Source organism: Pseudomonas sp. 1, assembly GCF_056626735.1.
On record NZ_JBWXMQ010000004.1, the window covers coordinates 57,672 to 173,014 of the forward strand.

Consider the following 115,343-nt stretch of genomic DNA (forward strand, 5'->3'; position numbering starts at 1 on the left):
CTGACCGAACTGCAAGAGATCTACATCGAGAAAGGCACGCCCGCGTTCATGCGCACGGTACTTGCGCTGTTCAGCGGCGGCTTCGCGACGTTCGCCCTGCTGTACTGCGTGCAGCCGATGATGCCGTTGCTGTCCCACGAATATTCGATCAACGCGGCGCAGAGCAGCCTGATCCTGTCGGTGGCCACCGGCATGCTGGCGTTCGGTCTGCTGATCACTGGCCCGATTTCCGATCGGGTCGGACGCAAACCGGTGATGGTTGCCGCACTGTTTGCCGCTGCGTTGTGCACCATCGCCAGTTCGATGATGCCGAGCTGGCACGGTGTGCTGATCATGCGTGCGCTGATCGGGTTGTCGCTGAGTGGTCTGGCGGCGGTGGCAATGACGTACCTGAGCGAGGAAATCCACCCGCAGCACATCGGTCTGGCGATGGGTTTGTACATCGGCGGCAACGCGATCGGCGGGATGAGCGGGCGTCTGATCACCGGCGTGCTGATCGACTTCGTCAGCTGGCACACGGCGATGATGGTGATCGGTGGTCTGGCGCTGATCGCCGCGGCGGTGTTCTGGAAAATCCTGCCGGAGTCGCGCAACTTCCGCTCCCGCTCGCTGCACCCACGCAGCCTGCTTGACGGCTTCACCATGCACTTTCGTGATGCCGGCCTGCCGCTGCTGTTCCTCGAAGCGTTCGTGCTGATGGGCGCGTTCGTCACCCTGTTCAACTACATCGGTTATCGCCTGCTGGCCGAGCCGTATCACCTGGATCAAGTGTTCGTGGGGCTGTTGTCGGTGGTGTACCTGTCGGGCATCTACAGCTCGGCGAAAATCGGTTCGCTGGCCGACAAACTGGGCCGCCGCAAAGTGCTGTGGGCCATCATTGCCCTGATGTTCGCCGGCCTCGCCCTGACGATGTTCACGCCGCTGCCACTGGTGATCGTCGGCATGCTGGTTTTCACCTTCGGCTTCTTCGGCGCCCACTCGGTGGCCAGCAGCTGGATCGGCCGCCGGGCGCTCAAGGCCAAGGGCCAGGCGTCGTCGCTGTACCTGTTCAGCTATTACGCCGGGTCGAGTATCGCCGGGACGGCAGGCGGGGTGTTCTGGCACCTTGGCGGCTGGAACGGCATTGGTTTGTTCATCGGCGCGCTATTGCTGGTGGCGCTATTGGTGGCGTTGAAGCTGGCGAAGTTGCCGCCTTTGGGTGGTGGCGAAAAGGTTTAGCCACAACTGCGCCCTAGCAGTAACGGCGGGCCAAGGTACACTGACGGCATTCGTCTGCTTTGGTAAAGGAAGCCAGAATGCGCCTGGACCGTCTCCACATTAAGAATTTTCGTTGCTACGAAGATGCCACGTTCGACTTTCAGCCGGGATTCAATCTGGTGGTGGGGGTTAATGGGAGCGGGAAGACGTCGCTGCTGAATGCTGTAGCACAAAGCTTTAACGATATCTTCGGTTCAGTCGGCCATCCTATGACGCTTTCCGACGATGAAGATGTGCGCACGGTCATCAACCATCACGAAAATGGAAACCGATTCGAAAGGGTTTTTCCGCTGGTTTTAGAGGGCCACGGCAAAGCGTTTCAATCTTCATCCTGGGCTCGGGCAAAACATCAACCTTCACACGGTTCGATTCCTCCTATACCTGTGGTGGACATCAACGCTCTCAACTCATCCTCTGCGCTCGCAGGCAAGATTGACCTTCCGCTGATCGCCTTTTATCGAGCAGACCGCCGCTGGACTATCGCCAACACGTCTACCGAACAGGCTGCATCACTGAAACTGTCGCGACTTGATGGTTATAAGAATTGGTCGAACACAGCCACCAATCTGCAAGACTTTGAAAGTTGGTTCGTTAAAAAGACATTGGAGCAACTGCAAAAAGCTTTCCGGTCTGCAAAGCCAGTAACTGAGTTTTACGATGAGCTTTCACTGGTAAATTCTGCCTTGCAAGTGATGTTACCGGGCTCAAGTGGACTTTATTACGACGTCGAACTTGCGAGCTTGATTGTTGAAATGGGCGGCAACGCCACTTCGAAGTTCAGCAATCTAAGTGATGGTCAACGCGGGATGATTGCATTGTTCGCCGATATCGCCCGCCGCATGTGCATCCTCAACCCCCACATGGGCAAAGATGTCCTGAAAAACACCTCAGGCGTGGTCATCATCGACGAACTGGATATCCACCTTCACCCGGCCTGGCAACGCAGCATCGTGCCTGCATTGAGACAGGCTTTTCCCAAAGTCCAATTCATCGCCGCAAGCCACTCCCCACAAATCATCGGCAGCCTGAAACCTGAAGAAGTAATCCTGTTGCACAACGGGGATCCGACTCATCCGCGGGTCACCTACGGTCTGGATTCCAGCAGCGTGCTTGAAGAGGTAATGGGCGTTACGCAGCGCGAACCAGAAATCGAAGATCTGCTGTCCGAGCTTTTTTCCACGTTGGAAGACAACGACCTCGAAAAGGCAAAATCACAACTTGAGGCGCTGAAAAAGAAAGCTCCCGACCTACCGGAATTCGCCGGCGCCGAAGCACTGATCAGGCGCAAGGAGATTCTCGGCAAATGAAGCGAGTGCTCAAAGGAACTGAACCCGCTTCATTTACAGATTGGAAAAACTCGGCGAACGACGAGTGGAGCCCAACTTACCCAACGCTACAAAACCCGCAAAAACGGGATTTGCATAATGCCCTGCTTAAGGAGCAAGGCTTCTTCTGCTGTTATTGCGGCCGGGAAATAGATGCCTCGACCAGCCATATCGAGCACTTCAGACCTCAAGAGCATTTCGAAGAGTTGGCGTTGGAGTTTCACAACCTTCATGCCTCCTGCCTGCGAGAAACCAAGCCCGGCAATCCGTTGCACTGCGGCCATAAGAAGGGCAACTGGTTCGACGAAAACCAACATATTTCTCCCACCGACGAGAACTGTGAACAGCGCTTCCGATATCTGCGAACCGGCGAAATCCAGCCAAAAGATTCTGACGACCTTCCCGCCACAAAGATGATCGAGGTATTGGCGCTAGACATCGCCTACCTCAAAAATCGACGGCAGGACACAATCCGCCGCCTCTTCGATGATGAGTTTGTCATGCAAGTCAGCGAGGAAGAACTTGAGCGGTTGGTGACGGCGATCCGAAATACCGCGATTCCCGATCAAAAAACCTTCGACCACATCATCGCCCGCTACGCCGAACAGCTCCTTGGACGCTAAACCCATCGCAAACAAAAACGCCCGGCATAAGCCGGGCGTTTTTGTTTTCTACCATTAGAGCTGAGCGCCGATCACTGGTGATACTGCGCCGACAACTCATGTACGGCACGCAAGAACGCACCCGCATGCTCAGGATCAACTTCCGGCGTGATGCCGTGGCCGAGGTTGAACACGTGGCCGCTGCCCTTGCCGTAGCTGGCGAGGATGCGCCCGACTTCAGTGCGGATCGCTTCAGGTTTGGCATAGAGCACGGTCGGGTCCATGTTGCCTTGCAGCGCAACCTTGTCACCAACAAGGGCGCGGGCGTTGCCGATGTCGCAGGTCCAGTCCAGACCCAGCGCATCGGCGCCAGCGTCGGCGATGCTTTCCAGCCACAGGCCGCCGTTCTTGGTGAAGAGGATCACCGGCACTTTGCGACCGTCGTGCTCGCGGATCAGGCCGCTGACGATTTTCTTCATGTAGGCCAGGGAGAATTCCTGATACGCCGCCGCCGACAGGTTGCCGCCCCAGGTGTCGAAAATCTGCACCGCTTGCGCACCGGCCTGGATCTGGCCGTTGAGGTACCCAGTCACCGACTGCGCCAGCTTGTCCAGCAGCAGGTGCATGGCTTGCGGGTTGTCGTAGAGCATCGCCTTGGTCTTGCGGAAGTCTTTCGACGAGCCGCCTTCGACCATGTAGGTGGCGAGGGTCCACGGGCTGCCGGAGAAACCGATCAGCGGCACGCGACCGTTCAGTTCGCGGCGGATGGTGCTGACCGCGTCCATCACGTAGCCGAGGTCTTTGTGTGGATCCGGGATCGGCAGGGCTTCGATGTCGGCCAGGGTGCTGACGACTTTCTTGAAGCGCGGACCTTCACCGGTCTCGAAGTACAGGCCCTGGCCCATGGCATCGGGAATGGTGAGGATGTCGGAGAACAGGATCGCCGCGTCCAGTTGCGGATAGCGGTCGAGGGGTTGCAGCGTGACTTCGCAGGCGAATTCCGGATTCATGCACAGGCTCATGAAATCACCGGCCTGGGCGCGGCTGGCGCGGTATTCCGGCAGGTAGCGGCCGGCCTGGCGCATCATCCACACAGGGGTGACGTCTACGGGTTGCTTGAGCAGGGCGCGGAGGAAACGGTCGTTCTTCAGGGCAGTCATGTCGGCATCCGGAAAAAAAGTGCGGGCATTTTCTCAGAGCGCGACGCAAAAGGCACGGATGCAGGTCAGCCTTTTGTCTATCGGGTCAATTTGTCGCAACAAATACGGGGCATCAGCAACAGCGAGAAACAACTGTGGGAGCGAGCTTGCTCGCGAATAGGCCTGTACATCCAACATTGAAGTTGACTGACAGGCCGCTTTCGCGAGCAAGCTCGCTCCCACAGAGTTATTGCTTTTGTTTCAGGATCCGGGTTTAGACGCCCAGGTAATCCAGGATCCCTTCCGCCGCATTGCGGCCTTCGAAGATAGCCGTCACAACCAGGTCGGACCCGCGCACCATGTCGCCACCGGCGAAGATTTTCGGGTTGCTGGTCTGGTGCTTGTACTGACCTTGCTCGGGCGCAACGACGCGACCCTGGCTGTCGGTCTGGATCTCGAACTGCTCGAACCATGGCGCCGGGCTCGGGCGGAAACCGAAAGCGATGACCACGGCGTCGGCCGGGATGATCTCTTCGGAGCCCGGAATCGGCTCGGGGCTGCGACGGCCACGGGCGTCCGGTTCGCCGAGACGGGTCTCGACCACTTTCACGCCTTCGACCTTGTCCTCGCCAACGATGGCGATCGGCTGGCGGTTGTAGAGGAATTTCACGCCTTCTTCCTTGGCGTTCTTCACCTCTTTTCGCGAGCCGGGCATGTTCGCTTCGTCACGACGATAGGCGCAGGTCACCGACTTGGCGCCCTGGCGGATCGACGTGCGGTTGCAGTCCATCGCCGTGTCGCCGCCGCCCAGCACCACGACCTTCTTGCCTTTCATGTCGACGAAATCTTCCGGCGACTTTTCAAAGCCCAGGTTGCGGTTGACGTTGGCGATCAGGAAGTCCAGCGCGTCATACACGCCTGGCAGATCTTCACCGGCAAAACCGCCCTTCATGTAGGTGTAGGTACCCATGCCCATGAACACGGCATCGTATTCGGCGAGCAGCTGCTCCATGGTCACGTCCTTGCCGACCTCGGTGTTGAGGCGGAATTCGATGCCCATGCCGGTGAAGACTTCGCGGCGATTGCTCAGCACGGTCTTCTCGAGCTTGAACTCGGGGATGCCGAAGGTCAGCAGACCGCCGATTTCCGGGTTCTTGTCGAACACCACCGGAGTCACGCCGCCGCGCACCAGCACGTCGGCACAACCCAGACCCGCCGGGCCTGCGCCGATGATCGCGACACGCTTGCCGGTCGGTTTGACCTTGGACATGTCCGGGCGCCAGCCCATGGCGAACGCGGTGTCGGTGATGTACTTCTCGACCGAACCGATGGTCACCGCACCGAAGCCGTCGTTGAGGGTGCACGCACCCTCGCACAGACGATCCTGCGGGCACACCCGGCCGCAGACTTCCGGCAGGGTGTTGGTCTGGTGCGACAGCTCGGCGGCCTGGAGGATGTTGCCCTCGGCCACCAGCTTCAGCCAGTTCGGAATGAAGTTGTGCACCGGGCACTTCCATTCGCAATACGGGTTGCCGCAACCCAGGCAGCGGTGGGCCTGGTCGGCCGACTGCTGGGGTTTGAACGGTTCGTAGATTTCCACGAACTCTTTCTTGCGTTGACGCAACAGTTTCTTCTTCGGATCCTTGCGCCCGACATCGATGAACTGGAAGTCGTTATTCAGACGTTCAGCCATTGTTAAAACCTCATCAAACTCTTCAGGCGCATATCACTGCGGGTTGGCACGGGTGCTGGAAAGCAACGACTTCAGGTTGGCAGCCTTCGGCTTGACCAGCCAGAAACGACGCAAGTAGTCATCGAGGTTCTCGGCGAGTTCACGACCCCACTCGCTGTCGGTTTCCGCGACATACTCGTTCAGCACGTTCTGCAGGTGGCTGCGATAGGCTTCCATCGCCTCGCCGCTGATCCGCTGGATTTCCACCAGTTCGTGGTTGACCCGGTCAACGAAGGTGTTGTCCTGGTCGAGCACGTAGGCGAAACCACCGGTCATGCCAGAGCCGAAGTTGTAACCGGTCTTGCCCAGAACGCAGACAAAACCACCGGTCATGTACTCGCAGCAGTGATCGCCGGTGCCTTCCACAACCGTGTGGGCACCGGAGTTGCGCACGGCGAAACGCTCGCCTGCGGTGCCGGCGGCGAACAGCTTGCCGCCGGTGGCGCCGTACAGGCAGGTGTTGCCGATGATGGCGCTTTCCTGAGTCTTATAGACGCTGCCTTTCGGCGGCACGATGGTCAGCTTGCCACCGGTCATGCCTTTGCCGACGTAGTCGTTGGCGTCGCCTTCCAGGTACATGTTCAGACCGCCGGCGTTCCACACGCCGAAGCTCTGACCTGCAGTGCCCTTGAAACGGAAGGTGATCGGCGCTTTCGCCATGCCCTGATTGCCGTGCTTGCGCGCGATTTCGCCGGAGATCCGTGCGCCGATCGAACGGTCGCAGTTGCAGATGTCCAGATCGAACTCGGCGCCGCTGAGGTCGTTGATCGCCGATGTCGCCATCTCGACCATTTTCTCGGCCAGCAGGCCTTGGTCGAATGGCGGGTTGCGCTCGACGCCGCAGAACTGAGGCTTGTCCGCCGGAATGTGATCGCTGCCCAGCAGCGGGGTCAGATCCAGGTGATGCTGCTTGGCGGTCTGGCCTTCGAGGACTTCCAGCAGATCGGTACGGCCGATCAGCTCCTCGAGGGAACGCACGCCCAGCTTGGCCAGCCACTCACGGGTTTCTTCGGCGACGTAGGTGAAGAAGTTCACCACCATGTCGACGGTGCCGATGTAGTGATCCTTGCGCAACTTCTCGTTCTGGGTGGCGACGCCGGTGGCGCAGTTGTTCAGGTGGCAGATACGCAGGTATTTGCAGCCCAGAGCGATCATCGGCGCGGTGCCGAAGCCAAAGCTCTCGGCGCCGAGAATCGCTGCCTTGATCACGTCGAGACCGGTTTTCAGGCCGCCGTCGGTCTGGACCCGGACCTTGCCGCGCAGGTCGTTGCCGCGCAGGGTCTGGTGGGTTTCGGCAAGGCCGAGTTCCCACGGCGCACCGGCGTATTTGATCGAAGTCAGCGGCGAGGCACCGGTGCCGCCGTCGTAGCCGGAGATGGTGATCAAGTCCGCATAGGCCTTGGCCACACCGGCGGCGATGGTGCCGACGCCCGCTTCAGCCACCAGTTTCACCGAGACCAGCGCATTCGGGTTGACCTGTTTCAGGTCAAAGATCAGCTGCGACAAGTCTTCGATCGAATAGATGTCGTGGTGCGGCGGTGGCGAAATCAGGGTCACGCCCGGCACTGCGTAACGCAGCTTGGCGATCAGCCCGTTCACTTTACCGCCCGGCAGTTGCCCGCCTTCACCCGGCTTGGCGCCCTGGGCAACCTTGATCTGCAGTACTTCGGCGTTGACCAGGTATTCCGGGGTCACCCCGAAACGGCCGGTCGCGACCTGTTTGATTTTCGAGCTCTTGATGGTGCCGTAGCGCGCCGGGTCTTCGCCGCCTTCGCCGGAGTTGGAACGCGCACCGAGGCGGTTCATGGCTTCGGCCAGGGCTTCGTGAGCTTCCGGCGACAGGGCGCCCAGCGAGATGCCGGCGGAGTCGAAGCGCTTGAGCACCGATTCCAGCGGCTCGACTTCGCTGATGTCCAGTGGTTTGTCGAGGGTCTTGACCTTGAACAGGTCGCGGATCATCGACACCGGACGGTTGTCCACCAGCGAGGTGTATTCCTTGAATTTGGCGTAGTCGCCCTGTTGCACGGCGGCTTGCAGGGTGTTGACCACGTCCGGGTTGTAGGCGTGGTATTCGCCACCGTGGACGAACTTCAGCAGACCGCCCTGCTGGATCGGCTTGCGCGGACTCCAGGCTTCGGTGGCCAGTGCTTTCTGCTCGGCTTCGATGTCGACGAAACGCGCACCCTTGATACGGCTCGGTACGCCACGGAAGCTCAGCTCGCAAACTTCCTCGGACAGGCCGATGGCTTCGAACAGCTGCGCACCGCGATAGGACGCGATGGTCGAGATGCCCATCTTCGACAGGATCTTCAACAGACCTTTGGTGATGCCTTTACGGTAGTTCTTGAACACCTCGTAGAGGTCGCCCAGCACTTCACCGGTCCGGATCAGGTCGCCCAGCACTTCGTAGGCCAGGAACGGATAGACCGCCGAGGCGCCGAAACCGATCAGCACCGCGAAGTGGTGCGGATCGCGTGCGGTGGCGGTTTCAACCAGGATGTTGGAGTCGCAGCGCAGGCCTTTTTCGGTCAGGCGGTGGTGTACCGCGCCGGTGGCCAGCGAGGCGTGGATCGGCAGTTTGCCCGGCGCGATATGGCGGTCGCTCAGGACGATCTGGGTACGACCGGCACGCACGGCTTCTTCAGCCTGATCGGCGACGTTGCGGATCGCCGCTTCGAGACCGACGCTTTCGTCGTAGTTGAGGTCGATGATCTGCCGCTCGAAACCCGGGCGGTCGAGGTTCATCAGCGAGCGCCACTTGGCCGGGGAAATGACCGGCGAGCTGAGGATCACGCGCGAGGCGTGTTCCGGCGATTCCTGGAAGATGTTGCGCTCGGCACCGAGGCAGATTTCCAGCGACATCACGATCGCTTCACGCAGCGGGTCGATCGGCGGGTTAGTCACCTGCGCGAACTGCTGGCGGAAATAGTCGTACGGCGTGCGCACGCGCTGGGACAGCACGGCCATCGGCGTGTCGTCGCCCATCGAACCAACGGCTTCATAGCCTTGTTCGCCAAGCGGACGCAGTACCTGATCGCGTTCTTCGAACGTGACCTGATACATCTTCATGTATTGCTTGAGTTGATCGACGTCGTAGAAAGCCGAACCGTGATCGTTGTCTTCCATGGTCGCCTGAATGCGCAGGGCATTCTTGCGCAGCCATTGCTTGTATGGATGACGGGATTTCAGACGGTTGTCGATCGCGTCGGTGTCGAGGATCTGCCCGGTTTCGGTGTCCACGGCGAAGATCTGGCCCGGGCCGACACGGCCTTTGGCAATCACGTCTTCAGGCTTGTAGTCCCACACGCCGATTTCCGACGCGAGAGTGATGAAACCGTTGGTGGTGGTGACCCAGCGCGCCGGGCGCAGACCGTTACGGTCGAGCAGGCACACCGCGTAGCGACCGTCGGTCATTACCACGCCGGCCGGGCCGTCCCACGGCTCCATGTGCATCGAGTTGTACTCGTAGAACGCACGCAGGTCCGGGTCCATGGTTTCGACGTTCTGCCACGCTGGCGGGATGATCATCCGCACGCCACGGAACAGGTCGATGCCGCCGGTGACCATCAGTTCGAGCATGTTGTCCATGCTCGAGGAGTCGGAACCGACACGGTTGACCAGCGGGCCGAGTTCTTCCAGATCCATCAGATCGTTGGTGAACTTGGTGCGGCGGGCCTGGGCCCAGTTGCGGTTGCCGGTGATGGTGTTGATCTCGCCGTTGTGGGCGAGGAAGCGGAATGGCTGGGCCAGCGGCCATTTCGGCAGGGTGTTGGTGGAGAAGCGCTGGTGAAACACGCAGATTGCGGTTTGCAGGCGCTGGTCACCCAGGTCCGGATAGAACGCGGCCAGGTCGGCCGGCATCATCAGGCCTTTATAAATGATGGTCTTGTGGGAAAAGCTGCAGATGTAGTGGTCGGTATCGGCAGCGTTGGCCACGGAAGAACGACGACGGGCGCTGAACAGCTTGACCGCCATGTCCTGATCGCTCAGGCCTTCGCCACCGATGTACACCTGCTCGATCTGCGGCAGGCGCTCAAGGGCCAGGCGGCCGAGGACGCTGGTGTCGATCGGCACTTTGCGCCAGCCGATCAGCTGCAGGCCTTCGGCCAGGATCTCGCGGTTCATGTTCTCGCGAGCGGCTTCGGCCTTGGCCGGATCCTGATTGAAGAAGACCATGCCCACGGCATATTGCTTGGGCAGCTCGACGCTGAAGGTTTCCTGGGCAATGGCACGCAGGAACACGTCGGGCTTTTGAATCAGCAGACCGCAACCGTCACCGGTCTTGCCGTCGGCATTAATCCCACCGCGGTGGGTCATGCAGGTCAGGGCCTCGATGGCCGTTTGCAAAAGGGTATGACTGGGTTCGCCCTGCATATGGGCTATCAGGCCGAAACCGCAGTTATCCTTGAATTCATCTGGTTGGTACAGACCTGCTTTCATAGACACTTTCTCACCAGGCTGCCTCTTGTCGAGGCAAATTTCTTTTCAATTCAACCACTTGCTTGCCGCGCCGAACGTACGCCGGCTTTGCGGGGGCAAAAGGGTGGTCATTGTACACAGCGACACAGAGGCTCACAAATTTGACGACGAAATGTCGCAAATTCATGTCGCATTTGTGAAAGGTTTAAAGCGATCTGCTGTGCTAGTCAAAACTTTTTTAATTTTGACCGCAACGACTCAAAGACTACTGTGACGCAGACACCACAAGGCACGCGACCTGAAAGGAAGCGCGCACTTGTAGAAATTTTGAGGTGCTTGGAGAGGCGGCCTGGGTAAGGCCGCCGAATCTTCAGCGAGTTGTTGCCAGTTCCTGTTGGACGCTGGCGACAGTGCGAGGCCAAGGTTTACCAGCCTGAACCTTCGCTGGCAAGGCCTTGATGGCAGAAACGGCTGCATCACGATTGGCGAAGTTGCCGTAGGTGATCACGTACAGAGGCTTGCCGTTGAGGACTTTCTTGAAGTAACGGTACTCGCCGCCCTGCTCCTTGACGAAGTTTTGCGCGGTCGCTTCGGAGCTGGTGCCGAGGATCTGCACCACGTAGTTGCTGGTCGGCTGACCGGCGTACCAGCTGCCACCGGCTGCCTTGGCGACGGTGACCGGCTTCTCGGCAGGTTTGGCGGCGGCAACAGGCTTGGCAGGCGCCGGAGCCGGTTTGGCCGCTGGAGTGGCAGGAGCAGGCGCAGGCTTGGCGGTAGCAACCTGGGTTGGCGCCGGAGTCGGTTTGGCTGCCGGAACCGGAACCGGGGTCGGCGCAGGACCGGCCGGAACGCCCGCCGGTGGCGCAGTGGTGGTCACGGTCGGTGGCGTGTTGCTGGAACCTTCGACCGGCACACCGTCGTCGCCTTCGGTAATGCCGCCAGCCGCTTCAGCCAACGGACCGCGCATCACCGGTTGCGAGTTGCCGACCAGCGGCAGCGGCATCGGCTGGGTATTGCCGTTGAATTCGACGGACGGCGCGCCACCCGCCTGCGGCGTGCCCTGGCCCAATGGCAGTTGCGCCTGCTCGTTGGCCGGCGCACCGGTGGTCGGCGCCTTGTTGCGACCCGGCATCAGCCAGGCGGCAGCGACCGCGACCACAACGACGGCGGAAATCGCCAATACGTGTTTCTTCGGCATGTTGAACCCCATACTTGGACGCTTGACCGCGGAGCGGCTGGCAATCATGACTTCGATCAGAGCATCGCGAGCGACCTGGTTGATGTTGCCCGGCCAACCCTCGGAGCTTTCGTGAATATCAGAGATCTGATCCGCGGTGAAAAGTTCGACACCCCGGCCCGCGCCTTCCAGCCGCTGGTCGAGATACTCGCGGGTTTCTTCTTCGGTGTACGGCTGCAATTCGATGACGTGGAAGCGCTCTTCCTCAAGGTGCAAAGCCTCGAGCTGGGCGATCAGCGACGACTCACCGAACAGGAACACATGCGGGCGGCCTTCCGGAGCGCCGGCGCCCAGCGCCATCAGGGCTTCAAGCGCGGACTCGTCGAGCTGCTCGGCATCGTCAACCAGCAGATAGACTTCCTGCCCTGTCAGCGCCAACTGTACGACCTGATCGAGAATCGCCCCGACCTCGGCCTGCGCCACGTCCAGCGCCTGGGCGATCTGACGCAGCACACCGGCTGCATCGCCTGCGCCACGGGCGGAAACGACAACGCTCTGCACCGATTGCTTGTTGGTGCTGGCGACCAGCGCCTGACGCAGCAGGGTCTTGCCGCTGCCCTGCGGGCCGGTAACCACCAGCAGCAACTGGCTGTAACGCGCCAGATGATGCAGCTGCCCCAGCACCGGCTTGCGCTGGGCCGGGAAGAATTTGAAGCCCGGAACCCGCGGCGCGAAAGGGTCGTGACTTAACTGGAAATGGCCGAGGAACGCCTCGTCGGCATGCAAACTAGTCATCGGAATCTTATTAACCTTTAAGCTGAGCCAGAGCGCGGTAATCCGCTCCCAGCGTGGCCTGTAGAACCTCTTTCGGATAATCGTCGGTCACCACCGCTTCGCCCATCCGGCGCAGCAGCACCAGGCGCAAGCGACCGTCGATCACTTTTTTGTCAATTGCCATGTGTTCAAGAAAATCGGCTTCGGTCATCTCTTCCGGCGGGATCACCGGCAGACCGGCACGCTGGAACAGGCGGATGCCGCGATCACGCTCCTGCTCGCTGATCCAGCCGAGGCGCGAGGACATTTCCAGTGCCATCACGGTGCCAGCGGCGACCGCTTCGCCATGCAACCAGACACCATAGCCCATGTGGGTTTCGATGGCGTGGCCGAAGGTGTGGCCGAGATTGAGGGTGGCCCGCACGCCGGTTTCCTTCTCGTCGGCACCGACCACCGCAGCCTTGGCGGCGCAGGAGCGTTCGATGGCATAGGTCAGGGCCGTTTGATCCAGCGCGCGCAGGGCGTCAACGTTGTCTTCGAGCCAGGTCAGGAATGGCTCGTCGCAGATCAGACCGTACTTGATGACTTCCGCCAGGCCGGCCGACAGCTCGCGCGCGGGCAGGGTTTTCAGGGACGCAGTATCGATCAGCACCACGTTCGGCTGATAGAACGCGCCGACCATGTTCTTGCCCAGCGGATGGTTGATCCCGGTCTTGCCGCCCACCGACGAATCGACCTGGGACAGCAGCGTGGTAGGAATCTGGATGAAATCGACGCCACGCTGGTAGCAGGCGGCCGCGAAACCGGCCATGTCGCCGATTACGCCGCCGCCGAGGGCGATTACCGTGGTGCGGCGGTCATGACGGGCGGTCAGCAGGCCGTCGAAGATCAGTTGCAGGGTTTCCCAGTTCTTGAAGGCTTCGCCGTCGGGCAGCACCACGGAAATCACTGAGAACTGCGCCAGGCTGCGGGTCAGACGCTCGAGATAGAGCGGCGCAACGGTCTCGTTGGAGATGATTGCCACTTGCCGCCCGTGGATATGCGGGGCCAGCAATTCAGGCTGGTCCAGTAATCCTTCGCCAATATGAATCGGGTAGCTGCGCTCGCCTAGGTCGACCTTGAGTGTCTGCATGTGTCCCCACAGTGAAGATGGAAGCAGGCGTCCTGCCCTGAATTATTGGTTGTCTGCGGCCTGTAGCGGGTATGACGCCGCTCGCACGCCATCCGCCACAACCTCGGCGGGCTGTGACAGGACGCCGAGGATAGCGCATTTCGAGCGATGCTTTAACGGGGCGGAAGCTGCGCCAGGCGGTCGAGAATATCGAGCACGACCATGCGCGGTGGCCGCTCGTCGGTTTCCACCACCAGATCGGCGATTTCCCGATAGAGCGGATCCCGGATCGCCAGCAGATCGCGCAAGGTTTTCTCCGGATTGGCGGTGCGCAGCAACGGCCGGTTGCGATCGCGAGAGGTGCGGCCGACCTGCTGTTCGACAGATGCGTGCAGGTAGACCACCCGCCCGCCCTCGTGCAGGGCCTTGCGGTTGGCATCGCGCATCACCGCGCCGCCGCCGGTCGCCAGCACCACGCCGTCGAACGCGCACAACTCGGCGATCATCGCCTGCTCACGATCACGAAAGCCGGGCTCGCCTTCCTTGTCGAAGATCCACGGGATATTGGCGCCCGTGCGCAGTTCAATTTCCTTGTCGGAATCCTTGAACGGCAGGCGCAGCTCTTTGGCCAGTAATCGGCCGATGGTGCTTTTTCCAGCCCCCATCGGTCCTACAAGAATCAAATTTCGCACAGAATCAACGACTCACAGCAATCGCCTGGTTATTCATGATACGCGGAGTGAGAAATACCAGCAGCTCGGATTTTTTCTCCGAAACCACATCACGCCGGAAAAGGCGGCCAAGATACGGCACATCGCCAAGAAATGGCACCTTATCTACGACCTTGCTTTGAGTATTTGAGAAAACGCCCCCGATCACGATGGTCTCGCCGTCGTTCACCAGCACCTTGGCATTGACCTCGTTCTTCTTGATCGGCGGAACATCCTGCACTTTGTTCAGGTAATCCGGTTCGTCCTTGGTGACCTTCACCTCCATGATGATGCGGTTGTCCGGGGTGATCTGCGGCGTCACTTCCAGCGACAGCGACGCTTCCTTGAAGGACACCGACGTAGCGCCGCTGGAGCTGGCTTCCTGATACGGAATCTCGGTGCCCTTGAGGATTTTCGCGGTTTCCTTGTCGGAGGTGACCACCTTGGGCTGCGAGACGATTTCGCCGTTGCCGGTTTTCTCCATCGCGGTCAGCTCAAGGTCCAGCAAGACGTTGTCGGTGATGAATGCGATGCCGATCCCGGACGTGTTGTTGACTGTACCCATGTCGACGAACGGCGAGTTGGTGCTGGTGCTGCCCGGCGTGCCAATGGTGGTCGAAGAGCCGTTGCTGACCCCGGAAGTGTTCCAGTTGCCCTTGTTCTGGATCGAGCCGCCCCAGCGCACGCCCAGGCTCTTGTCGTAGTCGACGTTGGCCTCGACGATCCGCGCCTCGATCATCACCTGACGCACCGGAATATCCAGTTGCGCCACGATCCGCCGCAGCTCGTCGAGGCGATCCTGAGTCTGGTAGGCAATGATGTTGTTGGTCCGCTCATCGACGGTGATCGAACCCCGTTCGTCGACCTTGGCCTCGGCGCTGGTGACCGACTGGAACAACTTGGCGATGTCCGCAGCCTTGGCGTAGTTCACTTGCAGCAGCTCGCGGCGCAACGGCGCCAGCTCAGCGATCTGTTTCTGCGACTCCAGTTCCTGCCGTTCCCGCGCTGCAATCTCATCTGCGGGCGCCACCAGCAACACGTTGCCGACCTTGCGCTTGTCCAGGCCTTTGGTCTTGAGCACCAGATCCAGCGCCTGATCCCACGGCACGTTCTGCAGGCGCAAGGTAATGCCGCCCTGCACCGTATCGCTGGCCACCAGATTGAGGTTGGTGAAATCGGCGATCAGTTGCAGCACCGAACGCACATCGATGTCCTGAAAGTTGAGCGAGAGCTTTTCGCCGCTGTAGCTGTTGCGGTCGGCGTTGCGCTTTTGCAGGTCATCGATGGTCAATGGGCGGATGCTGACGGTCAGCTTGTTGTCGGTCTGGTAAGTGGAATACTCGAACGTACCGCTGGGTTCGACGGTGATCGTCGCCCGATCACCGCTGACACCGGCATTGACGAACTGCACCGGGGTGGCGAAATCCTTGACGTCGAGGCGTACCCGCAGCGGTTCGGGCAATTGGGTACGGGCGAAATTGAGCATGATCTTGCCGTCGTGCTCCTGGATGTCCGGAGCGATGGCCGGGTCGGACAAATCGATGACCACATTGCCCTCGCCCGCCGTGCCACGCTGGAAATCCACGCCGCGAATGGCTCTGGCAGTCGGCGTAAACGTGCGGACTGGCGCGGCCGCAGGTGCTGTGCGCGGTGCACGCGCCGCCGTACGCGGTGCAGCGACTTTGCTGCCTTGCCCGACCACCACGAACACCGTATTGCCTTCGACCCGGGTGTCGTAAGGTGCCAGTTGCGTCAGGCTGATGATCAGCCGCGTCCGGTTATTGGCCTCGACTACCGTGGCCGTGCGGGCATTGCCGCTGCCCAGGTCGCGAGTCTTGCTCGTCAGCTGACTGGCCACCCCCGGCAGATCGAGGGCGATCCTTGCCGGCGAATCGGTGGTGTAGCCTTTAGGTTGCGGGGGCGGGCCGTCGAACGACAGCTTCAGCTCGACCCGGTCGCCCGGCAGTGCCGCGACGTCCAGCGCCTTCAGATTGGCTGCCTGTACCATCGGCGAAAGCAGCGCTATCCATAGCGAAAAACCGAGGGTGGAGAAAATCCTGTTCATTGTTCGACTTCCACTTATGAATGCTCTTTCAAAGGAATGGTGCGCGGCCGCTCAAGCCAGGCACCCTGGCCATCCGGAACGATTTCCACCACATCGACTTGTGAAGCACTGATGGCGACGATGCGCCCGTCGTTGCGGCCCAGATAATCGCCGACCTTGAGCCTGTGGACGCCACCCGCCCCACGCAGCAGGGCGAAGGAACCTGAGGCGTTGGCAATCGTGCCGACCATTTCGAATTGCTCGATGTTGAAGCCTTCGAGGTATTGCTTGACCCGGTGGGGATCGGGTTTTACGTCGCGCGAGCCATGTTTCTGCCCGGCCAGGTCGACCCGCAACTGGCGCGAAAACGGACTGCGCAGGTTGGCAGCGCTATAGGTGAACGTAGGGAAGGAGCGGAAGGTCGGGGTCGGCTCGATCTTGCCCGGCGGGCGCAGACGCACTTCATTCATATAAGCGTCGAGGTCGCTGAAGTCATCGCCGCCACAACCACCGAGCATCAATACCAATGCCGACAAGGCGATAAAACGGATCGGGCTCATTTCTGCAGCCCCTTGTCGTTATAGCGGTAGGTCTTGGCGAGGATGCTCATGCGCAACTTCGGTCCGCCTTCGGGATTGGCCGGCGCCAGCTCGAAATCGTGCAGGGTGACGATCCGTGGCAAACCGGCCACGCCGCTGACGAAAGTCGCGAGGTCGTGATAGGCACCGGTCACGGTGATCTGGATGGGTAGCTCGATGTAGAACTGCTGGGTGACCTCCGGCAGCAGCTTGATCTCCTCGAACTCAAGACCGCTGCCCAGCCCGGTGCGGGTGATGTCTTCCAGCAACCCCGGCACTTCGGTGTCACTGGGCAGTTGCCGCAACAGTACGCCGAACGAGTTTTCCATCTCTTTCATCTGTTGGGTGTACAGCTCCAGATTGGCCGCCATGCGCGCCTTGCTCGCGAACTGCTCCTTGAGAGTCGTCTCCTCCTCACGCTTGAGCTCGAGCTGGTTCTCCAGGTCACTGATGTAAAAGTTATAGCCAAGCGCCAGGACCAGCACCATCAACAGCCCGCCGGCCAGAGTTTTGACCACTGGCGGCCAGGAGCCGATGTTGCTGGTGTCCAGGTCGTTGAAATCGACATTGCGCAGGCTTTGCAGCCACTCGGACGGCTTCATTGCTCGCCCTCCTCGAGCCTGGGTCGAGTCTGGCGAACGGTCAGTTGAAAGACATTGGCCTGATCCACTTGGCCGGCGGTGGTGGCTTTCACTTCATTGAGGTTGGGCGCATCGAACCAGTCGGAGGCGTCGAGGTTGCGCATCAGGTCGGATACGCGATTGTTGGACTCCGCTGCACCGCTGATCGACAGGGTCTTGCCGACCATTTTCACATCGGTGAAATACACCCCGTCAGGCAAGGTGCGCGCCAGCTGATCGAAGATCCGCCCGCTGATCTGCCGGTTGCCCTGCAAGTCCTGGATGATGCGCATGCGCTCCACCAGTTGCTGGCGACGGGCCTTGAGCTCGCTGATCTGCTTGATCCGCTCGTCGATTACTTCGATCTGCTTGCCAATGTAGTCATTGCGCGCCACCTGCCGGGCGATGGCGGCGCTGATGATCTGATCGGCAATGAGCACTGCTCCCACCGAACCGACCACCACACCGATCAAGACCAGCAGGAAGCGTTTGCGCCGTTCTTCGCGGCGCTCTTCGCGCCAGGGTAAAAGGTTGATCCGCGCCATCAGTCGAAACTCCTGAGCGCGAGCCCGCAGGCAATCATCAGGGCCGGCGCATCGCTTGCCAGGGCCCCGGCGTTGACTTTGCTGCTCAAGGCCATGTCGGAAAACGGGTTGGCAACCTGAGTCGGGGTGTTCAGCCGCTCTTCGATCAGCCGGTCGAGCCCGGGCACCGACGCCGTGCCGCCGGCCAACAGAATGTGGTCGACGGCGTTGTACTGGCCGGAGGCGAAAAAGAACTGCAGGGAGCGCGACACCTGCTGCACCAGCGCCTCGCGAAACGGTTGAAGCACCTCGCTGACGTAGTCGTCCGGCAGCCCGCCCTGCTTCTTGGCGAGCCCCGCCTGCTCAAGGGTCAGACCATAACGGCGCTGGATTTCCTCAGTCAGTTGTCGACCACCGAACAATTGTTCGCGGGTGTAGATGATCCGGCCGTTGTGCAGGACGCTGAGGGTGGTCATGGTGGCGCCGATGTCGACCACGGCCACCGTCAGCCGGTCCTGGGACGCGGCCAGTTGCGTGGCCAGCAGGCCGAACGAACGCTCCAGCGCATAGGCTTCGACATCCACCACCCGCGCGGTCAGCCCGGCCAGTGCGAGCGCCGCTTCGCGGACTTCGACGTTTTCCTTGCGACAGGCGGCCAGCAGCACGTTGACCCGCTCGGGGTTGCGCGGCGAGACGCCCTGGACTTCGAAGTCGATGGCGACCTCGTCCAGTGGATAGGGAATATATTGATCGGCCTCGATCTTGAGCTGGTTTTCCAGTTCGTCGTCGGACAGCCCGGCGTCCATCTCGATGACCTTGGTGATCACCGCCGAACCGGCCACCGCCACTGCCACGGTTTTCAGCCCGGTGCGTGCCTTGACCAGGACCCGGGACAGGGCCTGGCCGACGCCCTCGAGCTCGGCGATGTTCTTTTCGACCACGGCACTCGCCGGCAACGGCTCCACCGCATACGCCTCGACCCGGTAGCGCTCCCCCTGACGACTCAGCTCCAGCAGCTTCACCGATGTGGAACTGATGTCGATCCCCAGTAACGTATTGGCCTTTTTATTGAAGAGTCCTAGCACTACCAATTCCCTATGACTATCCGTGAGTTACGGACTCTGTAATGCGCATTGCGTTCCCTCGCCCCGTCTTGACAGAAGCGCAAATGACGCCCTCAGCGGAAAAGTGCTTATAATGCCCAGCGTTTTTTTCCGCTTTTTACTGCCGGCGCGGGTCGTTCTGTGTTAACCGGAACCCTGTCGCCCAATTCATTCTTTGCCGTGGATGTCCAAAAGCCTTGATTCGTCTGCTGAAATTTTTCGGTTGGTCCATCGTCGCCGTTTTCTGCGGACTGCTTTTAGGTCTCAGCGGCGCGTTTCTTTACCTTAGTCCGGGTTTGCCATCTGTGGAGGCGCTGAGAAGCATTCAGTTGCAGATTCCGCTCCGGGTCTACAGCAGCGACAACAAGTTGATCGCAGAATTTGGCGAAATGCGCCGCACACCGATCCGTTTCGCCGACATTCCCCCCAATTTCATCAATGCGTTACTAAGTGCTGAAGACGACAACTTCGCCAATCACTACGGCGTCGATCCGAGCAGCCTGATGCGCGCCGCGACCCAACTGGTCAAAAGCGGGCACATCCAGTCCGGCGGCAGCACCATCACCATGCAGGTGGCGAAAAACTTTTTCCTGACCAGCGAACGCAGCTTCTCGCGCAAGACCACTGAAATCCTCCTGGCGCTGCAGATCGAACGACAGCTGACCAAGGACGAGATCCTCGAGCTGTACGTGAACAAGATCTATCTGGGCAACCGCGCCTACGGCATCGAGGCGGCGGCGCAGGTGTATTACGGCAAGTCGATCCGCGATGTCAGCCTGGCGCAGATGGCGATGATCGCCGGTCTGCCGAAAGCCCCGTCGCGCTTCAACCCGCTGGCCAACCCGGCGCGCAGCAAGGAGCGTCGCGACTGGATCCTTGGCCGCATGTACAAGCTCGGCAAGATCACCGAAGCCGACTACACCGCCGCGGTCAACGAGCCACTGAACGCCAGCTATCACGTGCCGACCCCGGAAGTGAACGCGCCGTATATCGCCGAAATGGCCCGTGCGGAAATGGTCGGCCGCTACGGCAGCGACGCGTACACCGAAGGTTTCCGCGTCACCACCACGGTGCCGAGCAACCTCCAGGAAATGGCCAACACCGCGCTGCACGAAGGCCTGATGACCTACGATCAGCGTCACGGCTACCGTGGCCCCGAATCGCGCCTGCCGGGCAAGACCCGCGAAGCCTGGGCCACCGAACTGACCAAGCAACGCACCATCAGCAGCCTCGAGCCGGCCATCGTCACCCAGGTCGACAAGAACGGCCTGCAGGTACTGACCCGCACCGGCGAAGAGCACGTGGCGTGGGACACCATGAAATGGGCCCGCCCGTTCCTCAATACCAACAGCATGGGCGCCAACCCGCGTCAGCCGTCGGATGTGGCGCAGGTCGGCGATCTGATTCGCGTGCAACGCCAGCCGAACAATTCGCTTAAGTTCAGCCAGATCCCCCAGGCACAAGGCGCGCTGGTGTCGCTGGATCCGCAGAACGGCGCGATCCGTTCGCTGGTCGGCGGTTTCGCCTTCGAGCAGAGCAACTACAACCGCGCGATGCAGGCCAAGCGTCAGCCGGGCTCGAGCTTCAAGCCGTTCGTCTACAGCGCCGCGCTGGATAACGGCTACACCGCCGCCAGCCTGGTCAACGATGCGCCGATCGTGTTCGTCGACGAATACCTGGACAAGGTCTGGCGTCCGAAGAACGACACCAACACGTTCCTCGGCCCGATCCGTTTGCGTGAAGCGCTCTATAAGTCGCGCAACCTGGTTTCGATCCGCCTGCTGCAGGCGATGGGCGTAGGCAAGACCATCGACTACATCACCCGCTTCGGCTTCAACAAGCAGGACCTGCCGCCAAACCTTTCGCTGGCACTGGGCACCGCGACCCTGACGCCGATGGAAATCGCCACCGGCTGGAGCACCTTCGCCAACGGCGGTTACAAGATCACTCCGTACATCATCGACAAGATCGAAAGCCGCAACGGCGAGACGCTTTTCGTCGCCAACCCGCCGACCGTACCGCAGGGCGGCGCGGCCACCGACGGCATTGCGGCACCGGCGACCCAATCGATCACCGTCGACGCAGCACCGGTTCCGGGTGAAGCGCCGGGCAGCGCCGCTGTGCCGCAAGCACCGGCAGTCGCCGAGCGCATCGTCGATGGCCGTACCACCTACATCCTCAACAGCATGCTGCAGGACGTGATCAAGCTCGGCACCGGCCGTCGTGCACTGGCCATGGGCCGCAGCGACATCGCGGGCAAAACCGGTACCACCAACGAATCCAAGGATGCGTGGTTCTCCGGTTACAACGCCGATTACGTGACCACCGTGTGGACCGGTTTCGACCAGCCGGAAAGCCTCGGTCGCCGGGAGTTCGGCGGCACCGTGGCACTGCCGATCTGGATGAACTACATGAGCGCCGCGCTGAAGGACAAGCCGCCGCACGTCCAGCCAGAGCCGGAAGGCATCCTCAGCCTGCGGGTGGACCCGGTCAGCGGCCGTGCAGCCTCGCCGAGCACACCGGGTGCGTACTTCGAGCTGTTCAAGGCCGAGGACACGCCGCCGTCGGTCAACGAGATCGGTAACGGCACCGTGCCAGGCAGCCCGCTGCCGGCGGATGAGCAGGCGCCGATCGATCTGTTCTGATCCTGATCCTGAACCGCTAAAAAGCCCTGCCTTCGATTGAAGTGCGGGGCTTTTTATTGCCTGTTCATTTTGTGTGGTCCGGACCCTCCTCTTCGCGGGCAAGCCCGCTCCCACAGTAACCACAAAACTCTGTGGGAGCGGGCTTGCCCGCGAAGAGGCCCTTAAGATCACCCCAAAATCAACAGGCACAAAAAAACCCCGACTCTCACGAGCCGGGGCTTTCGGTTGATGCGCTACAACGACTTAGCCGTTGAACACGTCATCCACGCTTTTCAGCGGGTAGTTCTTCGGATACGGCAGGGTCGCCACACCGGTCTCGATCGCGGCCTTGGCCACGGCGTCGGAGACGACGGTGATCAGGCGTGCGTCCATCGGCTTCGGAATGATGTACTCACGGCCGAACTCCAGCGCATCAACGCCGTAGGCGGCGCAGACTTCCTTCGGCACCGGCAGCTTGGCCAGGTCCTTCAGGGCGTTGGCGGCAGCGATCTTCATTTCTTCGTTGATGCGCTTGGCGCGAACGTCCAGAGCACCACGGAAGATGAACGGGAAGCCCAGTACGTTGTTGACCTGGTTCGGGTAGTCCGAACGGCCGGTGGCCATGATCACGTCGTTACGGGTGGCGTGAGCCAGTTCCGGGGAGATTTCCGGATCAGGGTTGGAGCAAGCGAAGACGATCGGGTTGGCCGCCATGCGCTTGAGTTGCTCGGCGCTCAGCAGGTTCGGGCCCGACAGGCCGACGAATACGTCAGCGCCTTCGATGGCGTCGTCCAGGGTGCGCTTCTCGGTAGGGTGAGCGAACACGGCCTTGTACTGGTTCAGGTCGTCACGGCCAGCGTGGATCACGCCGGTACGGTCAACCATGAAGATGTTCTCGACCTTGGCGCCCATGCTCACCAGCAATTTCATGCAGGAGATGGCGGCAGCGCCTGCGCCCAGGCAGACGATCTTGGCGTCGGCCAGGGTTTTGCCAGCGATTTCCAGAGCGTTGATCATGCCCGCAGCGGTCACGATCGCGGTGCCGTGCTGGTCATCGTGGAATACCGGAATGTCGCACTGCTCGATCAGAGCGCGTTCGATCTCAAAGCACTCGGGTGCCTTGATGTCTTCCAGGTTGATGCCGCCGAAAGTGATGGAAATGCGTTTTACGGTGTCGATGAAGGCTTGCGGGCTTTCGGAGTCGACTTCGATGTCGAAGACGTCGATGCCGGCGAAGCGCTTGAACAGCACGCCTTTACCTTCCATGACTGGCTTGGAAGCCAGTGGGCCGAGGTTACCCAGACCCAGAATCGCGGTGCCATCGGAAATGACTGCAACCAGGTTGCCCTTGCCGGTGTACTTGTAGGCCAGTTCAGGATCGCGGGCGATCTCGCGCACTGGTTCAGCTACGCCGGGGCTGTAGGCCAGCGACAGGTCGCGGGCGGTAGCAGTGGCCTTGGTGAGCTCGACACTCAGCTTCCCTGGACGAGGATTGGCATGATATTCGAGAGCGGCAGTTTTCAGATCAGACATTTTGGCATTCCGCTTTTTACTGTTGGACAGACTGGTCAGCGAGGATACGCGCCTCGCAAAGTCCCCACAAGACTGCCCGGTCACCCCTGTCAAGCGCCCTGCCCTACGACTTTGGGCCAAGAGCCACGGCGTACAAGGGCTGGACTGTTCACAATCGACAGAAAAAATGTCTACAACTTTTTACTCAACGGGACGGCTGAAGCATCGAAGGATCGGTCAACGGCAACAGCCAGCGCGCCTGACCTGAATTCAGCCCACCGCGCCGGGAACGGTCCACCACCCAGCCACGGGCCTCGATCTGCTTGCCCTTCAACGCCTGCAGAGCGGCGACATCGAAGCGATCCAGCAGATTGGGTGCAACGCGCAGTACAAGCTTGTCCTGCAACTCGATCCAGATTCCGCCACGATTGCGCTGAACCTTGCTCACACGACCACTGACCAGCGCGAAACCAGAGCGCTCGATCTGCTCTGCTTTCAGTACAGGTGAGCGCTTCCACAGGCCGAGCCCGGCCTGTCGCGCACGGCGCTCGGCAGCTTGCTGGCAATCGATCAGATCGACATTCGGCGCCACCGCGACCTGGAAACCGAGACCATCGGCGAGCATTTGCGCTTCGAGGTTCTCACCCTTGGCGCTGAAAACGTGGGCCAGGGTTCGGCCGTAATGGTCTTTGGGCTGGGTGCCAAGGTGCAGACCAACCCGCCCGTCGCTCTCGGCGACCAGCGCTTCGAGACGCTTGCGCGCAACCACTGCAAACGGCTCGTCGCTACGACCCTGCTTGCCGAGTTCGGGCGTATTAAGGCCGATCATCCGCACATTGCGCCCGTCGCTCAGGCGCAGGGTGTCGCCGTCGACCACCCGCTGCACCGTGGCACCGTCCAGACCAGACGGTGCCGGGCAGAAGGCCTGGGCGGCGGAGAGCCAAATCGCGGACACAAAAAAGGCGCCCGCAAGGGACGCCTTTTTCATCAGACCGGAAAATCCGCTGAGGTTTTCCAGAATGAAGGGCCTTAGGCCTTTTTCGCGCCGAAAGCACCGAAACGGTCGGCGAACTTCTGAACGCGACCACCGGTGTCCAGAGTCTTCTGCTTACCGGTGTAGAACGGGTGGCACTCGTTGCAAACGTCGACCGCCAGGGCTTTGCCGAAGGTCGAACGGGTTTCGAACTTGTTGCCGCAGCTGCAAGTTACTGCAACTACTGGGTAATTCGGGTGGATATCGGCTTTCATGGTTTTTTCCTCAGCTGGCGTGCCGCCATCCAACACGATTGTTGAATACCGCACGTAATTAGGCCGCGGATTCTACCAGACAATCCCGATCACGCAAGCTGTCACTGAGACCGACCGTCTGCTAGGCTCCCGGCCCATTGCGCGATCCCTGTGGGAGCGAGCTTGCTCTCGAAGGCGATCTGTCAGCAACATATCAGCCGCCTGACGCACCGTTTTCGCGAGCAGCCTCGCTCCCACAGATTGAATACCAATCCCTTTTATCGTTGCTATCGAGAATCCCCCGCGTGCCCGACGCCATTCTGCGCCTCGCCCTGCCTTCGCCCCTGCGCCGCCTGTTCGACTATCGGGCCCCGGCCGGCGTGCTGCGTTCGCAGTTGCAACCGGGCATGCGCCTGCGGGTGCCGTTTGGCCGGCGGGAGATGATCGGGATTCTGGTGGAGGTCACTGACACCAGCGAAGTCCCGTTGGAGAAGCTCAAACCGGCGCTCGCCCTGCTCGACGCCACCGCACCGCTGCCGCCGGCGCTGTTCAAGCTTTGCCTGTGGACCGCCCAGTATTATCAGCACAGCCTCGGCGATACCCTGAGCTGGGCGCTGCCGGTGCTGCTGCGTCAGGGCGAACTGGCCGAGGCCCGTCAGGAACGTTTCTGGTCGGCGACTCCCGGCGCCAGCCTCGATGACCCGCGCATCGCCCGCGCCCCGCGCCAGCGTGAAGCCCTGGCGACGCTGGCCCAGCACCCTCATGGCGTCGCCCATCAGTTGCTGAGCAAACTGATGCTGAGCAAGGACAGCCTCGATCTGCTGCTGGCCAAGGATCTGGTGCAGGTCGAAGTGCGCCGCCACGCCCCCGGCGCGCGCCACGAACACTGGCTGGCCCAGCCCGAACTGCCGCTCAACAGCGAGCAGCGCGCCGCCTATGAAGCGATTCGCGCCGGGTTCGACAGTTATCACGCGTTCCTGCTGGCCGGGGTAACCGGCAGCGGCAAGACCGAAGTCTATTTGCAGTTGATCCGCGAAACCCTCGAGGCCGGCAAACAGGCGCTGGTGCTGATACCGGAGATCAACCTCGGCCCGCAGACCCTCGCCCGTTTCGAACAACGTTTCAACGCGCGCATCGCCCTGCTGCACTCGGCGGTCAACGATCGTGATCGTCTGGATGCCTGGCTTGCCGCCCGCGATGGCGAGGCCGACATTATTATCGGCACCCGCTCGGCGCTGTTCACCCCGATGAAGAATCCGGGGCTGATCATCATCGACGAAGAACACGACGGTTCCTATAAACAGCAGGAAGGCCTGCGCTACCACGCGCGGGATCTGGCGCTGGTACGGGCGCGCCAGGAAAACATCCCGATCGTGCTCGGTTCCGCCACGCCATCGCTGGAAAGCCTGCACAACGCCTACACCGGTCGCTACGGACTGCTGCGAATGAACGAACGCGCTGGCGGTGCCAAGCCGCCACGATTCCTGCGCCTGGATGTAAAAAGTCGCCCGCTGGACAGTGGTATTTCCGGACCGATGCAACAAGCCATCGGCCAGACCCTCGCCGCCGGCCAGCAGGTATTGGTGTTCCTCAACCGCCGCGGGTTTGCCCCGACCTTGCTGTGCCACGACTGCGGCTGGATGTCCGAGTGCCAGCGCTGTGATGCGCGGATGACCGTGCATCAGCGCTATGGCGAATTGCGCTGCCACCATTGCGGTTACGTCGAGCGAGTGCCGCGCCAATGCCCGAAGTGCAACAAGGTCGATCTGCGGCCGGTGGGCGCCGGCACCGAGCGCGCCGAAGAACGGCTGGCGATTCTGTTCCCGGACTATCCGGTGCTGCGCGTCGACCGGGACAGCACCTCGCGCAAGGACGCGATGAACCAGTTGTTCGCCACCATCCAGAAAGGCCAGCCGTGCATTCTGGTCGGCACCCAGATGTTGGCCAAGGGTCACCACTTTCCTCGGGTGACGCTGGTGTCAATCCTTGATGCCGACGGCGGACTGTTCTCCGGCGACTTTCGCGCCAGCGAGCGCATGGCACAACTGATCGTGCAGGTCGCCGGACGCGCCGGGCGGGCGGAAGAGCCGGGCAAGGTGATCATCCAGACGCATCTGGCCGACCATCCTTTATTGGTGCAACTGACCGAGCAGGGTTACTTCGCCTTCGCCGAGCAGGCCCTGAGCGAACGCCGCGCCGCCGGCCTGCCGCCGTTCGCCCACCTCGCCCTGCTGCGCGCCGAAGCGCACAAGCCGGGGCAGGCCGAAGGCTTTCTTGATGAAGCGTGCAGCGAGGCCGAGCGTTTGCTGGCCGAACAGAACCTGAGCGGGATCGAACTGCTGGGACCGGTGCCAGCGCCAATGGAGCGCCGCGCCGGGCGCTTCCGCGCGCAGCTGCTGTTGCAGGCCACGGCCCGGGCGCCGCTGCACCGATTGCTGGCGAGCTGGCTGCTGGTGCTGGAACAGATGCCAAGCGGCCGGGCGGTGCGCTGGTCGCTGGATGTCGATCCCGTCGACTTGTATTGATTGATCGATTGCTATCGCAGGCAAGCCAGCTCCCACAGGGAAATTGCATCGCTCTTGTGGGAGCTGGCTTGCCAGCGATGGCTGACGAATTGTCACCACACATCCACATCCTGCCTGCTAAGGTTGGCAAGCCCGTCTTCGCAACGGATAATGCCCAGTTTTTCCACCCGCGCATCGATGCGCCGCCGCGCTTGCGGTCGAAAGAGAAGACCATGAAAGACACCATTCGCCAGCTGATCCAACAAGCCCTCACCCAACTCGTCAACGAAGGTGTGTTGCCTGAAGGCCTGACGCCGGCGATCCAGGTGGAAAACGCCCGGGACAAGACCCACGGCGACTTCGCCAGCAACATCGCGATGATGCTGGCCAAGCCTGCGGGCATGAAGCCACGCGACCTGGCAGAAAAAATCATCGCCGCCCTGCCGGCCGACGAGAACGTCACCAAGGCCGAAATCGCCGGCCCTGGTTTCATTAATTTCTTCCAGAACACCCAGGCGCTGGCCTCGCGCCTCGACGCCGCCCTGGCCGATGATCACGTCGGCGTGCGCAAGGCCGGCCCGGCGCAACGCACGGTGGTCGACCTGTCGGCACCGAACCTGGCCAAAGAGATGCACGTTGGTCACCTGCGCTCGACCATCATCGGCGACGGCGTGGCCCGTGTGCTGGAGTTTCTCGGCGATACCGTGATCCGTCAGAACCACGTCGGTGACTGGGGCACCCAGTTCGGCATGCTGATGGCGTACCTGCAGGAAAACCCGATCACCAGCGACGAGCTGTCGGACCTGGAAAACTTCTACCGCGCCGCCAAGCAGCGCTTCGACGAGTCCCCGGAATTCGCCGACCGCGCCCGTGGCCTGGTGGTCAAGCTGCAGGCCGGCGATGCCGAGTGCCTGGCGCTGTGGACCAAGTTCAAGGACATCTCGCTGTCGCACTGCCAGAAGATCTACGAACTGCTCAACGTCAAATTGACCATGGCCGACGTGATGGGCGAAAGCGCCTACAACGACGACCTGATCAACGTGGTCAACGACCTGAAAGCCGCCGGCATGCTGGTCGAAAGCAACGGCGCCCAGTGCGTGTTCCTCGACGAATTCAAGAACGCCGAAGGCGAGCCGCTGCCGGTGATCATCGTCAAGGCCGACGGCGGCTACCTGTACGCCACCACCGACCTGGCCGCCGTGCGCTACCGCAGCGGCAAACTCAAGGCCGACCGTGCGCTGTACTTCGTCGACCAGCGTCAGGCCCTGCACTTCCAGCAAGTGTTCGCCGTGGCGCGCAAGGCCGGTTTCGTGACCCATCCGATGGAAATGGAGCACATGGGCTTCGGCACCATGAACGGCGCCGACGGCCGTCCGTTCAAGACCCGTGACGGCGGCACCGTGAAGCTGATCGACCTGCTGACCGAAGCGCAGGAACGTGCCTACAACCTGGTAAAGGAAAAGAACCCGACGCTGGCCGAAGACGAACTTCGCTCGATCGCCAAAGTGGTCGGCATCGGCGCGGTGAAATACGCCGACCTGTCGAAGCACCGCACCAGCGACTACAGCTTCAACTTCGACCTGATGCTCAACTTCGAAGGCAACACCGCGCCGTACCTGCTGTACGCCTACACTCGCGTGGCCGGCGTGTTCCGCAAACTGGGCAAGGATTTCAGCGAAGTCGACGGCCAGATCGTCCTCGAAGCGGCGCACGAGCAGGAACTGGCGGCCAAACTGGCGCAGTTCGGTGAAGTGCTGAACAACGTTGCGGAAAAGGGCACGCCACACACTCTGTGCACCTACCTGTACGATGTTGCCGGCCTGTTCTCCAGCTTCTACGAGAACTGCCCGATCCTCGCCGCCGAAACTCCGGCACAAATGCAAAGCCGTCTGCGCCTTGCCGCGCTGACCGGCCGTACCCTCAAGCAAGGCCTGGAACTGCTCGGCCTGGAAACCCTGGAGCGCATGTAAGTTGGCTGCCAAGAAAAAACCTGCACCCAAGCGTGGCGCCAGCCGTTACCAAGCTCCAGCGAAGCAGCCAATTCCGGGCTGGCTGTGGATGGCCATCGGCCTGACGGTCGGCGCGTTCATCGTGTTCCTGATGAAACTGGAGCCGGGCAAGGGCAGCGACACGGTCAAGCGCGAGAAGATTGAGCAACAGCAACAACAGAAAGCCACCAAGATCGCCGAGGCCAACAAGACCCCGCCGAGCCCGACGCAACCGGTGAAGCCGAAGTACGACTTCTACACCCTGCTGCCGGAATCGGAAGTGATCGTGCCGCCGGACGCGGTGCCGGAGAAAACCCTGCCGACGCCACAAGTGCCGGCGATCCCGACCACGCCGGTGACCCCGGCCGAAGCGGCGAAGATCGACACGGCGCGCGCGCAGGCGGCACTGGCCGGGATCACGCCGCCGCCAGCGCCACCGGTGACCAAGGCTGCACCGGTGACCAAATTCTTCCTGCAGGCCGGCTCGTTCCGCAAAGAGACGGATGCCGACAAGGTCCGCGCGCAGATCATTCTGCTCGGCCAGGCGGTCGCGGTTGAATCCGGGACGGTGAAGGATGAAACCTGGTACCGCGTACTGGTCGGTCCGTTCAGCAATCGCGAACAACTGACCACCGCCCAGAAACAACTGGCGGGCGCGGGCTTCAGCAACCTGTTGTTACAACAACGCCAGAGCCGCTGACAACTCCCCACTGATCGTTCCCACGCTCTGCGTGGGAATGTAGCCCGGGACCCTCCGCATCCCTTGCCGCAGGGACGCGGAGCGTCCATTGAGGCATTCCCGCGCGGAGCGTGGGAACGATCACGCTGCTTTGCGTGGGAACGACCCCACGCAAACCACCGCTCGTCCCCTCTCCCGCCCCGCAGTTGAAATCCTCTCCACCACCCCCATATGAGTGGGCATAAGGCATTTTCGCCCCGCAGTGTGGAGACTCTTCCCTTGACCACCATCGTTTCAGTCCGCCGCCACGGCAAAGTCGTCATGGGCGGCGACGGCCAGGTTTCACTCGGCAACACCGTGATGAAAGGCAACGCGAAGAAAGTTCGTCGCCTGTACCACGGTGAAGTCATTGCCGGATTCGCCGGTGCCACCGCCGACGCCTTCACCCTGTTCGAACGTTTCGAAGGCCAGCTCGAGAAACATCAGGGCCACCTGATCCGCGCTGCCGTCGAACTCGCCAAAGAATGGCGCACCGACCGCTCCCTGAGCCGCCTCGAAGCGATGCTTGCGGTCGCCAACAAGGACGCATCCCTGATCATCACCGGCAACGGTGACGTGGTCGAACCCGAGGACGGCCTGATCGCCATGGGTTCCGGTGGCGCCTATGCGCAAGCCGCCGCCAGCGCCCTGCTGAAGAAGACCGACCTGTCGGCCCGCGAAATCGTCGAGACCGCTCTCGGCATCGCCGGCGACATCTGTGTATTCACCAACCACACCCAGACCATTGAGGAGCAGGATCTCGCTGAATAAGCCTGACGCGGCCCCTGTGCCACGGCTTGTTTCTGCTTGAGGACCGTCAATTATTATGTCCATGACTCCCCGCGAAATCGTCCACGAACTCAACCGCCACATCATCGGCCAGGACGATGCCAAGCGCGCTGTCGCGATTGCCCTGCGCAACCGCTGGCGCCGCATGCAGCTGCCTGAAGAGCTGCGCGTTGAAGTGACCCCGAAGAACATCCTGATGATCGGCCCGACCGGTGTCGGTAAAACCGAAATCGCCCGTCGCCTGGCCAAACTGGCCAACGCACCGTTCATCAAGGTCGAAGCGACCAAGTTCACCGAAGTCGGCTACGTCGGCCGTGACGTCGAATCGATCATCCGTGATCTGGCCGATGCCGCAATCAAGATGCTGCGCGAGCAGGAAATGACCCGCGTTCGTCACCGCGCCGAAGACGCCGCCGAGGACCGTATCCTCGACGCCCTGCTGCCACCGGCACGCATGGGCTTCGGCAACGAAGAAGCGCCGACCCAGGATTCCAACACTCGCCAACTGTTCCGCAAGCGCCTGCGCGAAGGTCAGCTGGACGACAAGGAAATCGAGATCGAAGTCGCCGAAATGGCCGGCATCGAAATCGCCACGCCTCCGGGCATGGAAGAAATGACCAACCAGTTGCAGAACCTGTTCGCCAACATGGGCAAGGGCAAGAAGAAGGCCCGCAAGCTCAAGGTCAAGGAAGCGCTGAAACTGGTGCGCGATGAAGAAGCCGGTCGTCTGGTCAACGAAGAAGAGTTGAAGGCCAAGGCCCTGGAAGCGGTCGAGCAGCACGGCATCGTGTTCATCGACGAAATCGACAAGGTCGCCAAGCGCGGCAATGTCGGTGGTGCCGATGTATCCCGCGAAGGCGTGCAACGTGACCTGCTGCCGCTGATCGAAGGCTGCACCGTCAACACCAAGCTGGGCATGGTCAAGACCGACCACATCCTGTTCATCGCCTCCGGTGCTTTCCACCTGAGCAAGCCGAGCGATCTGGTGCCGGAGCTGCAAGGCCGTCTGCCGATCCGCGTTGAACTCAAGGCCCTGAGCCCGCAGGATTTCGAACGCATCCTCAGCGAACCGCACGCCTCGCTCACCGAGCAATACTGCGCGCTGCTGAAAACCGAAGGCCTGAACATCCAGTTCCAGCCCGAAGGCATCAAGCGTCTGGCGGAGATCGCCTGGCAGGTCAACGAGAAGACCGAGAACATCGGTGCCCGTCGCCTGCACACGCTGCTCGAGCGTCTGCTGGAAGAGGTGTCGTTCAGTGCCGGCGATCTGGCCAGCGCCCACGATGACACGGCTATCCAGATCGACGCCGAGTACGTCAACAGCCACCTGGGCGAATTGGCGCAGAACGAAGACCTGTCCCGTTATATCCTGTAAGCCATACTTACAGTAGTAGCGGACCCTGTGGGAGCGAGCTTGCTCGCGAAGAGGCCGTGTCAGTCGATATCAATGTTGTCTGACACACCGCTTTCGCGAGCAAGCTCGCTCCCACATTTGCTTAAGGGTCGCCCACACTTCGGACGCCAGCCCATGACCCAACTCCCCACCGACATCAAACTGCACAAAGCCTCGAAAACCCTGTCGCTCAAATACGCGTCCGGCGAGGAATACACCCTGCCCGCCGAATTCCTGCGCGTGCACTCCCCCTCCGCCGAGGTCCAGGGCCACGGCAAACCGATCCTGCAATTCGGCAAACTGCACGTCGGCCTGACCAAGGTAGAACCGGCCGGTCAGTACGCACTGAAACTGACCTTCGACGACGGTCACGACAGCGGTCTGTTCACCTGGGATTACCTGTACGAGCTGGGGCGACGTTATGACGCACTCTGGGCGGATTATCTGGCCGAACTCAAAGCCGCCGGCAAAACCCGCGACCCGGATCAGTCCGTCGTCAAGCTGATGCTCTAGTCCGCGGCTCGGACTGTTTAGAGGGCATTTTCTAGATTCATCTGTTTGAATGCTCCGCTAAAGCGGCCCGGGATCGGCTGCTTGCGAAAAAAATCAATCTCGGGTAACCAATGGAACTGGCAAGTTCCCTGCAGTGCTCTACGACTGTAAAGCAGCTATGCAGAATCAACGGTCACCCGAGCAGTAGTACCTGGCATTGGCTGTGGAACTGCACAGCAGAAACCGGGTACTCGTCTCAGGACAATGGAGCGTCGTAGATGAGTAACAAGAATAACGATGATTTGAAGTACCAGGCCTCGGAGAACACCCTGGGGCTGAATCCTGTCGTTGGGCTTCGCGGAAAGGATCTGCTGGCCTCTGCTCGAATGGTGCTGACCCAGGCCATCAAACAACCGATCCATAGCGTCACGCACGTCACCCGGTTCGGCCTCGAACTGAAGAACGTGCTGTTCGGCAAATCGGAACTGCAACCGGCGGGCGATGACCGTCGCTTTGTCGATCCGGCGTGGAGTCAGAACCCGCTGTACAAACGTTATCTGCAGACTTATCTGGCATGGCGCAAGGAACTCCATGCCTGGATCGACGACAGCAGCCTCTCGCCCAAGGACATCGCGCGTGGCCACTTCGTGATCAACCTGATGACCGAAGCCATGGCGCCGACCAACAGCATGGCCAACCCGGCGGCGGTCAAACGCTTCTTCGAGACCGGCGGCAAGAGCCTGCTCGACGGTCTCTCGCATCTGGCCAAGGATCTGGTGCACAACGGCGGCATGCCGAGCCAGGTCAACATGGGCGCGTTCGAGGTCGGCAAGAGCCTGGGCGTGACCGAAGGCGCGGTGGTATTTCGCAACGACGTGCTGGAACTGATCCAGTACAAGCCGATCACCGAGCAAGTGCACGAGCGCCCGCTGCTGGTGGTGCCGCCGCAGATCAACAAGTTCTACGTCTTCGACCTGAGCCCGGACAAGAGCCTGGCGCGTTTCTGCCTGCGCAACAATGTGCAGACCTTCATCGTCAGCTGGCGCAACCCGACCAAGGAACAGCGCGAGTGGGGCCTCTCGACTTACATCGAAGCCTTGAAGGAAGCGGTTGACGTGGTCACCGCGATCACCGGCAGCAAGGACGTCAACATGCTCGGCGCCTGCTCCGGCGGCATCACCTGCACCGCCCTGCTCGGCCACTATGCGGCGACGGGTGAGAACAAGGTCAATGCCCTGACTCTGCTGGTCAGCGTGCTCGATACCACGCTCGACAGCGACGTCGCGTTGTTCGTCGACGAGCAGACGCTGGAAATGGCCAAGCGGCACTCCTATCAGGCCGGTGTGCTTGAAGGCAAAGACATGGCCAAGGTCTTCGCCTGGATGCGCCCCAACGATCTGATCTGGAACTACTGGGTCAACAACTACCTGCTGGGCAACGAGCCGCCGGTGTTCGACATCCTGTTCTGGAACAACGATACGACTCGACTGCCGGCCGCGTTCCACGGCGACCTGATCGAGATGTTCAAAAACAATCCATTGACCCGCCCCGATGCACTGGAAGTGTGCGGCACGCCGATCGACCTCAAGAAGGTCACGGCCGACATCTTCTCGCTGGCCGGCACCAACGACCACATCACGCCGTGGAAGTCCTGCTACAAGTCGGCGCAGCTGTTTGGCGGCAAGGTGGAGTTCGTGCTGTCCAGCAGCGGGCATATCCAGAGCATTCTGAACCCGCCGGGCAACCCGAAATCGCGCTACATGACCAGCGACGAAATGACCGCCAATGCCGATGACTGGCAGGAAAATTCGACCAAGCATGCCGATTCCTGGTGGCTGCACTGGCAAGCCTGGCAGGCGGCACGTTCGGGCGAATTGAAAAAGGCACCGACGAAGCTGGGCAACAAGGCGTTCCCGGCAGGCGAAGCGTCGCCGGGCACTTACGTTCACGAGCGGTAACCGACATCTGTGGGAGCGAGCTTGCTCCGGGCGGCGTTCCGACGAAGGCGGACTGACATTCAACATTGAAGTCGACTGATCCGCCGCTTTCGCGAGCAAGCTCGCTCCCACAGTTAAAGATGAGATAGAGATTTCACCCACAGGGCCCTGAAGCATGCCGCACCCGTTCATCTTTCGAACCGTCGAGCTCGATGGCCAGACCATCCGCACGGCGGTCCGCCCCGGCAAGCCTCACTTGACGCCCTTGCTGATATTCAACGGCATCGGCGCCAACCTGGAGCTGGTGTTTCCTTTTGTCGCGGCGCTGGATCCGGATCTGGAAGTGATCGCCTTCGACGTGCCCGGTGTCGGCGGTTCCTCGACGCCGAGCCGACCGTACCGTTTTCCGGGGCTGGCGAAGCTCACCGCACGGATGCTCGATTACCTCGACTACGGACAGGTCAACGTGATCGGCGTGTCCTGGGGTGGTGCACTGGCGCAGCAGTTCGCCTACGACTATCCCGAGCGCTGCAAGAAGCTGGTGCTGGCGGCGACCGCTGCCGGTGCGGTGATGGTGCCGGGCAAGCCGAAAGTGCTGTGGATGATGGCCAGCCCACGGCGCTACATCCAGCCGTCCCATGTGATCCGCATCGCCCCGATGATCTACGGCGGCTCGTTCCGTCGCGACCCGACACTCGCCGCCAGCCATGCGGCCAAGGTGCGCTCGGCGGGCAAGCTCGGCTACTACTGGCAACTGTTCGCAGGCCTGGGCTGGACCAGCATTCACTGGCTGCACAAGATCCACCAGCCGACGCTGGTGCTGGCCGGCGATGACGACCCGCTGATCCCGCTGATCAACATGCGCATGCTCGCCTGGCGAATCCCCAACGCGCAGTTGCACATCATCGACGACGGGCATCTGTTCCTGATTACCCGGGCCGAGGCGGTGGCGCCGATCATCATGAAGTTCCTCCAGGAGGAACGTCAGCGTGCGGTGATGCATCCGCACCCGACACCGCTGGGCGGATAACCGTCCCGGCACGGATTTCTGGAGAGCGTTTTGCAACGCATCCGCACAGGTGCGTGGCAGGGAACCGCGCAGGCAACAACCCGCAACAGCGTCTATGGTGTTCTGGTTCGGTGTGTTTGTTTCTGGCCTGAAGACGAAGGAGTGTTGAGTCATGCGTGACAAACCAGCGACGGGCGTCGTGCCCAGCCCCGCCGTGTTCATCAATGCACAGAGTGCCATGACCGGCCTGCGCGGGCGTGACCTGGTCTCGACCTTGCGCAGCGTGGCGGCTTACGGGCTGCGCAATCCGATCCACAGTGCAAAACACGCCTTGAAGCTGGGAGGCGCGCTCGGACGCGTGCTGCTCGGCGAAACCCTGCACCCGACCAATCCGCAGGACAGCCGCTTCGCCGATCCGGCGTGGAGCCTGAACCCGTTCTATCGGCGCAGCCTTCAGGCTTATCTGGCCTGGCAGAAACAGGTCAAGAGCTGGATCGACGAGAGCAGCATGAGCGATGACGACCGCGCCCGCGCGCACTTCGCCTTCACCCTGCTCAACGACGCCGTGGCGCCCTCCAACACCCTGCTCAATCCGCTGGCGGTGAAGGAGCTGTTCAACTCCGGCGGCCACAGTCTGGTGCGCGGTCTCAGTCATCTGTTCGATGATTTGCTGCACAACGACGGCCTGCCACGCCAGGTCACCAAACAGGCTTTCGAAGTCGGCAAGACCGTCGCCACCACCACCGGCTCGGTGGTGTTTCGCAACGAAATGCTCGAGCTGATCCAGTACCGGCCGATGAGCGAAAAACAGTATTCGAAACCGCTGCTGGTGGTGCCGCCGCAAATCAACAAGTACTACATTTTCGACCTCAGCCCGAGCAACAGCTTCGTCCAGTTTGCGCTGAAGAACGGCTTGCAGACCTTCATGATCAGTTGGCGCAACCCGGATGTGCGGCATCGCGAATGGGGCCTCTCGACCTATGTCGAAGCCGTGGAAGAAGCCATGAACATCTGCCGGGCGATCACCGGCGCTCGCGAGGTCAACCTGGTGGGCGCCTGCGCCGGCGGGCTGACCATCGCAGCGCTGCAAGGGCATCTGCAGGCCAAGCGGCAGTTGCGGCGGGTCTCCAGCGCCACCTATCTGGTGAGCCTGCTCGACAGTGAGATGAACACCCCGGCCACCCTGTTCGCCGATGAGCAAACCCTCGAGGCGGCCAAGCGGCGCTCCTATCAGAAAGGCGTGCTGGACGGTCGCGACATGGCCAAGGTGTTCGCGTGGATGCGCCCCAACGATCTGATCTGGAGTTATTTCGTCAACAACTACCTGCTGGGCAAGGAGCCGCCGGCGTTCGACATCCTCTACTGGAACAACGACAGCACCCGCCTGCCCGCCGCGTTTCACGGCGACATTCTGGATTTCTTCAAGCACAACCCGTTGACCCATCCGGGCGGGCTGGAAGTGTGCGGCACGCCGATCGATCTGCAGAAGGTCACGGTCGACAGTTTCAGCGTGGGCGGCATGAACGACCACATCACGCCGTGGGATGCGGTGTATCGCTCGACGCTGTTGCTGGGCGGTGAGCGGCGTTTCGTGCTGTCCAACAGCGGCCACGTGCAGAGCATCCTCAACCCGCCGGGCAACCCGAAAGCCCATTACGTCGAGAACGGAAAGCTCAGCAGTGATCCGCGCGCCTGGTACTACGACGCCAGGAAAGTCGACGGCAGTTGGTGGCCGCAATGGCTGGAGTGGGTACAGCAGCGCTCCGGCACCCTTCGCGAAACCCAGATGCCCCTCGGCAACGCCAATTATCCACCGATGGAAGCGGCACCCGGCACCTATGTGCGTGTGCGCTGACTGACTCAAGCCCTTTAAGAAGACTGGATGAAAACAAGCGAACGGATCCTCGAATGTGCCCTGCAGTTGTTCAATGAAAAGGGCGAGCCGAACGTCTCCACCATGGAGGTTGCCAATGAAATGGGGATCAGCCCAGGCAACCTCTACTACCACTTCCACGGCAAGGAACCGCTGATTCTCGGATTGTTCGAGCGTTTCCAGAACGACCTCGCCCCGCTGCTCGACCCGCCCGCCGATGTCGAACTGGCGCCAGAGGATTACTGGCTGTTCCTGCACCTGATCGTCGAACGGCTGGCGCAATATCGCTTCCTGTTCCAGGACCTGTCGAACCTGGCCGGACGTCTGCCGAAACTCGCCAAGGGCATTCGCCAGTTCCTCAACGTGCTCAAGCGCACGCTGGCGTCATTGCTGGCGCGGCTGAAGGCGTCGGGGCAGTTGGTCAGCGACACTCAGGCGCTGGGGCAACTGGTGGAGCAGATCACCATGACGTTGCTGTTCTCGCTGGACTATCAGCGGATTCTCGATCGCGAAGGGGAAGTGCGACTGGTGGTGTACCAGATCATGATGCTGGTGGCGCCACACCTGTTGCCGCCGGTGAAGGTGGCGACGGAGAGAATGGCGCGGCAGTACCTCGAAGATCACGAATAACGCCAAAGCCCTGTCCTTTGAGGAGAAGGATGGCTTCCAAATCATCCAGACAAAAACGCCCGACCTTCACAGGCCGGGCGTTTTCTTGAGCCCTGAAAAATCAGGACTGACTGGTCGGCGTCGACGGAGTCGATGCAGCAGTCGGAGCAGGCGCCGGGGTTGGAGCCGAGGCGGAGTTCGACGTGCTTGCCAGTGCTTGCGGTGTGGTCACCGGTGTTGGTGCTGCAGCTTTCGGCGCAGCGGCTTTCGGCGCGGCCGGTTTTTTCACTGCCGGTTTTTTCGCCGCAGCCGGTTTGGCGGCAGGCTTGGCAGCGGGTTTGGCGGCAGCGGTTTTCGCTGCTGGCTTGGCCGCAGGTTTGGCGGCTGGTTTTGCAGCCGGCTTGGCGGCGGCCTTGGCAGCAACCGGTTTGGCCGCGGCTTTCGCAGCAGGCTTGGCGGCAGCAGTTTTGGCTGCTGGTTTTGCGGCCGGTTTGGCGGCTTTAGCCAGTGGCTTGGCAGCGGTTTTGGCCGCAGGCTTGGCTGCTGCGGTTTTGGCCGCGACAGGCTGAGCTTTCAGGCCGGTGAGTTTTTCGATCTGTTTGGTCAGGGTATCGACCTTCTTGTGCAGATCCTTCACCTCGTTGCGGCTCGGTACGCCCAGGCGCGAGATCGCACTGTTCAGGCGCTTGTCGAAAGCCCCTTCCAGTTGATCCCAGGTGCCCAGCGCGCGATCTTTCACGCCGCTGATGCGCGATTTTGCCGAGCTTGCAGAATCCTTGGCAGCATCGACTTTCTTGCCGACTGCAGCCTTGGTGAGCTTCTCGGCTTTCTCGCCGTCTTTGACCAATGTATCGAAGAGTTTGCTGCCGTCAGTGTCGATCTTCGAGTACACGCCTAAACCAGCCAGCCAGATCTTGCGGGAATAGTCTTCGACTTTTCCGATCCACGAGCTGCCTTCTTTATCGGTGTTCTTTTTACCAGCCATCCCGTTCTCCTTAAGATTTACGCGCGACGCGTTCGAGCAATGCCGTCAGCTCATCGAGCTTAGCAGAGAGTGCCTCAACGTCATGTTTAGACGGAATGCCGATACGATTCAAGGCACTGGCGACACGCGTGTCGAACGCCTTCTCGACCTTGTCGAGCTGAACTTCGACCCGGCCTTTGAAAGAGCTGACTTCGCTCTTGGCATCATCGATCTCGGCGTTGGCCGCTTCGAGTTTTTCGGTGACGGCTTTTTTGCCTTTCTTTTCAACAGCTTGACCAGCCTTGATCAGCTCTTGAAAGTACTCGCTGCCCTCCTGACCGACCTTGGTGTAGGCACCCAGGCCTGCCAGCCAGATCTTGCGGGCATAGGATTTGACGTCGCTCAGAGCGGAAGTCGAAGCGTCGATTTTTTTCTTCAAAATGACTTTGGCCATGGTGCACCTCACGCGCAGAAGGTTTGAGGAACTGCCCTGACGAGTGTCGGGCTCAGGCACAAAGTAGGGAGAAAAATTAGAAACGGCACCCTAACAACTGACATAAAACAGGTGGGCACACCACAAAACAAATGTGGGAGCGAGCTTGCTCCGGGCGGCGATCCGACGAAGGCGTTGTATCAGCCAACATTTCAGTCAGCAGACAGTGCGCATTCGCGAGCAAGCTCGCTCCCACAGGGGGATTTCATTTCAGGCAGAAATCAGACCAGCGCTTTATCCAGCGCCTTTTCGATCTCGGCTTTGATCATGCCGCTCATGGCCGACATCATCAGGCCCAGTTCCACGTCGACCCGAATCGAATCCTCGGCCACATGCACCGCGCCCTTCACGCCCGAACGCTTGAGGTTCAGGACATCGCCCGACCACTGCGGCTCCAGGCCATATTGATCGGAGAGTTTCTGCGCCAGTTTGTCGGCTTTCTCGCGGGCCGCTTCCTTGCCCAGGCTGTGGGCACGCTCAACACTGATATGGGCCATTGAATGACTCCTGCTTTTTGAATGGGGCTATGAATGCCTGCAACGAATCTTGACCGCCACTGCGGCAAATCGTCCCGAAGGTTGCCCATCTTACCTTTAGCCATTCCAAGACAAAGCATGGCTTGGGGATTAGAATGTCGCGCATTCTCTTTTGGTGACAGCGATATGACTGATCAGCGCAAAGGCAGCGATGCCGAACCCACCACTCACTTCGGCTTCAAAAACGTTCCGGAAAGCCAGAAAGCGGAAAAAGTCGCTGAGGTTTTCCACTCCGTGGCCGCCAAGTACGACCTGATGAACGACCTTCTGTCGGGCGGCATGCACCGTCTGTGGAAACGCTTCGCGATCGAACTGTCGGGCGTACGCGCCGGCAACCGCGTGCTGGACATCGCCGGCGGCACCGGCGACCTGACCAAGAAATTCTCGCACCTGGTCGGCCCGACCGGTCAGGTCGTTCTCGCGGACATCAACGAATCCATGCTCAAGGTCGGTCGTGACCGCCTGCTGGATGTCGGTGTGTCGGGCAACGTCGAGTTCGTCCAGGCCGACGCTGAAAAGCTGCCGTTCCCGGACAACCATTTCGACTGCGTGACCATCGCCTTCGGCCTGCGCAACGTGACGCATAAAGAAGACGCCCTGCGTTCGATGCTGCGCGTGCTCAAGCCCGGCGGCCGCCTGCTGGTGCTGGAATTCTCCAAGCCGACCAACGCGCTGATGTCCAAGGCCTATGACGCCTACTCGTTCGCCTTCATGCCGCTGATGGGCAAGCTGATCACCAACGACTCGGAAAGCTATCGCTACCTGGCCGAATCGATCCGCATGCACCCGAATCAGGAAACCCTGAAGTCGATGATGGTCGACGCCGGTTTCGACCGCGTGACCTATCACAACATGACCGCAGGCATCGTCGCCCTGCACCGCGGCATCAAACCCTGATGCTGCTGACCGGGCTGCTCGCCAGCGTCGAACTCGGCCTCAACCGTGTGCTGCGTCTCGACAGCACGGCGCTGCCGAGGCTGGCGCACCTGACCGGCAAAGTGATTGCCGTGGATTGCCGCAGCCCGGCGCTGCAACTGTTCATCCTGCCGAGCGACGAAGGCCTGATGCTGGCGTCCCACTGGGAAACCGGCGTCGACTGCACCCTGCGCGCCCCGGCCTCGAGTCTGGTGAAACTGGCCCTGAGCAAGGACAAGACCGCGGTGCTGCACGCGCCGGAAGTCGAACTCGACGGCGACAGCGGCGTGCTGCTGGAGCTGGCGGGAGTCCTGCAGGATCTGGAGCTGGACTGGGAGTTCGAACTCTCGCGCTGGCTGGGACCTGTCGCCACGCAACTGGTCGGCGGTCACCTGCGCAGCCGCGCTCGCTGGTATCAACAAGGATTTGCCAGCCTCAACCAGAACCTCGCTGAATACCTGGCCGAAGAATCGCGCACCCTCGTCGGGCAGCGCGAAGCCGAAGCCCGTTTCAGCGAACTGGACCGGATCAAACTCGATCTGGAACGTCTCGAGGCGCGCTTCGAGCGCCTTTCCCGATCCCTCGACCCAAGCGATAACGCATGAAGCTGCTCGCCGTCCGCCGTCTGTTGCGCATCCAGCGCGTCGTGATCCGCTACCGCCTCGATGACCTGCTGTTCGATCTGCCTTTGCCGTGGTTCCTGCTGGCGCTGCGCTACGTCCTGCCGTGGCGCTGGTTCCCGCGCAAGCCGCTGGACCTCAGCCGTGGCGCACGCCTGCGCCTGGCGTTGCAGGACCTGGGGCCGATTTTCATCAAGTTCGGGCAGATCCTCTCGACCCGCCGCGACCTGCTGCCGGAAGACATCGCCGATGAACTGATGCTGTTGCAGGACCGCGTGCCGCCGTTCGATTCGCAGCTGTCGGTCAAGCTGATCGAAGGACAACTGGGCAAAAAGATCAGTGAAGTGTTCAGCCGCTTCGACGTCGAACCGCTGGCCTCGGCCTCGGTGGCGCAGGTACACGCCGCACAACTGAAGACCGGTGAAGAAGTGGTGGTGAAGGTGATCCGCCCGGGCCTGAAACCGGTGATCGCCCAGGATCTGGCGTGGCTGTTCATCCTTGCCCGCGCCGCCGAGAAGGTTTCGGCAGACGCCCGCCTGCTGCACCCGGTGGACGTGGTCAGCGACTATGAAAAAACCATCTACGACGAACTCGACCTGTTGCGCGAGGCAGCCAACGCCAGCCAGTTGAGGCGCAACTTCGAAGGCTCGCCGCTGCTCTACGTGCCGCAAGTCTATTGGGACTGGTGCCGGCCGAAAGTGCTGGTGATGGAGCGCATCTACGGGATTCAGGTGACCGATCTGGCGACCCTTGCCGACCAGCGCACCGACATGAAAATGCTCGCCGAACGAGGCGTGGAGATTTTCTTCACCCAGGTATTCCGCGACAGTTTCTTCCACGCCGACATGCACCCGGGCAACATCTTCGTCAGCACCGTCAATCCGTGGAGCCCGCAGTACATCGCGATCGACTGCGGCATCGTCGGCAGCCTGACCCCGGAAGACCAGGACTATCTGGCGCGCAACCTGTTCGCCTTCTTCAAGCGCGACTATCGCCGTGTGGCGCAATTGCACATCGATTCGGGCTGGGTGCCGGCGGAAACCAAGCTCAACGAATTCGAAGCGGCGATCCGCACCGTGTGCGAGCCGATCTTCGAAAAACCATTAAAAGATATTTCATTTGGCCAGGTGCTGATGCGCCTGTTCCAGACCGCGCGCCGCTTCAACATGGAAGTGCAGCCGCAACTCGTATTGCTGCAAAAGACCCTGCTGAACATCGAAGGCCTGGGCCGTCAGCTGTACCCGGACCTCGATCTGTGGAACACCGCGCAGCCGTTCCTCGAACGCTGGATGCGCGAGCGCGTCAGCCCGAAAGCCTTGCTCGGCAACGTCCAGAGCCAGTTCGAACAGCTGCCGCACCTGGCCAACATGGCCCGCGATCTGCTCGAAAGGATGTCCCAACCGCACGCCAACGACCCGCCGCCACCGTGGAAAAAACGCAAGGACGATTGGTTCCTGCGTCTGCTCGGCAGTGCGCATCTGGCGGGAGGTACTATCCTCGCTGCCGGTGGTCCGCTGAACGAATTGGGGCATTGGCCTGCCGGGATCATGGTGGCCGTCGGCTTGTATCTGGTCGTTCGCCGATAGCCAGTTCCGTGATCGGCTGGCACACTGTTTCAACGCCTGAACCCGACTATTGAAGTGTGGGTTCGCTGTCGGAGTCGAAGATGAAAAACTGGCTGGACGAGATCAAGTGGGACGCCGATGGCCTGGTGCCGGCGATTGCCCAGGATCACAAGACCGGACGCGTATTGATGATGGCCTGGATGAACCGCGAAGCCCTGGAGCTGACTGCGGCGGAAAACCGTGCCATCTATTGGTCACGTTCCCGTGGCAAGCTGTGGCGCAAGGGCGAAGAGTCCGGCCACGTACAGACATTGCATGAAATGCGTCTGGACTGCGACGCCGACGTCATCATCCTGATGGTCGAACAGATCGGCGACATCGCGTGCCATACCGGCCGTCAAAGCTGCTTCTACCGCGTTTTCGAAAACGGCGACTGGAAAACGGTCGACCCGGTCCTGAAAGACCCGCACGCAATCTATTCCGCAGGACACAAACATGACTGACACCCTGACCCGCCTCGCTCAGGTGCTGGAAGAGCGCAAGGGCGCAGCCGCCGACAGCTCGTATGTCGCCAGCCTGTATCACAAGGGTCTGAACAAGATTCTGGAGAAAGTCGGCGAAGAATCGGTCGAAACGATCATTGCCGCCAAGGACGCCGCCGTCAGCGGCGACTGCAGCGACGTGATCTACGAGACTGCCGACCTGTGGTTCCACAGCATGGTCATGCTCGCCCAGCTGGGGCAGCATCCGCAGGCAGTGCTGGATGAACTGGATCGCCGTTTCGGCCTGTCCGGACACGTCGAGAAAGCCTCGCGCCCGTCCGCCTGAACAACTATTAGAGAGGAACAGCAACATGGGCATTTTTGACTGGAAACACTGGATCGTCATCCTGGTGGTCGTGGTACTGGTGTTCGGCACCAAGAAACTGAAAAACCTCGGCACCGACGTTGGCGAGTCGATCAAGGGCTTTCGCAAAGCCATGAACGACGACGAAAAGCCGGCCGATCCGACCGTCACGCCTGCGCAGCCGGTTCCACCGGTACAGCCGCAAGCCACTGCTCAGGCCAACCCGCCGCACACCATCGACGTGCAGGCGCAGAAAGTCGAAGAGCCGATCCGCAAAGACGTGTGAGCACTGACTAATGTTTGGTATCAGCTTCTCTGAACTGCTGCTCGTCGGCCTCGTGGCTCTGCTGGTGCTGGGCCCCGAGCGTCTGCCGGGTGCTGCGCGCACCGCCGGCCTGTGGGTCGGACGGCTGAAGCGCAGCTTCAACGCGATCAAACAGGAAGTCGAACGTGAAATCGGTGCCGACGAAATCCGTCGGCAACTGCACAACGAGCACATCCTGTCGCTGGAGCAGGAGGCGCGGAAAATCTTCACGCCACCGGTTCAGCAGGAGCCGACGCCCGTGCAGCCGGCGGCAGACCAGACGCCAACACCGCCTGTCGCTGAGCAAACGATTCATGCACCGGCGAGCGTCGAGCACGTTTCTGCCGCAGCCGCTGAAGCTGCCCCGGTCATGAAACCGATCGAACCCGTAGCACCTGCGGCTGCGCCAACCACGCCAGCCCCTCACGACCCAACACAGCCTCCGCGAGCACAATGAGCGATCTCCCCGAAAACGACCAGCACATGCCGCTGGTTTCGCACCTCACCGAGTTGCGCACCCGCCTGCTGCGTTGCGTGGCGGCGATCTTCATCATCTTCGCCGGGCTGTTTGCCTTCACCCAGCAGATCTACACCTTCGTCTCGACGCCGCTGCGCCAGTACCTGCCGGCCGGCGCGACGATGATCGCCACCGACGTGTCGTCGCCGTTCCTGACGCCGCTGAAGCTGACGATGATGGTTTCGCTGTTCCTGGCGATTCCGGTGATCCTGCATCAGATCTGGGGGTTCATCGCACCGGGCCTGTACAAGCATGAAAAGCGCGTCGCGGTGCCGTTGCTGATTTCCAGCATCCTGCTGTTCTACACCGGCATGGCGTTCGCCTATTTCTTCGTGTTCCCGCTGATCTTCAAGTTCTTCGCCTCGGCCACCCCGGCCGGCGTGGAAATGATGACCGACATCACCAGTTACCTCGACTTCGTCATGACGCTGTTCTTCGCCTTCGGCGTGGCGTTCGAAATCCCGGTGGCCGTTGTGCTGCTGGTGTGGATCGGTGTGGTCGACGTCAAATACCTGAAGAAGATTCGCCCATACGTGATCATCGGCTGCTTCGTGGTCGGCATGATCCTGACCCCGCCGGACATCTTCTCCCAGACCCTGCTGGCCGTGCCGATGTGGATGCTGTTCGAAGTCGGCATCCTGTTCGGCAGCCTGGTGAGCAAGCGTGAGCGCCCGGAAGAAACCGTCGACGATCATAACGACCAGCCGCCAGCGACTCAGCCATGAACCTGCTGCTGCTCGAAGAAGCCGACTTCATCGCGGCCGACCGCGTCGTGCTGCGTGATCGGCGCCTGACCCACATGCAGGAAGTCCACCGCTCGGAAGTCGGCGACAGCCTGCGGGTCGGACGCATCAACGGGTTGATGGGCTCGGCCGAGTTGCTGCGTCTGGAAGCGGGCGAAGCCGAACTGCAAGTCACCCTCGACCAACCACCGCCGGCCAAACTGCCGCTGACCCTGGTACTCGCCCTGCCCCGCCCGAAGATGCTGCGCCGGGTGTTCCAGACCGTAGCGACGATGGGCGTATCGAAGGTGATTCTGGTCAACAGCTACCGGGTCGAGAAAAGCTTCTGGCAGACGCCGTTCCTGGAGCAGGAAGCGATCCGCGAACAACTGATCCTCGGCCTCGAACAGGCCCGCGATACCGTTCTGCCGGAAATCATCATCGAGAAGCGCTTCAAGCCGTTCGTCGAAGATCGCCTGCCGGCCATTACCGACGGCACCCTCGGTCTGGTCGGCCATCCGGGCAACTTCCCGCCTTGCCCCCGCGCGCTCAGCGAACCGGTAACCCTGGCGATCGGCCCCGAAGGTGGCTGGATTCCCTACGAAATCGACCTGCTGGCCAAATCCGGCCTGCAACCGGTGCAACTCGGCGAGCGTATCCTGCGGGTCGAAACCGCCGTCACTGCGCTGCTCGCCCGGCTGTTCTGAACACTGCCGTTCCAGGCCCTTCGCCAGACAAATCGCGTTACAGATTGCCATCATGCGGCCGATACACTCTCCATAAGTCCAATTAGTGGTCCGAGGGGAGTCGTCGCATGTACCGTTGGTTAGCCGAGAATCTTGGAAACGTCAGCGTCAAACGCAAGCTGGGCATCGGTTTCGGCCTGGTGCTGCTGCTGACGCTGTTGATCACCTTTACCGGCTGGACCGGCATGAGCGGGATCATCAGCCGGGGCGACAAGCTCGGTTTCATCTCCAGCCTCAATGAGCTGACCAAAGACCTGCGCCTGGCGCGCCTGGACTATGAAGCCCGCCGTGGCGAACAGGGCCCCGGCGCGGTCAACGACCTGCTCGGCAAACTCGACAGCGGCCTGCAAAGCGCCCGCGGCATGATCGAGCAACCGTCCGACGTGGCCCTGATCGATCAGCAACTGGCGGCAGTCGCCGAATACAAACGTGCCTTTGCCGACATGACCCAGGCCACCGTGCAGCGTGAAGACGCCCGCAGCAAACTCGGCGCCAGCGCCGACAACGCCGTGGCCAAGGTCAGCGAAGTCGAGAAATCCCTGCTGCAAGGCGACAGCGTTGCGCAATTCAACAGCGTGATCGAGCTGAGCAAACTGCTGCAACAGGCGCGCTATCAGGTGCGCGGCTACACCTACAGCGGCAAGGCCGACGCCGAACAACCGGCGCTGGATGCCATCGCCGCCGCCCTGAACAGTCTGGAAAGCCTGCCGAGCAAACTGCCCGAGCAACACATCGCCAACCTGCAACAGGCCACCGAATCGCTGAAGACTTACCGCGCTGCCGTCAGCCAGTTCCGTGACTCCCAGGTGAACAACGCCAAGGCGCTGGCTCGCATGTCGACCCAGGGCGACATCCTGCTCGACGTCAGCAAAAAACTCACCGAATCCCAGACCATCGTCCGCGACACCGACGCCGCGCACGCCAAAAACATGCTGATGATTGCCACCCTGCTTGCCTTGGCCTTCGGCCTGCTCGCCGCCTGGGCGATCACCCGGCAGATCATCATTCCGCTGGAGCAGACCCTGAAAGTCGCCGAACGCGTGGCCGCCGGCGACCTGACCCACAATCTGGTGTCCCTGCGCCGTGACGAACTCGGTCAGTTGCAGCGTTCGATGCAGAGCATGACCCAGGGCCTGCGCGAACTGATCGGCGGCATCAGCGACGGCGTGACCCAGATCGCCAGCGCTGCCGAACAGTTGTCCGCCGTGACCGAACAGACCAGCGCCGGGGTCAACAATCAGAAAGTCGAGACCGACCAGGTCGCCACCGCCATGAACGAAATGGCTGCCACCGTGCAGGAAGTCGCGCGCAACGCCGAGGAAGCTTCGGAAGCGGCCGTCGCTGCTGACCAGCAGGCCCGTGAAGGCGACAAGGTGGTGGGCGAGGCCATCGCCCAGATCGAACGTCTGGCCGCCGAAGTCGGCCATTCCACCGAGGCCATGGGCGAACTCAAGCGCGAAAGCGACAAGATCGGCAGCGTGCTCGACGTCATCAAGTCCGTGGCCCAGCAAACCAACCTGCTGGCCCTCAACGCCGCCATCGAAGCCGCCCGCGCGGGTGAAGCCGGACGTGGTTTTGCGGTGGTGGCCGATGAAGTGCGCAGCCTCGCCCAGCGCACCCAGAAGTCCACCGAAGAGATCGAAGAGCTGATCGTCGGCCTGCAGAACGGCACCCAGCAAGTGGCGACGATCATGGATAACAGCCGCACCCTGACCGACAGCAGCGTCGAGCTGACCCGGCGTGCCGGTGGTTCGCTGGAAAGCATCACCCGCACCGTTTCGGCGATTCAGGCGATGAACCAGCAGATCGCAGCGGCGGCCGAGCAGCAGAGTGCCGTGGCCGAGGAGATCAACCGCAGCGTGCTGAATGTGCGGGACGTCTCGGACCAGACCTCGGCGGCCAGTGAAGAGACGGCGGCCTCGAGCGTCGAACTGGCGCGTTTGGGCACTCACCTGCAAACGCTCGTGGGCCGGTTCAAGGTATAACGCTTGATCGTTCCCACGCTCTGCGTGGGAATGCATCCTGTGACGCTCCGCGTCACGCTTGCGAAGGGACGCAGAGCGTCCTGAGCGGCATTCCCACGCAGAGCGTGGGAACGATCGGTGATGTCGCGTTTAGAGAACTTGTCGCAGGAACGCCTGGGCTCGCGGATCCTTCGGCGCGTCGAAGAATTCCGTCGGCGAAGCATCTTCCAGCAGTTTGCCGTGATCGAAGAACAGCACCCGATCCGCCACTTCCCGGGCAAAACCCATTTCGTGGGTCACGCAGACCATGGTCATGCCTTCCACGGCCAGGTTTTTCATCACGTCCAGTACTTCGCCGACCATTTCCGGGTCGAGGGCCGAAGTCGGCTCGTCGAACAGCATGACCTTGGGATCCATCGCCAGCGCCCGGGCAATCGCCACACGCTGCTGCTGACCGCCGGACAGGCGCGACGGGTACTCGCGGGCCTTCTGGGCGATACCGACCTTCTCCAGCAACGCCAACGCCTTGGCTTCGCTTTCTTTCTGGCCGCGCTTGCGCACGACTTTCTGCGCAAGGCACAGGTTCTCCAGCACGGTCATGTGCGGGAACAGATTGAAATGCTGGAACACCATGCCGACTTCGCGGCGGTAGGCGTTGATGTCGGTTTTCGGGTCGGCCAGTTGCAGGCCGTCGATGCTCACCGAACCGGAATCGAATTCTTCCAGACCATTAAGGCAACGCAGGAAGGTCGACTTGCCGGAACCGGACGGACCGATCACCACCAGCACTTCACCCTTGGCGACAACGGTGCTGACGTTATCCACCGCGCGCACCACTTGCCCACGGGTGTCGAAGACTTTTACCAGATCGCGGACTTCAATCACTTTGCGCGAGCCTCCGCTCAAGCCGGCTGGCGATTTTCGACAGCGGCAGGTTGATCAACAAGTACAGACCGGCGACGCAGAACAGGATCTCGAACGGCGAGAACGAGGTGGTGATGACTTCACGACCGCTTTTCAGCAGCTCGGTAATGGCGATCACCGACACCAGCGAAGTGTCCTTGACCAGACTGATGAACTGTCCGGCCAGCGGCGGCAGCACGCGTTTGAATGCCTGCGGCAACACCACATGACGCATCGACTGGCCGGCACTCAGACCCAGCGAACGGGCCGCTTCGTTCTGGCCGCGGGCAATCGACTGCACACCGGAACGGATGATTTCCGCCACGTAGGCGCCCGTGAACAGCGACAGCGCAGCGATCCCGGCGAACTCCCGGGACAGGTTCATCACCGTGCCAATGAAGAAATAAAAAATGAAGATCTGCACCAACAGCGGCGTGCCGCGCACCAGTTCGACATAGATCGTCGACAGGTCGCGCAGGGTCGGGTTGCTCGACAGCCGGCACAGCCCGGTGGCCAGACCGATCAACAAACCCAGCACGCCGGACACCACCGACAGCCAAAGTGTCGTCCACAGGCCCCACAACAGCGGACCCGCCGCCCAATGCCGCGTCACGCCCACGACGTCGCCTTCGGCCACATCGTCGCCCTGGGCGAATTGCAGGCTGTTTTCGTCGACGGTCAGGTGCTGCTCGTCACCGGCATCGTTGCGCAGGGTGACTTGCGCGCTGCCGCCCTTGCGCACCAGTTCGCTGACGGTGGAAATATCGTTCGCGCGCTGGGTTTCCTCGGCCTGATAGGCGAAGTACTGCGGCACACGGTTCCAGCGCCATTCGTAGGACATCAGCGACGTGGCGTAATACAGCGCGCCGGCCAGGCCGACCAGCACCAGCACGGTCAGAACGTGCCAGGGCCATTGGGCTTTTTTCTGTTTCATTGAATGTTTCTCTGATTCGCTCGTTCCCACGCTCTGCGTGGGAATGCATCCTGTGACGCTCTGCGTCACGCTTGCGAAGGGACGCGGAGCGTCCCGGGCGGCGTTCCCACGCAAAGCGTGGGAACGATCAGCGGGCGGGCCTTATTCCATGTCCTTGAGCCACTCGGTGCTCTTGAACCACTTGTCATGGATGCGATCGTAGGTGCCGTCTTCGTGGATCTGGTGCAGGAAGTTGTTGATGAAGTTGATGCTGTCGTAGTCACCCTTCTTCAGACCGAACGCCAGCGGCTCGTAGGTGAACGGCTTGTCGAGGAACACCAGCTTGCCGGCGCCGACCTTGTTCACCGCGACCACGTTGTACGGGGCGTCGTAGATAAAGGCGTCAGCCTTGCCGTTGACCACGTCGAGCACGGCTTCCTGCTCGTTGTCGTAGCCGTGGTACTTGGCCTTGGAGATCAGCTTCTTGGCGACCATCTCGCCAGTGGTGCCGAGCTTGGAGGTGATGCGGTAGTCGGCGCTGTTCAGGTCTTTGTAGGACTTGATGGTGCCTTCCAGCTCCTTGCGGATCAGCAGGGTCTGGCCGACCACGATGAACGGTTCGCTGAAGTTCAGGCGCAGGTTGCGTTCCTGGGTCAGGGTCATGCCGCTGCCGATCATGTCGAACTTGTCGGTCATCAGTGCCGGGATGATCCCGTCGTAACCGGTGGAAACCAGTTCCAGCTTGACGCCCATGGCCTTGGTCATGGCTTTGAGGAGATCGACTTCGAAACCGATGATTTCGCCGCGCTTGTTGGTCATTTCGAACGGCATGTAGGTCGGATCCATACCGACTTTCAACGAGCCGCGCTTGACCGCGTCATCGATTGCGCCGGCCTGCGCCGCGCTGACTGCAACCAGTGCCGTGACGCCGACCAGCAGCATCGACAGATACTTCTTCATCTTCAAGTCCCCAAAACCATTGCGTTTGCAACGCGAAAAACGACAGAAATGGACAAGAGTGTCCGGGTGCGCCAATTCGGGGACGGATGCTAACGCACTCGTTCGTTTGCACAAGGTTTTTTGATCGGTCGGTGCCGGATGGGACGCAGAGCGTCCCGACCTGCATTCCCACGCAGACGGTTCGACGCGGGGAACGATTGATCCGCGTCAGTAATCGGCAGGCAAAAAAAACCCCGCTTTCGCGGGGTTTCTTCATCAGGCCGGTTGCGCCTGCAAGCTCACCGGCTTGAGCGGCAGCAGCGGCGCATGGGGATCGGCTTTCACCGAGGCCCGCCAGGCGTCCAGCCACTCGGCGTGGCCTTCGGCCCACACCTGCTCGTGCAGACGGGCCAGGGCCACCGGATCGCTCAGCAGTTGCAGGCGCTCATGGTTGTTCAGCCCGGCCGGGCCGACCTTGATCGCGTGACGCACACGTTCCTGACGCAGCCATTCGATCGGCTCGGCCTCACCGTGACGCGAGGTCGCCAGCGAGCACGCCAGGGCGTTCTGCTGCGGATCGACCACGGCGCGGATGAAGCCATCGTTCAGCGCGTGCCAGCGGTTTTCGTGGGTGTACTGATCGGTGGCCAGCAGCGCCTGTGGCGGATTGTATTCCTCGGGGATGAGGAACAGGCTCTCGTCACGGGATTTGAGGCCCAAACCGACGCGGCTGGAAATCACCGACACCGGAATCGACAGCATCAGCGAACCGACGATCGGCACCAGCCACCACAGGAAGCTCGGGTTCAGCCAGATCACCAGCAGCGCCCAGAGGAAGCCCAACAGGGTCTGCGGACCGTGACGCTTGACCGCTTCGCTCCACGGCGTCGAATCGTCGTCACGCTGCGGCGAGTTCCAGGTCGCAGCCCAGCCGAGGAACGCGGCGAGCACGAAACGGGTGTGGAAAATCATCCGCACCGGCGCCAGCAGCATGGAGAACAGCATCTCCAGCAGCATCGACAGAGTCACCTTAAACTTGCCGCCGAACTCTTTCGCGCCCTTGGCCCAGATCAGGATGACGCTCAACAGTTTCGGCAGGAACAGCAGCACGATGGTCGTCGAGAACAGCGCAATCGCTTTGTCCGGGTGCCATTGCGGCCACAGCGGATACAGCTGACGCGGTTCGAGGAAGTACTGCGGCTCCATCAGCGTGTTCACCGCCAGCAGCGCGGTCGACAGCACCAGGAAGAAGAACCACAACGGCGCCGACAGGTAGGACATCACGCCGGTCAGGAACACCGCGCGGTGCACCGGGTGCATGCCTTTTACCAGGAACAGGCGGAAGTTCATCAGGTTGCCGTGGCACCAGCGACGGTCACGCTTGAGCTCGTCGAGCAGGTTCGGCGGCAGTTCCTCGTAGCTGCCCGGCAGATCGTAGGCAATCCACACGCCCCAGCCGGCACGGCGCATCAGCGCGGCTTCAACGAAGTCGTGAGAGAGGATCGCACCGGAGAACGCACCCTTGCCCGGCAACGGCGCCAGGGCGCAGTGGTCGATGAACGGCTTCATACGGATGATCGCGTTGTGACCCCAGTAGTGGGATTCACCCAGCTGCCAGAAGTGCAGACCGGCCGTGAACAACGGACCGTACACGCGGGTGGCGAACTGCTGCATGCGTGCATACAGCGTGTCCATGCCCGAAGCGCGCGGCGCGGTCTGGATGATGCCGGCGTCCGGAGTGGCCTCCATCAGGCGCACCAGACTGGTCAGGCACTCGCCGCTCATCACCGAGTCGGCGTCGAGCACGACCATGTACTTGTAGTCACCGCCCCAGCGACGGCAGAAGTCGTCGAGGTTGCCGCTCTTGCGTTTGACGCGGCGGCGACGGCGGCGATAGAAGATCTTGCCGAAGCCCTTGGCTTCGCGGCAGACGTCCAGCCAGGCCTGCTGCTCGGCAACGCAGATGTCGGTGTCGTTACTGTCGCTGAGGACGAAGAAGTCGAAACGGTCCAGATCACCGGTAGCCGCGACCGACTCGAAGGTCGCGCGCAGACCGGCGAACACCCGAGGCACGTCTTCGTTGCAGATCGGCATCACCAGCGCGGTGCGCGCGTCTTTCGGAATCGGCTCGTTACCGGCACTTTTACCGGAGATCCGGTACTTATCGTGACCAGTGAGCAATTCGAGGAAGCCCATCAGCGCGGTCCAGAAACCGGCCGACACCCAGCAGAACAGAATCCCGAACATGATCAGGATGCTGGTCTGCAGCGCATACGGCAGCACTTGCGTGGCGGTTTGCAGCAGCGGTTGATGCAGGACTTCTTCCAGATCGACAAACGACCAGCCCTGGTACGGCATGATGCCTTTCATGTACCAGCCGGCGACGATGGTCTGACCCAGCATCAGCAGCAAAAGAATGTAGCGACGGATCGAACCGACCGTGCGCCAGCGCGCCGCCGGCAGCACGTTGGCGTCCTTCGGCGGTTTCGGCGGATTGGTCCGGCCGGTCAGGCGGCGCCAGCCACGCACCAGAATGTTGGTGCGCCACGGTTCCGGCACGACCTTGGTCCGACGGATCGGCGGCGTGGCCTTCATGCTGATCCGGCCGCTGGCGTCGAGCACCAGCATTTCCGCGTCTTGCAGCTCTTCGGCGGTGCTCAGGATCAGGCGCTTGCCCACCGAAGCCTGGGCGGCTTCGGTCGGAGCGTCAAAGGTCTTGGACGACAGGCGTTCATGCAATTCGCTGAAGGACTGGCAGCCCGCGAGTTCCGCGCGCTGCTCGTCGGTCATCGGCAGATGCGCCAGGTACTCGGACAGAGTCTCTGGCTGTACTTGAGAGTTACTCATCGGCAGGCAACTGATAGCTCCAGGTCTCGGTCAGGACTTCTTCAGTCGGTGCCGATTCCGGTGTGGCTGGGGCCGCGTCCGCAGCGGCTGGCTGCTTGGCGTCTTTGTTGGCCTTGTCCTTGGCATCTGCAACCGGCTTGGCGTCGGCCTGTTTGGCCTCGGCGGCCTTGGCTTCCTTGTCGGCTTTCTCTTGTTGCTTGGCGGCAACCTTGTCGGCCTTGGCCACCGACGAATTGGACGTCGGTACCGAAGACTTGGCCAGATCAGCGGTAACCACTGGCTGCACCAGCGCTGCGCGCATCTCGGTGGACTTGCTCGGGTCCTTGATCTTCATCCGCAGGGTCAGGCGCCAGCCCTTGGTTTCCGGGTTGTAGCGCACGCTGTTCTCGACCAGTTCGGCGTTGTCGCCGACGCTGACCTGGCTGCGAACGTCCGCATCCGGGGCCAAAGCGGCCAGGGACGGGCCCTCGAAGTCGATCAGGTAGGCAACGCTGCCATCCGGCTGACGGATCAGGTTCGATTGCTTGACGTCACCCGTGGAGCGCAGGGTCTGGTTGACCCAGGCGCTGTCCGGCGCGTGCAGCGCGGCTTCGTCGATGGTCCAGTGCATGCGGTAGGCGAAGTCCAGCGGCTGGCCCGGCTCCGGCAGTTTTTCCGGGCTCCAGAACGCAACGATGTTGTCGTTGGTTTCGTCGGCGGTCGGGATCTCGACCAGATCGACGGTGCCTTTGCCCCAGTCGCCCTTCGGCTCGATCCAGGCGCTTGGGCGCTTGTCGTAGCGGTCGTCGAGGTCTTCGTAGTGGCTGAAATCACGGCCACGTTGCAGCAGACCGAAACCACGCGGGTTCTCGACGCTGAAGTTGCTCACGGCCAGGTGTTTCGGGTTGTTCAGCGGACGCCAGATCCACTCGCCATTGCCGGCATGGATCGACAGACCGCTGGAGTCGTGCAGCTCACGACGGTAGTTGAGCACTTTCGACGGCTGGTTGGCGCCGAACAGGAACATGCTGGTCAGCGGCGCAATGCCAAGCTTGCCGACCTTGTCACGCAGGTACATCTGGCCCTTGACGTCGACGATCGTGTCGCTGCCCGGACGCAGGATCAGACGGTAGGCGCCGGTCGCACGCGGCGAATCCAGCAGGGCGAAGATCACCAGGTGCTTGTCGCCCGGCTTCGGCTGCTGAATCCAGAACTCGCGAAAACGCGGGAATTCTTCGCCGGACGGCAGAGCGGTATCGATCGCCAGGCCACGGGCCGACAGGCCGTAGGTGTGACCCTTGCCGACGACGCGGAAGTAGCTCGCGCCCAGCATGGTCATGATTTCGTCTTGCTTGTCAGCCTTGTTGATCGGGTACAGCACACGGAAACCGGCGTAGCCCAGTTGTTCGGTGGCCTTCGGATCGAACTGCAGGTCGCCGAAATCGAAACGGCTCGGATCGTATTTGATCTCTTCGACGGTGTTCGCGGTGATTTCGTTGATTTTCACCGGCGTATCGAAGTGCATGCCCTGATGATAGAAGGACAGCTTGAACGGGGTCTTCTGGTCGGCCCATTCGGCTTTTTCGGTGCGGAAACGAATCTTCTGATAGTCCGCGAATTTCATCTCACGGAATTCGTTTGGCAGGTTGCTGCGCGGGGCTTCGAACTTCTGCCCGGCCAGCTCTTTGGCCTTGGCCGACACATCGTCAAGATTGAATGCCCAAAGCTGGCCGGCGCTGAGCAGGCAGAGTACTGCCGAGCCCGCTACCAGAGCGCTGCGCAAGCGTTTGGCAGACAATTTTGCTGCATTACAGGGACTAACAATCACGAGCAACCCTCGCCGAAAACAGATCAATAAACCAACGGCCAGATGAAGTGCCTGTGAGGGATTCGGTACAAAAAAACCGACCTTTCAGGGCACCCTTGCCAAGTTGGCGAGCATTGTTCCGACTCCGCTGGGTCAAAATGATTCCCCAATCGGATCCGGACAAGTCTCTACCTAAGTCAAAATGGACCAACGAACGCTGATCCCCGTAGCGCGCGATTATCTAGTAGCCCGCGTGACAACGCATCAGGGGTAACAAAGTATTTATCGCGAAAATTCCCTGTTTTCAGTCGAAAAGCCCTTAAAAAGATGTTTCAAGCGCTTTCATGTCTGTAACAGGAAGGTGACCGGGCCATCGTTGACCAGGTGCACCTGCATATCCGCGCCGAATCTACCTGATGCCACTGTGCCATGCATCTGTTTCGCTTTGCTTAATAGATAGTCGAATAACTCCTCGCCCAACGCCGGAGGGGCGGCGGTCGAGAAACTCGGGCGCAACCCGCTTTTGGTGTCGGCGGCGAGGGTGAACTGAGAGACCAGCAGCAACCCGCCGCCCACATCCGTCAGGGACAAATTCATCTTGCCCTCGGCATCACTGAACACTCGATAGTTAAGCAGCTTATGCAGAAGTTTGTCGGCGCTGGCCGGTGTGTCGTCGGGTTCGACCGCCACCAGCACCAATAACCCCTGATCGACACTGCCAACCACCTCGCCCGCCACTTCGACCCGCGCGCCTTTCACGCGCTGCAGCAGACCTTTCATGCTTCTTCAGGCGGCAGGTCAAGCAGACGCCGGGCCATTTTGCTGGCGGCGCGCACCAGTGCATCGGTGATGCCCGGTTCGGACGCGGCGTGGCCGGCGTCGCGGATCACCTGCAGCTCACTGTTCGGCCAGGCCTGATGCAGTTCCCAGGCGTTGTCGAGCGGGCAGATCACGTCGTAGCGACCATGGATGATCACGCCCGGCAGATGAGCAATCTTGCCCATGTCGCGAATCAACTGGTCTGGTTCAAGGAACGCATTGTTGGTGAAGTAGTGGCATTCGATCCGCGCGATCGACAACGCGCGCTGCGGCTCGGAGAATCGGTCGACCACCAGCGGATTCGGGCGCAGGGTCGCGGTGCGCCCTTCCCAGGTCGACCAGGCCTTGGCCGCGTGCATCTGGGCGATCTGGTCGTTGCCGGTCAGGCGCTTGTGGAAAGCGCTGAGCAGGTCATCGCGCTCGTCCAACGGGATCGGTGCGAGGTAGTCCTGCCAGTAATCGGGGAACAGACGGCTGGCACCGGCCTGGTAGAACCATTCGATTTCCTGCGGACGGCAGAGAAAAATCCCGCGCAGGATCAGACCATGCACGCGCTCCGGGTGAGTCTGCGCGTAGGCCAGCGCCAGGGTCGAACCCCAGGAACCGCCGAACAGCACCCATTTATCAATGCCCAGGTGTTTGCGAATGCGCTCAAGGTCTTCGACCAGATCCCAGGTGGTGTTGTTTTCCAGGCTGGCGTGGGGCGTGGAGCGACCGCAGCCGCGCTGGTCGAAGGTGACAATGCGATACAGGTTCGGATCGAAGTAGCGGCGACTCTGGGCGTCGCACCCGGCGCCGGGACCTCCGTGGATGAACACCACCGGCAAACCTTCCGGTGAACCGCTTTCGTCGACGTACAGCGTATGGGTGTCATCGACGGCCAGATCGTGCCGTGCGTGAGGTTTGATCTGCGGAAACAAAGTCTGCATTGCGCGCTCCGTAAGGGGTCGAGGTCATCCCTGGGGGGACTTCTATTATTCTGCCGTCCGGCATCATAAACCCGATTTACGTCAATGAGCATGCCCGCGCGCTGTCACAATTTGTCAGCCATGAACCCCAGCAGGTTCTCGAAGAGACGATCGACCTCGGCGACCTGATGCCGCGCTCGCAGGCAGCCGTGAACCAGCCCTTCGCCGTAGTACAGCGTTGCGTCGACGCCCGCCGCGTTCAGCCGTTCGGCGTAGCACACGCCGTCGTCACGCAGCGGATCGAACTGCGCCACCGCGATCCAGGCCGGGGGCAACCCACCGAAGTCCTCGGCCAGCAACGGCATCGCATAAGCGTTCGGCTTCGCAGTGCCGCGCAGGTACAAGGCGTGATAGCAATCGACATCGCTGCTGGCGAGCAACGGCCCATCGGCGCATTCGCTGCGCGACGGTAACTGCTCGTCGCCACCCAGCCCCGGATAGATCAAGACCTGCGCGCCCGGCAGCGGCTCGCCGGCATCGCGCAGCGCCAGGCACAACGCCGACGCCAGATTGCCCCCGGCGCTGTCGCCCGCCACCAGCATCCGTCCGGGATCGAACCAGAACGGCCCGCTGCGCAATGCGCGCCAGACGCTCAGACAATCCTCGAAACCGGCCGGGAACGGATGCTCCGGCGCCAGCCGATAATCCACCGCGACCACCATCGCCCCGAGCGCCATGGCCAGCTCGCAGCAGATGAAATCGTGGGAATCCAGTCCGCCGACCACCCAACCGCCACCGTGCAGGTACAACACGCATGGCCAGCCACTGGCCGGTGGCTGGACGGGCGGGCGATACGAACGCACCGCCACTCCGCTCAACTGGAAATCCACCACCTCCAGCCCCGCCGGCCGTTCGGGCGTGAAGGCGCGGCACATCTCGTCATAGGATTTGCGCAACCCGCCGAGGCTGCTGTCATCGCTGGCAAAGCCTTCGGTCCTGGCGACGAACGCCGCCATCGACGGCGAGAGTGGATAAGTGCCCATCAGTTTTTCAGGCTGGCCTGAACCGTGGCCACGCCATCCTTGCCATCGAAACTGCTGACCCCCGCCAGCCAGCGTTGCAGGTCTTCGGGATGCTCACGCAGCCAGGTCCTGGCCACTTCCTGCGGTGTCTTGCGCTCCATGATCGGCACCATCAACTGGCTTTCCTGAGCCGCAGTGAAGGTCAGGTTTTCCAGCAGTCGATGGACGTTCGGGCAGCGCTCGGCGTAGTCCGGCGCGGTGACGGTGGAGACGGTGGCGGCGCCCTCGTTTGGACCGTAGACGTCTTCGCTGCCGGTCAGGTAGGTGATCTTCATGTTGATGTTCATCGGATGCGGGGTCCAGCCGACGAACACCACGAATTCCTTGCGGTTCACCGCTCGTTGCACGGCAGCGAGCATGCCGGCCTCACCGGATTCGATGATCTTGAAATCCTTCAGGCCGAAGTGGTTGGTTTCGATCATGGTCTTGATCGTGGTGTTGGCGCCGCTGCCGGGCTCGATGCCGTAGATCTTGCCGCCGAGCTGATCCTTGAATTTCGCGATGTCGCCGAAGGTTTTCAGCCCGGCCGCCGCGACGTAGTCCGGCACTGCCAGCGTCGCCTGGGCATCCGCCAGACTTGGCTTGTCCATGACCTTGACCTGATTGGCGGCGAGAAACGGCGCGATGTTCTTGTCCATCGCCGGTTTCCAGTAGCCGAGGAAGATATCCAGACGCTTGTCGCGGATGCCGGCGAAGATGATTTGCTGCACCGCACTGGTCTGCTTGCTTTCATAACCGAGGCTGTTGAGCAGCACGTCGGCCATGCCGCTGGTGGCGATCACGTCGGTCCAGTTGACCACGCCCATGCGCACGGTTTTGCAGGAAGCATCGTCGGAAGCCATGGCGCCGGCGCTGAGCAGCGCACTGCTGGTGAGGATTAACGCACAACGAGTGAACAGTTTTTTCATGTGGGATCGTCTCGTGCGGCAGCGGGTTATTGTTCGGATCGGTGTCTTCTTGCACCGTGGCCGAAACATTACGCAGCAGACGAGACGGAAAAACGAACTGTGGCGACCGGGATTTGCACGGTGGCGACTGTTTGGCAGCGCCCCCAGACCGCTCACTCACTGCAGATCGTTCCCACGCTCCGCGTGGGAATGCCTCAAGGGACGCTCCGCGTCCAGTGACGCGGAGCGTCACGGGCTGCATTCCCACGCAGAGCGTGGGAACGATCAGAGCAGACTCAGTTGTAGTGCTTCGCGCCCCAGGCGAGCAATCCCTGCAGCAATTCCTTCAACACCACCCGAGTCGGCTGCGCCAGGTCGGCGCGGTAGCGGAACGGTTCGAACTCTTCCATATAGGTGCACTGGCCCAGTTCCAGTTGCACGGCGTGGATGTCATCGGCCGGGTTGCCGTAATGACGGGTGATGTGGCCGCCCTTGAAGCGCCCGTTCAGCACATGGGTGTAAGCGTCGTGGCGGGCGCAGATCGCTTCCAGTTGCGTGGCCAGTTGTGGATCGCAGCTGGCGCCATTGAAGGTGCCGAGGTTGAAGTCAGGCAGCTTGCCGTCGAACAGGTGCGGGATGATCGAGCGGATCGAGTGTGCATCGAACAGCAGCGCGTAACCGAATTCGGCCTTCAGCCGCGCCAGCTCTTGCTGCAAGGTGCGGTGATACGGCGTCCAGATCTGCTCCAGATACGTCGCACGTTCTTCTTTCGACGGCTCCTTGCCTTCCTTGAACAACGCAATGCCATCGAACAGCGTCGCCGGATACAGACCGGTGGTGGCGCCGGCGTACAGCGGTTTGTCGTCGGATGGCCGGTTCAGGTCGATGACGAACCGCGAATACTCGGCCGCCAGTGTGCTGGCGCCCAGTTCGGCAGCGAAATCGTAAAGCTGCGGAATGTGCCAGTCGGTGTCCGGCAGGCTTTTCGCGTCCGGGATCAACCCGGCCTCGACCGCCGGGGTCAGGCGCACACCGGCGTGGGGCATGCTGATCAGCAGCGGTACGCGACCTTGTTTGAAGTTCAGAACCTTATCCACAACCGCTCTCCTACAGACTTGATTCAACGCCGTGACGCACGACGCGCTTGTCCAGTTCACCACCCAGCCAGTACGCCAGATCCGCCGGGCGGTCGATCTGCCAGGCGACAAAATCCGCGACCTTGCCGACCTCCAGCGAACCGTGGGTTTCGGCCATTCCCAAAGCTTGCGCCGCGTGAATCGTGGCGCCGGCCAGGGCTTCTTCCGGGGTCATGCGGAAGCAGGTGCAGGCCATGTTCAGCATCAGGCGCAATGACAGCGCCGGCGAAGTGCCGGGATTGAGGTCGCTGGCGATGGCGATTTTCACCTTGTGTTTACGCAGGGCTTCCATCGGCGGCAACTGGGTTTCACGCAGGAAGTAGAACGCGCCCGGCAACAACACCGCGACAGTATCGGACTTGGCCATGGCAATGGCGTCGGCTTCGTCCATGAACTCCAGGTGATCGGCGGACAACGCGTGATAGCGCGCGGCCAGACTTGAGCCGTGCAGCGACGACAATTGCTCGGCGTGCAGCTTCACCGGCAGACCGAGCTTTTGCGCGGTGATGAACACCCGCTCGACCTGTTCCGGGGAGAACGCCAGGTATTCGCAGAACGCATCCACCGCATCCACCAGGCCTTCGGCGGCCAGCGCCGGGAACATCTCGGCGCAGATGTGATCGATGTAATCGTCAGCGCGATCCTTGTATTCCGGCGGCAAGGCGTGAGCGGCCAGGCAGGTGCTGCGCACGCTGATCGGCAGCTCGGCGGCGAGGCGACGGATGACCCGCAAAATCTTGCGCTCGCTGGCCAGATCGAGACCGTAGCCGGATTTCATTTCGACCGTGGTCACGCCGTCGCGCATCAGGCTTTTCAGGCGTTTGGCGGCGCTGGCGAACAGCTCGTCTTCCGAAGCTTCACGGGTGGCGCGCACGGTGCTGGCGATGCCGCCACCGGCCGCTGCGATCTCGGCGTAGCTGACGCCTTGCAGGCGCTTCTCGAACTCGCCGCTGCGGTTGCCGCCGAACACGGTGTGGGTGTGGCAGTCGATCAGGCCGGGGGTGACCCACGCGCCTTGCAGGTCATTGACCGCCGGGTATTCGCCGGACGGCAATTGGCTGCGCGGGCCGATCCACTCGATGAGCGCACCGGACGTCACGATGGCCGCATCCTCGATGATCGAGTAGACGCCTTGCGCCATGGTCGCGACGTGGCAGTGTTGCCAGAGGGTTTTCATCCCAAGTCCTCGTCTTGTGATCGTTCCCACGCTCTGCGTGGGAATGCCTCAAGGGACGCTCCGCGTCCAGTGACGCGGAGCGTCACGGGCTGCATTCCCACGCGGACGGTTCGACGCCTCGACGTGGGAACGATCAGTGGTGGGGTTAAAGGCTCGGCAGCAGTTTCGCCGGAACCAGTTCGGTCAGAACCCGCGACGCCAGCAGTTCAGTCGCCGCATTGATGTCCGGCGCGAAGAAGCGGTCCTTCTCGTAGAACGGCACTTCGCGACGCAGAATCCCTCGGGCCTGCTCCAGTTTGGCCGAGGTCTTCAGACCATTGCGCAGGTCCAGCCCCTGCACCGCCGCCAGCCATTCCACCGCGAGAATCCCGCGCGTGTTCTCGGCCATTTCCCACAGGCGCTTGCCGGCGGCCGGAGCCATCGAAACGTGGTCTTCCTGGTTGGCAGAAGTCGGCAGGCTGTCCACCGAATGCGGATGGGACAACGCCTTGTTTTCACTGGCCAGGGCCGCAGCGGTCACCTGGGCGATCATGAAGCCGGAGTTCACGCCACCGTTGGCCACCAGGAACGGCGGCAGTTGCGACATGTGTTTGTCCATCATCAGCGAGATACGGCGCTCGCTGAGGGAGCCGATTTCGGCGATGGCCAGGGCCATGTTGTCAGCGGCCATGGCCACTGGTTCGGCGTGGAAGTTGCCGCCGGAAATCACGTCGCCTTCGGCCGCGAACACCAGCGGGTTGTCGGATACGGCGTTGGCTTCGACAGCCAGCACTTCGGCGGCCTGACGGAACTGGGTCAGGCACGCGCCCATGACTTGCGGCTGGCAACGCAGCGAGTACGGGTCCTGAACCTTTTCGCAGTTCTGGTGCGAGTCGGAGACTTCGCTGCGCTCGCCCAGCAGATCGCGGTAAGCGGCAGCGGCGTCGATCTGGCCTTTCTGGCCGCGGGCAGCGTGGATGCGTGCGTCGAACGGCGAACGCGAACCGAGCACCGCTTCCACCGTCAGCCCGCCCAGCGCCAGCGCGCCGGCGAACAGGTCTTCACCTTCGAACAGACCACGCAGCGCAAACGCGGTGGAAACCTGTGTGCCGTTGAGCAACGCCAGACCTTCTTTCGCCGCCAGGGTCAGCGGGGTCAGGCCGGCGACTTTCAGCGCTTCGGTCGCTTCCATCCACTCGCCCTTGTAGCGCGCCTTGCCCTCGCCCAGCAGCACCAGCGACATGTGCGCCAGCGGCGCCAGGTCACCGGAGGCACCGACCGAACCTTTCAACGGAATGTGCGGGTAAACCTCGGCGTTGATCAGGGCGATCAGCGCATCGATCACCACCCGACGGATGCCGGAGAAACCACGGCTGAGGCTGTTGACCTTGAGCACCATGATCAGGCGCACCAGCTCATCGCTGATCGGCTGGCCGACGCCGGCGGCGTGGGACAGCACCAGCGAACGCTGGAGGTTTTCCAGGTCTTCGCTGGCGATACGGGTCGAGGCCAGCAGGCCGAAACCGGTGTTGATGCCGTAGGCGGTGCGGTTTTCCGCAAGGATCTGCTCGACGCACGCCACGCTGGCTTCGATCTGCGCGCTGGCGCTGTTGTCGAGGGTCAGCTTGACCGGGTTCTGATAAACGTCACGCAGTTGGGCCAGGCTCAGTTGGCCGGGGATCAGGTTCAGCGCAGTCATTTAAATGCTCCTTTTGAGGCATTCAGCTCTTAGTTAAAGAGAAACTACCAGTCGCTCCGGAGCATTCCGTTATCCGTCGCTTTTCGTCTTTTGGACGATCCGCGCCTTGGCACGCTGGTATGGGTAGTTGTCAGTGCAGATTCGGTAATGCGTTGTGCAGCAGGTTCGAGTCTTTCAGAACGCTAGCGGCGGCGGCGATGTCCGGTGCCAGCCAGCGGTCCTGATCGTAGGCCGGGACTTTTGCGCGCAGCAGTCGCCAGGCGGTATCGGTGCCCGCGCCGAAGCGCTGTTCCTTGAGGAACTCAAACGCCTGGGCCGCCAGCAGGTATTCGATGGCGAGGATCTGCGTGCAGTTTTCCAGCGCGCGGTGCAGCTTCAGCGCGGCGTTGGTACCCATGCTCAAGTGATCTTCCTGCAGGCCCGAGGTGACGTAGTTGTCGAGCACCGCCGGTTGCGCCAACTGGCGGTTTTCCGCGCACAGCGATGCGGCGACGTATTGCACGATCATCATCCCGGAGTTCACCCCCGGATTAGCCACCAGAAACGCCGGCAGACCGCTGACGTGCGGGTTGATCAGGCGATCCAGACGCCGCTCGGCAATCGAGCCGATTTCGGCCATCGCAATCGCCAGCAGATCCGTCGCCAGCGCCACCGATTGCCCGTGCGGGTTGGCCTGGGACATCACCCGGAAGTCGTCCGGCGTGCCCAGCAGCAACGGATTGTCGGTGCAGCCGTTGAGTTCGGTTTCGATCTGTTTGATCGCGTGTTCCAGTTGATCGCGCGCGGCACCATGCACCTGCGGGATCGAGCGGATGCTCAGGGCATCCTGAGTGCGAATGCCTTTGCTCGCGGCGATCACTTCACTGCCATCGAGCAAGGCGCGCAGATTGACGCCGACCTGCTGCATGCCCGGATGCGGCTTGAGCGCGATGATCTCGGCATCGAATGCGGCGATCTGGCCGCGCTGGGCTTCGAAGCTCATGGCGCCGATCACATCCGCCCATTGCACCAGACGCGTGGCGTCGGCGATCGCCAGGCAACCGAGGCCGGTCATGCACGGCGTGCCGTTGACCAGGCACAGACCGTCCTTCGCCCCGAGCTGCACCGGTTGCAGGCCCTCTTCGGCCAGCGCCTGCTGCGCGGACACCACTTGCCCGCGATAGCTGACATTGCCCACGCCCAGCAGCGCAATGCCGATGTGCGCCATGTGAGTCAGGTAACCCACCGAACCCTGGGACGGCACTTGCGGGGTGACGCCGCGATTGAGCAGCGCCAGCAACGCCTCGACCACCCGGCGATGAATACCGGATTTGCCGTGGCTGTAGTTGCGGATCGCCGAGCACATGATCGCGCGCGTCTGCTCATCGGTCAGTACCGGGCCGACGCCGCAGGCATGGCTGAGCAAGGTGTTGCGCGACAGCTGGCTGAGCTGTTCGTCTTTCAGCGAAACGTTGCACAGCGCACCGAGACCGGTGTTCACGCCATAGGCGCGCTCGCCGCTGGCAACGATGCGCTGGACGATGCCCTGTGCGTTTTCAATGCGCGCCCAGGTCTGCGCCGACAGCTCGAGCTGCGCGCCGTGACGGGCGACTGCGACCACATCCTGCCAACGCATCGGAGCGTCGGCGATAACGATTTTTTCAGCCTGGGACATCTAAAACCTCTTGGACTTGATCGTTCCCATGCTCTGCGTGGGAATGCCGCTTGGGACGCTCCGCGTCCCGCTCTCAACGCAAGACTGGAGTCCTGCGCAATGGTGACGCGGAGCGTCACGGTATGCATTCCCACGCAGACGGTTCGACGCCTCGACGTGGGAACGAGCCTGCCGTAAAACCTTTAAACCACCGCCGCCCGGCGCTGCACGAACCGGTCGACATATTCGTCCGCCGGCGAATGCAGGATCTCTTTCGGCGTACCGACCTGGATCAGGCGGCCGTCCTTGAGAATCGCGATGCGGTTACCGATGCGCACGGCCTCGTCGAGGTCGTGGGTGATGAAGACGATGGTCTTGTGCAGGGTCTTTTGCAGCTCCAGCAACTGGTCCTGCATCTCGGCGCGGATCAGCGGATCGAGTGCACTGAACGCTTCGTCCATCAGGATGATGTCGGTGTCCGCCGCCAGGGCGCGAGCCAGGCCCACACGTTGGCGCATGCCGCCGGAGAGCTGGTGCGGGTATTTGTTTTCGTAGCCCTTGAGGCCCACGGTGTTGATCCAGTGCAGCGCGCGTTCGGCGCACAGCTGCTTGCTCTCGCCGCGCACTTTCAGGCCGTAGGCAACGTTGTCGAGGACGGTCTTGTGCGGCAGCAGGCCGAAGCTCTGGAACACCATGCTGATCTTGTGCCGGCGAAATTCGCGCAGGGCTTCCATGTCGTATTGCAGGATGTCCACGCCGTCCACCAGGATCGCGCCGCTGGTCGGGTCGATCAGGCGGTTGAAGTGGCGCACCAGCGTCGATTTGCCGGAGCCGGACAGGCCCATGATCACGAAGATCTCGCCGGTGCCGATGCTCAGGGACAAGTCGTTGACCCCGACCACGCAACCGGTTTCGTTCAGCACCTGATCCTTGGTCTTGCCCTGGCCGACCATCGCCAGAGCGTCCGAGGCACGATTGCCGAAAATCTTGAAGACGTTTTTGACTTCGATCTTGCTCACGGTTGCGTTGCTCATTTGCTCACCTCATGCCGTGGCCGACCATATGCCTGGGTAATGCGGTCGATGACCACTGCGAGAATCACGATCGCCAGACCGGCTTCCAGGCCACGTCCGACGTTGAGGGTCTGAATGCCCACCAGCACATCTTCACCCAGGCCACGGGCGCCGATCATCGAGGCGATCACCACCATCGACAGGGCCATCATGGTGGTCTGGTTGATCCCGGCCATGATGCTCGGCAGGGCCAGCGGCAGTTGCACGCCGAACAGTTGCTGCCAGCGGTTGGCGCCGAAGGCGTTGATGGCTTCCATCACTTCGCCGTCGACCTGGCGGATGCCCAGATCGGTCAGGCGGATCAGCGGCGGCGCGGCGTAGATCACGGTGGCGAAAATCGCCGGTACCTTGCCCAGGCCGAACAGCATCAGCACCGGAATCAGGTACACGAAGCTGGGCATGGTCTGCATGATGTCAAGCAGCGGCATCAGCACCGAACGCAGGCGATTGCTGCGCGCCGAGAGAATCCCCAGCGGTACGCCGATCAGCACCGAAATGACCGTCGCCACCATCATCAGCGCGAGGGTCTGCATCAACTTGTCCCACAGACCGACAGCGCCGACCAGGAACAACAGACCGACGATCACGGCGGTGGTCACGGCTTTGCGCGTTGCGTGCCAGGCCACGACACCGACGATGGCCAGCATCAACCACCACGGCGCGGCGCGCAGCAGGCCTTCAAGATTGACGATGGCCCACAGCAGGGTGTCGGAGATATGGCGGAACACATCGCCGTAGTTGGTGACCAGCGCATCGACCCAACCGTTGACCCAGTCGGCGATGGAAAAGGTAAAGCTTTCGGGAAACATAAGCGGCTCTCAATCAGGAAACTCAATCAAGCGATTGCGGCGAATATCCCGGCCCGCCTCTCGGTTGGCCGGGAGGAATTCGACCTACAGCGCCGCTTCGATTTTCTTGGCAGCGTCTTCACTCACCCACGCATGCCAGACCTCAGGATGTTCCTTGAGGAAGATTTTCGCCAGTTTTGGCGACTCGATACGTTCCTTCGCCATGCGGCCCAGATTCTGGTTCAGCAGGTCGATCGGCAGGTTGACCTTTTCCAGCACGGCCACCAGTTCCGGGGCTTCGTCATGGAAGGTCTTGGACAGGCCAACCTTGATGGTCACGGTCTTGTCGACGCCCGGTTTTTCTTCCAGTTTCACCGCGTCGATCTGACCCATCAGCGGGGTTGGCGTCCAGTAGTAGAACAGGATCGGCTCGCCACGCTTGTAGCTCGACAGCACGGCCGCATCCAGCGCCGGGCCGGTGCCGGGGCGGAAGTTGGTGTAGCTGTTTTCCAGGCCGTAGCTTTTCAGCATTTCGCTGTTGTCCAGCTCGCAGGTCCAGCCGGCCGGGCAGTTGTAGAAGCGGCCTTTGGAAGGCTCTTCGGCGTCCTTGAAGACGGCGGCGTATTTGCCCAGGTCGGCGATGTTTTTCAGGTCCGGCGCCTTGGCTTCCAGCTTGCGCTTGGCATCGCCTTCGATCACGTAGCGCGGCACGTACCAGCCTTCCACTGCACCGACCACCGGGGCGCCGACACCGACGACCTTGCCGGCCTTCTCGGCCTTGTTCCAGACCTCGCTGCGGCCGACCCATTCTTCGGCAAAGATCTGGATGTCGTTGCTGCTCAGGGCGTTTTCCATGGTGATGGAGTTGCCCGGCAGGCTGTCGGTCTTGCAGTCGTAACCTTTCTCCAGCACCACCTGCAGAACGTCGGTCAGCAGCATGCCGCTTTCCCAGTTCAGGCCGGCGAATTTCACCGGTTTGCCGGACTCGCACCAGCCGGCGGCCTGGGTCGCGCCAGCGCTGGCCAGCAGGCCCATGGAAAGCAATGTGGTCAGCAGGGTCTTGTTCGATTTCATTGTTGTGACGCTCCTAATCATGAATTGGCTTACGGCAGTCAAGAGGCATCCAGCCCTGTCCACGTCCAAATCAGGCCTGCGCCGCAGCGCGACCGGCCCCGCTTGTTTTAGGTTGTACAACGCTGTTCTGCTCGACGGGCAGAATCAGTCGATCGGGTACGGTGCCGTGCCATTTTTTCGCGCAGACGTAGTACAGCGCTGCGGGCAGCACGAGACCGATGATCCAGGAAATATCCACATCCCCCAGGGCCGCTACCAATGGACCGGTATAGAACTTGGTGGAAATGAACGGCAGTTGCACCAGCACCCCGAACACATAAACGCTGATACCGAGGATGTTCCAGCGGCCATAGCGACCGTTCGGATCCGCCAGCGCCGGTACGTCGTAGCGCTCGCGGGTGATGCAGTAGTAGTCCACCAGGTTGATCGCACTCCACGGCGTGAAGAACGCCAGCAGGAACAGGATGAAGGACTTGAACGCACCGAGGAACGAATGCTGGCCGAGCAGCGCAATCAGGGTCGCTGCGCCGACGATCACCAGCACGAACACCAGGCGCTGCATCCGGGTGACCGTCAGGTGGCCACGGAAGCCGCTGATGATGGTCGCGATGCACATGAAGCTGCCGTAGGAGTTCAGGGTGGAGATGGTGACCTTGCCGAACGCGATGCTGAAATACAGCAGCGCGGCAGTGGCACCGGTCCCGCCCAGACCGACGATGTAAGCGACTTCATGCCCGGCGAATTGCCCGTTGGCCGAAGCGGCTGCGAACACACCGAGGATCATCGCCACCTGCGCGCCGATCACCGAACCGGCACCGGCGGCGAAAAAGGTTTTCACCGAAGACACCTTGCTCGGCAGGTAGCGCGAGTAGTCCGCCACGTACGGGCCGAAAGCGATCTGCCAAGAGGCCGCGAGCGAAACCGCCAGCAGGAAACTGCTCCAGCTGAAGTGACGGATTTCCAGAAGTGCGCCGACGTCCACCTGACTCATCAGGCGGCTGAACAGGTACACGAAAGCGATCACACCAATGGCACTGGCGATCCGGCCGATCCAGTGAATCACCCGATAGCCGAGCACCGTGACCACCACGATGACGCTGGCGAACAGCAGGATGCCGACGGTGTCGCTGACCCCGAACAACTGGCCCAGCGCCTGACCCGATAGCACGGTTCCGGTGGCGGTGAAGCCCAGATACATCAGGCACACCAGCACGATCGGGATCGCCGCGCCGTAGACGCCGAACTGCACCCGGCTGGAAATCATCTGCGGCAGGCCAAGCTTCGGCCCCTGTGCCGCGTGCAGCGCCATCACCCCTCCGCCCAGCAGTTGACCGATCAGCAGACCGATCAACGACCAGAACACATCACCGCCCAGCACCACGGCCAGGGCCCCGGTGACAATCGCGGTGATTTGCAGGTTGGCACCCATCCACAGGGTGAACTGACTGAACAGACGACCGTGTCTTTCCGCTTCCGGGATGTAGTCGATCGAACGCCTTTCGATCAACGGTTTACTGCCTGCACGATCGGTGTTGCCTGCCATGATTCAACCTCTGTGGATTGTTTTGATTGTTCACTAAGCTTCTGTAGGGCAGCTTTTCTGTGGGAGCGAGCTTGCTCCGGGCGGCGATCCGACGAAAGCAATTTGTCAGTCAGCACAGATACTGAATGTGCCGGCCTCTTCGCGAGCAAGCTCGCTCCCACACAAAGCCAAAGCCCTTTATTTGCCGGTGATCATCGGCAGGTTCAGCCCTTGTTCCCTGGCGCAGTCGATGGCGATCTGGTAACCGGCATCGGCGTGACGCATGACACCGGTGCCCGGGTCGTTGTGCAGAACGCGAGCGATACGCTCGGCCGCTTCGTCAGTACCGTCGCAGACAATCACCATGCCCGAGTGTTGGGAGAAGCCCATGCCGACGCCGCCGCCGTGGTGCAGGGACACCCAGGTCGCACCGCTCGCGGTGTTCAGCAGCGCGTTGAGCAGCGGCCAGTCGGAGACGGCATCGGAGCCGTCCTGCATCGATTCGGTTTCACGGTTCGGGCTGGAGACCGAGCCGGAGTCGAGGTGGTCGCGACCGATCACGATCGGAGCCGACAGCTCGCCGCTGCGCACCATTTCGTTGAACGCCAGACCGAGCTTGGCGCGCAGGCCCAGGCCGACCCAGCAGATACGCGCCGGCAGACCCTGGAAGCTGATGCGCTCGCGCGCCATGTCCAGCCAGTTGTGCAGGTGGGCGTCGTCCGGGATCAGCTCTTTGACTTTGGCGTCGGTCTTGTAGATGTCTTGCGGATCACCCGACAGCGCAGCCCAGCGGAACGGGCCGATACCACGGCAGAACAGCGGACGGATGTAGGCCGGAACGAAGCCCGGGAAATCGAATGCGTTTTCGACGCCTTCTTCCTGAGCCATCTGACGGATGTTGTTGCCGTAGTCGAAGGTCGGCACGCCCATTTTCTGGAAGTCGAGCATGGCTTTGACGTGAACGGCCATCGATTGCTTGGCGGCCTTGACCACAGCGGCTGGCTCGGTCTTGGCGCGGGCGCGGTATTCATCCCAGGTCCAGCCGGCCGGCAGATAACCGTTGAGCGGATCGTGGGCGCTGGTCTGGTCGGTGACCATGTCCGGGCGCACGCCGCGCTTGACCAGTTCCGGAAGGATTTCAGCGGCGTTGCCGCACAGGGCGATGGAAACAGCCTTGCCTTCGGAAGTGTATTTGGCGATGCGGGCCAATGCGTCGTCGAGGTCTTTGGCCTGCTCGTCGACGTAGCGGGTCTTCAGGCGGAAATCGATGCTGATCTGCTGGCATTCGATGTTCAGCGAGCAGGCACCGGCGAGGGTCGCGGCCAGTGGCTGGGCGCCACCCATGCCGCCGAGGCCGGCGGTCAGTACCCACTTGCCGGTGAGGTTGTCGTTGTAGTGCTGGCGACCGGCTTCAACGAAGGTTTCGTAGGTGCCCTGGACGATGCCCTGGCTGCCGATGTAGATCCAGCTGCCGGCGGTCATCTGGCCGTACATGGCCAGGCCTTTGGCGTCGAGTTCGTTGAAGTGTTCCCAGGTCGCCCAGTGCGGCACCAGGTTGGAGTTGGCGATCAGCACGCGCGGGGCGTTGCTGTGGGTCTTGAACACGCCGACCGGCTTGCCCGATTGCACCAGCAGGGTTTCGTCTTCGTTGAGGTTGGTCAGGCTCTCGACGATCTTGTCGTAGCACTCCCAATTACGCGCCGCGCGGCCGATGCCACCGTATACCACCAGCTCTTTCGGGTTCTCGGCGACTTCCGGGTCGAGGTTGTTCATCAGCATGCGCAGCGGCGCTTCGGTCAGCCAGCTCTTGGCGGTCAGCTTGTTGCCGCGGGCGGCGCGGATTTCGACGTCACGATGCTTTGTGAATGAAGAAGTGGTGCGGTTGTTGTCAGTCACGAAAAAGACTCCTCAGCGATCAATTCAAACCAACCCTGGCAGTGGGCAAGCAGCCTGTGCGCATCAGTGCGCGGCAAGCGAATCAGTGGACGCTGCGGAGAGTCTCGTTCGACTCATACGCATACGTCTTTACTTGTACATACAAGCATATGCAATCAAGCGGCCAACTTGTTGGAGGACCGTTCAACAAAAATCCAGGACAGGTCTGCAGAGCGCCTGAATCAAGGGCTCCGGCGTTCATGAATTTTTTCGCGGGGTGGATTGAGGACAGCGACAGGTTGTTACGAAAGCGTGGCTTTGCGCCACGCTGGGGCGTTCGGTAACAAGTTGGTGCGCATTTCGGGAACGTCGGGACGAAAAAAAACCGCTGCTTTCAAAGCAGCGGTTTTTGATCGTTGATCGTTAGATCGTTCCCAGGCTCTGGTGCGAACGAGCAGTAGAGAGAATCAGCGCGCAGACAGTTCAATCACGCAGCAACCGGCATTGACGGCAATCTCGGTCAAACCGGTGTTACCGTCCAGTTGCAGGCAGTCATGGCGGCCGAGTTGCGAGGCGCCGCCACCGACCGTGACTTCCAGCCGTTCACTGACGCTGAAGACCAGCACCGTGCTCGCCGAACTGAAAAACCGCAGTTCGCCGTCCAGCCATTGCAGGCGTGCGCTGTAACGCTGCGGCGAGTAGATCAGGTTGAAGTCGCGGATCGCGCCGCCGAGCAAGGTGCAGGACACCTGGCTCTCGCCGCTGAAGGCAAACGGGTCGAGGGGTAACAACGGCCGGGTATCGTCGCCGTCGACACACAGGGACATGCCGTCGCCCTGCAATACCGTGATTACCCGCTGGTAACCGGCGAAGGTCGAGAAACCGCCGGATTCGGCGATGTCGGCAATCGACAGACGCCAGCCGAAACCGTCGAGGCCGGCGCCGGCGTCACGGGTGATTTCCTCGGTGCTGCCGCCGCCGTTTTTCCACGGCATGCGCGGGTAGCCTTCGGCGCGTAGAACCTTCAACTCTTTCATTTATGGAACCGACCTTCCAGACGATGACGGGAACCGGGGTGGATCAGGCGCGCCGCCGTCACCGGCTGACGACCCGACCAGGTACGACGGCGGATCAGCAGGCATGGCTCGCCTTTTTCGATCTGCAGCAATTTGCATTCGGACGCTTCGGCGAGGATCGCTTCAACCACGTGCTCGCCTTCGGTCAGCGGCGCGACCTGGTTCAGATAGGCGTAAGGCGTTTGCAGGGTGAAGTCCTGCTTGAGGTATTCCGGAGCCACCAGCGCGTTGACGAAGCGGTCTTCGATCTGCACCGGAATGTCGTTTTCGTAGTGCACGATCAGCGAGTGAAAGACCTTCTGCCCTTCGCGCATGTCCAGCGCCAGCGCGCGCTCGGAACCGGCGGCCTCTTCTTCCAGGGTGATCACCTGGCAAGTATGGCGATGGCCACGGGAGGCGATTTCGTCGGCGATGTTGTGTACTTCGAACAGCGCGGACTGGCTCTTCGGTTCGGCGACAAAAGTACCGACGCCTTGCATGCGCACCAGCAGGCCGTCGGCGGTCATTTCCCGCAGCGCGCGGTTGATGGTCATGCGGCTGAAGCCCAACTGGCTGACCAGCTCGCTTTCCGACGGCACGCGGTAATGCGGCGGCCAGTTACCGCTGTCGATCTGTTGAGTGATCATCTGTTTGACGCGGGCGTACAAGGGCGCCGGACTGTCGCCCATGTTCGCGGCCAACGGGGAGACTGGAGGCGGAGTCGGCACGGTGGATCCCTGTTCATTGGATGAAAGTTGCTAGCTTGCCGGAGTTTACCGGGCAGGCAAACGTCTGTATATGTATATACAAATAACACACGATGGGGTGCCGAACCATGTCCGCCTTCTTTGCCGAACGCGCGCTGCTGCCTAACGGATGGGCCAACAATGTACGTCTCGAGGTCAGCGCCGATGGCGTGTTGACCCGAATCCAGGCCGATTCCACCGCAGATGGCGCCGAACGGCTGAGCGGTCCGCTGCTGCCGGGGATGCCGAATCTGCACTCCCACGCGTTCCAGCGAGCGATGGCGGGACTGGCGGAAGTGGCCGGCAACCCCAACGACAGTTTCTGGACCTGGCGCGATCTGATGTATCGGCTCGTCGGAAAAATCAGCCCCGACCAGCTCGGGGTGATTGCCCGCCAGCTGTACATCGAAATGCTCAAGGCCGGTTACACATCGGTCGCCGAATTCCATTACGTCCACCACGATAACAACGGCCAGCCGTACGCCGACCCGGCCGAGCTGGCATTGCGCATCAGCCAGGCGGCCAGTGCCGCCGGCATCGGCCTGACATTGCTGCCTGTGCTTTACAGCCACAGCGGTTTTGGCGGCCAGACGCCGAACGAAGGTCAGCGCCGTTTCATCAACAGCACCGAAAACTACCTGAAACTGCAATCGCGCCTGCAACCCCTGCTCGCGCAGCAAAAGGCGCAGTCGCTGGGCCTGTGCTTCCACTCTTTGCGCGCGGTCACCCCGCAGCAGATCAGCGAAGTGCTGGCAGCCAGCGACAAGCAATGCCCGGTGCACATCCACATTGCCGAACAACAGAAAGAAGTGGACGACTGCCTAAGCTGGAGCGGTCGCCGCCCGCTGCAATGGCTGTATGAAAACACCGAAGTCGATCAGCGCTGGTGCCTGGTGCACGCGACCCACGCCAATCCGGAAGAAGTCACGCTGATGGCCAGGAGCCGCGCCATCGCCGGTCTGTGCCTGACCACCGAGGCCAACCTCGGCGACGGTATTTTCCCGGCGGTGGATTTCCTCGCGCAGGGCGGGCGCATGGGCATCGGCTCAGACAGTCATGTGTCATTGAGCGTGGTGGAAGAATTGCGTTGGCTGGAATACGGCCAACGCCTGCGCGATCAGCGGCGCAACCGCTTGTATGGCGCAGATCAGCCGATGGTCGGGCGCACGCTGTATGACGCGGCGCTCGACGGTGGTGCTCAGGCGCTGGGCCAACCGATCGGTGCGCTGGAAGTCGGCAAGCGAGCTGACTGGATTGTGCTCGATGGCAGCGATCCATACCTGGCCACGGCCAGTGGTGACGGGATTCTCAATCGCTGGCTGTTTGCCGGTGGCGACCGTCAGGTGCGCGATGTGCTGGTCAACGGTCAGTGGGTCGTGCGCGAGGGGCGACATGCCGAGGAGGAGGACAGCAATCGCGCCTTCACCCAGGTCTTGCGAGAGCTTTTGGGCTGACACAAAACCTCTGTTCTGATCGCTCCCACGCAGAGCGTGGGAGCGATCAGAACAGGAGAAGTCAGTTGGACGTCTTGGCCATCTGCTGATCCGACGTACGCCAGATCAGGCGCGTGGTGTCGTAACCCTGCTGGCGCGCCTTGCTCAACAGTTCCTCACGCACCACACCGTTGACGGTCGGCGTGCGCGACAACAGCCACAGATAGCGGCGACTCGGGTCGCCGACGAGAGCGGTCTTGTAGTCATCGCTGACGTACAGCACCCAGTACTGACCCTTCGCCACACCCGGAATCAGACGCGAGAACCAGGTATCGAACTCGACCCACAACTTGTCGGTCTTGCCCGGCACCTGTGGATAAGCCGTGCCTTTGACTTCTTCCCACGTCCAGTCCGCCGTCAGGCAGCGGTTGTACACCGCGACATTGCCGTCGGGCTTGAGGGAATATCGGGCTTCGGATTGTGCGCAATTGCGCTGGAAATACATCGGCAGACGCGCCAGTTCGTACCAGGTGCCCTGGTAACGCTTGAGATTGACACTGTTGACCGTCTTCGGCGCCAGCGGATCTTCACCGGACGTGGCGCAGCCGGCCAATACCAGGCCGGCCAAAAGGACAAGCAATAACCGCTTCATTGTTTTTCTCCCGTGGGCGCGAAGCCCCGGTTTACTTCAGGCCTTGGCCGGAAAACATCAGCACTTTGTCACCGGCGTACTGCACGCTGATAAAGCTGTTCTTGTCGCCCCAGGTGCAACTGGACATGCCGAGCGCGCCCGAGCAATCGGTGGGCTTGCCGAGCAGCGTCTCGACTTCAGCCTTGGCCATGCCGGCCGAGAGCTTCGAATAGTTTTCCTGATTGACCTTGCTGCATGCAGCCAACAGCACGCAAAACGACAGCAGGGCGATAGATCGCAGCGACATGGTGTAACTCCTGGAGCGGAAGGGGGATGGCATGGCGCCAACCAGAAGCTTAGAAGAGAAAACCCCTGTCTGGTTCCCTGGCAGGCCGGCTATTTGTTAACCCGCTCGTCCGGCTTTCGCCGATAAATCAGACAGTTTGTAAAGCTGTTGAGCATTTCGTCGCCTTTCGCAAAAGGCGCCTAATCTTTGGCGCGCGGCGGTCGAAATAAGAGCAGCGCAAAGCCCCAGAGTGTGGCAAATTGCCGCCCTTTCTTGACCAGCCCCTTCGCGGTAGCTCCCTTAATGACCAGAAACATGAAATTCAGCCACAAGATCTTGTTGGCTGCCGCCCTCGTGGTGGCCGTTGCATTCGCCTGTTTCATTTTGTTCAACGACTATCGCCAGCGCGAAGCCCTGCAAAGCAGCACCGAAGCGTCGATGCAGGAACTGGGCAGTCTGACCACCAGCAACATCCAGACCTGGCTGGAAAGCCGCATCCAGTTGCTGCAATCGATGGCGCAACAGGTCGTCGCCGACGGCAACGCCCCGGCCAGCCTGAAACGCATCATCGACCTGCCCGCCTACACCGGCAATTTCCAACTCAGCTACTTCGGCGGCGCCGACGGCGTGATGCTCTCGGTCCCGGCCGGCAACCGTGCGCCGGATTACGATCCGCGCGCCCGTGGCTGGTACAAGGCAGCCAATGCTGCACAACAGACCATCGTCACCGAGCCGTACATCGCCGCCTCGTCGGGCAAACTGGTGATCACCGTGGCCACGCCGGTGCAGCGCCAGGGCCAGATGATCGGTGTGGCCGGCGCCGACATTGATCTGTCGAGTGTCAGCGCGATCATCAACTCACTGAACTTCGGCGGCCACGGTCACGCGTTCATCGTCAGTGCCGACGGCAAGATCCTGATCCACCCGGACAGCAAACTGGTGCTCAAGACTCTGGCCGAGGCCTATCCCAACGGTGCGCCGAAAGTCAGCCCGGGCCTGAAGGAAGTCGAGTTCGACGGCAAGACCCAACTGATCTCCTTCACCCACGTCAACGGCGTACCGTCGGCCGACTGGTACGTGGCGCTGGTGCTGGACAAGGACACCGCGTTCTCGATGCTCAGCGAATTCCGTACCTCGGCGCTGATCGCCATGGTCATCGCCGTGGTGATCATCATCGCCCTGCTCGGCATGCTGATCCGTGTGTTGATGCAGCCGCTGCTGACCATGGGCCGCGCCATGCATGACATCGCCGAAGGCGAAGGCGACCTGACCAAACGCCTGATCATCCACGGCCACGATGAATTCGGTGCGCTGGGCTTGTCGTTCAACCGTTTCGTCGAGCGCATTCACACCTCGATCCGCGAAGTGTCGTCGGCCACCGGGCAAGTCAACGAAGTCGCACTGCGCGTAGTCGCCGCGTCCAACTCGTCGATGTTCAACTCCGACCAGCAGGCCTCGCGCACCAACAGCGTGGCCGCCGCGATCAACCAGCTCGGCGCCGCCGCCCAGGAAATCGCCCAGAACGCCGCCCTCGCCTCGCAACACTCCAGCGACGCCCGCAGCCTGGCCGAAGACGGCCAGCAGGTGGTGGATAAAACCATCCACGCGATGCAGCAATTGTCGGCGAAGATCAGCGACTCCTGCGGCAACATCGAAACCCTGAACAGCAACACTGTGAACATCGGGCAGATTCTGGAAGTGATCACCAGCATCTCCCAGCAGACCAACCTGCTGGCGCTCAACGCGGCCATTGAAGCAGCCCGTGCCGGTGAAGCCGGTCGTGGTTTCGCCGTGGTGGCCGACGAAGTCCGCAACCTGGCGCATCGCACCCAGGATTCGGCACAGCAAGTGCAGAAGATGATCGAAGAGCTGCAAGTCGGTGCGCGTCAGGCGGTCGGCATCATGACCGAGAGCCAGCGTGAGAGCGAAAGCAGCGTCGGCATCGCCAACCAGGCCGGCGAACGCCTGGGCAGCGTGACCCAGCGCATCGGCGAAATCGACGGCATGAACCAGTCGGTGGCGACCGCGACCGAAGAGCAGACGGCGGTGGTCGAGTCGATCAACGTCGACATCAACGAGATCAACACGCTGAACCAGGAAGGGGTCGAGAATTTGCAGGCGACGTTGCGCGCTTGTGCGGATCTGGAGCAGCAGGCTGCGCGGTTGAAGCAGTTGGTGGGTAGTTTCCGGATCTAAGGCGTCCGAAGCTGTCTTCGCGCGTAAACCCGCGAAGACGGAACAACACGCTTGTCACCTCGGCCTGACTCAGGACTGAATTAAGACTAAACTCGGTCCTAGTCCACTGAGCGAGGCGCAGCCCGTGAAGCTTTCATCCCAGATCAAACCCATCAGTTACCTGAAAAGCCATACCGCCGAAATCGTCAAAACGATTAGCGAAAGCCGTGAGCCGCTGGTGATAACCCAGAACGGTGAAGCGAAGCTTGTAGTCATGGACGTCAAGAGTTTTGAAGAGCAGGAAGAAACAATGGCTCTGCTCAAACTGCTTGCCATGGGAAATCGAGAAATTGAGGAAGGCAAGTACAGGGACGTTGAAGACGTTTTCGCAGAGCTGGACAGGATCGACCCCCAATGAGTTTGAAGGTCGTTATTCTTCAGTCCGCCGAAACAGATCTCAAAGATCTTCGCACCTACCTCATCAAACAGTTCTCACCTCAAACCTGGCATAGCACTTATGCCAGCTTGAAGGTCGCTATTCGCAGTCTCGCATCCTTACCCTATTCAGGATCCATTCCCGAAGAAATAGAAAGACTGAACCTTGGTCAATATCGGCAAGTCATCTCTGGTTTGAATCGCATTATTTATGAAGTCCGAGAGCAGACTATTTATATCCATATCATCGCCGATACGAGAAAAAACCTGCCTGCACTCTTGATGAAGCGTTTGCTTCAAGGCAATCCCTGAGTCTGATGCAGCTCAGAAACTCGACCCCGGCTGCGAAAGAAACTCCAACTCCTCCACCGTAGACTCCCGCCCCAACACCGCATTGCGATGCGGAAACCGGCCAAACCGGGCAATCACCTTCTGATGCCGCTCGGCATAATCCAGGTTGTCGGCAAACACCCCGCGCTCCGCCTCCGGCTGTTCTGCCACCAGTTCGATGAATCGCGAGACGGCTTCATTCTGCACCGCGAGGTTTTCGCAGTGTTCGAAGACAAGGTAGATGAAGAGTCGCTGGATCGGTTTCAACTGCCGATCGAAGTCTGCAGCAACCCCCTGAGCAACCAGCTTCTGGGCCCGTAGATCACCGGAAAAAGCCTTGGGCGTATCGCGAAAGATCATGCGCGGGAGTTGGTCGAGCAACAGCACCACCGCCAGCCAACCTTCGGGACGTTGCGTCCACTCGGTCAATCCGCCGGCGAGGGCCTGATCGACAAAGACCCCGAAACGCTCACGCGCTTCGAGGTCCTGGCTGTCTTTCTTGCCAAACCACAACTTGCCCTGTTGCGCCGAAACTTCAGTGGCTGATTCGGCATGACCGAACCACCAATCGAGCAACGGCTGCCAGGGCGCGGTCATGGTTTATTCCTTGTGGTAAGCCGTGGCGCGGGCGACTTCTTCTTTCGAGCCGAGGAACACCGCTACGCGCTGGTGCAGGCCTTCAGGCTTGATGTCGAGAATGCGCTGGTGGCCGTCGGTGGAAGCGCCGCCTGCCTGTTCCACCAGGAACGACATCGGGTTGGCTTCGTACATCAGGCGCAGCTTGCCCGGCTTGGACGGCTCGCGGCTGTCGCGCGGGTACATGAACAGACCGCCACGGGTCAGGATGCGGTGCACGTCGGCCACCATCGCCGCGACCCAACGCATGTTGTAGTTCTTTTTCAGCGGGCCTTCTTCACCCGCCAGCAGTTCGGAAACGTAGCGCTGTACCGGAGCTTCCCAGTGACGCTGGTTGGACATGTTGATGGCGAATTCCTGGGTGCTTTCAGGAATGGTGATGTCTTCGTGGGTCAGGACGAAGCTGCCCATTTCGCGGTCCAGGGTGAAGCCCTTCACGCCGTTGCCCAGGGTCAGGATCAACATGGTTTGCGGACCGTAGATCGCGTAACCGGCCGCGACCTGCTGGGTACCTGGCTGCAGGAAGGCCTTTTCGTTCAGGGCTTCGTTCTGGCTCAGGTATTCGTTCGGGCAACGCAGTACCGAGAAGATGGTGCCGACCGGGGCGTTGATGTCGATGTTCGACGAACCGTCCAGCGGGTCGAATACCAGCAGGTAGGCGCCTTTCGGGTATTTGCCCGGGATCTGGTAGGCGTTGTCCATTTCTTCGGATGCCATGCCGGCCAGGTGACCGCCCCACTCGTTGGCTTCGAGCAGGATTTCGTTCGACAGCACGTCGAGCTTCTTCTGCACTTCGCCTTGCACGTTTTCCGTGCCCATGCTGCCCAGAACGCCGCCCAGGGCGCCTTTGGACACGGCGTGGCTGATTTCCTTACAGGCGCGCGCCACCACTTCGATCAGGAAACGCAGATCGGCAGGAGTGTTGTTGCTGCGGGTCTGCTCAATCAAATAGCGACTCAGGGTAACGCGGGACATGGACGGCTCCGGTGGAATGGGGGGCTAAAAACCCGCGCAGTTTACAGGGAGTCTGAAACCGTAGCGAGCAATGACGCCCGGTAACGTGCGTCGAGTGCAATTCCTGCTATCAGACGTGATCGGACCTGGAGAGTTCAGGCACCGGATTCAGCGTAGTTGGAAACCCGACGGGTGTAGCGACCACACCCGTCATATTCAGGATTTGGCCGGTGGCTTGCGCAGCAGACTGAAGGCCATCGCCGCCAGAAACAGCACGCTGAGCAACAACACCGCCCACAGGCCGAATTTCTTCCAGTTGGTGTGGCTGGTCGCTGCTGCAGTGGCCGTCGAAGTCTGGGTCGCCAGCGCTTCGCCCTGCACCGCGGCCTTGCCCAGCGTGGCCAGTTTCTCCGGTTTGAAATCGGGAATCAGCGTGGTCAGCGGCAGGTTCGCCGTCTTCACGGTCGGATTGCCCAGCGCCAGGCTGTACGGCCCTTCACCACGGGCAAGGAAGATCACCTGCGTGGCGCGCACCGCATATTTCAAGCTCGGTGCCTGTTCGCCGAGGCCGCCGCCGCGTTCGTCGACCGTGAGCTTCAACTGCTGCACGGTCTGGCCGTAAAGCTGCAATTCGTTCTGCAGCACGTCCTGGCCATTCTGGGTCAGGCGATAGAGCAGACCGCTGCTCAGCGGTTGCCACGGCAGACTGCTTTCGCGACGTCCCGACAACGTCACCGGCGCCAGACTGTTGGCCTGCTTCAGTTCGACCTGCACCCGCTCGATGTTCAGCCCCATCGGCAACTGCCAGGTGTATTCCCCGACCTTGCCGCTGCTGCCCGCCAGCGCCGGCGACCAGACCAATGGCAGCGGCAGGTGGCGCGGGTCGCTGCTTTTCAGTTGTGCCGACGTCAGCTCCGGCGCCGAGGCCGGGGAATCCCACAGCAGACGCAGATACCGCGCCGATTGCCCCGGCAGCGCCACTTCATGTTGCTCGACCCGTTCGTCGGCAAAGGTCAGGCGCGCGACCTGGCCTTCGCCCCAGGCTTGCCAGTGCTGCAAGTCGTCGCTGGCCTCGATGCTGAAACGCTGGAAGCCGTCGCGCTCGCTGGTCCAGTCGAGGATCAATTGCTGCAACGGCGCCTTGATCGCACTGGCGTCGAGCAGCCAGCCACGCAGCACTTCTTCACCGGCTTCGAGCTGGCTGGACGGCTGCACTTCCACCAGCGTGCCGGTGGTGGTGGATTGCACGCGAACGCTCGGCGCACGCTCGGTAGCATCCGCCGAGTTGTACAGCGGGAACCACTTCACGTCATGTAACTGGCCGTCGTCGCGGGTCTGTGCTGATTCCCGGGCCATGGCATAGGCCTGCGGCTCTCCGGCGGCGTTGAACACCCGCAGATCGCTGAGATCGGTCTGACGTGCCTGCAACTGCACGCTCAGCGGCAGTTCGAGGCGATACCACGGACCTGCGCCACTGACCGACAACGGCACCTGCGTGGCGAAGTCCGCCGGTTTTTCCTGGGCGCCGGCCGTCATGGCCACGCCCAGCAACAGCCAACCGAGATTAAGCTTGCGACTCAAGACGACACTCCTTCGGTTTCCGGGGCCGGTTTGTCCGCCGCCGGTGCAGCTTCGACGCGTTTTGGCGGCAGCGGCGCAAAGTAGCCCACCACCAGCAGCAACACACCGACGCCGATGAACGAGACGATCCGGGCCAGTCCGCCACGGTTGCTCAATTCGACAAAAATCAGTTTGGCCACCACCAGCGCAATCAGCGCCGCACCGATCAGCCACACTTCGCGGCGATGACGCAGGTGCCCGCCGATCATCAGCCCCAGCGCCATCAGCGTCCAGACGATCGACAACCCGGCCTGCACCAGCATCGATTCGAGCAGCAGATCCAGCTCGAACGGAATCCCCGCCCAATGGTGCGCGGCGCGGGTCACCAGCGCAGTGCAGAAGGCGAACAGCGAAACACCGGCAATCAGTTGCGTGGCGTAAGCCGCGTAATCCTGGCGGATCGACAGCTCGGCAACAGCGCTGCGCGACCAGACGTAAACACCGAACAACGCAAACAGCAGACCCAATTCCAGCGGGTTGAGCAGCGGCACATAAGGCAGCGGTTCGGCGTTGCCATCGCTGATGCCATTGGCCAGCCAGAACCAGACCAGCATCAGCACCGCCAGCGGCGCCGCCGCGTACAAACGGTACTCACGAGGGAACGCCGCCACCGGCCATGGCCAGTTGCGCGGCGCGGCCATCAGCAACAGATACACGCTCGGCAGAATCGCCCAGCCCAGCCAGCGCCAGGCGTTGTACTGCTCGGACAACAGCAGCAGGCCGTAGCGCAGCTCCAGCGCCAGCACGCCGATCAGCAGCCAGCAACCGAGCACATGCGCCGTACTCAAGGCCCGCGCCGGCAGCATCGGTGCCAGACGTCGCAGGCTGATGAAATGCACGACGAACACCGCCGCCCACGCCAGCCAGCCGAAATCCGCCGCCGGGTGATAACGCGAATGCCACGCGGCGAGCAACACCAGCCCGGCCGCCGGAATCAACAAGGTGCAGAGCAACCCGAGCGACGGCCATTTCAGACGCAAGGCCAACAGCGTCCACAACGCGACGCTTAGCGCGGCGACCAGCAGCAACAGCGTCGCCTGCACATTCAGCGGCGCAAACCGCAGCACTTCACTGACCCACGCCAGCGCCCACCAACCGGCGCCCCACACCAGCAACACGTCGGACAACCGCTGCAAACTCAGCACATCGAAAGCCGAAGCGTGATTGCCCAGTTGCAGGCGCCACGCCCCGATCATCGCCGCCAGCCCCAGCACCAGCGGCGTCCAGAAACCGCCATGGGCCAGCGGTCGCAGGCCTTCGCTGGACAACGGCCCGAGCAACTCGGGGCCGGCCAGCAAGAACGCCGCGCCGCCGATCAACTGCAACAACAGACCGAAGATAAAACTCACGCGCTGCCTGAGGTACAGACTGAGCCAGATGATCAGCAAGCCACTGGCCGCCCACACCGCACTCGCGGTTTGCCACGGCAGCACGAACAACACCGCCAGATTGACCAGCACCAGACCCGCCAGTAGCACCACCGACAACCCGCGCAGCAGACGAACATCGCTGCGCACCATATTGTCGCGCGCGGCCAGCAGCATGCCGGCGATCAGTGCCAGACCGATCAGCGAGGCGCTGAGCAAACCGCTCCAGCCAGCGCTGAACACGGCCGCCGAATCCTCGCCTGCTCCTTGCAGGCGCAGCAGGAACAACACCCCGCCCAGCAGTTGCACGGCAAACGCGGTGAACAGGAACGTGCGCGATTGCAGGCGCAAGCCGACGAACAACGTCACCAGCCCGGCCAATGCCCAACTGATCGCCGTGAACTGGACGAAGAAAAACAGCGGCGCCAACAGATAGAGAAAAGTCAGACCGAGACTCGCCAAAACCGGCAGGCCTTGGCGCTCCCATGCCGAGGTGTGCTCCGCCGGGGTTTTACGCAATTGATAGAAACTGAACAACAGCGCAATGCCCAGCATCAACGCGCCCAACGGCGCACCGTCGAGCAGGCTGCTTTCACCGACACGCAACTGGCTGAGAAACGCCAGCGCCGAGCCCAGTTGCAGCAGCAACGCGAAGGCCCTGGCCAACGGCCGGTGCTGACGCAAGCCCAGCCAGAAAATCCCCGCGCCCTCTACCGCCCAGGCCGCAGAGGTCCAGCGCGCATCCAGCCCCAGCGGAATCGCCAGACTGGCGAATATCACCCCGAGCGCCAGGCAAGTCTCACCCAGCAACAACGCCCGGCCGCCCATCAGCACTTTGGCGAGGGCCATGTAGATCATGCCCAGCGCCAGCGCACTGAACGCAGCGGCAAATTCCAGATGCTGGACCAGCGCGAATTGCAGGCCGAAACCCACCAGCGGCGGACCGAACAGCATCGTGCCGTCGACGTAGTCGCCCTTGCGCGCCGACCAGTGCAACAGCGCCTCACGATCGTCGTCCGCCGGGGCGTCCGGCATGTCCAGCAACTTGCGCCGGGCGAACAGCAGGCCGATGGCCAGGTACATCAGGAAGAACAGAATCAGGAACGGCTCGGTGCTCCACAGCAGTTCCGGCGTGTACGAACGCAGGCCCCAGGCGAAACCGATGCCGAAGGTGCCAATGAAGCCGATCAGGTTGAGCAGGCGCCAGGCCTTGAACCAGGCGATGGCCAGGATGCCGGCGTTGAGCAATGCGAAATAACTGAACAGCGCGACATGGTTGCCGGCGCCGGTCGACGTCAGGATCGGCGCGGCGAAACCGCCCAGTGCGGCGACGCAGGCCAGTGCCAGAGAATCCTGGGTGATCGCCAGAATGGCCGAGAACACCGTCACCGCTACCAGCAAGCCCAGGGCGGCAGACGGATCGAGCAGCGGGTGCAGGCGCATCGCCGCAAACACCGTCAGGTACAGCACCGCGATCCCGGTGCCTTGCAGCATCAAGGCGTAGCTGCTGTTGCGATGGCGCAACCACCAGCCCAGCGCCAGCAATCCCAGCGCCGCCGCTGCGACCCCGGCGTAACGCATTTCGATCGGCACCACCATGCCTTCGGTGGCGTAACGCAGCAGGAAGGCCAGACCGAAGAACAACAGCACCACACCGACCCGCAGCACGGTATTGCCACCGAACAGCCAGTTGCGCGCAGCGCTGATGCCGCGCTCGATAAGGTTCGGGCCACGAGGTTCGGCAGGCGATTGTGGTTCGCGGGTAACGGGCTCCGGGCGCCAGGCATCGACCGGCAGCGGCTGATCAGCTTCGCTGGCGGCGACGGCGACAGATTCGAGTTCGGGTGGCAGCTCCCAGATCAGCTCGGGTTCTGCGCCAGAGGGTTGTTCAAATACCGTAACAGGCTCAACGACCGTTTCGCTGGCCGGTGCGACACTCGCCGGTGCCGGCGAATGTGCCGGAGCGCCCTCCAGCAGAAACAGACGCTGTTCGACGCCCTGCAACGCGATCTTCGCGTGATCCAGCTGACGCTGTTGCTCGGCAGCCTGTGAACCGAGCCGCGCGATGCGCATCGCCTGGCCGATGGCAAGCCCGAGCAAGGCGCCCAACAGCGCATCGCTGAACGACTCGTCGAGCAGCCAGCCGAGCAAAAGCCCGATCAACATGAACATCCATTGCATGGTCGATATCCCTGAGCAGCCCCGTGGCGGGGCGAAACCAAGGCTCAGTATATCGGCCCGGCCCAACAATCGTGGGGCCGGGCGCACATTTGTCGCTAAAAGTTACTCCAGTGCCTTCCAGATATCCGTGGCGTACTCGCGGATCGTCCGGTCGGACGAGAACCAGCCCATGCGCGAGGTGTTCAGCACCGCCGAACGCCACCAGTTATTGGCGTCGTGCCAGAGCGCATCGACGCGCATCTGCGCTTCCCAGTACGAATCGAAATCGGCGCAGACGAAGAACCGGTCGTAATCCACCAGCGAATCGATCAGTCCGGTGTAGCGCGACGTGTCGTCTGGCGAGAACACCCCGCTGCGGATCGCCTGCAACACGTCGTTGAGGCGATGGGACGCAGCGATATCCGGCAAGGCGCTGAACTCGTGGTTCTGCTTGCGCGCTTCGACCTGCTGGGCACTGAGGCCGAAGATGAACATGTGCTCGGCGCCGATGTTTTCGCACATTTCCACGTTGGCACCGTCGAGGGTGCCGATGGTCAGCGCACCGTTGAGGCCGAACTTCATGTTGCTGGTGCCCGAGGCCTCGAAACCGGCAGTGGATATCTGCTCCGACAGGTCCGCCGCCGGAATGATGCTTTCCGCCAGACTGACGTTGTAGTTGGGCAGGAACACCACTTTCAGTAGCCCGCGCACGGTCGGGTCGTTGTTCACCACCCGGGCGATGTCGTTGGTCAGTTTGATGATCAGCTTGGCCTGGTGATAACTCGCCGCCGCTTTGCCGGCGAAGATTTTCACGCGCGGCACCCAGTCGATTTCCGGCTCGGCGCGAATCGCCTGATACAGCGCGACCGTATGCATGAGGTTGAGCAACTGACGTTTGTATTCGTGAATCCGTTTGACCTGCACGTCGAACATCGCTGCCGGATTGACCGCGATCCCCAGCCTTTCATGAATCAGGTACGCCAAGGCTTTTTTGCTGTGCAACCGTTGCTCGGCGAAGGCTTTGCGAAAGGCGGGTTGTTCGGCGAACGGCTCAAGATCGAGCAATCGCTGTTCCGGGTTATCCAGGACGTCCGGGCCGAGGGAATCGACCAGCATCGATGTCAGTTCAGGGTTGGCCTGGTACAGCCAGCGGCGGAAGGTAATGCCGTTGGTCTTGTTGTTGATCCGCTCCGGATACAGCTTGTGCAGTTCGGCGAACACGGTTTTGCGCATCAGTTGCGTGTGCAGCCCGGACACCCCGTTGACGCTGTGGGAGCCGAGGAACGCCAGGTTGCCCATGCGCACCCGGCGCCCGTTGTCTTCCTCGATCAGCGACACCGCGCGCAGCACGTCGAAATCGTGGATGCCCTTGGCCCGCAGCGAATCGATGTGCTGGGCGTTGATCAGGTAAATGATCTGCATGTGCCGCGGCAGCATGCGTTCCATCAGCCCCACCGGCCAGGTTTCCAGCGCTTCGGGCAGCAGCGTGTGGTTGGTGTACGACAGCGTATCGACAGTGACTTGCCATGCCGCATCCCAGGCCACGTCGTAGACGTCGACCAGTTGGCGCATCAGTTCGGCGACGGCGATCGAAGGGTGCGTGTCGTTGAGCTGGATTGCCGCGTGATCGCCCAGCGTCAGCACCGAGGTGTGCATGTTGCGGTGACGGCGCAGCAGATCCTGAAGCGATGCAGCGACGAAGAAGTATTCCTGACGCAGGCGCAGTTCCTGTCCGGCTTCGGTGCTGTCCGCCGGGTAAAGTACGCGGGAAATACTTTCGGCCCGGGCCACTTCGGCGACGGCGCCCAGGTGGTCACCGGCGTTGAAGCGCTCCAGGTGCAGGTCTTCCATGGCCCGGGCCCGCCACAGACGCAAGGTGTTGACGCTCGCCCCGCGCCAGCCGACCACGGGGGTGTCGTAGGCGATGGCCCGCACGGTTTCCGCCGGATGCCAGACCTGTTTCGATTTGCCTTCGCTGTCGGTCACGGTCTCGACGCTGCCGCCAAAGCCGATCGGATAGACCACCTCTGGCCGCTCGAACTCCCAGGGGTTGCCGAAATCCAGCCAGTGTTCGGTCTGTTCCTGCTGCCAGCCGTCGACGATGGCCTGGCGGAACAACCCGTGTTCATAACGAATGCCGTAGCCGTGGCCGGCGATGCCGAGGGTCGACATGCTTTCCATGAAGCACGCCGCCAGCCGTCCGAGACCTCCGTTGCCCAGCGCCGCATCCGGCTCCAGGATGCGAATGCGCTCCAGATCGACGCCCAGTTCGGTCAGCGCTTCACGGGCGACGTCCAGCAGACCTAGGTTGCTCAGGCTGTCGTACAGCAAGCGGCCGATAAGGAATTCCAGCGAGAGGTAATACACCCGCTTCTGACCTTTGCGGTAGATCTGCCGGGTGTGGTCCATCCAGTGCTCGACCATGTGATCGCGCGCCGCCAGGGCGATGGCTTCGAACCAGTCATGGTCGAAGGCGTGATCCGGGTCTTTGCCCACCGCGTAGGTGAGTTTGGTCAGGACGGCGTCGCGGAATGCGGCCACCTCTGCTTCGCGAACTAGTGGTTCTTGAGTCATCGATAGGACCTCGAGCGAGCGGGAATTGTCAGAGCCTAGACGGTCTGACCGACGGTAGGGGCTCTGGTTCGGCAGTTTTTCGTGAGAGTGAGACTTCGTCCGGCAATACTTTGGGAATGCCTTAATGAATGCAGGGGCCGTGCCGAATTGTTGGACGATGCTTGCGCATGAAGAAAAAATCTGGCGAAAGGTTGTTCAAAAATCCACCAGTCCCGGTATGATCGCGCGCCCTGATGCACACGCCTGGTAAACACCGATGATGAAGCCCAACCTGATCGCCGCAGCCGAGATCGACCGTCTCGATACCTGGGCCAAATATTCGGCCCCGATGTGCGGCTCGTGCGTCTCCAGCTGCTGCACGCTGCCGGTCGAGGTCAAGATCAAGGATCTGGTGCGTATCGGTGTGGTCGACGAGTTCGAACTGGGCGACCCGCCGAAGAACATCGCCAAGCGTCTGCAAAAGGAAGGTCTGGTCGAACGCTTCAACCAGAAGTCGGGGATCTTCACCCTCCAGCGCATGAGCAACAACGATTGCTACTACCTGGATCGCAAGAGCCGGCTGTGCACCATTTATGACAAGCGCCCGGACACCTGCCGCAACCACCCGAAAATCGGCCCGCGCCCGGGATATTGCGCTTACAAGCCAAAGGAAGTGGAGCGGGTGCAGAATTCGCGGTCGATCGAACGCTTCTGATCCTGCTTGATCGTTCCCACGCTCCGCGTGGGAATGCAGCCCGGGACGCTCCGCGTCCCAGACGCCGAACGCGATATTCAAATCCCAGACAAACAAAAACGCCCCCGGTCTCTCGACCGGGGGCGTTTTTTCAAGCCTGGGCTAAATTACGCCTTGGCTTTCTTGGCAGCGCGGGTGCGCTCGCCTTCGTCCAGGATCTTCTTGCGAAGACGGATGGACTTCGGCGTCACTTCGCACAGCTCGTCATCCTGGATGAATTCCAGAGCCTGTTCCAGGGTGAAGCGGACAGGTGGAACCAGAGCGATGGTTTCGTCTTTACCCGAAGCACGCATGTTGTCGAGCTTCTTGCCCTTGGTAGGGTTGACGCCCAGGTCGTTGTCACGGCTGTTCAGACCCACGATCTGACCGTTGTAGATCTCCTGACCGTGTTCCACGAACAGCTTGCCACGAGCCTGCAGGGTTTCCAGGGAGTAGGTCAGTGCCTTGCCGGTTTCAACCGATACCAGAACACCGTTCTGACGGCCGGACATGTGACCGGACTTCATGGTGTCGTAACGATCGAAGATCGAGGTCAGGATGCCTGCGCCGTTGGTCAGGGTCAGGAACTGGTTACGGAAACCGATCAGACCGCGAGCCGGGATGTTGTACTCCAGGCGCACACGGCCCTTGCCATCCGGGGACATGTTGGTCAGGTCGCCCTTACGCAGACCCATTTCTTCCATGACCTTGCCCTGGGATTCTTCAGGGATGTCGATGGTCACGTTTTCGAACGGTTCCTGCTTCACGCCGCCCACTTCGCGGATGATCACTTCAGGACGGCCCACAGCCATCTCGAAGCCTTCGCGACGCATGGTTTCGATCAGTACCGACAGGTGCAGCTCACCACGACCGGATACCTTGAACTTGTCGGCGGAATCGCCTTCTTCAACTTTCAGGGCAACGTTGTACAGCAGCTCTTTGTCCAGACGTTCCTTGATGTTGCGGGAAGTCACGAACTTGCCTTCTTTACCGCAGAACGGCGAGTCGTTGACCTGGAAGGTCATGGAAACGGTCGGCTCGTCGACGGTCAGCGGCTTCATCGCTTCGACAGTGTTGATGTCGCACAGGGTGTCGGAGATGAACAGCTCGTCGAAACCGCTGATGCAGACGATGTCGCCGGCCTGGGCTTCTTCGACGTCAACGCGGTGCAGACCGTGGTGACCCATCAGCTTCAGGATACGACCGTTGCGGCGCTTGCCTTCGGTGTCGATGGCGACGACCGGGGTGTTCGGCTTGATGCGGCCACGGGCAATACGGCCAACGCCGATCACACCCAGGAAGCTGTTGTAGTCCAGTGCGGAGATCTGCATCTGGAACGGACCGTCACGGTCAACGGCCGGCGCTGGAACGTTGTCGATGATCGACTGGTACAGCGGGGTCATGTCTTCGGCCATGTCGGTGTGGTCCAGACCGGCGATGCCGTTCAGGGCCGAGGCGTAGACGACTTTGAAGTCCAGCTGTTCGTCGGTGGCACCCAGGTTGTCGAACAGGTCGAAGATCTGGTCCAGAACCCAGTCAGGACGCGCGCCCGGACGGTCGACCTTGTTGATCACGACGATCGGCTTCAGACCGGCTTCGAACGCCTTCTTGGTCACGAAACGGGTTTGCGGCATAGGGCCGTCTTGAGCGTCAACCAGCAGCAGCACGGAGTCGACCATCGACATGACGCGCTCTACTTCGCCGCCGAAGTCGGCGTGGCCCGGGGTGTCCACGATGTTGATGTGGTAGCCGTTCCAGTTGATGGCGGTGTTTTTCGCCAGAATGGTAATGCCGCGTTCTTTTTCCTGGTCGTTGGAGTCCATCACGCGCTCGTCGTTGAGCTCGTTGCGCTCCAGGGTGCCGGATTGACGCAGGAGTTTGTCTACCAGGGTGGTTTTACCGTGGTCAACGTGGGCAATGATGGCGATGTTACGTAGATTTTCGATCACTTGTGTATCTCGATCAGAGGATTCGGTTTGCTGACAAGTCCTGGCAGCGATTAGCAGTAGTGTCCGGCATGGCCGTTACAGCTTGACGGCGGTGTCGGGGGGCCGGTGACGCAGGCCACAGGCAAACAGCCCCGGGCACTTAGCTCGGTCGATAAACGCGCACATTGGCATGCCCCTCACTGAGCAAATGGTGGGCATGCAGGCGACTCATCACGCCTTTGTCGCAATACAGCAGGTACTGGCGAGTAGGGTCCAGTTCCTTGAAACGAGCGTTCACTGCGTAGAACGGCATCGTCTGTACCTCTATGCCGGCGAGTTCCAGCGGGTCATCCTCGGCGGCATCCGGGTGGCGGATGTCGATGACGATCTGACCGGCCAGCGCTTCGCTGACTTCTTCGATCTGCAAATCCTGGCCCAATTCGTCGATCACCCGATCGATCGGCACCAGTCTGGCGTTTGCGAGCGCACGCTCGAGCACCGCCATGTCGAATTCCTGCTCTTCGTGCTCGACCCGGCCACGCTTGGCGGCCGTCTTCGGGTTGACCGAGATGACGCCGCAGTATTCCGGCATGTGCCGGGCGAAATCACCGGTACCGATCTGGTCGGCCGTGTCGATGATGTCTTGCTTGTGGGCGACGATCAGCGGTCGCAGCACCAGTTTGTCGGTAACGCAATCGATGACCGACAGGTTCGGCAACGTCTGGCTCGACACCTGGGAAATCGCTTCGCCGGTGACCAGCGCATCAATATGCAGGCGCTCGGCAATGCTCGACGCTGCGCGCAACATCATACGCTTCAATACGACGCCCATATGACTGTCGTCGACCTTGCCGAGAATTTCGCCCAGCACTTCTTCGAACGGAACACTGACAAATAGCACGCGTTGCGAGCTGCCGTACTTCTTCCAGATGAAATGCGCGACTTCCATCACGCCCAACTCGTGGGCACGACCGCCCAGATTGAAGAAGCAGAAGTGCGTCATCAGGCCGCGGCGCAGGATCTGGTAAGCAGCAACCGTCGAGTCAAATCCGCCGGACATCAATACCAGTGTCTGTTCCAGCGCACCGAGCGGGTAGCCGCCAATGCCATCGTGCTGGCTGTGGATCACAAACAACCGTTTGTCGCGAACTTCGATGCGGACTTCGATTTCCGGCGCTTTCAGGTCGATCCCCGCGGCACCGCATTCACGGCGCAGCTTGCTGCCGACGTATTTTTCCACGTCCATCGAGCTGAACGCATGCTTGCCTGCACGCTTGCAGCGCACCGAAAAGATCTTCCCGGCCAGCGCGTCGCCGTAGTGCTGCTTGCACTTCTCGGTGATGTCGTCGAAGTCGCCCAGCGGGTACTCGTCGATCTGCAGAAAGTGCGCGATGCCCGGCATGCAGGTCAGGCGTTCGCCCATTTCCTTCAGGGCCTTGGGATCGGTGACGCGGGTTTCCAGCTCGAGATTGTCCCACACACCGTTCACCACCACCGCCGGGTCCAGGTCGCGGAGCACGGTGCGGATGTTCTTGGCCAGCTGGCGGATGAATTTCGTCCGGACAGGTCGGCTTTTGATGGTGATCTCGGGAAAGACTTTAACGATTAGTTTCATGAAAACAGCGCGCGCAGGGCCAGCCGAAAAAGGGGGGCGCGGATTATAGCGGAAATTGCTCAAGGTTTAACCAGTTAATGTGCAGAAGGTTTTGCGCGCACCAAAACGGGTCATTTTTAGATTTGAACGCTACATTAAAGGGCGAGATTTTCGCCATTAAGGCGCTTTCGACCTTCAGAAGCGTGAATTTGGGGCAAAAAACCCATGCTGGGGCACTGGCATGCAATTTGCTCCCTTGTGAGGCAGGTTGCCTTGGCAGAGTATTCGCGCCGGCATCACCAACATTTAAGGGCATCCACTACCCGCCCTAAGCCACCCGGAGGACACTATGTCGAAGTCGGTTCAACTCATCAAAGATCATGACGTCAAGTGGATTGATCTGCGCTTCACGGACACCAAAGGCACTCAGCACCACGTGACCATGCCGGCTCGCGATGCGCTGGAAGACGACTTCTTCGAAGCGGGCAAGATGTTCGACGGTTCCTCCATCGCTGGCTGGAAAGGCATCGAAGCCTCCGACATGATCCTGATGCCGGACGACGAAACCGCCGTTCTGGACCCGTTCACCGAAGAACCGACCCTGATCCTGGTCTGCGACATCATCGAGCCTTCGACCATGCAGGGCTACGACCGCGACCCACGTGCCATTGCCCGTCGCGCCGAGGAATACCTGAAGACCACCGGTATCGGTGACACCGTATTCGCCGGTCCCGAGCCTGAGTTCTTCATCTTCGACGAAGTGAAGTTCAAGTCCGACATCTCCGGCTCGATGTTCAAGATCTACTCCGAGCAAGGCTCGTGGATGTCCGACCAGGACGTGGAAGGCGGCAACAAGGGCCACCGTCCAGGCGTGAAAGGCGGCTACTTCCCGGTTCCGCCGTTCGACCACGACCACGAAATCCGTACCGCCATGTGCAACGCACTGGAAGAGATGGGTCAGACCGTTGAAGTTCACCACCACGAAGTGGCAACCGCCGGTCAAAACGAAATCGGTGTCAAGTTCAACACCCTGGTGAAGAAAGCTGACGAAGTTCAGACTCTGAAATACGTTGTACACAACGTGGCCGATGCCTACGGCCGCACTGCGACCTTCATGCCGAAGCCACTGTACGGTGACAACGGTTCGGGTATGCACGTGCACATGTCCATCGCCAAAGACGGCAAGAACACCTTCGCTGGCGAAGGCTATGCCGGCCTGTCCGAAACCGCCCTGTACTTCATCGGCGGCATCATCAAGCACGGTAAGGCCCTGAACGGCTTCACCAACCCGGCCACCAACTCCTACAAGCGTCTGGTGCCAGGCTTCGAAGCTCCGGTGATGCTGGCCTACTCGGCTCGCAACCGTTCCGCCTCGATCCGTATTCCTTACGTCAACAGCCCGCGTGGCCGTCGTATCGAAGCCCGTTTCCCGGATCCGGCTGCCAACCCGTACCTGGCTTTCGCAGCACTGCTGATGGCCGGTCTGGACGGTATCCAGAACAAGATCCACCCAGGCGATGCTGCCGACAAGAACCTGTACGACCTGCCGCCTGAAGAGGCGAAAGAAATCCCGCAAGTTTGCGGCAGCCTGAAAGAAGCTCTGGAAGAGCTGGACAAGGGCCGTGCGTTCCTGACCAAGGGCGGCGTGTTCTCCGACGACTTCATCGATGCCTACATCGCGCTGAAATCCGAAGAAGAAATCAAGGTCCGCACCTTCGTACACCCACTGGAATATGAGCTGTACTACAGCTGCTGATCCGGTAGCGCCGCGCTACGCGGCGTGACAAAAGAGAGGCCTCCTTCGGGAGGCCTTTTTTATTGGCCGGATGTTTTCCATCCGAGCCTTCCCCGCTCCACTGTCCTATGCTGCATCCCATCGTTTTCGTTTTCGGTCGATTTCATGGGTCGCACCCTTCTCTATATTTTGCTGCTGATCGCCCTGCCCGTCGCCGCGCAGATCTACAAGTACACCGACGCCGGCGGCAACACGGTGTACAGCGATCACGCGCCGGACGGCGTGCAGGCGCAGCCGGTGGAGTTGCCGCCGCTCAACAGCGTCCAGCCTCAGGCACCGAATGCGCCGTCTACCGATACGGTCAGTCGTGAGCCTGCGCGCAATGCCTACGAAGTGCTGGAGCTGACCGGCCTGCCCACCGAGGAAGCCCTGCGCGCCAACAACGGCACCTTCACGGTCAATGTGCTGATCAAGCCGCGTCTGCAACCGCCGCATCAATTGCGCCTGCTTTTGGACGACGTGCCTTATGGCCAGCCGAGCAACGTGCCGATCCTGCAACTGGTGAACGTCGACCGGGGCGAGCATCGGCTGGCGGTGCAGGTCATCAATGGCGAGGCGATCATTCAGCAGAGTCCGGCGGTGGTGTTCACCGTGCAGCGGGTGCACAAGCCATGACGCGGGGATCGATTGCCTTGTTCCTGTCGTTGATCGCGCTCGGCGCATCGGCCGAGGTGTTCACTTACATCGACGCACAGGGCAATCGCGTCTACACCGATCAGCCGCGTGGCAACGCCAGGCGCGTGCCGCTGGCCACCAGCAATCGCATGGCCTCGAATCCGAGCAGCGCCGCAACGATCACGCCGTCGAAGAAATCTGCGGAACCACCGCTGTTCCACTACGACATGTTGCGCGTGCTGATCCCCGAGCCGGACGCGACCATTCGCAGCAGCGCCGGCGAACTGATCGTCAGCGTCACCAGCGAGCCGGGCCTGCAAAGAGGTCATCTGTATCACTTGTTGCTGGATGGCAAAGCCGTCGGCGAACCAGGTCTGAGTCCGGTGTTCCCGCTGAGCAATATCGATCGCGGCAGCCACAATCTGTCGGTCGAGATCCTCGACGCTCAGGGCCGAACCGTGGAGAAAACCGCCAACCAGCCGTTCCACATGCAACGCATCTCTCTGGCCCAGAAGCGTCAGGTCAAACCGTGCGTCAGCGCCGACTATGGCGTGCGTCCGGAATGCCCGCTGAAAGACAAACCCGCCGAACCGAAAAACCCTTTCCTGCGTTTCTTCTGACGCCGTTCAGCTTTGCGCACTATATTGGTGCAATACACTGCACCGTACTCACATTCCAACCCATTTTGGTTCGAAAGTACCCGCCAGAGCGGTTTGACTGCCACGCAAACGAGCGTCAAACGCCCGTTTCAGGGGTTGAACGCTTCTTTTCGGAGCCTTGGTTTGGTTTTTGCATTTTCCTCGCATCAGCGCTGTATCCCTGCGCGCGCCATGCTCCAAAAGAGGTCCTCATGACCATCAGTGACGCACTGCATCGCTTGCTACTCGACAACCTGACCACCGCCACCATCCTGCTCGACAGCGAATTGCGCCTTGAGTACATGAACCCGGCGGCGGAGATGCTGCTGGCCATCAGCGGTCAGCGCAGCCATGGGCAGTTCATCAGCGAGCTGTTCACCGAGTCCACCGAGGCGCTCAACTCGTTGCGCCAGGCGGTGGAGCAGGCGCACCCGTTCACCAAGCGCGAAGCGATGCTCACCGCTCTCACCGGACAGACCCTGACCGTGGATTACGCGGTGACGCCGATCCTCAGCAACGGCGCGACCCTGCTCCTGCTGGAAGTGCATCCCCGTGACCGTCTGTTGCGGATCACCAAGGAAGAGGCGCAGTTGTCGAAGCAGGAAACCAGCAAGATGCTGGTGCGCGGCCTGGCCCACGAGATCAAGAATCCGCTGGGCGGTATCCGCGGTGCCGCGCAATTGCTGGCCCGGGAGCTGCCGGAAGACAGCCTGCGCGACTACACCAACGTGATCATCGAAGAGGCCGACCGCCTGCGTAATCTGGTCGACCGAATGCTCGGTTCCAACAAACTGCCGTCGCTGGCCCTGTGCAATGTCCACGAAGTGCTGGAGCGCGTCTGCCAACTGGTCGAGGCCGAAAGCCAGGGTTGCATCACGCTGGTGCGCGATTACGACCCGAGCATTCCCGACGTCCTGATCGACCGCGAACAAATGATTCAGGCGGTGCTGAACATCGTGCGCAATGCGATGCAGGCCATCAGCAGCCAGAACGAGCTGCGCCTGGGCCGCATCAGCCTGCGTACCCGCGCCATGCGCCAGTTCACCATCGGCCACGTCCGCCATCGTCTGGTGACCAAGATCGAGATCATCGACAACGGCCCGGGCATTCCCGCGGAACTCCAGGAAACCATCTTCTTTCCCATGGTCAGCGGCCGTCCGGACGGTACCGGGCTGGGCCTGGCCATCACCCAGAACATCATCAGCCAGCACCAGGGCCTGATCGAATGTGACAGCCATCCAGGCCACACCACGTTTTCGATCTTTCTGCCACTGGAACAAGGAGCCACATCGACATGAGCCGTAGTGAAACCGTGTGGATCGTCGATGACGACCGTTCTATCCGTTGGGTTCTGGAAAAAGCCCTGCAACAGGAAGGCATGACCACCCAGAGCTTCGACAGTGCCGATGGCGTGATGAGCCGCCTCGCGCGCCAGCAGCCGGACGTGATCATCTCCGATATCCGCATGCCCGGCGCCAGCGGCCTGGACCTGCTGGCGCGGATCCGCGAGCAGCACCCGCGGCTGCCGGTGATCATCATGACCGCTCACTCCGATCTGGACAGCGCTGTCGCCTCCTATCAGGGCGGCGCGTTCGAGTACCTGCCCAAGCCGTTCGACGTTGACGAAGCGGTGTCGCTGGTCAAGCGCGCCAACCAGCACGCCCAGGAACAACAGGGCCTGGAAGTCGCTCCGACCCTGACCCGCACCCCGGAAATCATCGGCGAAGCGCCGGCGATGCAGGAAGTGTTCCGCGCCATCGGGCGCCTGAGCCATTCCAACATCACCGTGCTGATCAACGGCGAATCCGGCACCGGTAAAGAACTGGTGGCTCACGCCCTGCACCGCCACAGCCCGCGCGCGGCCTCGCCGTTCATCGCGCTGAACATGGCGGCGATTCCGAAAGACCTGATGGAATCCGAGCTGTTCGGCCACGAAAAAGGCGCGTTCACCGGCGCGGCCAACCTGCGTCGCGGCCGCTTCGAACAAGCCGACGGCGGCACGCTGTTCCTCGATGAAATCGGCGACATGCCGGCGGACACCCAGACCCGACTGCTGCGGGTGCTGGCCGATGGTGAGTTCTATCGCGTTGGTGGGCATGTGCCGGTCAAGGTTGATGTGCGGATCATCGCCGCGACTCACCAGAATCTGGAAACCCTGGTTCACGCCGGGAAATTCCGTGAGGACTTGTTCCACCGCCTTAACGTGATCCGCATCCACATCCCGCGCCTGTCGGATCGCCGCGAAGACATCCCGACCCTGGCCAAGCACTTCCTCAGCCGCGCCGCGCAAGAACTGGCGGTCGAGCCGAAGCTGCTGAAAAGCGAGACCGAGGAATACCTGAAAAACCTGCCATGGCCGGGCAACGTGCGTCAGCTGGAAAACACCTGCCGCTGGATCACCGTGATGGCGTCCGGGCGCGAGGTGCATATCAGCGACCTGCCGCCGGAACTGTTGAGCCTGCCGCAAGACTCGGCGCCGGTGACCAACTGGGAACAGGCGCTGCGCCAGTGGGCCGACCAGGCCCTGGCTCGCGGTCAGTCGAGCCTGCTCGACAGCGCGGTGCCGGCGTTCGAGCGGATCATGATCGAGACCGCACTCAAGCACACCGCCGGGCGTCGTCGTGACGCTGCGGTGCTGCTGGGCTGGGGCCGCAACACCTTGACCCGCAAGATCAAGGAGCTCGGCATGAAGGTCGATGGCGGGGATGACGATGAGGGTGATGAAGGCTGAGATTGAGCGCCAGTCTGCACCGCCGCAAGGCACCGTGACCCGTAATCGGGCACGGCCAATGGCTCAGGCTTGCACTGAAAACCGCTGAAAATCCCATCCTGTGAAAAGACGAAGGCCCCGTATTACGGGGCCTTCGTCATTGTGTCGGGTTTTTTTGTTTCAAAACGAGAAAACCTGGCACGCCCCCTGCAATAACTCCATCAGGTGATTCGATTCACCCACCCTTTCGGGGGCCTTGGTACAGGCAGGCCGGGGATTCCCCTCTTTACACCGGACTCATCGAGTCCACCCTTTTGGGGCCCTTGATACAGGCAGGTCAGGGGTTCCTTCTTTACACCGGCTCAGAACGCGATGCGATGAGCCCGCCCGTTTCGGGAACCTTGGTACAGGCAGGCCGGGGATTCCCTCTTTTATTGCTCCCGGAGATGGATCTCCAGCCGCCAGCGGTCATCGACCGCCTGGCCGGTCCAGTCGCCCTGCAGCGGCCGCGCCGCCACCAGCGTCAGCAACAATCCCCCGTCACTCAAGCGCGTCCGCCAGTTCACGTCCTTGCCGTTGAACTTGAGCTGTCCTTTCTGCACCTTGCCTTCGGCCTCGAACAGCAACGCAACGCTGCCATCGACGATCTCGCCATGCAGCTTCGGCTCGTTGTTGAACCAGACCGCCAGCCCCCCATCGATCACCTCGACCTGCTGTAAAACGGTCGGGTCAGGCGTGGTCAAACGGCCGATCATCATCCCGACCATCACACCGACGATCGCCAGCGAAGCCATCACCCGCGGGAATAGTTTCGAACGCGGATCCGCTTGCGGCGTAGAATGCGCGTCATCTTTACCTTCGGAGCCGTGCATGTTTCACGTCATCCTTTTTCAACCGGAAATTCCACCGAACACCGGCAACGTTATCAGGCTGTGCGCCAACAGCGGCTGCCACCTGCATTTGATCGAACCGCTGGGCTTCGAGATGGACGACAAGCGCCTGCGTCGTGCCGGTCTCGACTACCACGAGTACGCCACGCTGCAACGCCACGCCGACCTGGCCAGCTGCCTGGAAAGCCTCGGTCATCCACGGCTGTTCGCCTTCACCACGAAGGGCTCGCGGCCGTTTCACGATGCCGCGTTCGTCCCGGGCGATGCGTTCATCTTCGGACCGGAAAGCCGCGGCCTGCCGCCGGAGGTGCTCGACGCCCTGCCGGGCGAACAGCGCCTGCGCCTGCCGATGCGCGAAGGCTGCCGCAGCCTGAACCTGTCCAACACCGTGGCAGTGGCCGTATACGAAGCGTGGCGGCAGAACGACTTCAAGTAACGCGCCAGTCCTGGATCGTTCCCACGCTCCGCGTGGGAATGCAGCCAGTGACGCTCCGCGTCACTGGACGCGGAGCGTCCCCAGAGGCATTCCCACGCAGAGCATGGGAACGATCAACGCGAGAACGATCGCCCAAGAAAAAAGCGCCTGTAACGGCGCTTTTTTCGTTGTTGCATCCACCGCTTACTGAACGGTCGGAGTCTCGCCGGATTCCTGCATGCGCTGCAGCTCTTGCGCGTACAGGGCGTCGAAATTCACCGGGGCCAGCATCAGGGCCGGGAACGAACCACGGGTCACCAGGCTGTCCAGGGTTTCGCGAGCGTACGGGAACAGGATGTTCGGGCAGAACGCACCCAGAGTGTGGCTCATCGAAGCCGCGTCCAGGTTCTTGATCAGGAAGATACCGGCCTGTTGCACTTCAGCGATGAAGGCGACTTCTTCACCGTTTTTCACGGTGACGGACAGGGTCAGCACGACTTCGTAGAAATCACCTTCCAGGGCTTTCTGGCGGGTGTTCAGATCCAGAGCGACCGCCGGATCCCACTGCTGGCGGAAGATCGCCGGGCTTTTCGGGGCTTCGAAGGACAGGTCGCGTACGTAGATGCGCTGCAAGGAGAATTGCGGTGCGGTTTCTTCTTCGCTGGCTGCAGTGTTCTGTTGGTCAGTCATCTCAGATCCTTTCTGATCTCGGGTCTTTTAGGGTTCTTGGTGTTCGGTAGAGCGTGCAGCAGGTCAGGCCTTGAGCAGCGCGTCGAGCTTGCCGGCGCGCTCCAGGGCGTACAAATCGTCACATCCGCCGACGTGGGTGTCGCCGATCCAGATCTGCGGCACGGACGTGCGTCCGGCCTTCTGGGCCATGGCGGCGCGCACCTGCGGCTTGCCATCGACCTTGATCTCTTCGAAGGCCACGCCTTTGTTCGCGAGCAGGTACTTGGCGCGCGAGCAGTAAGGGCAGTAATCGCTGGAGTAGACGATGACGTTGCTCATGTCACTTCACCAACGGCAGGTTGTCGCCTTTCCAGCTGGAAATCCCGCCGGACAGCTTGGCGGCGGTGAAGCCGGCCTTCATCAGCTCGCGGGCGTGGGTGCCGGCGGTCTGGCCCAGGGCGTCGACCAGGATGATGGTCTTGGCCTTGTGTTTTTCCAGCTCGCCGATACGGGCAGCCAGTTTGTCCTGGGGAATGTTCACCGCGCCAACGATGTGACCGGCGGCGTATTCCTTGCTCGGACGGATGTCCACGACCACGCCGGCTTCCTTGTTGACCAGTGCGGTCAGCTCGCCCGTGCTCAGGCTTTTACCGCCGCCCTGCACCGTATGCGCCAGCAGCAAAGCCAGCAGTACGACGAAGATACCGACAAGAATGTAGTGGTTAGTGGCAAATTCAATCAGGTGAGCAACCATCGAAGGAGGTTCCAGGGCGTTAAAATGTCGGCCAGTATACACAGCCACTATGGTCGGCCAAACCCCGTCCGGCGGTGACGCCGCCGGAACTTCGCTTTAAACTCCAACTCCCTTTTCCATCGCCCTCTTCTTATTAGCCACGAGTGGATTCCATGACTACCACGCCTAAACCTTTGGTCCTGATGATTCTCGACGGCTTCGGTCACAGCGACAGCCACGAATCCAACGCCGTCTATGCGGCCAAAAAGCCTGTGCTGGATCGCCTGTGGGCCACCGTGCCGAGCGGCTTGATCTCGGGCAGCGGCATGGACGTCGGTCTGCCGGACGGCCAGATGGGCAACTCCGAAGTCGGCCACATGAACCTCGGCGCCGGTCGCGTGGTGTATCAGGACTTCACGCGCGTGACCAAAGCGATCCGCGATGGCGAGTTCTTCGAGAACCCGACCATCTGCGCCGCCGTGGACAAGGCCGTGGCCGCCGGCAAGGCCGTACATTTCATGGGGCTGCTGTCAGACGGCGGTGTTCACAGCCACCAGGATCACCTGATCGCCATGGCCGAACTGGCCTTCAAGCGCGGCGCCGAGAAAATCTACCTGCACGCCTTCCTTGACGGCCGTGACACGCCGCCGAAAAGCGCCGCGTCGTCGATCGAACTGCTCGACGCGACCTTCCAGGCGCTCGGCAAGGGCCGCATCGCCAGCCTGATCGGCCGCTACTACGCCATGGATCGCGACAACCGTTGGGATCGCGTGTCTCAGGCCTACAACCTGATCGTTGATGGCACAGCCGAATTCAACGCCGCCACCGCCCAGGAAGGTCTGGAAGCCGCTTACGCCCGTGGCGAGAGCGACGAGTTCGTCAAAGCCACCAGCATCGGTGAGCCGGTAAAAGTCGAAGACGGCGACGCCGTGGTGTTCATGAACTTCCGCGCCGACCGTGCCCGCGAGCTGAGCCGTGTGTTTGTCGAAGACGACTTCAAGGAGTTCGAGCGCGCACGCCAGCCAAAAGTGCAGTACGTCGGCCTGACCCAATACGCCGCCAGCATCCCGGCCCCCGCCGCCTTTGCCCCGGGCAGCCTGGAAAACGTGCTCGGCGACTACCTGGCGAAAAACGGCAAGACCCAGCTACGCATTGCCGAAACCGAGAAATACGCCCACGTGACCTTCTTCTTCTCCGGCGGTCGTGAAGAGCCGTTCCCGGGCGAAGAGCGCATTCTGATCCCGTCGCCGAAAGTCGCCACCTATGACTTGCAGCCGGAAATGAGCGCGCCCGAAGTCACCGACCGCATCGTCGAGGCCATCGAGAATCAGCGCTACGACGTGATCGTGGTCAACTACGCCAACGGCGACATGGTCGGCCATAGCGGCGTGTTCGAAGCCGCGGTGAAAGCCGTGGAATGCCTGGACACCTGCGTCGGCCGAATCGTCGAAGCCCTGGAAAAAGTCGGCGGCGAAGCGCTGATCACCGCCGACCACGGCAACGTCGAACAGATGGCCGACGAATCCACCGGTCAGGCGCACACCGCGCACACCACCGAGCCGGTGCCGTTCATCTATGTCGGCAAGCGTGATCTGAAAGTCCGCGAAGGCGGCGTCCTGGCGGACGTGGCGCCGACCATGCTGAAACTGCTGGGCCTGGAAAAACCGGCGGAAATGACTGGCACTTCGATTCTGGTGTAATCGCCCGTCAAAACACTGAAAAACCCTGTGGGAGCTGGCTTGCCAGCGATAGCAAACTGACAGCCAACAACTATGTTGAATGTTCAGACGCCATCGCGGGCAAGCCGCTCCCACATTGGTTTGTGGGGTTTTCAAAGAGGATTTCACTCTGTCCGGCACCCCAGTTATCACACAGTCCCAATTGGGCGTTTTTTTTGCCGCGTCGGGCGGGCATACTAGGCCGTCCCTTACCCTGGTGCCGCCCGCCTCTATGCTTCGCGTCCTGATCGCCCTCGCTCTGACATGCCTGCTCCAACCGGCCTTCGCGGATGAGCGCGCGCAAACCCAACAGCAACTGGACGCCACGCGCCAGGACATCGCCGAGCTGAAAAAACTGCTGGGCAAGCTCCAGGAAGAAAAATCCGGCGTGCAAAAGGAGCTCAAGGGCACTGAAACCGAGATGGGCAAGCTCGAGAAACAGGTCGAAGCCCTGCAGAAAGAGCTGAAAAAGAGCGAATCCGAGCTGCAGCGGCTCGATGCGGAGAAAAAAAAACTCCAGAGCGCGCGCACTGAACAGCAGCGACTGATCGCCATCCAGGCCCGCGCCGCCTACCAGAATGGTCGCCAGGAATACCTCAAGCTGCTGCTCAACCAGCAGAACCCCGAGAAATTCGCCCGCACCCTCACCTATTACGACTACCTGAGCCAGGCTCGCCTGGAGCAGCTGAAAAGCTTCAACGAAACCCTGCGCCAACTGGCCAATGTCGAAAAGGACATCGGCTTGCAGCAGGCGCAATTGCTGGCGCAGCAAAGCGATCTCGACACTCAGCGCGAAGCGCTCGACAAGGTCCGCAAGGAGCGCCAGCAGGCCCTCGCCAAACTCAATGAAGACGTGAAAGCCCGGGACCAGAAACTGGCTGCCCGCGAGCAGGATCAGGCAGACCTGTCTAAAGTCCTTAAAACCATTGAAGAAACCCTGGCCCGCCAGGCCCGTGAGGCAGAAGAAGCGCGGCAGAAAGCGCTCATCGCCCAGCAGGAAGCCGAAAAAAAGCGCTTGCGTGAGGCCGAGGCGGAAAACACCGACGCCCCACGCAAACCGGTCAGATCGACTCCCGGCGCCCTGGTGTCCAGCGGCGGCGAGACCTTCGGTGGCCCTTTTGCGTCTAGTCGGGGAAAACTTCCATGGCCCGTTGATGGTCGACTGCTGGCACGCTTCGGCGAAACCCGTGGCGACGATGCCCGCACCAAGTGGGACGGCGTGATGATCAGCGCCTCCGCCGGCAGCCAGGTGCATGCCGTACACGGCGGGCGCGTGGTGTTTGCCGACTGGTTGCGCGGCGCCGGGCTGCTGGTGATCCTCGACCACGGCAACGGTTTTCTGAGTCTTTACGGTCACAACCAGACGCTACTGAAGTCGGCGGGTGACGTGGTTAAGGCCGGCGAGTCCATCTCCACTGTGGGTAACAGTGGCGGCCAGGACACTCCGGCGCTGTATTTCGCAATTCGTCAGCAGGGTCACCCGAGTGATCCGGCGCAATGGTGCCGCGCGCAAGGATAAGCGCGGGCAACCTAAATTAGGAGTTCGTTCGACATGCTGCATTTGTCCCGCCTTACCTCGCTGGCCCTGACGATCGCCCTGGTGATCGGCGCGCCTCTGGCGTTTGCCGCTCAACCGGCCCCGGCTGTCGCTCCGGCAGGCACTGCCGCGACCTCCAAGGCGCCATTGCCGCTGGAAGAGTTGCGCACCTTTGCCGAGGTCATGGACCGGATCAAGGCCGCCTATGTCGAACCGGTGGACGACAAGACCCTGCTGGAAAACGCGATCAAGGGCATGCTCAGCAACCTTGATCCGCACTCCGCCTACCTTGGTCCCGAGGATTTCGCCGAGTTGCAGGAAAGCACCAGCGGTGAATTCGGCGGCCTGGGCATCGAAGTCGGCGCCGAAGACGGCTTCATCAAGGTCGTGTCGCCAATCGACGACACGCCGGCGTCGAAGGCCGGCATCCAGGCCGGCGACTTCATCGTCAAGATCAACGGCGCGCCGACCCGTGGCCAGACCATGACCGAAGCCGTGGACAAGATGCGCGGCAAGATCGGCCAGAAGATCACCCTGACCCTGGTTCGCGACGGCGGCACGCCGTTCGACGTGACCCTTGCTCGCGCCGTGATTCAGGTGAAGAGCGTCAAGGCGCAACTGCTGGAATCGGGTTATGGCCTGATCCGCATCACCCAGTTCCAGGTCAAGACCGGCGAAGAGGTCTCCAAGGCCCTGGCCAAACTGCGCAAGGACAACGGCAAGAAGCTCAACGGCATCATCCTCGACCTGCGCAACAACCCGGGCGGCGTGTTGCAGGCCGCGGTGGAAGTGGTCGACCACTTCATCACCAAAGGCCTGATCGTCTACACCAAGGGTCGGATCGCCAACTCCGAACTGCGCTTCTCCGCCACCGGCAAGGACGAAAGCGAAGCGGTGCCAATGGTTGTGCTGATCAACGGTGGCAGCGCCTCGGCCTCGGAAATCGTCGCCGGCGCCCTGCAGGATCAGAAACGCGCCGTGGTCATGGGCACCACCAGTTTCGGCAAGGGCTCGGTGCAGACCGTGCTGCCACTGAACAACGACCGCGCGCTGAAGATCACCACTGCGCTGTACTTCACGCCGAACGGTCGCTCGATTCAGGCCCAGGGCATCGTCCCGGACATCGAGGTACGCAAGGCCAAGATCACCAACGAGGCAGACGGCGACTACTTCAAGGAAGCCGACCTGCAAGGCCACTTGGGCAACGGCAACGGCGGCGCGGACCGTCCAACCGGTTCGGGCGGCAAGGCCAAGGCGATGCCGCAGGATGACGATTACCAGTTGGCCCAGGCCCTGAGCCTGCTCAAAGGCCTGAGCATCACGTCCGGCCGTTGAGGATGTCTTTGCGTTTTCTCTTCGTCCTGCTGTGCTGTCTGGCGGGTGCTGCTCATGCAGAACCTGCCAGACCAACACCTCAAAAAGCCTACCTGACACTGATCATCGACGACCTGGGGCAGAACCTGCCCCGGGATCGCCGCGTGCTGGCCCTCCCCGGGCCGGTGACCACGGCGATCATGCCCGACACCCCGCACGCCACCGAATTCGCCCGCGAAGCCCATCGCGCCGGCAAGATCGTGATCCTGCACATGCCGATGGACCCGGCCACCGGTCCGTTCGCCTGGCATCCCGAACTGCCGATCGAAGAGCTGGAAAAACGGCTGAACGCCGCGTTCAAAATGGTCCCGTACACCGCAGGTATCAACAACCACATGGGCAGCCGCATGACCGCACAACCAGTGGCGATGGCGTGGCTGATGGGCGAGTTGCAGCGCCGCCACAAATTCTTCGTCGACAGTCGCACCAGCGCGCAGACCGTCGCAGCGCAACAGGCGCAGAAGATCGATCTGGCGAGCGTTTCGCGGGATGTGTTTCTCGATGATGAGCGCACCGAAGCGGCGATCCTGACCCAATTGCAGACCGCAATCAACCTGGCGCACAAACAGGGTTCGGCAGTGATGATCGGCCATCCCTATCCGCAGACCCTGGCCGTGCTGGAGCGCGAGCTGCCGAAATTGAAAGCTCAAGGCATCGAGTGGATCGACATCAAGCAGATGATCAGCGTGCGCAGCAATCGGGCCACCGCCGCTCATGGGAAAGACGGCGTTTATCGGTAACAAGCTGTCACGAAGCGATAGATAGATACCGCAGCCAGCCCCCTCGCTACCCGGATATTGAGACCCGTCGCGGCCACACCGAGCCGTTTCTTTATTCGGGATCAATCATGAACACCCAAACCAATCTTCATTTGCCTGTTCGGCAGATGGAACCCATAGCGGTTGAAAACCTGCTGATCAATTTCACCACCGAGTTCCACCGGATCTGGGACAACACCGGCTCGAAGTCAAAACCCGGCAGTTTCTGGCGTCCGACACCGGCTCCCGACCTGCTACCCGGTTATTTTCCGTTGGGTGATCTCGTTGTCGCCGGACGAGACAACATCAACGATAAGAAGGTGATGGCTGTCGTCCGCGAGGGGGATCTGCAAAATACCGAGCCGGGCAAAGGTCCTGCACTGAGCAGGCCGGATGATTACCAACTCGTCTGGAACGATATCGGCTCGAACGCCAACGGCGACTGCTCTGTCTGGCGGCCGATCCCTCCGCAAGGTTACGTGGCTCTCGGGCTGGTGTGCTCCAACGACCGCAGCAAGCCGTCCTTCAATGCCGTTCGTTGTGTGCGCACCGACCTGGTGATCGCCGCCAGTACCGGCGACCTGATCTGGAGCGACAAGGGCAGCGGAGCCGACCGCGATTTCAGCGCCTGGAGCGTCAAGCCTCCCGCAGCGCCCGCAGGGGAAATCTACTTTGCTCCGGGCACGTTCATTGGCGAAAACGGCTACGGCAAGCCTGCGTCGCCAATCATCGCCTATGCCTTGCGGATGCAGATTCCCCTTCAGGTCGAGTCACCACCAGCCGCCCCCGTACTCACCGGGCACGATGCCTCTGCCGCCCTTACACCAGCGAAGATCACACGAGTGGTGCAGTTGCCGTGGTTCGCGGTAAACGACTCACTCATGGCAAACCTTGAACAACTGCGCACCTCACCGTTTTACAGCCTGGAGAGAACAGATCGCTATTTGCTTGTCGGCCAGGGGCAAAACAGTACAGACATGAACCGAGCGCTCAAATCGAAGGCCGGCCGTACCCAGTCCTGGGAGACGTTGCGCAAGTTCTGCCGTAACACAGGTATTGAAATCGGCGATCAATGGTCACCAAGCAGGTCTTTACCTGAGCCTGTCATCATCTGCTCGGCCAAATTGCACAACAGCTTCTTCAACGCCGAGTCAGAACCTTTCGAATGGGTGAACTCTTCGGACGCAGAGGTCATCGCACTCGTTGCAAAAAACCGGTTCGCGGCGGTTTACGTCTTGCAGAGCGACTATCGACTGTTGCGCGAAGACGGCTCACAAGTGGAAGGTCATTTCAGCTTTACCGACATGGACAGCCTGCATATGACGGATTGCCCGGTCGAGCCTGAACTCGAACGCGTGAAGGAACCGCTCGAAGAACCCGCGGAACCGACCGTCACTGAACCGGCAAAAGAGCCTGAAGAGCCGCCGGTGGCGGAGGTCGCAGTTAAACCGCAACCACCGGCTGAACCCGCAGCGGTTACAGATATCGCCCCATGATCTCGTCGACCACGCCATCCTTGCGCATCTGATCCAGCGCAGCTTGCAACTTGGCAACGGTTGCATCCGGTACGTCCTTGTTCAGCGCCAGATACAGTTCGGCACTGTTGAAGCGAAGCACGGTTTTCAGCCCGATCACGCCATCCTGCCGCGCCAGATAACGGCCGGCAGGATCGCCGGTGGCCCACAGGTCGATCTGGCCGCTGACAAGTTTTTTGGCATTGTCCTGATCGCGCAGCACCACCACCGGCTTCAGACCCTGTTTGGTCAACGTCTCGGCGATGGCATCGCCCTTGTAGGCGCCGATCTTGTATTTGCGCGCGTCATTGAGGGTTTCGAGGGTGATCTTGCTGTCGGCCTTGGCCAGCATGACCCAGTCGTCCGGGCCGATCGGGCCGACCCACTTGAAGAGTTTTTCGCGATCCGGCAGGCGCGCCATGACGAACGCACCGTAACCGGGATTCTCCAGCGCCAGTTTGTAGACCCGCTCCCAAGGGAAGCGCAGGGTCAGGCTGTAAGTGATGCCGGCACGCTTGAACATCTCGCGCACGATGTCCGTGGCGATGCCGTTGATGTTTTCATCCTGGGCGAAATTCTTGCCGTTCTTCGCCATGTTGTACGGCGGGAAGTTTTCGGTAAGAAGCACCAGATCGGTGTCGGGACTTACTTCGGCGTGGCCGGTGTTGATCAACAACACGGAGGCACTGGCGAGAGCGAGAAGCAGGCGTTTGATCATGTCGGGCTACCGAAATCCATGGCGTGCCCAAGAGTGCCTTGGGTACGCCATGCTGTCCACTGGCCTGTATCGTTTAACGCATTACGATGCCGCGGTGAGCCATATAAGCCTTGGCTTCCTGAACGGTGTATTCGCCGAAGTGGAAAATACTTGCCGCCAGTACTGCGCTGGCGTGGCCTTCAAGAATGCCGTCAGCCAGATGCTGCAGGTTGCCGACGCCGCCGGACGCGATCACCGGAATACCCAGCGCATCGCTGATGGCGCGGGTCACGCCGAGGTCGAAGCCGTTTTTCATGCCGTCCTGATCCATGCTGGTCAGGAGGATTTCACCGGCACCCAGGCCTTCCATTTTCTTCGCCCACTCGACCGCGTCGAGGCCGGTCGGTTTGCGGCCACCGTGGGTGAAGATCTCCCAGCGCGGGGTTTCGCCCGGGCCCGAAACCTTCTTCGCATCAATGGCAACGACGATGCATTGCGAGCCGAAATGCTGCGCCGCTTCGCCGACAAATTCCGGGTTGAATACGGCAGCGGTGTTGATCGAGACCTTGTCCGCACCGGCGTTGAGCAGGTTGCGGATGTCCTGCACGGTACGCACGCCACCGCCGACGGTCAGCGGAATGAACACCTGGCTGGCCATACGCTCGACGGTGTGCAGTGTTGTGTCACGGCCATCGACGCTGGCGGTGATGTCGAGAAAGGTAATCTCGTCGGCACCCTGCTCGTCGTAGCGACGGGCGATTTCCACCGGATCGCCGGCGTCACGGATGTTCTCGAATTTCACACCTTTGACGACCCGACCGTTATCCACGTCCAGGCAAGGGATGATGCGTTTGGCCAGCGCCATGGTCAGTCCTCAGCCTTGGTACGAGTCGCAGAAAGCTTGCGCTTGGGCGACGTCGAGAGTGCCTTCGTAGATCGCCCGGCCGGTGATGGCGCCGATGATGCCCGGCGCCCTGGCGTCGAGCAGCGACTTGATGTCACCCAGGTTGTGAATGCCGCCGGAAGCGATCACCGGGATCCTGGTGGCAGCCGCCAGTGCAGCGGTGAACGGAACGTTGCAGCCCTGCATCATGCCGTCTTTGGCGATGTCGGTATAAACGATCGAGGACACGCCGTCGGCTTCGAACTGCTTGGCCAGGTCGATGACCTGCACGGTGCTGATTTCAGCCCAGCCATCGGTGGCGACAAAACCGTCCTTGGCGTCCAGACCAACGATGATCTTGCCCGGGAACGCGCGGCAGGCTTCAGCGACGAACGCCGGATCCTTCACCGCTTTGGTGCCGATGATCACGTAGCTGACGCCCGCCTTGACGTAGTGCTCGATGGTTTCCAGCGAACGGATGCCGCCGCCGATCTGGATCGGCAGGGTCGGGTAGCGCTTGGCGATTGCGGTGACGACTTCGCCGTTGACCGGCTGCCCTTCGAAAGCGCCGTTCAGGTCGACCAGATGCAGACGGCGGCAACCGCCCTCCACCCACTTGGCAGCCATGCTCACCGGATCATCGGAGAACACTGTGGAATCTTCCATGCGGCCCTGGCGCAGACGTACGCAGGCACCGTCTTTGAGATCGATAGCGGGAATAATCAGCATCTGGCAAACCTTCAAATTTGAATGTTCAGCTTGGCTCGGAAATCAGTTTTTCTCGAGCGCCCACAGGTCGCTTTCAATGCTTTCAAACCGCTCCTTGAGGTGGGTCTGCACATCGAAAATCGCCCTGTTGTAATAGTGCGGAGCAATTTCGCGGGTAAACAGCTCAAGAATTTCCGCCGCCTCGAACGAACCCAGGTCCAGTTCGAAACGATCCTCCATGAACCGCTGAATCTTGCGGTTGGCCTCACTCTCCTGCTCAGGCGTGAGGGTCAGGATCGGCGGCCTGGATTTCTTGACGGCCATTTACCAGCGACCGTCCCACGCGGCGAAGTTCTGCAGCAATTGCAGGCCATGGGTATGGCTCTTTTCCGGGTGGAACTGCACGGCGAAACGCGAACCTTCGGCCAGCGCCGCAGCGAAATCGACACCGTAATGACCGCTGCCGACCACCTGCCGCGGGTTACCGGCGGCGATGTAGTAGCTGTGCACGAAGTAGAAGCGCGCCAGGTTCGGAATGTTGTGCCACAGCGGGTGATCCACCGCCTGCTTCACTTCGTTCCAGCCCATGTGCGGGACTTTCAGGTGTTCGCCGTCTTCATGCAGATCTTTGCCGAAGAACTTCACCGCGCCCGGGAACAGGCCGATGCAGTCGACGCCGTCGTTCTCTTCGCTGCTGTCGAGCAAGGCTTGCATGCCGACGCAAATGCCGAGGAAGGGACGATCCTGGCTGACTTCACGCACCAGCGAGTCGAAACCGAGGCGACGGATCTCCGCCATGCAATCGCGAATCGCGCCGACGCCGGGGAAAACCACCCGGTCGGCTTCGCGGATAACTGCCGCGTCGCTGGTGATCAGCACCTTGCCGGCACCGACGTGCTCGAGGGCCTTGGCCACCGAGTGCAGGTTGCCCATGCCGTAATCGATAACTGCAACGGTCTGCATTACAGGACGCCTTTGGTCGAAGGCATCTGGCCGGCCATGCGCTCGTCCAGCTCGACAGCCATGCGCAGCGCGCGGCCGAAAGCCTTGAACACGGTTTCGATCTGGTGGTGGGTGTTGGTGCCGCGCAGGTTGTCGATGTGCAGGCTGACCAACGCGTGGTTGACGAAGCCCTGGAAGAATTCCTGGAACAGGTCGACGTCGAAGCCGCCGACGGTGGCGCGGGTGTACGGCACGTGCATCTGCAGGCCCGGGCGGCCGGAGAAGTCGATCACCACGCGCGACAGCGCTTCATCGAGCGGCACGTAGGCGTGGCCGTAACGACGGATGCCTTTCTTGTCGCCAATGGCTTGCGCGAAGGCCTGGCCGAGGGTGATACCGACGTCTTCCACCGTGTGGTGGTCGTCGATATGCAGATCGCCCTTGCATTGGATATCCAGGTCGATCAACCCGTGACGGGCGATCTGGTCCAGCATGTGCTCAAGAAAAGGAACACCGATATCGAATCGGGCCTTTCCGGTGCCATCAAGGTTGATCGAGGCTTTGATCTGGGTTTCCAGAGTGTCGCGCTCGACAGACGCCTTACGTTCGGCCATCACCAGCTCCGCAAAATCATTGGGCGAAAAAGGCAGCCATTATAGGGGCGCGGGGCCGAAACAGAAACACGAGAGGTGCAATGACTGACGGATAGAACCCCCGGCCGTCGCGGGTAGACATGTCCATACAAGCCATTACAGGCAGCCTGAAAACAAATGTGGGAGCGAGCTTGCTCGCGAAATCGGTGGGTCAGCCGACAACGATGTCGACTGATCTACCCTCTTCGCGAGCAAGCTCGCTCCCACAGGTGTTGGTGCCGGCCTGAGATATCAGGCCGGCAATTTCAGCGTCTTAGTGGAACAGAACCGCCGTCTTCTGCAGGGTCACCCACACACCCCACGCCAACGGAATCCCCACCACCAGCCACGCAGCGATCGCCAGTGGCTTGCTGCCCGGCGCAGCTTTCCACTCCAGCACGGTGCTGGCGTCAGCCCCCTTGTCGTGGCCCAGCGCCTGCTCGGCAGCCAGTTCGGCGTCGGTCATGAAGTACTTGTCGGCCACCGGGCGCACCAGCAGGTTGCACAGGAAGCCCAGCACCAGCAGGCCGGCGAGGATGTACAGGGTGATGTCATAAGCGGCGGCGCGTTCAACGCCGATGCTCAGCTGATACTCACGCAGGTAGTTCACCAGCACCGGACCCAGCACGCCGGCGGCGGCCCAGGCAGTCAGCAGACGACCATGGATCGCACCGACCATTTGCGTACCGAACAGGTCGGCCAGATACGCCGGCACGGTCGCAAAACCACCGCCGTACATCGACAGAATGATGCAGAACGCCGCCACGAACAGCGCAACGTTGCCCAGGTGACCGAGATTCGGGATCAGCGCGTACAGCGCAAAACCCAGTGCGAAGAACACGAAGTAAGTGTTCTTGCGGCCCAGGTAGTCCGAGAACGACGCCCAGAAGAAGCGACCGCCGATGTTGAACAGGCTCAGCAGACCGGTGAAACCGGCTGCAATGGCAGCGATGGAAGCCAGTTGACCGGCGTCCAGCTGACCGAACGGCAGGTCGTTGCCCAGCAGCTTGCCGCCGAACACTTCCTGCAACAGCGGCGAAGCCATGCCGAGGATGCCGATACCGGCGGACACGTTCAGGCACAGCACCAGCCACACCAGACGGAATTGCGGGGTCTTCCAGGCCACGTTCACGTGAACGTGACGGTGGGTGATCATCGCGTTCGATGCTTTTTTCGCCGGCGCGGTCCAGCCTTCAGGCTTCCAGCCGGTTGGCGGAACGCGGTAGGCCAGAGCGCCTCCGATCATGAACACGAAGTAGATCGCAGCCATGGCCACGAAGCTCTGCCATACGCCCACGCCAGTCGGCGAAGCGAAGTGGCTCATCAATGCGGTTGCCAGTGGAGCACCAACCATCGCGCCGCCACCGAAACCCATGATCGCCATGCCGGTCGCCATGCCGCGCTTGTCCGGGAACCACTTGATCAGGGTCGAGACCGGTGAGATGTAGCCCAGGCCCAGACCGATACCGCCGATCACGCCGGAGCCGATCCACATCAGCCAGATCTGGTGGGTATAGATCCCCAGCGCAGAAATCAGCAGACCGCCGCACCAGCACAGAGCCGATACAACGCCAGCCTTGCGCGGGCCTGCGTGTTCGAGCCAGCCGCCCCAGATCGCTGCCGAGCAGCCGAGGAAGATGAAGAACAGGGTGTAGATCCAGCCGAGCATGGAGATCGGCCAGTCGCACTGCGACGAGAAGACTTGTGCAATGAAGCTCATGTCCGGTGCGCAAGCCACCGGAGCGGTCACGCCCAGCGCCTTGGACAGCGGCAACCAGAACACCGAGAAGCCGTAGGCCATGCCGATGCACAGGTGAATGGCCAGAGCGGCCGGCGGAACCAGCCAACGGTTGAAACCGGGCTTGGCGATGATGCGTTCCTTGGACAGGAACCCGGGCTGATCGGCTTTGAAGCCGTCCGCCGTAATGGTCGTGCTCATTATGTATCCCCCAATTATTAGTATGGTTCGCCAGCCACTGCTCACCCCCGGCCTTTATGCACGCAGGCATGACCGTTTTTTTGCGGGTGAAGCTCCTTGAAAGCGCGACGTTAAGTCGCAGATGGGCGGACGAACGGGCGAAGGTTACCATTTGCACGTGACAGAAAAACCAAACTGACATCACCTTTTTTGGGTCATCTGATCTCCTGACGCCGGGGAACCCCGATGCCGATCGTTGTCGAAGCGCTGTACATCACGGTTCAGCGGGCTGACGGGGCACCGCAACAGCGAGGGTTGATGCAGCGCTATACTCCCCGGCTAAATCACGAATTCGACTACTTACAAGGACTCGCCCATGAAAGCGTTCGGCAAAATCCTGGGTCTGGTACTTCTCGGGCTGTTGCTGATCATTGTGGCGGCGGGCTTCGCCCTGACCCACCTGTTTGATCCCAACGACTACAAAGACGAGATCCGCCAGATTGCCCGCGACAAGGCCCACATCGAGCTGACGCTCAATGGCGACATCGGCTGGAGCCTGTTCCCGTGGCTCGGCCTGGAACTGCACGAGGCCAGCGTCGCGACTCTGGCCAAGCCTGCCGAACCGTTTGCCGACCTGCAGATGCTCGGCCTGTCCGTGCGCGTGTTGCCGCTGCTGCGCCGCGAAGTCCAGATGAGCGATGTGCGCGTCGAAGGCCTGAACCTGCGCCTGAATCGCGACAAGAATGGTCACGGCAACTGGGAAGACATCGGCAAGGTGCCGCCCAAGGCCGGCAGCACACCGGCACCGACCACCACCGCCGAAACCGCACCCGAGACCACCCCGCAACCGGAAAAACCGGCCCAGCCGATCCGCCTCGACATCGACAGCCTGACCGTCAACAACGCCCGCGTGGAATACAACGACGAGCTGACCGGCAAGCAATTCAGCGCCGAAAGCATTCAGCTGAGCACCGGCGCGGTCCACGACTCGACCAACATCCCGGTCAAGGCCACCGCATTTCTCGGCACCAATCAGCCAGTGCTGCGGGTGCGCACCGAGCTCAACGGCGAGCTGCGCTTCGAGCGCGCCCTGCAACGCTACAAGTTCGAAGACCTGAAGCTTTCCGGCGAAGTCGCCGGCGATCCGCTGCAAGGCAAAACCGTGACCTTCGCCGCCCAAGGCCAGTTGTTGCTGGACAAGGCCGCCAACGTCGCCGAATGGACCGGCATCAAGCTGTCGGTCAATCAGCTGCGTGCCTTGGGCGAGCTGAAAGCCAACGACCTGGACAAGACGCCACAGATCACCGGCGGGATTTCCATTGCCCAGTTCGACCTGGCGAAATTCTTCGACAGCATCGGTCAGACCTTGCCAGCCATGGCAGAAGGCAGCCTGAGCAAGGTTGAACTGGTCAGCCGTGTCGCCGCGACGCCGACCAGCGTTTCGCTGGACAACATCAACCTGAAACTCGACGACAGCAGCTTCAGCGGCCGCATCGCCGTCGAAGATTTCGCCAAGCAATCGCTGCGGGCGATCCTCAAGGCCGACACCTTCAATGTCGACCGCTACCTGCCGCCGAAATCGGAGAAAGCCAACAACGCCACCCAGGTCCGCCAGGCCGAAGTTGCCAACACCGAGGCCGATGCGATGGCCGGTGCCGGCAGCACACCGCTGCCGGAAAAACCGAGCAAAAGCGCCTGGAGCACCGAGCGCCTGTTCCCGGTTGAGCGCCTGAGCAAACTGGACGTAAACGCCGACCTGACCTTCGGCCAGTTGACCCTCGACAAGCTGCCGATCCAGAACGCCGCACTGAAAGCCACCGGCCAGGGCGGCCTGCTGACCCTGGAAAATCTGCGCGGCGAGCTGTACAACGGCGACTTCGAAGCCAAGGGCACGCTGGATGTCCGCCAGACAGCGCCGGTGCTGAACCTGCAAACCCGGATCAACCGGGTGCCGGTGGAGAAAATCCTCGAAAGCCAGGGCAAGAATCCGCCGGTCAAAGGTCTGGTCAATCTCACCAGTACCGTCACCGGCAGCGGCAACAGCCAGCAGGCGCTGATCGACACCCTCAACGGCAACGCCAGTTTTGTGATCAACAATGGCGTATTGCTCAACGCCAACCTTGAGCAGCAACTGTGCAAGGGCATCGCCACGCTCAACCGCAAATCCCTGAGCGGTGAGCCGCGCGGCAAGGACACGCCGTTCCAGGAACTCAAGGGCAACCTCACCTTCCGCAACGGCGTGGCCAGCAACCCGGACTTGAAAGTGCGCATCCCCGGCATGAGCGTCAACGGTGACGGCGATATCGACCTCAAGGTGCTGGGCATGGATTACCGCGTCGGCATCATCGTCGAAGGCGATACCAGTGCCATGCCGGATCCGGCCTGCCAGGTCGGCGAGAAGTTCGTCGGCATCGAATGGCCGCTGCGCTGCCGTGGCCCGCTGGAACTGGGCGCCAAGGCCTGCCGCGTGGACAACGAGCGCCTGGGCCAGGTCGCGACCAAAATGGCCGGCGACAAGCTCAGCGAAAAAATCGACGAG

Annotated in this window: 98 protein-coding genes and 1 pseudogene (2 of these 99 cut by a window edge); 42 read left to right on the plus strand and 57 right to left on the minus strand. The window is 61.3% G+C overall.

The window, feature by feature from the left end; genetic code table 11:
* From AC1MDC_RS07630 to AC1MDC_RS07640, 3 genes are all read left to right on the plus strand, one after another.
* A protein-coding gene (locus AC1MDC_RS07630) for an MFS transporter (protein WP_085701105.1) crosses the window boundary here: on the plus strand, nt 1-1,218 show its 3' portion. The gene continues 60 nt to the left of window position 1, outside the view; 1,218 of the gene's 1,278 nt are visible here — the last part of the coding sequence; its start codon lies beyond the left edge, outside the window; its stop codon occupies nt 1,216-1,218.
* Nucleotides 1,219-1,295: 77 nt separating this feature from the next.
* On the plus strand, nt 1,296-2,564 hold the full coding sequence (locus AC1MDC_RS07635) for an AAA family ATPase (protein WP_085701106.1): 1,269 nt from the start codon (nt 1,296-1,298) through the stop codon (nt 2,562-2,564).
* Complete coding sequence (locus tag AC1MDC_RS07640) at nt 2,561-3,205, plus strand: retron system putative HNH endonuclease (RefSeq protein ID WP_085701107.1); 645 nt, start codon at nt 2,561-2,563, stop codon at nt 3,203-3,205. The genes AC1MDC_RS07635 and AC1MDC_RS07640 overlap by 4 nt, the downstream gene beginning before the upstream one ends.
* Before the next feature lie 71 nt (nt 3,206-3,276).
* Here the strand turns inward: AC1MDC_RS07640 and hemE are convergent, their stop codons facing one another.
* The 11 genes from hemE to AC1MDC_RS07695 all read right to left on the minus strand — a co-directional run bounded on the left by hemE (nt 3,277) and on the right by AC1MDC_RS07695 (nt 19,097).
* The gene (gene hemE, locus AC1MDC_RS07645; RefSeq protein WP_227234190.1) at nt 3,277-4,344 is read right to left on the minus strand and encodes a uroporphyrinogen decarboxylase; all 1,068 of its coding nucleotides are present in this window, start codon (nt 4,342-4,344) and stop codon (nt 3,277-3,279) included.
* 253 nt (nt 4,345-4,597) lie between these two features.
* Nucleotides 4,598-6,016, minus strand: coding sequence for an FAD-dependent oxidoreductase (locus AC1MDC_RS07650; protein ID WP_007909438.1), 1,419 nt, complete (start codon nt 6,014-6,016; stop codon nt 4,598-4,600).
* 33 nt (nt 6,017-6,049) lie between these two features.
* On the minus strand, nt 6,050-10,495 hold the full coding sequence (gene gltB, locus AC1MDC_RS07655; protein ID WP_227234188.1) for a glutamate synthase large subunit: 4,446 nt from the start codon (nt 10,493-10,495) through the stop codon (nt 6,050-6,052).
* 349 nt (nt 10,496-10,844) lie between these two features.
* Nucleotides 10,845-12,446: an AAA family ATPase gene (locus AC1MDC_RS07660; protein ID WP_480392788.1), complete on the minus strand. Its 1,602-nt coding sequence runs from the start codon at nt 12,444-12,446 to the stop codon at nt 10,845-10,847.
* A 10-nt stretch (nt 12,447-12,456) separates the two neighbouring features.
* Nucleotides 12,457-13,557: a 3-dehydroquinate synthase gene (aroB, locus tag AC1MDC_RS07665; RefSeq protein WP_480392789.1), complete on the minus strand. Its 1,101-nt coding sequence runs from the start codon at nt 13,555-13,557 to the stop codon at nt 12,457-12,459.
* Nucleotides 13,558-13,709: 152 nt separating this feature from the next.
* Nucleotides 13,710-14,228 (minus strand): shikimate kinase AroK, encoded by a 519-nt coding sequence (gene aroK / locus AC1MDC_RS07670; protein ID WP_011332081.1) that lies wholly within the window; start codon nt 14,226-14,228, stop codon nt 13,710-13,712.
* A gap of 4 nt (nt 14,229-14,232) precedes the next feature.
* A complete protein-coding gene (locus AC1MDC_RS07675) occupies nt 14,233-16,311 on the minus strand; it encodes a type IV pilus secretin PilQ (RefSeq protein WP_480392790.1) in 2,079 nt (692 codons plus the stop codon).
* Between the two features lie 14 nt (nt 16,312-16,325).
* Nucleotides 16,326-16,850 (minus strand): pilus assembly protein PilP, encoded by a 525-nt coding sequence (locus tag AC1MDC_RS07680; RefSeq protein ID WP_085704938.1) that lies wholly within the window; start codon nt 16,848-16,850, stop codon nt 16,326-16,328.
* A complete protein-coding gene (pilO, locus tag AC1MDC_RS07685) occupies nt 16,847-17,470 on the minus strand; it encodes a type 4a pilus biogenesis protein PilO (RefSeq protein ID WP_085698116.1) in 624 nt (207 codons plus the stop codon). The genes AC1MDC_RS07680 and pilO overlap by 4 nt, the downstream gene beginning before the upstream one ends.
* Nucleotides 17,467-18,033 carry a PilN domain-containing protein gene (locus AC1MDC_RS07690; RefSeq protein ID WP_085698115.1) on the minus strand — a complete coding sequence of 189 codons (567 nt, stop codon included), beginning with the start codon at nt 18,031-18,033 and terminating at the stop codon, nt 17,467-17,469. Before AC1MDC_RS07690 ends, pilO begins: the two co-directional genes overlap by 4 nt.
* Nucleotides 18,033-19,097 (minus strand): pilus assembly protein PilM, encoded by a 1,065-nt coding sequence (locus AC1MDC_RS07695; protein ID WP_007952389.1) that lies wholly within the window; start codon nt 19,095-19,097, stop codon nt 18,033-18,035. The genes AC1MDC_RS07690 and AC1MDC_RS07695 overlap by 1 nt, the downstream gene beginning before the upstream one ends.
* Nucleotides 19,098-19,315: 218 nt before the next feature.
* On the opposite strand from AC1MDC_RS07695, the gene AC1MDC_RS07700 reads away from it, so the two are divergent.
* A complete protein-coding gene (locus tag AC1MDC_RS07700; RefSeq protein ID WP_371918985.1) occupies nt 19,316-21,760 on the plus strand; it encodes a penicillin-binding protein 1A in 2,445 nt (814 codons plus the stop codon).
* A 243-nt stretch (nt 21,761-22,003) separates the two neighbouring features.
* On the opposite strand, the gene AC1MDC_RS07705 is transcribed toward AC1MDC_RS07700, so the two are convergent.
* The 3 genes from AC1MDC_RS07705 to rpmE form a co-directional block, all read right to left on the minus strand.
* A complete protein-coding gene (locus AC1MDC_RS07705) occupies nt 22,004-23,272 on the minus strand; it encodes a malic enzyme-like NAD(P)-binding protein (protein WP_085698113.1) in 1,269 nt (422 codons plus the stop codon).
* A 184-nt stretch (nt 23,273-23,456) separates the two neighbouring features.
* On the minus strand, nt 23,457-24,239 hold the full coding sequence (locus tag AC1MDC_RS07710) for a thermonuclease family protein (RefSeq protein WP_480392791.1): 783 nt from the start codon (nt 24,237-24,239) through the stop codon (nt 23,457-23,459).
* Between the two features lie 41 nt (nt 24,240-24,280).
* Complete coding sequence (rpmE, locus tag AC1MDC_RS07715; protein ID WP_085698111.1) at nt 24,281-24,499, minus strand: 50S ribosomal protein L31; 219 nt, start codon at nt 24,497-24,499, stop codon at nt 24,281-24,283.
* Between the two features lie 284 nt (nt 24,500-24,783).
* Between rpmE and AC1MDC_RS07720 the strand changes: the two genes are divergently transcribed.
* The 10 genes from AC1MDC_RS07720 to AC1MDC_RS07765 all read left to right on the plus strand — a co-directional run bounded on the left by AC1MDC_RS07720 (nt 24,784) and on the right by AC1MDC_RS07765 (nt 37,811).
* The gene (locus tag AC1MDC_RS07720) at nt 24,784-27,003 is read left to right on the plus strand and encodes a primosomal protein N' (protein ID WP_480392792.1); all 2,220 of its coding nucleotides are present in this window, start codon (nt 24,784-24,786) and stop codon (nt 27,001-27,003) included.
* 212 nt (nt 27,004-27,215) lie between these two features.
* Nucleotides 27,216-28,952 carry an arginine--tRNA ligase gene (gene argS / locus AC1MDC_RS07725; RefSeq protein WP_085704997.1) on the plus strand — a complete coding sequence of 579 codons (1,737 nt, stop codon included), beginning with the start codon at nt 27,216-27,218 and terminating at the stop codon, nt 28,950-28,952.
* Nucleotide 28,953: 1 nt separating this feature from the next.
* Nucleotides 28,954-29,670, plus strand: a complete 717-nt coding sequence (locus AC1MDC_RS07730) for an SPOR domain-containing protein (protein ID WP_011332070.1) — start codon at nt 28,954-28,956, stop codon at nt 29,668-29,670.
* A gap of 258 nt (nt 29,671-29,928) precedes the next feature.
* Nucleotides 29,929-30,459, plus strand: coding sequence for an ATP-dependent protease subunit HslV (hslV, locus tag AC1MDC_RS07735; RefSeq protein ID WP_039772440.1), 531 nt, complete (start codon nt 29,929-29,931; stop codon nt 30,457-30,459).
* A gap of 55 nt (nt 30,460-30,514) precedes the next feature.
* The gene (hslU, locus tag AC1MDC_RS07740; RefSeq protein ID WP_085704930.1) at nt 30,515-31,852 is read left to right on the plus strand and encodes an ATP-dependent protease ATPase subunit HslU; all 1,338 of its coding nucleotides are present in this window, start codon (nt 30,515-30,517) and stop codon (nt 31,850-31,852) included.
* A 153-nt stretch (nt 31,853-32,005) separates the two neighbouring features.
* Entirely contained in the window at nt 32,006-32,383 is a 378-nt protein-coding gene (locus tag AC1MDC_RS07745) for a gamma-butyrobetaine hydroxylase family protein (RefSeq protein WP_085698107.1), read from the plus strand.
* A gap of 257 nt (nt 32,384-32,640) precedes the next feature.
* Nucleotides 32,641-34,320, plus strand: coding sequence for a class II poly(R)-hydroxyalkanoic acid synthase (gene phaC, locus AC1MDC_RS07750; RefSeq protein WP_085698106.1), 1,680 nt, complete (start codon nt 32,641-32,643; stop codon nt 34,318-34,320).
* 154 nt (nt 34,321-34,474) lie between these two features.
* Nucleotides 34,475-35,329 (plus strand): poly(3-hydroxyalkanoate) depolymerase, encoded by an 855-nt coding sequence (phaZ, locus tag AC1MDC_RS07755; protein WP_007952412.1) that lies wholly within the window; start codon nt 34,475-34,477, stop codon nt 35,327-35,329.
* 151 nt (nt 35,330-35,480) lie between these two features.
* Complete coding sequence (gene phaC, locus AC1MDC_RS07760; protein WP_085704928.1) at nt 35,481-37,163, plus strand: class II poly(R)-hydroxyalkanoic acid synthase; 1,683 nt, start codon at nt 35,481-35,483, stop codon at nt 37,161-37,163.
* Between the two features lie 27 nt (nt 37,164-37,190).
* Nucleotides 37,191-37,811 (plus strand): TetR/AcrR family transcriptional regulator, encoded by a 621-nt coding sequence (locus AC1MDC_RS07765; protein WP_085698104.1) that lies wholly within the window; start codon nt 37,191-37,193, stop codon nt 37,809-37,811.
* A 100-nt stretch (nt 37,812-37,911) separates the two neighbouring features.
* Here the strand turns inward: AC1MDC_RS07765 and AC1MDC_RS07770 are convergent, their stop codons facing one another.
* The 3 genes from AC1MDC_RS07770 to AC1MDC_RS07780 form a co-directional block, all read right to left on the minus strand.
* A complete protein-coding gene (locus AC1MDC_RS07770) occupies nt 37,912-38,775 on the minus strand; it encodes a phasin family protein (protein ID WP_480392793.1) in 864 nt (287 codons plus the stop codon).
* A 10-nt stretch (nt 38,776-38,785) separates the two neighbouring features.
* Nucleotides 38,786-39,208, minus strand: coding sequence for a phasin family protein (locus tag AC1MDC_RS07775; RefSeq protein ID WP_480392794.1), 423 nt, complete (start codon nt 39,206-39,208; stop codon nt 38,786-38,788).
* 260 nt (nt 39,209-39,468) lie between these two features.
* On the minus strand, nt 39,469-39,744 hold the full coding sequence (locus AC1MDC_RS07780) for a polyhydroxyalkanoic acid system family protein (protein ID WP_007952417.1): 276 nt from the start codon (nt 39,742-39,744) through the stop codon (nt 39,469-39,471).
* Nucleotides 39,745-39,909: 165 nt separating this feature from the next.
* On the opposite strand from AC1MDC_RS07780, the gene ubiE reads away from it, so the two are divergent.
* The 11 genes and pseudogenes from ubiE to AC1MDC_RS07835 all read left to right on the plus strand — a co-directional run bounded on the left by ubiE (nt 39,910) and on the right by AC1MDC_RS07835 (nt 48,003).
* A complete protein-coding gene (ubiE, locus tag AC1MDC_RS07785; RefSeq protein ID WP_007952418.1) occupies nt 39,910-40,680 on the plus strand; it encodes a bifunctional demethylmenaquinone methyltransferase/2-methoxy-6-polyprenyl-1,4-benzoquinol methylase UbiE in 771 nt (256 codons plus the stop codon).
* Nucleotides 40,680-41,303 carry a ubiquinone biosynthesis accessory factor UbiJ gene (locus AC1MDC_RS07790; RefSeq protein ID WP_085702675.1) on the plus strand — a complete coding sequence of 208 codons (624 nt, stop codon included), beginning with the start codon at nt 40,680-40,682 and terminating at the stop codon, nt 41,301-41,303. Before ubiE ends, AC1MDC_RS07790 begins: the two co-directional genes overlap by 1 nt.
* Entirely contained in the window at nt 41,300-42,904 is a 1,605-nt protein-coding gene (gene ubiB / locus AC1MDC_RS07795) for a ubiquinone biosynthesis regulatory protein kinase UbiB (protein WP_085698101.1), read from the plus strand. The genes AC1MDC_RS07790 and ubiB overlap by 4 nt, the downstream gene beginning before the upstream one ends.
* 80 nt (nt 42,905-42,984) lie before the next feature.
* Nucleotides 42,985-43,386 (plus strand): phosphoribosyl-AMP cyclohydrolase, encoded by a 402-nt coding sequence (gene hisI / locus AC1MDC_RS07800; protein WP_085702677.1) that lies wholly within the window; start codon nt 42,985-42,987, stop codon nt 43,384-43,386.
* Nucleotides 43,379-43,711 (plus strand): phosphoribosyl-ATP diphosphatase, encoded by a 333-nt coding sequence (locus tag AC1MDC_RS07805; RefSeq protein WP_085702678.1) that lies wholly within the window; start codon nt 43,379-43,381, stop codon nt 43,709-43,711. Before hisI ends, AC1MDC_RS07805 begins: the two co-directional genes overlap by 8 nt.
* A gap of 25 nt (nt 43,712-43,736) precedes the next feature.
* Nucleotides 43,737-44,015 carry a twin-arginine translocase TatA/TatE family subunit gene (locus tag AC1MDC_RS07810; RefSeq protein WP_007952423.1) on the plus strand — a complete coding sequence of 93 codons (279 nt, stop codon included), beginning with the start codon at nt 43,737-43,739 and terminating at the stop codon, nt 44,013-44,015.
* 10 nt (nt 44,016-44,025) lie between these two features.
* A complete protein-coding gene (gene tatB, locus AC1MDC_RS07815; RefSeq protein WP_085702680.1) occupies nt 44,026-44,490 on the plus strand; it encodes a Sec-independent protein translocase protein TatB in 465 nt (154 codons plus the stop codon).
* Nucleotides 44,487-45,275, plus strand: coding sequence for a twin-arginine translocase subunit TatC (tatC, locus tag AC1MDC_RS07820; RefSeq protein WP_085698099.1), 789 nt, complete (start codon nt 44,487-44,489; stop codon nt 45,273-45,275). The genes tatB and tatC overlap by 4 nt, the downstream gene beginning before the upstream one ends.
* A complete protein-coding gene (locus tag AC1MDC_RS07825; protein ID WP_480392795.1) occupies nt 45,272-45,979 on the plus strand; it encodes a 16S rRNA (uracil(1498)-N(3))-methyltransferase in 708 nt (235 codons plus the stop codon). The genes tatC and AC1MDC_RS07825 overlap by 4 nt, the downstream gene beginning before the upstream one ends.
* A 224-nt stretch (nt 45,980-46,203) precedes the next feature.
* A pseudogene (locus AC1MDC_RS07830) lies at nt 46,204-47,148 on the plus strand (methyl-accepting chemotaxis protein); the annotation flags it as partial.
* Nucleotides 47,149-47,289: 141 nt separating this feature from the next.
* Nucleotides 47,290-48,003, plus strand: a complete 714-nt coding sequence (locus tag AC1MDC_RS07835; protein WP_371857706.1) for a methyl-accepting chemotaxis protein — start codon at nt 47,290-47,292, stop codon at nt 48,001-48,003.
* 129 nt (nt 48,004-48,132) lie between these two features.
* Here the strand turns inward: AC1MDC_RS07835 and AC1MDC_RS07840 are convergent, their stop codons facing one another.
* From AC1MDC_RS07840 to hutC, 20 genes are all read right to left on the minus strand, one after another.
* A complete protein-coding gene (locus AC1MDC_RS07840) occupies nt 48,133-48,867 on the minus strand; it encodes an amino acid ABC transporter ATP-binding protein (RefSeq protein ID WP_085702682.1) in 735 nt (244 codons plus the stop codon).
* A complete protein-coding gene (locus tag AC1MDC_RS07845; RefSeq protein WP_085702683.1) occupies nt 48,860-49,819 on the minus strand; it encodes an amino acid ABC transporter permease in 960 nt (319 codons plus the stop codon). The genes AC1MDC_RS07840 and AC1MDC_RS07845 overlap by 8 nt, the downstream gene beginning before the upstream one ends.
* A 141-nt stretch (nt 49,820-49,960) precedes the next feature.
* Nucleotides 49,961-50,758 carry a transporter substrate-binding domain-containing protein gene (locus tag AC1MDC_RS07850; protein WP_480392796.1) on the minus strand — a complete coding sequence of 266 codons (798 nt, stop codon included), beginning with the start codon at nt 50,756-50,758 and terminating at the stop codon, nt 49,961-49,963.
* A gap of 255 nt (nt 50,759-51,013) precedes the next feature.
* The gene (gene mdoH / locus AC1MDC_RS07855) at nt 51,014-53,584 is read right to left on the minus strand and encodes a glucans biosynthesis glucosyltransferase MdoH (RefSeq protein WP_085702684.1); all 2,571 of its coding nucleotides are present in this window, start codon (nt 53,582-53,584) and stop codon (nt 51,014-51,016) included.
* Entirely contained in the window at nt 53,577-55,391 is a 1,815-nt protein-coding gene (locus tag AC1MDC_RS07860; RefSeq protein ID WP_085684400.1) for a glucan biosynthesis protein G, read from the minus strand. Before AC1MDC_RS07860 ends, mdoH begins: the two co-directional genes overlap by 8 nt.
* Nucleotides 55,392-55,712: 321 nt before the next feature.
* Nucleotides 55,713-56,150: a D-aminoacyl-tRNA deacylase gene (gene dtd, locus AC1MDC_RS07865; RefSeq protein ID WP_085698093.1), complete on the minus strand. Its 438-nt coding sequence runs from the start codon at nt 56,148-56,150 to the stop codon at nt 55,713-55,715.
* The gene (gene pip / locus AC1MDC_RS07870; RefSeq protein ID WP_085698092.1) at nt 56,147-57,118 is read right to left on the minus strand and encodes a prolyl aminopeptidase; all 972 of its coding nucleotides are present in this window, start codon (nt 57,116-57,118) and stop codon (nt 56,147-56,149) included. Before pip ends, dtd begins: the two co-directional genes overlap by 4 nt.
* A gap of 104 nt (nt 57,119-57,222) precedes the next feature.
* Nucleotides 57,223-58,140, minus strand: coding sequence for an alpha/beta hydrolase (locus AC1MDC_RS07875; protein WP_480392797.1), 918 nt, complete (start codon nt 58,138-58,140; stop codon nt 57,223-57,225).
* On the minus strand, nt 58,140-59,087 hold the full coding sequence (locus AC1MDC_RS07880; protein ID WP_085702686.1) for a choline ABC transporter substrate-binding protein: 948 nt from the start codon (nt 59,085-59,087) through the stop codon (nt 58,140-58,142). Before AC1MDC_RS07880 ends, AC1MDC_RS07875 begins: the two co-directional genes overlap by 1 nt.
* Nucleotides 59,088-59,362: 275 nt before the next feature.
* Nucleotides 59,363-60,163 (minus strand): N-formylglutamate deformylase, encoded by an 801-nt coding sequence (gene hutG / locus AC1MDC_RS07885; RefSeq protein ID WP_480392798.1) that lies wholly within the window; start codon nt 60,161-60,163, stop codon nt 59,363-59,365.
* Nucleotides 60,164-60,173: 10 nt separating this feature from the next.
* Nucleotides 60,174-61,379 carry an imidazolonepropionase gene (hutI, locus tag AC1MDC_RS07890; protein WP_480392799.1) on the minus strand — a complete coding sequence of 402 codons (1,206 nt, stop codon included), beginning with the start codon at nt 61,377-61,379 and terminating at the stop codon, nt 60,174-60,176.
* Between the two features lie 145 nt (nt 61,380-61,524).
* The gene (gene hutH / locus AC1MDC_RS07895) at nt 61,525-63,057 is read right to left on the minus strand and encodes a histidine ammonia-lyase (protein WP_127796658.1); all 1,533 of its coding nucleotides are present in this window, start codon (nt 63,055-63,057) and stop codon (nt 61,525-61,527) included.
* 130 nt (nt 63,058-63,187) lie between these two features.
* Nucleotides 63,188-64,711, minus strand: a complete 1,524-nt coding sequence (gene hutH, locus AC1MDC_RS07900) for a histidine ammonia-lyase (protein WP_480392800.1) — start codon at nt 64,709-64,711, stop codon at nt 63,188-63,190.
* A 182-nt stretch (nt 64,712-64,893) separates the two neighbouring features.
* Complete coding sequence (locus AC1MDC_RS07905; RefSeq protein WP_085684013.1) at nt 64,894-65,724, minus strand: quaternary amine ABC transporter ATP-binding protein; 831 nt, start codon at nt 65,722-65,724, stop codon at nt 64,894-64,896.
* Entirely contained in the window at nt 65,721-66,572 is an 852-nt protein-coding gene (locus AC1MDC_RS07910; RefSeq protein ID WP_085698084.1) for an ABC transporter permease, read from the minus strand. The genes AC1MDC_RS07905 and AC1MDC_RS07910 overlap by 4 nt, the downstream gene beginning before the upstream one ends.
* A gap of 84 nt (nt 66,573-66,656) precedes the next feature.
* Nucleotides 66,657-67,625, minus strand: coding sequence for an ABC transporter substrate-binding protein (locus tag AC1MDC_RS07915; RefSeq protein WP_085702691.1), 969 nt, complete (start codon nt 67,623-67,625; stop codon nt 66,657-66,659).
* A 70-nt stretch (nt 67,626-67,695) separates the two neighbouring features.
* Nucleotides 67,696-69,168 carry a purine-cytosine permease family protein gene (locus tag AC1MDC_RS07920; RefSeq protein WP_085698082.1) on the minus strand — a complete coding sequence of 491 codons (1,473 nt, stop codon included), beginning with the start codon at nt 69,166-69,168 and terminating at the stop codon, nt 67,696-67,698.
* A 177-nt stretch (nt 69,169-69,345) separates the two neighbouring features.
* The gene (gene hutU / locus AC1MDC_RS07925; RefSeq protein ID WP_227234167.1) at nt 69,346-71,043 is read right to left on the minus strand and encodes a urocanate hydratase; all 1,698 of its coding nucleotides are present in this window, start codon (nt 71,041-71,043) and stop codon (nt 69,346-69,348) included.
* Between the two features lie 446 nt (nt 71,044-71,489).
* Entirely contained in the window at nt 71,490-72,059 is a 570-nt protein-coding gene (locus AC1MDC_RS07930; RefSeq protein WP_085702693.1) for a HutD/Ves family protein, read from the minus strand.
* Nucleotides 72,056-72,766: a histidine utilization repressor gene (gene hutC, locus AC1MDC_RS07935; protein ID WP_170844914.1), complete on the minus strand. Its 711-nt coding sequence runs from the start codon at nt 72,764-72,766 to the stop codon at nt 72,056-72,058. The genes AC1MDC_RS07930 and hutC overlap by 4 nt, the downstream gene beginning before the upstream one ends.
* A gap of 146 nt (nt 72,767-72,912) precedes the next feature.
* Here hutC and AC1MDC_RS07940 point away from each other — a divergent pair, with 146 nt between their 5' ends.
* Nucleotides 72,913-74,277, plus strand: coding sequence for a formimidoylglutamate deiminase (locus AC1MDC_RS07940; protein ID WP_085702694.1), 1,365 nt, complete (start codon nt 72,913-72,915; stop codon nt 74,275-74,277).
* A gap of 61 nt (nt 74,278-74,338) precedes the next feature.
* On the opposite strand, the gene AC1MDC_RS07945 is transcribed toward AC1MDC_RS07940, so the two are convergent.
* Both AC1MDC_RS07945 and AC1MDC_RS07950 read right to left on the minus strand, forming a co-directional pair.
* On the minus strand, nt 74,339-74,908 hold the full coding sequence (locus tag AC1MDC_RS07945) for a lipocalin family protein (RefSeq protein WP_085702695.1): 570 nt from the start codon (nt 74,906-74,908) through the stop codon (nt 74,339-74,341).
* Nucleotides 74,909-74,939: 31 nt separating this feature from the next.
* On the minus strand, nt 74,940-75,194 hold the full coding sequence (locus tag AC1MDC_RS07950; protein ID WP_007952486.1) for a hypothetical protein: 255 nt from the start codon (nt 75,192-75,194) through the stop codon (nt 74,940-74,942).
* A 282-nt stretch (nt 75,195-75,476) separates the two neighbouring features.
* Here AC1MDC_RS07950 and AC1MDC_RS07955 point away from each other — a divergent pair, with 282 nt between their 5' ends.
* The 3 genes from AC1MDC_RS07955 to AC1MDC_RS07965 all read left to right on the plus strand — a co-directional run bounded on the left by AC1MDC_RS07955 (nt 75,477) and on the right by AC1MDC_RS07965 (nt 78,095).
* Entirely contained in the window at nt 75,477-77,369 is a 1,893-nt protein-coding gene (locus tag AC1MDC_RS07955) for a methyl-accepting chemotaxis protein (RefSeq protein ID WP_218191826.1), read from the plus strand.
* Between the two features lie 124 nt (nt 77,370-77,493).
* A complete protein-coding gene (locus AC1MDC_RS07960; RefSeq protein WP_039764708.1) occupies nt 77,494-77,766 on the plus strand; it encodes a type II toxin-antitoxin system Phd/YefM family antitoxin in 273 nt (90 codons plus the stop codon).
* Nucleotides 77,763-78,095: a type II toxin-antitoxin system RelE/ParE family toxin gene (locus AC1MDC_RS07965; protein WP_085698076.1), complete on the plus strand. Its 333-nt coding sequence runs from the start codon at nt 77,763-77,765 to the stop codon at nt 78,093-78,095. The genes AC1MDC_RS07960 and AC1MDC_RS07965 overlap by 4 nt, the downstream gene beginning before the upstream one ends.
* 12 nt (nt 78,096-78,107) lie before the next feature.
* Here AC1MDC_RS07965 and AC1MDC_RS07970 read toward each other — a convergent pair whose 3' ends face one another.
* From AC1MDC_RS07970 to AC1MDC_RS07990, 5 genes are all read right to left on the minus strand, one after another.
* A complete protein-coding gene (locus AC1MDC_RS07970; protein ID WP_085702698.1) occupies nt 78,108-78,710 on the minus strand; it encodes a DUF924 family protein in 603 nt (200 codons plus the stop codon).
* Between the two features lie 3 nt (nt 78,711-78,713).
* Complete coding sequence (locus tag AC1MDC_RS07975; RefSeq protein ID WP_085698074.1) at nt 78,714-79,724, minus strand: class 1 fructose-bisphosphatase; 1,011 nt, start codon at nt 79,722-79,724, stop codon at nt 78,714-78,716.
* Nucleotides 79,725-79,919: 195 nt separating this feature from the next.
* Entirely contained in the window at nt 79,920-81,284 is a 1,365-nt protein-coding gene (locus tag AC1MDC_RS07980; protein ID WP_480392801.1) for a DUF3999 domain-containing protein, read from the minus strand.
* Nucleotides 81,281-84,871, minus strand: coding sequence for a DUF2339 domain-containing protein (locus AC1MDC_RS07985; protein WP_480392802.1), 3,591 nt, complete (start codon nt 84,869-84,871; stop codon nt 81,281-81,283). The genes AC1MDC_RS07980 and AC1MDC_RS07985 overlap by 4 nt, the downstream gene beginning before the upstream one ends.
* 102 nt (nt 84,872-84,973) lie before the next feature.
* Complete coding sequence (locus AC1MDC_RS07990) at nt 84,974-87,424, minus strand: glycogen/starch/alpha-glucan phosphorylase (protein WP_085698071.1); 2,451 nt, start codon at nt 87,422-87,424, stop codon at nt 84,974-84,976.
* 256 nt (nt 87,425-87,680) lie between these two features.
* On the opposite strand from AC1MDC_RS07990, the gene AC1MDC_RS07995 reads away from it, so the two are divergent.
* On the plus strand, nt 87,681-88,118 hold the full coding sequence (locus AC1MDC_RS07995) for a YkgJ family cysteine cluster protein (protein ID WP_007952500.1): 438 nt from the start codon (nt 87,681-87,683) through the stop codon (nt 88,116-88,118).
* A 146-nt stretch (nt 88,119-88,264) separates the two neighbouring features.
* On the opposite strand, the gene typA is transcribed toward AC1MDC_RS07995, so the two are convergent.
* Both typA and thiI read right to left on the minus strand, forming a co-directional pair.
* Nucleotides 88,265-90,085, minus strand: coding sequence for a translational GTPase TypA (typA, locus tag AC1MDC_RS08000; RefSeq protein WP_085702700.1), 1,821 nt, complete (start codon nt 90,083-90,085; stop codon nt 88,265-88,267).
* 139 nt (nt 90,086-90,224) lie between these two features.
* On the minus strand, nt 90,225-91,679 hold the full coding sequence (gene thiI / locus AC1MDC_RS08005; RefSeq protein WP_480392803.1) for a tRNA uracil 4-sulfurtransferase ThiI: 1,455 nt from the start codon (nt 91,677-91,679) through the stop codon (nt 90,225-90,227).
* Nucleotides 91,680-92,007: 328 nt separating this feature from the next.
* On the opposite strand from thiI, the gene glnA reads away from it, so the two are divergent.
* The 5 genes from glnA to ntrC all read left to right on the plus strand — a co-directional run bounded on the left by glnA (nt 92,008) and on the right by ntrC (nt 97,437).
* A complete protein-coding gene (gene glnA / locus AC1MDC_RS08010) occupies nt 92,008-93,414 on the plus strand; it encodes a glutamate--ammonia ligase (RefSeq protein ID WP_085698068.1) in 1,407 nt (468 codons plus the stop codon).
* Between the two features lie 144 nt (nt 93,415-93,558).
* Nucleotides 93,559-94,068: a DUF4124 domain-containing protein gene (locus AC1MDC_RS08015; RefSeq protein ID WP_480392804.1), complete on the plus strand. Its 510-nt coding sequence runs from the start codon at nt 93,559-93,561 to the stop codon at nt 94,066-94,068.
* On the plus strand, nt 94,065-94,688 hold the full coding sequence (locus AC1MDC_RS08020; RefSeq protein ID WP_480392805.1) for a DUF4124 domain-containing protein: 624 nt from the start codon (nt 94,065-94,067) through the stop codon (nt 94,686-94,688). Before AC1MDC_RS08015 ends, AC1MDC_RS08020 begins: the two co-directional genes overlap by 4 nt.
* A 230-nt stretch (nt 94,689-94,918) precedes the next feature.
* The gene (glnL, locus tag AC1MDC_RS08025; RefSeq protein WP_007952516.1) at nt 94,919-96,004 is read left to right on the plus strand and encodes a nitrogen regulation protein NR(II); all 1,086 of its coding nucleotides are present in this window, start codon (nt 94,919-94,921) and stop codon (nt 96,002-96,004) included.
* On the plus strand, nt 96,001-97,437 hold the full coding sequence (ntrC, locus tag AC1MDC_RS08030; RefSeq protein WP_007952518.1) for a nitrogen regulation protein NR(I): 1,437 nt from the start codon (nt 96,001-96,003) through the stop codon (nt 97,435-97,437). Before glnL ends, ntrC begins: the two co-directional genes overlap by 4 nt.
* Nucleotides 97,438-97,847: 410 nt before the next feature.
* On the opposite strand, the gene AC1MDC_RS08035 is transcribed toward ntrC, so the two are convergent.
* The gene (locus AC1MDC_RS08035) at nt 97,848-98,288 is read right to left on the minus strand and encodes a hypothetical protein (protein ID WP_227234147.1); all 441 of its coding nucleotides are present in this window, start codon (nt 98,286-98,288) and stop codon (nt 97,848-97,850) included.
* On the opposite strand from AC1MDC_RS08035, the gene AC1MDC_RS08040 reads away from it, so the two are divergent.
* Complete coding sequence (locus AC1MDC_RS08040) at nt 98,287-98,742, plus strand: tRNA (cytidine(34)-2'-O)-methyltransferase (RefSeq protein WP_007952520.1); 456 nt, start codon at nt 98,287-98,289, stop codon at nt 98,740-98,742. The genes AC1MDC_RS08035 and AC1MDC_RS08040 overlap by 2 nt on opposite strands.
* A gap of 183 nt (nt 98,743-98,925) precedes the next feature.
* On the opposite strand, the gene secB is transcribed toward AC1MDC_RS08040, so the two are convergent.
* From secB to AC1MDC_RS08055, 3 genes are all read right to left on the minus strand, one after another.
* A complete protein-coding gene (gene secB / locus AC1MDC_RS08045) occupies nt 98,926-99,411 on the minus strand; it encodes a protein-export chaperone SecB (RefSeq protein ID WP_007909233.1) in 486 nt (161 codons plus the stop codon).
* A gap of 63 nt (nt 99,412-99,474) precedes the next feature.
* Entirely contained in the window at nt 99,475-99,729 is a 255-nt protein-coding gene (gene grxC / locus AC1MDC_RS08050) for a glutaredoxin 3 (RefSeq protein WP_039764687.1), read from the minus strand.
* A 1-nt stretch (nt 99,730) separates the two neighbouring features.
* On the minus strand, nt 99,731-100,144 hold the full coding sequence (locus AC1MDC_RS08055) for a rhodanese-like domain-containing protein (protein WP_085702705.1): 414 nt from the start codon (nt 100,142-100,144) through the stop codon (nt 99,731-99,733).
* Between the two features lie 152 nt (nt 100,145-100,296).
* On the opposite strand from AC1MDC_RS08055, the gene gpmI reads away from it, so the two are divergent.
* From gpmI to AC1MDC_RS08080, 5 genes are all read left to right on the plus strand, one after another.
* The gene (gene gpmI, locus AC1MDC_RS08060) at nt 100,297-101,823 is read left to right on the plus strand and encodes a 2,3-bisphosphoglycerate-independent phosphoglycerate mutase (protein ID WP_480392806.1); all 1,527 of its coding nucleotides are present in this window, start codon (nt 100,297-100,299) and stop codon (nt 101,821-101,823) included.
* A gap of 250 nt (nt 101,824-102,073) precedes the next feature.
* Complete coding sequence (locus AC1MDC_RS08065; RefSeq protein ID WP_085698061.1) at nt 102,074-103,360, plus strand: murein hydrolase activator EnvC family protein; 1,287 nt, start codon at nt 102,074-102,076, stop codon at nt 103,358-103,360.
* Nucleotides 103,361-103,393: 33 nt separating this feature from the next.
* Nucleotides 103,394-104,713, plus strand: a complete 1,320-nt coding sequence (locus AC1MDC_RS08070; protein WP_085698060.1) for a S41 family peptidase — start codon at nt 103,394-103,396, stop codon at nt 104,711-104,713.
* A gap of 2 nt (nt 104,714-104,715) precedes the next feature.
* Nucleotides 104,716-105,492 (plus strand): divergent polysaccharide deacetylase family protein, encoded by a 777-nt coding sequence (locus tag AC1MDC_RS08075; RefSeq protein WP_480392807.1) that lies wholly within the window; start codon nt 104,716-104,718, stop codon nt 105,490-105,492.
* 107 nt (nt 105,493-105,599) lie between these two features.
* Entirely contained in the window at nt 105,600-107,006 is a 1,407-nt protein-coding gene (locus tag AC1MDC_RS08080; protein WP_266201145.1) for a Vps62-related protein, read from the plus strand.
* On the opposite strand, the gene AC1MDC_RS08085 is transcribed toward AC1MDC_RS08080, so the two are convergent.
* From AC1MDC_RS08085 to AC1MDC_RS08115, 7 genes are all read right to left on the minus strand, one after another.
* Nucleotides 106,987-107,742, minus strand: a complete 756-nt coding sequence (locus AC1MDC_RS08085; protein ID WP_085702709.1) for a substrate-binding periplasmic protein — start codon at nt 107,740-107,742, stop codon at nt 106,987-106,989. The genes AC1MDC_RS08080 and AC1MDC_RS08085 overlap by 20 nt on opposite strands.
* A 73-nt stretch (nt 107,743-107,815) precedes the next feature.
* Nucleotides 107,816-108,586, minus strand: coding sequence for an imidazole glycerol phosphate synthase subunit HisF (gene hisF / locus AC1MDC_RS08090; protein WP_007897430.1), 771 nt, complete (start codon nt 108,584-108,586; stop codon nt 107,816-107,818).
* Between the two features lie 9 nt (nt 108,587-108,595).
* Nucleotides 108,596-109,333: a 1-(5-phosphoribosyl)-5-[(5-phosphoribosylamino)methylideneamino]imidazole-4-carboxamide isomerase gene (gene hisA / locus AC1MDC_RS08095; protein ID WP_085698056.1), complete on the minus strand. Its 738-nt coding sequence runs from the start codon at nt 109,331-109,333 to the stop codon at nt 108,596-108,598.
* A 42-nt stretch (nt 109,334-109,375) separates the two neighbouring features.
* Nucleotides 109,376-109,636, minus strand: coding sequence for a DUF2164 domain-containing protein (locus tag AC1MDC_RS08100; protein WP_056787227.1), 261 nt, complete (start codon nt 109,634-109,636; stop codon nt 109,376-109,378).
* The gene (hisH, locus tag AC1MDC_RS08105; RefSeq protein WP_085698054.1) at nt 109,637-110,275 is read right to left on the minus strand and encodes an imidazole glycerol phosphate synthase subunit HisH; all 639 of its coding nucleotides are present in this window, start codon (nt 110,273-110,275) and stop codon (nt 109,637-109,639) included.
* On the minus strand, nt 110,275-110,868 hold the full coding sequence (gene hisB / locus AC1MDC_RS08110) for an imidazoleglycerol-phosphate dehydratase HisB (RefSeq protein WP_039764670.1): 594 nt from the start codon (nt 110,866-110,868) through the stop codon (nt 110,275-110,277). Before hisB ends, hisH begins: the two co-directional genes overlap by 1 nt.
* 292 nt (nt 110,869-111,160) lie before the next feature.
* Nucleotides 111,161-112,825 carry an OFA family MFS transporter gene (locus AC1MDC_RS08115; RefSeq protein WP_085611172.1) on the minus strand — a complete coding sequence of 555 codons (1,665 nt, stop codon included), beginning with the start codon at nt 112,823-112,825 and terminating at the stop codon, nt 111,161-111,163.
* Between the two features lie 355 nt (nt 112,826-113,180).
* On the opposite strand from AC1MDC_RS08115, the gene AC1MDC_RS08120 reads away from it, so the two are divergent.
* Nucleotides 113,181-115,343 carry the 5' portion of an AsmA family protein gene (locus tag AC1MDC_RS08120; RefSeq protein ID WP_480392808.1) on the plus strand. It continues 63 nt past the right edge of the window, so 2,163 of the gene's 2,226 nt are visible here — the first part of the coding sequence; it begins with the start codon at nt 113,181-113,183; its stop codon lies beyond the right edge, outside the window.

Bases quoted from the DNA above. Each gene is read 5' to 3' on its own strand.
- AC1MDC_RS07770 (WP_480392793.1), bottom strand. From the start codon at position 38,775: ATGGCTGGTAAAAAGAACACCGATAAAGAAGGCAGCTCGTGGATCGGA.
- ubiE (WP_007952418.1), top strand. From the start codon at position 39,910: ATGACTGATCAGCGCAAAGGCAGCGATGCCGAACCCACCACTCACTTC.
- AC1MDC_RS07675 (WP_480392790.1), bottom strand. From the start codon at position 16,311: ATGAACAGGATTTTCTCCACCCTCGGTTTTTCGCTATGGATAGCGCTG.
- AC1MDC_RS07835 (WP_371857706.1), top strand. From the start codon at position 47,290: ATGAACGAAATGGCTGCCACCGTGCAGGAAGTCGCGCGCAACGCCGAG.
- AC1MDC_RS07940 (WP_085702694.1), top strand. From the start codon at position 72,913: ATGTCCGCCTTCTTTGCCGAACGCGCGCTGCTGCCTAACGGATGGGCC.
- AC1MDC_RS07920 (WP_085698082.1), bottom strand. From the start codon at position 69,168: ATGGCAGGCAACACCGATCGTGCAGGCAGTAAACCGTTGATCGAAAGG.
- AC1MDC_RS07965 (WP_085698076.1), top strand. From the start codon at position 77,763: ATGAGTTTGAAGGTCGTTATTCTTCAGTCCGCCGAAACAGATCTCAAA.
- AC1MDC_RS07945 (WP_085702695.1), bottom strand. From the start codon at position 74,908: ATGAAGCGGTTATTGCTTGTCCTTTTGGCCGGCCTGGTATTGGCCGGC.
- AC1MDC_RS07825 (WP_480392795.1), top strand. From the start codon at position 45,272: ATGAACCTGCTGCTGCTCGAAGAAGCCGACTTCATCGCGGCCGACCGC.
- hisF (WP_007897430.1), bottom strand. From the start codon at position 108,586: ATGGCGCTGGCCAAACGCATCATCCCTTGCCTGGACGTGGATAACGGT.
- AC1MDC_RS07930 (WP_085702693.1), bottom strand. From the start codon at position 72,059: ATGAAAGAGTTGAAGGTTCTACGCGCCGAAGGCTACCCGCGCATGCCG.
- dtd (WP_085698093.1), bottom strand. From the start codon at position 56,150: ATGAAAGGTCTGCTGCAGCGCGTGAAAGGCGCGCGGGTCGAAGTGGCG.
- AC1MDC_RS07775 (WP_480392794.1), bottom strand. From the start codon at position 39,208: ATGGCCAAAGTCATTTTGAAGAAAAAAATCGACGCTTCGACTTCCGCT.
- pilO (WP_085698116.1), bottom strand. From the start codon at position 17,470: ATGAAGCCGTCCGAGTGGCTGCAAAGCCTGCGCAATGTCGATTTCAAC.
- AC1MDC_RS07985 (WP_480392802.1), bottom strand. From the start codon at position 84,871: ATGCAATGGATGTTCATGTTGATCGGGCTTTTGCTCGGCTGGCTGCTC.
- AC1MDC_RS08075 (WP_480392807.1), top strand. From the start codon at position 104,716: ATGTCTTTGCGTTTTCTCTTCGTCCTGCTGTGCTGTCTGGCGGGTGCT.
- thiI (WP_480392803.1), bottom strand. From the start codon at position 91,679: ATGAAACTAATCGTTAAAGTCTTTCCCGAGATCACCATCAAAAGCCGA.
- AC1MDC_RS08085 (WP_085702709.1), bottom strand. From the start codon at position 107,742: ATGATCAAACGCCTGCTTCTCGCTCTCGCCAGTGCCTCCGTGTTGTTG.
- AC1MDC_RS07850 (WP_480392796.1), bottom strand. From the start codon at position 50,758: ATGAAGAAGTATCTGTCGATGCTGCTGGTCGGCGTCACGGCACTGGTT.
- hutH (WP_127796658.1), bottom strand. From the start codon at position 63,057: ATGACTGCGCTGAACCTGATCCCCGGCCAACTGAGCCTGGCCCAACTG.
- hisB (WP_039764670.1), bottom strand. From the start codon at position 110,868: ATGGCCGAACGTAAGGCGTCTGTCGAGCGCGACACTCTGGAAACCCAG.
- AC1MDC_RS08080 (WP_266201145.1), top strand. From the start codon at position 105,600: ATGAACACCCAAACCAATCTTCATTTGCCTGTTCGGCAGATGGAACCC.
- glnL (WP_007952516.1), top strand. From the start codon at position 94,919: ATGACCATCAGTGACGCACTGCATCGCTTGCTACTCGACAACCTGACC.
- AC1MDC_RS07680 (WP_085704938.1), bottom strand. From the start codon at position 16,850: ATGAGCCCGATCCGTTTTATCGCCTTGTCGGCATTGGTATTGATGCTC.
- hutC (WP_170844914.1), bottom strand. From the start codon at position 72,766: ATGGGCGACAGTCCGGCGCCCTTGTACGCCCGCGTCAAACAGATGATC.
- AC1MDC_RS07880 (WP_085702686.1), bottom strand. From the start codon at position 59,087: ATGAAAAAACTGTTCACTCGTTGTGCGTTAATCCTCACCAGCAGTGCG.
- AC1MDC_RS07845 (WP_085702683.1), bottom strand. From the start codon at position 49,819: ATGAAACAGAAAAAAGCCCAATGGCCCTGGCACGTTCTGACCGTGCTG.
- AC1MDC_RS08115 (WP_085611172.1), bottom strand. From the start codon at position 112,825: ATGAGCACGACCATTACGGCGGACGGCTTCAAAGCCGATCAGCCCGGG.
- AC1MDC_RS07970 (WP_085702698.1), bottom strand. From the start codon at position 78,710: ATGACCGCGCCCTGGCAGCCGTTGCTCGATTGGTGGTTCGGTCATGCC.
- secB (WP_007909233.1), bottom strand. From the start codon at position 99,411: ATGACTGACCAACAGAACACTGCAGCCAGCGAAGAAGAAACCGCACCG.
- hisH (WP_085698054.1), bottom strand. From the start codon at position 110,275: ATGCAGACCGTTGCAGTTATCGATTACGGCATGGGCAACCTGCACTCG.
- AC1MDC_RS08035 (WP_227234147.1), bottom strand. From the start codon at position 98,288: ATGCACGGCTCCGAAGGTAAAGATGACGCGCATTCTACGCCGCAAGCG.
- AC1MDC_RS07660 (WP_480392788.1), bottom strand. From the start codon at position 12,446: ATGACTAGTTTGCATGCCGACGAGGCGTTCCTCGGCCATTTCCAGTTA.
- argS (WP_085704997.1), top strand. From the start codon at position 27,216: ATGAAAGACACCATTCGCCAGCTGATCCAACAAGCCCTCACCCAACTC.
- AC1MDC_RS08100 (WP_056787227.1), bottom strand. From the start codon at position 109,636: ATGGCCGTCAAGAAATCCAGGCCGCCGATCCTGACCCTCACGCCTGAG.
- AC1MDC_RS07910 (WP_085698084.1), bottom strand. From the start codon at position 66,572: ATGTTTCCCGAAAGCTTTACCTTTTCCATCGCCGACTGGGTCAACGGT.
- AC1MDC_RS08055 (WP_085702705.1), bottom strand. From the start codon at position 100,144: ATGGTTGCTCACCTGATTGAATTTGCCACTAACCACTACATTCTTGTC.
- hslU (WP_085704930.1), top strand. From the start codon at position 30,515: ATGTCCATGACTCCCCGCGAAATCGTCCACGAACTCAACCGCCACATC.
- AC1MDC_RS07690 (WP_085698115.1), bottom strand. From the start codon at position 18,033: ATGGCGCGGATCAACCTTTTACCCTGGCGCGAAGAGCGCCGCGAAGAA.
- rpmE (WP_085698111.1), bottom strand. From the start codon at position 24,499: ATGAAAGCCGATATCCACCCGAATTACCCAGTAGTTGCAGTAACTTGC.
- AC1MDC_RS07765 (WP_085698104.1), top strand. From the start codon at position 37,191: ATGAAAACAAGCGAACGGATCCTCGAATGTGCCCTGCAGTTGTTCAAT.
- tatB (WP_085702680.1), top strand. From the start codon at position 44,026: ATGTTTGGTATCAGCTTCTCTGAACTGCTGCTCGTCGGCCTCGTGGCT.
- phaC (WP_085704928.1), top strand. From the start codon at position 35,481: ATGCGTGACAAACCAGCGACGGGCGTCGTGCCCAGCCCCGCCGTGTTC.
- AC1MDC_RS07955 (WP_218191826.1), top strand. From the start codon at position 75,477: ATGACCAGAAACATGAAATTCAGCCACAAGATCTTGTTGGCTGCCGCC.
- phaZ (WP_007952412.1), top strand. From the start codon at position 34,475: ATGCCGCACCCGTTCATCTTTCGAACCGTCGAGCTCGATGGCCAGACC.
- hemE (WP_227234190.1), bottom strand. From the start codon at position 4,344: ATGACTGCCCTGAAGAACGACCGTTTCCTCCGCGCCCTGCTCAAGCAA.
- phaC (WP_085698106.1), top strand. From the start codon at position 32,641: ATGAGTAACAAGAATAACGATGATTTGAAGTACCAGGCCTCGGAGAAC.
- AC1MDC_RS08065 (WP_085698061.1), top strand. From the start codon at position 102,074: ATGCTTCGCGTCCTGATCGCCCTCGCTCTGACATGCCTGCTCCAACCG.
- AC1MDC_RS07650 (WP_007909438.1), bottom strand. From the start codon at position 6,016: ATGGCTGAACGTCTGAATAACGACTTCCAGTTCATCGATGTCGGGCGC.
- ntrC (WP_007952518.1), top strand. From the start codon at position 96,001: ATGAGCCGTAGTGAAACCGTGTGGATCGTCGATGACGACCGTTCTATC.
- hutH (WP_480392800.1), bottom strand. From the start codon at position 64,711: ATGTCCCAGGCTGAAAAAATCGTTATCGCCGACGCTCCGATGCGTTGG.
- AC1MDC_RS07990 (WP_085698071.1), bottom strand. From the start codon at position 87,424: ATGACTCAAGAACCACTAGTTCGCGAAGCAGAGGTGGCCGCATTCCGC.
- AC1MDC_RS07810 (WP_007952423.1), top strand. From the start codon at position 43,737: ATGGGCATTTTTGACTGGAAACACTGGATCGTCATCCTGGTGGTCGTG.
- hutI (WP_480392799.1), bottom strand. From the start codon at position 61,379: ATGAAAACCCTCTGGCAACACTGCCACGTCGCGACCATGGCGCAAGGC.
- AC1MDC_RS07975 (WP_085698074.1), bottom strand. From the start codon at position 79,724: ATGTCCCGCGTTACCCTGAGTCGCTATTTGATTGAGCAGACCCGCAGC.
- AC1MDC_RS08070 (WP_085698060.1), top strand. From the start codon at position 103,394: ATGCTGCATTTGTCCCGCCTTACCTCGCTGGCCCTGACGATCGCCCTG.
- AC1MDC_RS07780 (WP_007952417.1), bottom strand. From the start codon at position 39,744: ATGGCCCATATCAGTGTTGAGCGTGCCCACAGCCTGGGCAAGGAAGCG.
- mdoH (WP_085702684.1), bottom strand. From the start codon at position 53,584: ATGAGTAACTCTCAAGTACAGCCAGAGACTCTGTCCGAGTACCTGGCG.
- hisI (WP_085702677.1), top strand. From the start codon at position 42,985: ATGAAAAACTGGCTGGACGAGATCAAGTGGGACGCCGATGGCCTGGTG.
- AC1MDC_RS07915 (WP_085702691.1), bottom strand. From the start codon at position 67,625: ATGAAATCGAACAAGACCCTGCTGACCACATTGCTTTCCATGGGCCTG.
- AC1MDC_RS07905 (WP_085684013.1), bottom strand. From the start codon at position 65,724: ATGAGCAACGCAACCGTGAGCAAGATCGAAGTCAAAAACGTCTTCAAG.
- gltB (WP_227234188.1), bottom strand. From the start codon at position 10,495: ATGAAAGCAGGTCTGTACCAACCAGATGAATTCAAGGATAACTGCGGT.
- AC1MDC_RS08015 (WP_480392804.1), top strand. From the start codon at position 93,559: ATGGGTCGCACCCTTCTCTATATTTTGCTGCTGATCGCCCTGCCCGTC.
- AC1MDC_RS07875 (WP_480392797.1), bottom strand. From the start codon at position 58,140: ATGGGCACTTATCCACTCTCGCCGTCGATGGCGGCGTTCGTCGCCAGG.
- hisA (WP_085698056.1), bottom strand. From the start codon at position 109,333: ATGCTGATTATTCCCGCTATCGATCTCAAAGACGGTGCCTGCGTACGT.
- AC1MDC_RS08040 (WP_007952520.1), top strand. From the start codon at position 98,287: ATGTTTCACGTCATCCTTTTTCAACCGGAAATTCCACCGAACACCGGC.
- AC1MDC_RS07635 (WP_085701106.1), top strand. From the start codon at position 1,296: ATGCGCCTGGACCGTCTCCACATTAAGAATTTTCGTTGCTACGAAGAT.
- tatC (WP_085698099.1), top strand. From the start codon at position 44,487: ATGAGCGATCTCCCCGAAAACGACCAGCACATGCCGCTGGTTTCGCAC.
- pip (WP_085698092.1), bottom strand. From the start codon at position 57,118: ATGCAGACTTTGTTTCCGCAGATCAAACCTCACGCACGGCACGATCTG.
- AC1MDC_RS07705 (WP_085698113.1), bottom strand. From the start codon at position 23,272: ATGTCTGATCTGAAAACTGCCGCTCTCGAATATCATGCCAATCCTCGT.
- AC1MDC_RS08020 (WP_480392805.1), top strand. From the start codon at position 94,065: ATGACGCGGGGATCGATTGCCTTGTTCCTGTCGTTGATCGCGCTCGGC.
- aroB (WP_480392789.1), bottom strand. From the start codon at position 13,557: ATGCAGACACTCAAGGTCGACCTAGGCGAGCGCAGCTACCCGATTCAT.
- AC1MDC_RS07805 (WP_085702678.1), top strand. From the start codon at position 43,379: ATGACTGACACCCTGACCCGCCTCGCTCAGGTGCTGGAAGAGCGCAAG.
- ubiB (WP_085698101.1), top strand. From the start codon at position 41,300: ATGAAGCTGCTCGCCGTCCGCCGTCTGTTGCGCATCCAGCGCGTCGTG.
- grxC (WP_039764687.1), bottom strand. From the start codon at position 99,729: ATGAGCAACGTCATCGTCTACTCCAGCGATTACTGCCCTTACTGCTCG.
- AC1MDC_RS07745 (WP_085698107.1), top strand. From the start codon at position 32,006: ATGACCCAACTCCCCACCGACATCAAACTGCACAAAGCCTCGAAAACC.
- glnA (WP_085698068.1), top strand. From the start codon at position 92,008: ATGTCGAAGTCGGTTCAACTCATCAAAGATCATGACGTCAAGTGGATT.
- gpmI (WP_480392806.1), top strand. From the start codon at position 100,297: ATGACTACCACGCCTAAACCTTTGGTCCTGATGATTCTCGACGGCTTC.
- AC1MDC_RS07790 (WP_085702675.1), top strand. From the start codon at position 40,680: ATGCTGCTGACCGGGCTGCTCGCCAGCGTCGAACTCGGCCTCAACCGT.
- AC1MDC_RS07640 (WP_085701107.1), top strand. From the start codon at position 2,561: ATGAAGCGAGTGCTCAAAGGAACTGAACCCGCTTCATTTACAGATTGG.
- AC1MDC_RS07710 (WP_480392791.1), bottom strand. From the start codon at position 24,239: ATGAAAAAGGCGTCCCTTGCGGGCGCCTTTTTTGTGTCCGCGATTTGG.
- AC1MDC_RS07950 (WP_007952486.1), bottom strand. From the start codon at position 75,194: ATGTCGCTGCGATCTATCGCCCTGCTGTCGTTTTGCGTGCTGTTGGCT.
- AC1MDC_RS07995 (WP_007952500.1), top strand. From the start codon at position 87,681: ATGATGAAGCCCAACCTGATCGCCGCAGCCGAGATCGACCGTCTCGAT.